The organism is Streptomyces sp. NPDC049627 (genome assembly GCF_044465645.1).
Classification (GTDB): Bacteria; Actinomycetota; Actinomycetes; order Streptomycetales; family Streptomycetaceae; genus Streptomyces.
Map to the genome: position 1 here is coordinate 830,704 of NZ_JBITLW010000001.1, position 112,195 is coordinate 942,898.

Genomic DNA, 112,195 nt, shown 5'->3' on the forward strand with positions numbered 1-112,195 from the left:
TCTGGTGCTGTCCGGGCCGGTGATCGGCGACTGGGCGCTGCCGCGGCGGCTGCTCGCCCTCGACGAGATCCCCGACACGCCCATCAGCCCGGCCGCGCTGTCCCGGGATCCGGAGGTGGGCGCGGCGTACGCGGCGGATCCGCTGGTCTGGCACGGGCCGATGAAACGGCCGACGGTCGAGGCGTTCGCCCGGATGCTGGACACCGTGTCCAAGGGCGGCGGCATCGGGGCCGTGCCGTTGTTGTGGCTGCACGGCGACGACGACCGGCTGGTCCCGCTGTCCGGCAGCCGGGTCGGCGTCGAGGAGCTGCGCGGAGACGAGCTGATCCGGCGGGTGTACGCCGGGGCCCGGCACGAGGTGTTCCACGAGACGAACAAGGCGGACGTCTTCGCCGACCTCATCCGCTTCCTGGACGACGTGCTCGCAGGCTGAGACGCGTGACGTTTGCTCCGATTCGCCCTGGGCACCCGCGCCCGCGTGGAGCGGTTGCCGCGCCGCACCGCTCCGTACCGGCAACCACGCCAGAGGGAGGAGCACCGTATGACCGTGGTCAAGAGCACGCTCCCCGAACCGGCTCGCCGGGTCGCCGGGGAGGCTTTGCAGAGCACGCTCGTCGATCTTCTCGGGCTCTCGCTGATCGGGAAGCAGGCGCACTGGAACATCGTGGGCCCGCGGTTCCGGTCGATCCACCTCCAGTTGGACGAGGTGGTGTCGGTGGCCCGTACGTATGCCGACGAGGTCGCCGAACGCGCGGCGGCGCTCGGTCTGCCGCCCGACGGCCGGCCGGAGACCATAGCCGCCGCCTACACGCTGCCCGGCCCCAAGGAGGGCTGGCTGCGCGACACGGAGGTCGTCCGGCTGATCCAGGAGGCGCTGGAGTCGGCCGTCGAGCGGCTGCGTGAGCGCGTCACGGCGACCGCCGAGCCGGACCCGGTCACGCAGGACCTGCTGATCGGCATCACGCGCGAGCTGGAGAAGCAGCGGTGGATGTTCGACGCGGAGAACTGGCCGCGCGACGACTGACGCCGCCCGCACTTCCCGTCCTCAGAGAAGGGGCCCACCATGACCGACGCCCTTGAACTCGACGCGCTGTGGGAGGACTTCCACCGCGTGGTGAACATGACCTCGGCGGAACTGGCGGCCTGGCTGCGGGTCCAGTACGCCGACGAGGAGACGGAGCCCCTGCCGGAGCACCCGGGCTCGCCCACCGGGCAGCACGTCCTGTCGATCCTGCAGAAGCGCCGGATGGACCTCACCGAGGACGACCTCCGCGTGATGCGGGACGTCGTGGACACGGTCACCTCGCAGGTCGACCTGGAGAACGAGCCCGAGGCGGAGGACACGGAGCTCCGGCACCGGCTGATGACCATCGGGCACGATCCGCTCAAGGCATCGCCATGACCGACGACAAGCGCCTGGTGCGCGAGCTCGTCGGCGCACACGGGCAGACGTTCGCCGAGGAGGCGGGCATCAGGCTCAAGGACACCCCGCAGCCGCTGTACCGGCTGCTGGTCCTGGCGCTGCTGCTCAGCGCCAGGATCCGCGGCTCGATCGCGCTCGACACCGCCCGTGAGCTGTACGAGGCGGGGATGCGCGATCCGCGCCGGATGGCCGCCGCCGACTGGCAGGAGCGGGTGGACGCGCTGGGACGCGGCGGCTACCGGCGTTACGACGAGCGCACGGCCACCCAACTCGGCGACGGCGCCGAGCTGCTGTCCGACCGCTGGGGCGGCGATCTGCGCCGCCTGCGGGAGGAGGCGGACGGCGATGTCGCCGAACTGCGCCGACTGCTCCAGGAGTTCCCCGGCCTGGGCCCGGCCGGCGCCGACATCTTCCTGCGCGAGGTCCAGCGGGTCTGGCCGGAAGTGGCGCCCTACCTCGACGACAAGGCGCTCTCGGGCGCCCGGCGGCTCGGCCTGCCGAAGGACCCGGACCGGCTCACCGACCTGGCCGGGAACACCGAACCGGCCGTGCTCGCCGCCGCGTTGGTGCGGGCCTCGCTCGACAAGGAGGTGGCCGAGGACAGCCTCCGCCGGGCCGCATGATCGTGTAAGACTGCTCGCACACGCCGTTGCCGAGCAGAGGAGACCTGCGTGACCGGGACCGAGCCGGCCGTACCGCGGATCGACACGAGCAGGCCGCACCCGGCCCGGGTGTACGACTGGTTCCTGGGCGGCAAGGACAACTACCCCGTCGACGAGGAGCTCGGGCGGCAGATCACGGCGATGCAGGGGGACGCGCCGCGGCACGCGCGGGCCAACCGCCGCTTCATGGAACGGGCCACGCGGACGGTCGTCCGGGAGACGGGGATCCGCCAGTTCCTCGACATCGGCTCCGGCATCCCGACCGAGCCCAACCTGCACCAGATCGCCCAGTCCGTCGTGCCGGACGCGCGGGTGGTGTACGTCGACAACGACCCGATCGTGCTCGCCCACGCGGGGGCCCTGCTGCGCGGCACTCCGGAGGGGGTGACCGAGTATGTGCAGGCCGACGCGCGCGAGCCGGAGCGGATTCTCGAACGGGCGGCGACCGTCCTCGACCTCGACCGGCCCGTCGCCCTGTCGCTGATCGCCCTCCTGCACTTCATCGGGGACGACGACGGCGCCCACGCTCTCGTGGCCACCCTGGTCGGTGCGCTGGCGCCGGGCAGCTGTCTGGTGCTGTCGGCGATGACGGCGGACTTCGATCCGGAGAACGTCCACCGGGGCATCGCGGCCTACCGGGCGAGCGGGGTGACGCTCGTGGCCCGTTCCCAGGCCGAAATGGGCCGGTTCTTCAAGGGACTTGAGCTGCTGGAACCGGGGATCGTCTCCCTGTCCGACTGGCGCCCTTCCAGGGACGAGCACGACGCGAAGGAAGAACCCGTGTCCCTGTACGGTGCGGTCGGCCTCAAACGCTGATTCCGCACCCACCCCGTAGGCACCCCTCGGCCCTCGCTCAGCCGAGCAACCACCCACCGTCCACGTTGAGTTCGACGGCGTTGACCGACCCGTTGCGCAGCAGGAAGTCCACGGCGTCCACGACGTCGGCCATGGTGGCCAGCCGCCCGGTGGGGGTCTCGGTGCGCAGGGCGGCGAGGACCTTCTCCGGCTTGGCCTGCCAGTAGGGGCTGTCCCCGACCACGCCCGGGTGGAGGGCGTTGACCCGGATCGGCGCGAGTTCGACGGCGAGGGTGTTCACCAGGCCGCGGACGCCGGCGTTGACCGTCGCCACCGTGGTCGCGCCCGGGTAGGGCCGTTCCTTGGCCTGTCCGCCGAACAGCACGATGGCGCTGTCGTCGTGCAGCCGGGACGTCAGGGTGTGCACGACCTCGGTGTAGCCGACGAGTTTGAGGGTGACGAGCCGCAGAGCGGCGTCGATGTCGTACTCGGTGACCTTGTTGTCGTCGCGCGTGACGCCCGCGACGACCAGGTGGTCGACGCGCCCGACGTCGGCCAGTGCGGCGGCGATCTCCCCCGGCCGGCTGAGGTCGAGGCCGAGTCCGCGGGCGCCGAACTCCTTGGCGATGGTGTCGGCACGGTGGCCGTCCCGGCCGGTCAGGGCGACCTCGTCGCCCCGTTCGGCCCGCATCCGGGCGAACTCCAGGCCGATCCCCGACGTGCCGCCCACGACGAGAACACTGCTCATGGCTCCAGGACCTCCCTCAGGTACTCCCAGTCCCGCGTGAACCGGTAGGAGTGGCGCGACGGCGGCTGCGGCGCCTGCGTCTCCAGCCACCGCACCGGCCCATCACCGGCGTTGGCGAAACCGTGCACGCACCCCGCGCCCGCCCAGGCCAGGTCGCCCGGCCCGAGCCGGTACCGCTCCCCGTCGAAGGTGGCGTCCACGAACCCTTCGAGGATCAGGTACGTCTCCTCGAAGGGGTGGTCGTGCGTGCCGGCGACGCCGTCCGGGGCGTACTGCACCATGAACATGGTCGACGCGACCGCGCCGAGGTCGCCGTCCACCATCATCTTGACGGTGATCCCGCTGTACACGAGCAGCGCGGTCCGCATGCTCGCCGACACCGCGAGCAGGTCCTGCGACTGCTTGCCGGGGTCCATCTGCGCCGGTTCGAAGTGGCCGAAGGACCGGGTGCGCGGGTCGCGGACGTCGATGCGGACGGGATCGCGCTCCGGCAGCGCGGGCACCGCCTGGGTGTCGTGTCCGTAGCGGGCCCGCGGCACGGGGGCGAGCATGTCGGCCCAGCGGCCGGCGACGTCCCCGGCGCCGCGCCAGGCGTGCGGGACACCGGTCGGGAGGAGGCCGTAGTCGCCCTCTTCGAGACGGTGGGACCCTTCGGGCACATCGAGGATCACGGCCCCGTAGAGCACATGGAAGCTCTCCTCGTACGAGTGCACATGGGCCGCGACCCGGCCGTCGGGCCGTATCCCGCACAGGCCGAAGCCGGTGTGCACACTGCCGTCGTCCTCGCCCACCAACATCCGCCGCCGGTAGCCGAGTTCGTCGTACGGCGGCTCCGGGACGTCGGCGGTACGGCGCACCAGGTGACGGGTCATGCCGCGCTCCTCGCCTCCTTCGCCGCGAGGAGCCGGTCGCGCGACTCCTGCACCAGGCGCCGGGCCCGGTCGACGTCGGCCACGAGCTTGCCGTCGCGCTTGCGGACCACGCCGTCGACGATGACCGTGTCGACGTTGGAGACGTCCGCCGACAGGGTCACCGCGGCGGCCGCGTCGTGCACCGGGGCGACGTTGAGCGCGGTGGCGTCGATCGCGACGACGTCGGCGCGCTTGCCGGGGGTCAGGGAGCCGGTGCGGTCCTCGACGCCCGCGACGTGGGCGCCGTTGACCGTGGCGATCTCCAGCATCTGACGTGCCGTCAACATGGTGTCGGGCACGGGCAGGTTGGCCTTCCAGCAGTCCGCGTTGACGCGGGCGCGCTCGGCGCCGAAGGCCGCGCGGATCTGGGTGAACATGTCGCCGGGCACGGTGGTGACGACGTCGATGCTGAGCGACGGCCGCAGCCCGTACTCGATGGCCTTCATGACGGGCGGCCAGCCGTGCCCCATCTGCACCTCGACCTGCGGCGCGATCGACACCGTACCGCCGCTGTCGGCGACCATCCGCCACTCGTCCTCGTGGAAGTAGCAGCAGTGGATGTAGGTGGTGTCCGGGCCGAGCAGACCGAGGTCGTGCAGCTGCTTGACCATGCCGAAGCGGCCGGCGAGCCGCCCCATCGCCACGTGCACGGTGACCGAGATGCCGAGCTCGCGGGCGAGGGCCCATTCGGAGGTGACGACGTCGTTGGTGCAGAAGCCGGGGCCGCGGGTGGCGAGCGCCATGGTGAGCAGGCCGTCGTCGGAGGAGAAGTACTTCTCGCGGATCCGACGTACGTCGTCGCCGGGGATGGCGATCTTGCTGTCGAACCAGTAGTCGGCGAGTGAGGTGTTGGCGCTGCCGTACGCGTACTGGGCGCGGATGCCGGTCTCCTTCAGCGCCTGGACCGCGGCGTCCGGGTGTTCGGGCGTGTTGTTGATGTGGGACCAGTCGACGAGGGTCGTGATGCCGGCGTTCAGGCACTCCAGCGAGCCCGCGAGGTTGCCCGCGTACACGTCCTCGGGGGTGTAGAGGGGCGCGAAGGTGTCGAGGATGTCGACGAAGTAGTCGTCCAGGGTGGCGTCGGGGGCGACGTTGCGGATGGGCGCCTCCCAGGTGTGGCGGTGGGTGTCGACGAAGCCGGGGATCACGATCCGGCCGGTCATGTCGAGCACTTCGGCGTCGGCGCCGATCTCCCGGTCCACGGCGGCGATCGTGCCGTCCTCGATGAGGACGTCCCCCTGGGGAAGGTCCCCGACGGCGGGGTCGAGCGACAGCACATGACCGCCGCGCAGGAGTATCCGACGGGTCATCGTTCTACCTCCCAGGGGGTGTTCAGTACGCGGCGAGAGCCCGGACGGCCGCCACGACCTTGTCGACGGTGGGGATGACCTCCTCTTCGAGGGCGTCGGCGAACGGCAGGGGGACGCACTCCCCCGTCACCCGCCGGACCGGCGCGTCCAGCAGGCCGAACCCCTCGTCGGCGACGACGGAGACGAGGGTGCCGCCCCAGCCGCCCTGGTACGGGTTCTCCTCCACGGTGACGAGCCGCGAGGTCCTGCCGAGCGAGGCCAGCACGGTACTCATGTCCAGCGGCACGAGGCAGCGCAGGTCGACGACCTCGGCCTCGATGCCCTCACCGGCCAGGGCCTCGGCGGCCTTCAGCGCGAGCGGCACCATCGAGGCGAGGGCGACGAGGGTGACATCGGCGCCCTCACGCACGACTGCGGCGCGGCCCAGCTCGACGACGTGGTCCGGTGGCGGGGGCGTGCCCTTGGTGGCGAGCAGCGCCTTGTGCTCGAAGAAGACGACCGGGTCGTCGCTGCGGATCGCCGCCGCCATCATGCCGATCACGTCGGCGGGCGTCGCCGGGGCGGCGATCTTCAGTCCGGGCACGGTGAACGCCCAGTTCTCGGTGGCCTGGGAGTGCTGGGCGCCGAAGCCGAGGCCGCCGCCGTTGGCGGTGCGCACGACGAGCGGGACGGTGACCTGACCGCCCGTCATGTACCGGACCTTGGGGACCTCGTTGGCGAGGTAGTCCCAGCAACAGGCCAGGAAGTCCGAGAACATGATCTCGGCGACCGGCCGCATCCCGGTCATCGCGGCGCCCATCGCCGCCCCGACGATGGCCTGTTCGGAGATCGGCGTGTCCCACACCCGCTCGCGCCCGAACTCCTTCATCAGCCCGACGGTCGTCTTGAACACCCCGCCCGCCTCGCCGATGTCCTCGCCCAGGCACACCACGGCCGGATCGCGCCGCATCTCCCGCGCGATGCCCTCGGCGACGGCCTCCCGGTAGCTGATCACGTCCGCCACGCCGCACCTCCGTCCGCCCATACGTCGGTCAGCGCCTGGCCCGGATCGGGTGGCGGGGCACTCTTCGCGGCCTCGACCGCCTCGCGTACGACGGCACTCGCGCGCTCGTCGGCTTCGCTGATCGTCTCCGGTGGTACGCCCAGCTCGGCGAGCCGTCCGCGCGCCACGTCCAACGGGTCGTGCTTCAGCCAGCGTTCGACCTCCTCGGCCGGGCGGTAGGTGGCCGGGTCGGCGCGGCTGTGCCCGAAGTGGCGGTAGGTCTCCGCCTCCAGCAGCGCGGGCCCGTCTCCCGCCCGGGCCCGCTGAGCGAGCCGCGCAACCGCCTCCCGTACGGCGACGACGTCGTTGCCGTCGACGACCTCGCCGGGGATGCCGTACGCGGGCGCCCGGTCGGCGGCGGGCCGGGGCACCGCCGTGACGTCGGCGATCGGCGTGTACTCCATGTAGAGGTTGTTCTCGCAGACGAACAGCACCGGCAGCTTCCATACGGCGGCCAGGTTGAGCGCCTCGTGGAAGGCGCCGATGTTGGTGGCCCCGTCACCGAAGAACGCGACGGCGATCTGGCCGGTGCCGCGCAGCTTGGCCGACCAGGCGGCACCGGCCGCCATCGGGAGGTGGGCGCCGACGATGGCGTAGGAGCCGAGCATGCCGGTGGACGCCTTGGTCAGGTGCATGGAGCCGCCCTTGGCCCGGCACAATCCGGTGGCCCGGCTCATCAGCTCGGCGAGGCACTCCTGCGGGTTCGCTCCGCGCGCCAAGGCGTGGTGGTGGCCGCGGTACGTGGCGAAGACGTAGTCGTCGGGGCGCAGGGCGGCGCTCGCGCCGACGGCGATCGCCTCGTGTCCGGCGGCGAGGTGGGTGGTGCCCTTGACGAGGCCCTGCAGGAACAGGTCGTGGGCGGCCTTCTCCGTACGGCGGATGACGGCCATCTGCTCGTAGGCGGCGAGGAGTCCGGCCGGGTCCATCAGCTGGCCCCGTTGTCGCGGGAGGTGTCGAGGGGGGCCTGTGACGCGCGGCCGGTGTTCAGGTGGGACTGCGACTCGCGCCGGGTGTTCAGTTCGCCGCCCACCGTCCAGTACTTGCGGCCGGCCACCAGCAGTTCCTCCGCGGGGAACTTGGTGATGACCTCGCAACCGTCGGCGGTGACGACCAGTTCCTCTTCGATGCGGGCGGCGGACCAGCCGTCGGCGGCGGGCCAGTAGGTCTCCAGGGCGAACACCATGCCCTCTTCGAGGACTTCGGGGTGGTCGAGGGAGACCAGGCGGCTGAAAATCGGCTTCTCCCAGATCGACAGGCCGACGCCGTGGCCGTACTGGAGGGCGAAGGCGGCGGTCTCGTCGGCGAAACCGAACTCCTCGGCGCGCGGCCACACTTGGACGATGTCGGCGGTGGTGGCGCCGGGCCTGACGAGGGCGATGGCCTGGTCCATGTACTCCCGGCAGCGGACGTAGGCGTCACGCTGGGCACGGGAGGCGCTGCCCACGGCGAAGGTGCGGTAGTAGCAGGTGCGGTAGCCGAGGTGGCTGTGCAGGATGTCGAAGAAGGCGGGGTCGCCGGGGCGGATCAGGCGGTCGCTGTAGACGTGCGGGTGGGGTGAACAGCGCTCGCCGGAGATCGCGTTGACGCCCTCGACGTACTCGCTGCCCAGGTCGTACAGCACCTTGCTGACGACCCCGACGCACTCGTTCTCGCGCACGCCGGGCCGCAGATGGCCGTACAGCTCCTCGTACGCCGCGTCGACCATGGCGCAGGCCTGCGTGAGCAGGGCGATCTCGTCGCCGGTCTTGATGCGGCGGGCCTCCAGGAAGACCTGCTGTCCGTCGACGACGTCGATGCCCTCGGCGCGCAGGGCGGTGAGGACCGGCATCTCGGCGACGTCGACGCCGACGGGTTCGCCCGCGAGTCCGTGCTCGCGCAGCTCCGTGGCGATCTTCGCAGCGACGTCCTCGGCGATGCCCGCGTCCGGGTGGAAGGCGCCGCGGAGGGTGGAGATGCCGGCGCGGGCGCCGGTGGGCGGGCTGCCTTCCTTGCCGTCGCTGTAGTCGAGCCACGGGTTGTAGAGCTGGTGGTGCCGGGCGGCGGAGCCGAAGTCCCAGACCACCGGTTCGGCGCCGCGCACCAGCAGGGCGAAGCGGATCAGCTTGTCCATCGCCCAGGTACCGATGTGCGTGGCGGTCATGTAGCGGATGTTGGCGAAGTCGAAGCTGAGGACGGCGCCCAGTGAGGACCGGCTCAGGGTCTCGTTCAGCCGGGCCAGGCGCTGTCTGCGCAGCCGGTCCAGGTCGATGCGCTCTTCCCAGTCGACGGCGTTGGGTCCATATGTGCGGATCGCCATGGCGACCACCCCCGCTTCGGAGTGAACGACCGCGGGCGGCGAGTGTCAAGTGTCACTGAACGTCGCCGTGGACGAACCAGACGCCCACGGCCGGCTCCTCTCCATCGTTGCGGTAACGGTGCGGGGTCGTCGACTCGAAGCAGACCGCGTCGCCCGGGCGCAGCGTGTATTCCTCGAAGCCGAGGGTGAGGACGAGCTCGCCCGAGGTCAGGTATCCGTACTCGGTGCCCCCGTGCCGCATGAGGCCGTCGGAGCTGGAGGAGGCGCCGCCGGGCCGGTAGGTCACCAGGAGAAAGTCCACGTCGGTGCCCGGAACATGGCCGAGACGCTCCCACACGACGCCGGAGTCCAGCTCCAGCACCTCCCGCTCGTCCGGCCTGACCAGCGGGCCGATGCGGCGGCCAGGGTCGGCGGCGAAGGCGGCCAGCGCCTGCAGGACGGGGCCGGGGGCTGCCGCCGACCGAAACGTGGCTTGGGCTTCGCCTGCGTCGAAGAGGGTCTCTACGGAGATGCCGAGGGCTGTGGTGATGGCGTACAGGGAACTGACCGAGGGCTGGCTCTTGCCGGTCTCGATCTGCGAGATCAGGCTCGCCGACACGCCGACCTCCCGGGCGAGCGCCCGCAGGCTCGTCCCGCGCGCGAGGCGGGCCTGCCGGATACGCGCGCCGACGGGCGGCACGGGAGTGGGTGACACGGTCTGCTCCTCCCCGGTGCTACGGACCGCTCACTGGACGTGTGCAGCACTATTGAACAGCCGGGAGGACTCCTGGTCGAGCGCGGTTCGGCAACGCCCCTGAAGGAGCGCGGGGCCGTATCACTGTGCGGCTCCGCCGCGTGGGCGCGACCAGCCACAACGAACCCGCAGACGATCGACGGCCTCTCGCGGCACTACCCGCGGAGCGCCCCCGCTGGAAAGACGGCCCGCACCTCCCACCCCGCCCCACCCCGCGGCCCCGCCTGCAGTTCCCCGCCCAATGCCGTCACCCGCTCCTTCAGCCCGACCAGCCCGAACCCACCCCCGTGCGCCGCCGCCGGAAGCTGCGTGCCGCCCCGTCCGTCGTCCGCGACCGACACCTCCAGGCGCCCGGCGTCGTCCCGCAGCCGGACCTCGACGTGGATGGCGTCGGCGGCGTGGCGGCGGATGTTGGTGAGCGCCTCCTGCACGACCCGGAAGGCCGCGGCCTGCACCTCGTGCGGGAGGTCGTCGGACACGGCCGGGTCGCGGCGCAGGGTGACCTGCTGGACCGGGCTCGCGAATCCGTCCGTCAGCTCGGCGATGCCCGCCAGGTCACCGACCGGACGGCGGTCGCTCGCCTGGTCGCCGCTGTCACGCAGCACACCGACCGTGCGGCGCATCGAGGCGAGGGCTTCGGTGGCGGCGCGTTCGATGCCGGCCAGGACGGGGTCGAGTTCATGCGGCCGGGTCTGCGCCATCATGCGGGCCACCTGGGTCTGCACGAGGATCCCGGTGACATGGTGGGCGACGAAGTCGTGCAGGTCGGCGGCGATGGCGACGCGTTCGCCGCGCCGGGTCTCGCTGACGGCGAGCGTCCGCCGGTAGTCCATGGTGCGCAGGTACACGGCGAACCCGCCGAAGAGGCCGATCAGGACCAGGCCGACCAGCATCAAGCCCAGCACGTTGGCGTCCAGCGGCCCGAGATACCGGACCGGCAGCAGCATCAGCGCACCCGCGTCGAGGGCGCCGCACACCCAGGCCGCGCGCGGCGGGCAGTGCCGTACCGCGACGAACAGCAGGCACAGCAGGATCAGGACCTCGCCGGGACCGAAGGTGTTCGCCTTGAGGGTCGCCAGGCAGCCCACCGAGTACAGGCCCGAGACGAGGGCGGGCACGGCGGTGCGCACCTGCGGCGTGAGCCACTCCGGGCGCCGGCCGGCCGGCCACAGCACCGCGGACAGGCCCACGAGCAGCACGGCCAGGGTCGGCCACACGGGGCTCGCCGTCGGCAGGACGCTCGTGCCGTCGGAGCCCGCGTAGAGGACGTCGACGACACAGGCGGCGAGCAGGGCGCCCACGGCGCAGCCCCGGGCACAGCCGCGGGGGGAAACGGACTTCATGCCGGTCACGGTAGGCGAGGCCGTGCGCGGCGGGATCGGCCGATCGGCCGAGGCAGTCGCGGCCGGGCGCCGCTGACGCCGGCCTTATGGCCGAGGCGCGCGCCCGGGTCCGGGGGCGAGGGTGGTGCCGCATCCTCACCATGGACCTCAGGAGTATGCGATGCAGCGCAGCAGTCGTCGTCTGTGTCGTCGTCGGCGCCCTCGCCGTGTTCGCGGCGATCTGTGGCGGCCGGCCGCTGCTGCGCAGGGTGATCGCCGACCGGGCACAGACCGCGGACCGGCCGCCGACGGCGCGGACCCCGCCGAGGGCCGCCCTCTGCGTGAACCCCGTAAGGCATGATCGAGCCATGTCCACCCGGCCCCCGTCGACCTCCTCACCCGCGCCCGGCGCCCCCATCCGCGTCCTCATCGCCGACGACCAGGAGATGGTCCGCACCGGCTTCCGCTTCTTCCTCGACGCCCAGCCCGACATCACCGTGGTCGCGGAGGCCGCCGACGGCGAGGAGGCGGTGGCGCTGGCCCGGCGGGAGCGGCCGGACGTATGTCTGCTGGACATCCGGATGCCGAAGCTGGACGGCCTGGCGGCGACCCGGCTGCTGGCGGGGCCGGACGTGGCCGACCCGATGCGGGTGGTCGTGGTGACCACGTTCGACCTCGACGAGTACGTGTACGGGGCGCTGCGGGGCGGCGCGTGCGGATTCCTGCTGAAGGACTCGGGGCCCACCCTCCTCGCGGAGGCCGTCCGCGCCGCCGCGGCCGGCGACTCGCTGGTGTCGCCGTCGGTCACGGTCCGCCTGCTCAGGCACGTCACCGCCCCGCAGGCCGAACCCGCCGCCTCCGCTCCGCCGAGGCCCGCCCCGCTCAGGGAGCCCCTCACCGACCGGGAGCTCGACGTCGTCCGCCTGGTCGCGCTCGGCCGCACGAACGCCGAGATCGCCGCCGAGCTGTACGTCTCCCTGTCCACGGTGAAGACGCACCTGTCCAGCGTCCAGCTCAAACTGGCCGCCCGGAACCGCGTCGAGATCGCCGCCTGGGCCTGGCAGCACGGGCACGCGCAGCCCGGCATGTGAGGCGCCCGCGCCCCCTCGGCAGGCCGCGCTCACTCGAACGGTCCGGTGCCACTGGTGGGCCGCCGCGTCCGGTGGTGCGGTGAGGACACGCGTCACGTTCTCAGGAGGCACTCCCGATGACCCGTCGTTCGTCCCGACTCGCCCGCGTCCTGTCCTCGGCCCTGGCGGCAGGCGCGCTGCTGACCACCGCGGCCTGCTCGGACGACGGCGACAAGGACGGTTCACCGGCCTCGGGCGTCACCGCCTCACCGGCCGCCAGGAAGCAGCCGACCGCCTCTCCCACCCCCACCCTCACCGAGTCCGGCGCGGACGCCGCGCTGATCACCGAGGCGGACATCGAGGACGACTGGACGCAGGTCAAGGACACGGAGGCCGAGAACTGGCACGACAGCCTGCTCATCGGCAAGGTGGACGTCTCCGACTTCCTCACCGCCAAGGCGGACGCGGCCGACTGCCAGCGGCTCATGGACTCGCTCTACGACGACGACCTGCTGGGCAAGCCGTCCGGAGCGAACGCGCTGCGCGGCTTCACGCAGGGCGACTCACGCCTGCTGTACCAGGTCGCCTCCTACGACCGGAGCGACCCTCAGGACTCCTTGAAGTGGATGGCGAAACTGCCCGACGAGTGCGACCAGTTCACGATGACCGAGGACGGCGAGAAGCGCACCGTCCAGGTCATCGAGACCAAGCTGCCCGACGTGGGCGACGCCCGTCAGGGACTGCGGGTGACGGTGCAGGGCACCAGCGACGGCGAGGAGGCCACACTGACGCTGGACGTCGCCGCCGTACGCATCGGCAACGACGCGATCACCGTCACGGCCGGGGGCCTCGACGGGAACGAGCAGGACTCCGTCGAGGCGGCGGTGAAGCAGGGCACCCAGCGCCTGAAGGACGTGCTGGCCGGACGGACGCCCAAGCCCGCTCCCTCCGAGATCGAGTGACGCCCACGGCACTCCGCTTCGCGTACGCCAACCTCCTTGACTCCTCTGCCGATTCCCGGGACAACGTGATCAACGGAGCGGCACAATGGCGGCGATGGCCGGTTTCGGTCGTGCGTGCGAGGAGAGGACGAGTCGTGAGCGATGGCCACACCCCGTCGGGCGGGTCGGCGAAGCTGAACACCGGTGTGGCGCACAACGCGCGCGTGTGGAACTACTGGATCGGCGGCAAGGACAACTACGAGGTCGACCAGCAGGTCGGCGAGCAGGTCGCCGGGATGTTCCCGATCATCCGGGACATCGCCCGCGCGGACCGCGAGTTCCTCGGCCGGGCCGTGCGGTTCCTGGCCGAGGAGCGGGGCGTGCGCCAGTTCCTGGACATCGGCACCGGGCTGCCGACGGCGGAGAACACCCATGAGATCGCCCAGCGCGTCGCCCCCGACTCGCGGATCGTGTACGTCGACAACGACCCGATCGTCCTCGTGCACGCCCGCACGCTGCTGACCGGCACCCGCGAGGGCGTCACCGCCTACATCGACGCCGACGTCCACGATCCGGACGCCATCGTCGAACGCGCCGGGCAGACCCTGGACTTCGGCAAGCCGGTCGCGGTGATGATGCTGGGCATCCTCAACTTCGTCCTGGACTACGACAAGGCCCGCGACATCGTGCGCCGCGTCCTGGCCGCGGTCCCCTCCGGCAGCCACCTGGTCCTGACGCACCCGACCTTCGACTCCGAACTCGGCGGCGAGGGCCAGATCCCGGCGATGAAGTTCTGGAACGAGAACGCCACACCGCCGATCACGGCCCGCAGCGGCGCCGACATCGCCGCGTTCTTCGAGGGACTCCGGCTGCTGGAGCCGGGCATGGTGTCCTGCTCGCAGTGGCGCGCCCCCGACTCGGCCGCCCCGGTGCCCCAGTACGGCGCGGTCGCCGTGAAACCCTGACACCGACAGCGACCGCACGCAGTCGGCACCGACCGGCACCCATCCGGCCGAGCTCGTCGAGGAGACCGTATGACCACCCTTGCCGACCCCGTCCCGGGCGGGCGTCCCGGTGACGTCGAGCGGGCCGGCGCGCTGAGCGGCGAGCTGTCCGGGCGGGGTGTGCACGGGATCGTCCTGGCCTACGTCGACACGGCCGGTATCGGCCGGGTGAAGACGGTCCCAACGGCGAAGCTGGCCTCGGCGGCGGCCTGGGGCGTCGGCATGTCACCGGTGTTCGACACCTTCCTGGCGAACGACTCCATCGTCACCACCGACGTCCTCGGCTCCCCGGACGGCGATCTGCGCCTCTACCCCGACCTTGACCACCTGGTGGAACTGGCCGGACAGCCCGGCTGGGCGTGGGCGCCGGTCGACCGGATCACGCAGGAGGGCGAACGGCATCCCGCATGCAGCCGCACCTTCCTGCGGCGCACGGTCCAGGAGGCCTCCGAGCGGCACGGCCTCACCTTCAGGGCGAGCATCGAGATCGAGTGGGCCGTCGCTCGACCGCCGGGCCCCGACGGCGCGTTCGTGCCCGCGGTGACGGGTCCGGCGTACGGCGCCACCCGCCAGGTCGAGTTGAGCGACTGCGCCGCCGATCTGCTCGCCGCCCTCGCACGGCAGGGCGTGGAGGTCGACCAGTTCCATCCCGAGTACGCCGCCGGGCAGTTCGAGCTGTCGGTGGGTGCGCTCGACCCGGTGGGGGCGGCCGACCGCAGCGTGCTGGTACGGCAGACGATCCGGGCCGTGTCACAGCGCCACGGCCTCGCGGTGTCCTTCGCCCCGGCGGTCCTCGGGCAGGGCGTCGGCAACGGCGGTCATGTCCACCTCTCCGTCTGGCGCGACGGCGTGAACCTGCACGCGGGCGGTGACCGCCGGCACGGCATGCGCCCCGAGGCCGAGTCCTTCGCGGCCGGCGTCCTCGCCCACCTCCCCGCCCTCACCGCGGTGACAGCGCCTAGTCCGGCCAGCTGTCTGCGGCTCAGGCCCTCCCAGTGGGCCGGGGTCTTCACGGCATGGGGCCGGGAGACGCGAGAGGCGGGGCTGCGCGTCGTCACCGGCACGGCGGGCCACCGTGACCAGGCCGCCAACCTGGAGATCAAGCCGGTGGACCTGGCCGCCAACCCGTACCTCGCCCTCGGCTGTCTGATCGCCGCCGGGCTGGACGGACTGAGGTCGGGCGCACGGCTGCCCGAGGAGATCACCGGGGATCCGGCGCGTCTGGGTGCGCGGGAGGCGGCGGCGCGGGGCGTGCGCAGACTGCCTGCGTCTCTGGACGAGGCCGTGGCGGAGTTCCGCACCGACGAGTCGCTGCGTGCCGCGCTCGGCCCGGTCCTCGCCGACGCCGTCATCGCCGTACGGGAGGGCGAACTGGCCACCGTCGCCGGGCTGGACGACGACGGGGTGGCGGCGGCCTACCGGTGGAAGTACTGACATGACCACCCGAGGCCCGGTCCACGAGGCGCTGGCGGCGCTGCCGCTGGTGGACCACCACTGCCACGGGGTGGTCACCACCGACCTGGACCGCGGCGGCTTCGAGTCCCTGCTCACCGAGGGGGGCGAGCCGTGGCCCGGCATCTCGTCCTTCGACACCCCGGCGGGTGTGGCGGTACGCCGCCACTGCGCGCCCCTGCTCGATCTGCCGCGCCACGCCCCCGCCGACGCGTACCTGGACCGGCGCGCCGAGCTGGGGTGGCGCGAGGTGAACCGCCGGTTCCTGGCCGCCGCCGGAACCGAGGTGTTCTGTGTCGACACCGGGTACACCCCGCACCGGATCACCGCGCCCGGGGAACTGGCGGAGAGCGCCGACGGGGCCGCGTACGAAGTCGTACGGCTGGAGGCGGTCGCGGAGGCCGTGGTGGCCGCGGGGGTCGAGCCGGACGCGTACGCCACCGCGTTCCGGGCGGCGGCCGAGGAGGCCGTACGGCGTCCGGGCGTGGTGGCCGTGAAGTCGGTGGCCGCCTACCGCACCGGCTTCACCCTGGACCCGGCGCGCCCCACGGGCGCGCTCGTCACCGCGGCGGCCCGGCAGTGGCTGGCGGACGGCGGACGGCTGGCCGACCCGGTCCTGATGCGGCACCTGCTGTGGACGGCGGTGGACCTGGGGCTGCCCCTCCAGTTGCACACGGGTTTCGGCGACAACGACATCCGCCTGCACCGGGTGGACCCCACGCTCCTGACGGACTGGCTGCACCTCACCAAGGGCACGATCCCCGTCCTGCTCCTGCACTGCTGGCCGTACCAGCGCCAGGCCGCGTATCTCGCGGCGGTGTTCGAGCAGGTGTATCTGGACGTGGGCCTCACCCTGCACCACGTAGGCCCCGCTCGCTCCCGGGCGATCCTCGCGGAGGCCCTGGAGATCACCCCGTTCCGCAAGCTGCTGTACAGCTCCGACGCCTATGGTCTGGCCGAGTTCTACCAACTCGGTGCCCTGGCGTTCCGCCGCGGCCTGGGCGACCTGCTCCAGGACCGGGTGGACGCCGACGAACTGAGCCTGCCGGACGCGCTGCGGATCGCGGCGTGGACGGCCGGCGACAACGCCCGCCGCCTCTACGGACTGCCCACGACCGATCCCGTCTGCGCTCCCACCCCCGAATCCCGTCCGCACCGCGACTGAGCGTTCGCAATTCCCGGAAAGTATGATCAAGCAATGTCTGACATGACCGAAACCACGCCCGGCTGGCTGACGAGCGACGAGCTGGAGCAGGCACGCGCCCGCATGCCGATCCTGTACGTCGAGGCCGTGCCCGTGCGCGTCGACGACAGCGGCGAGGTCACCAGTATCGGCCTCCTGCTGCGCATCGGACCGGACGGTACGGTCAGCCGGACCCTGGTCTCCGGCCGCGTGCTGCACCACGAGCGGGTCCGCGACGCCCTCCTGCGCCACCTGGAGAAGGACCTCGGCCCGGTGGCACTCCCCCGCGTCCCGACCTCCCTGCAGCCGTTCACCGTCGCGGAGTACTTCCCGACACAGGGCATCACGCCCTACCACGACCCGCGCCAGCACGCGGTCTCCCTCGCCTACGTCGTCCCGGTCACCGGCGACTGCCGCCCCCGCCAGGACGCCCTCGACCTGGTCTGGTTCAGCCCGCAGGAGGCCCTGTCCCCCGCGGTGCAGAGCGAGATGCCGGGCGGTCACGGGGTGCTGCTGAAGCAGGCGCTGGCACATGTGGGCTGCGTGATCTGACCGGCGAAGGGGCCGCGGGGCATGTCCGTCGTCGGCGTCGGCGCCGGGATCGTCGGCGCGTCCGTGGCGTCGACACGTCCCCGGCTCGCCTCGAGGGAGGGGCAGCTGCCGATGACCGCCCCTCACACCTGGGCCTCCGAGTAGCTGCGCCGCTGCCGTCCGAGGGACGGCGCCTGACGCGGTCCCGGGCATCGGGAGAGATGCCTGTCAGGCGGCACGGCCGACCGCACCGAGGATCAGCTCCTCCAGCTGCTGAGCGACCTGGTCCAGGGGCTGCATGCTGCGCTTGGCCCGGCACAGGGCGATCGCGCCCTCGACGGACGCCACGATCAGCGCCGCCAGCCCCGGCGCTCGCTCCGGGTCGGCGCCGTGCGCGCACAGCGTCTCGACGAGCAGCCGCTCCCAGTCCTGGAAGGCCTCGGCGGCGGCGACCAGAGCCGGTGGGCGCTCATCGGCCGGCGGTTCCTCGACGGAGACGGCCAGCACGGGGCACCCGGCGCGAAAGTCGCTCTCGACGACGATGCCGCGCCACAGGGCCAGGAAGGCGCGCAGCCCGGCGACCGGCCCGGCGTCCAGCTCCCCGCGCAGAATGCCGGAGACCGCCGCGCCCGCGTACCGCACCGCCTCGGTGGCCAGTTGCTGCTTCCCGTCGGGGAAGTAGTGGTACGTCGAGCCGAGCGGCGCCTTGGCGTGCTTGGCGACCTCCCGGATGCTCGCGGCGTTCAGGCCGCGCCTGCTGATCAGGTCGGCCGCCCCCGCCACGATGCGGTCACGCGACGGCGCGCTGGATCTGGCCAAGACCGTGCTCCCCTCTGGCTATAACGCTCGTCATAGTCTAGCGTGACCTTCTCTTATAACGACTGTCATAGGCCGAGGAGACGTCGTCATGCCGATGATCCGGCTCACCGTTGCGCCCGCTTCACTGACCGAGGAGGGCCGCAAGACCGTCCAGCGCGACCTGGCCGCCGTACTGCTGCGCTGGGAGGGCGCGCCCGACACCGCGTTCTTCCGGGCCCAGGCCTGGAGCTACCTGGTCGAACTGCCCGAGGGCGCGCAGACCACCGCCGAGGACGACGCGCCCCGCTTCCTGGTCGAGGTGACGGTGCCGCAGGGCGCCCTCTCCGAGCGCCGCAAGGCCGGCCTGGTCGAGGACGCCACCAAGACGGTGCTGGAGGCGGCCGGGCTGTCCCGGGACGACGCCCTGCGGGTGTGGGTGCTGGTGCACGAGCAGCCCGACGGCACCTGGGGCGCGGGCGGCTCCGTCATCCGCTACGCCGACCTCGTGGCCCTGGCGAAGGGGCAGCGGGCCGATGCGTGAACTGACCTACGCCGCCCGGCACTCGGTCGAGTGGCGGGAGGCGCCCGACCCCGAGCTCCGGTCGGACCAGGAGGCGATCGTCGCCCCCGTGGCCGCGACGTCCTGCGACGTCGACTCCGCGATTCTCGCCGGGCACAGCTTCGTCGATCCGCCCTTCGCCCTCGGCCACGAGTGCGTGGCCAGAGTCGTCGAGACCGGCGACGCGGTGACGTCCGTGGCCCCCGGTGACCTCGTGGTCGTGCCCTGGTCCATCCACTGCGGCACCTGCGCCAACTGCCGCGCCGGACTGACCGCCCACTGCACGGCCGTACCCCACATGGCGATGTACGGCGCGCCGATCGGCGGCAGTTGGGGAGGGCTCTTCTCCGATCTGGTCCGCGTGCCGTGGGCGGACGCCATGCTGGTGCCGCTGCCCGGCGATCTGGACCCGGTCGCCATGGCGTCGGCCAGCGACAACTGGTCCCTGTCCTGGCGCCTGGTCGCCCCGCACCTCAAGGCCAGGCCCGGCGCCCGCGTCCTGGTCGTCGCCCGTGGCAGCATCGGCCTGTACGTGTGCGACATAGCCCGCGCCCTCGGTGCCTCCGAGGTGCTCTACGTCGACCCGGAACCGGCCCACCGCGAGATCGCCCACGGGTTCGGCGCCGCCACCGCCGAGGCGCTGGAACCCGTCCGGCACGGGTTCGACATCGCCGTCGAGGCCACGGGCCGCGTCGACCAGCTCGCCCTGGCCGTCAAGTCCCTCGCCCCGGAAGGAGTCTGCGAGTCCACAGGCAACCACTTCCGTCCCGGCGAGCTGCCCCTGCTCGACATGTACCTCACCGGCGTCACACTGCGCATCGCCCGCGACAACGTCCGGGGCCACATCCCCGACGCCCTGGAACTCGCCCGGTCCGGCAAGGTCGACCCGCGGCGGGTCGTCTCCCATGTCATCGACTGGGAGCAACTCCCCGACGCCCTGCCCCAGAAGCACCTCAAGCCCGTCTTCGTCCGGGCCGAAGGCTGACGCCCGGCCGGCTCCGCGGCCGCCTCCCACCGCTCAGGAGTGGGTGACCTTGATCCGGGAGATGCGGACCTCGCCGTAGTTGCCGTCGGCGCACGGCTCGGAGTTGGCGCAGTTGGCCTGCGTGTAAGCCCCTGCCTTGAAGTAGTTGGTGTCACCGTCGTGGGAGATCGTGGTCTGCAGGCGGCCGTTGTAATACGCGCCGATCTCCCCGTCCCTGGCCACGAACTTCGCCTCGAACTCGGTGCCCGGCTCGTAGTCGTCGGTGACGAGGTGGTGGTGGCGGTCGTCGCCGTCGGTGACGTACAGGCTGCTGCCTTCGAGGCGGAACGCGGTGACGTCGTCGTCCCCGCCGTGGACCTGCGCGCCGACCACGTACGGCCGCTCCCCGGGCAGTGCCGTGAACGCCTCCCTGACCACGAGGGTGTGGGTGCCGTCCGTCGTGGACCATTCCGCTTCGTCCGCGCCGCCGGCGGTCATCTCCCGCAGCTCGGCACGCGGGTAGCTGGAACCGCCCGTCGTCACACCGTTGACGGCGGCCCGGAATCTCACCGCGGCACAGCCGGCCTCGGCGCGGAACCAGGGGTCGGCGGAGAAGGCCGCCAGCTCGGGCTGGGTGATCTCGGTGGGATCCTCGTCGTCGCCGGTGGGCAGGGTGAGCTTCCAGTTCGTCAGGTCGAGGACGTCGGCGGGGTACGTGCACCGGGCGGCCGACCGGTCGTGCGGGGCCGGAGCGCCGGCGTGGGCGGACAGCGTGAACGTGGCGGCCGAGACGACCGCGGTGATGCCGGCCGGCACGAGGATCCGGGGGCGTGGCATGGAGGGCTCCTCTGTCGGGGGCGTGCGGTCGGTGCCGACGCGTACCGTACGGGCCGTTGCCGGGACGGGTCCCGGGCCCGGTGATCTCACCGCTGATACGCATGCGTGCGACTGATGAAGGGTCTGGGTAGACACTGCGTGCGGTCCGCCCTGCGCAGTACGGTCGATCCGTGCGCGCGGGCCTGCGCCGTGTGTGTTCCGGACTCGACCGAGGGGGAAGATCCGTGCGTTCCGGGGACCAGTTCGCCGACCGCTACGTCCTCAAGGAGATCATCGGCGCGGGGCGGGGCGGCGATGTGTGGCTGGCCCACGACACGGTGGTGGGTCAGGACGTCGCACTGAAACCGGAGCGTACGGACGGTGAGAGCGAGACCGCGGTACGGCGGCTGCTGGGCGAACCGCGCGCCATGGCCAAGTTCCGCGATCACCCCCATGTGGTGACCTTGTTCGACGTGGTGACCGTGGAGCAGGACGAGAACGCGGCGCGGGACGGGCACGGGGCGCGGGACGGGCACGGGGCGCGGGACGGGCACGGGGCGCGGGACGGGCACGGGGCGCGGGACGGGACGCAGACGTACTGGTTCGTCATGGAGTACGTCCCCGGCGGCGGCCTGGACCGGCAGCCGACGGTCTCTCCCGAGCGGGCGGCCCGCATCGGTGCCCAGCTCGCCGACGCGCTGGCCGCCCTGCACGAGGCGGGCATCGTCCACTGCGACGTCAAGCCGGCCAACATCGGCCTCACCCGGCACGGCGCCGCGAAGTTACTGGACTTCGGTGCCGCCTACCGGGTCGGCGGCACCGAGACCATCACCGTCAACGGCCCGTTCAGCTTCACCCCTGACTACGCCGCCCCCGAGCTGGCCCGGGGCAACGTCCCCCGGCCGGCCTCGGACGTGTTCTGCCTGGCCGCCACCCTGCACGCGTTGGTCACGGGTGCGCCGCCGCGCGGTGGCGCCCCCCTGGAGGACGCCGGCACCGGCGGGCCGCAGGACGACGGCGAGGAAGCCGAGCGGCTGCGGTACTGGAAGGCCGAACAGGGCGTCGTCGAGCTGGACTCCGCCGCCGTCGGGCCGCTGTACCCGGTGCTCACCGCCATGCTGCAACGCGACCCACGGCAGCGCCCCGAGGCCGTCGAGGTCAAGCGGCTCCTGGAGGACGTCGCCGCAGCCGATCCGACCACGCCTCGGGACACGGCCACCACCGTCACCGGGCGCCGGCGTCTGCGCCAGCCGCTGATCGCGGCCGCCCTCGGCGTCAGCTCCGTACTGGCCCTTGGTCTCGCCGTGATCCCCGGCCACGGTGACGACGACAAGGGCACCCCCGGGCCCGGGCGGAGCCGGCTGGAGGCGGACGCCTCAGGCGGTGGGCCGCAGTCCCTGATCGGCGATCCGCACACGGCCGATGTGTGTGCCCTGACCGACCCAGCCGCTCTCGGCCGGTTCGGCGACGGGGACGTCCATGTGGACGTGGACTACGGCAACTTCGACCGCTGCGACGTACTCGTGGGCGTCGGCGACGGGACCCGGATCGACGTGTCGGTCCGCCTCCTGCGGGGCACGCCGCCCGAGGGGTCGAAGCCCTCCCGCACCGTCGGGAGAATCGGCATCCGGGAGGACGAGTCGGAGCGCGACGAGTGCAAGCTGCTGCTGACGTCCGAAGGCGACACGGAGGGCACCCTGGTCGGGGTCCGCGTCAACATGGGCAAGGGCTCCGTGCTCGGCGGCGACGCGACCCTGTGCACGGTCGCGGACAAGGCCGCCACGAGCGCGGCCGAGGTCCTCGACCGCGGTCCGGTCCCCCGCCGTTCCCCGGCCTATCCCCGCTCGTCGCTGGCCTGGAAGGACGCCTGCAAGCTCCTCGACGCCAAGGCGCTGTCCGTCGTCCCCGGCCTCAAGACCGACGTGCCGGACGTCGGCGTCGCGAACTGGAGCTGCGAGTGGTCGAGCGACGTCGACGAGCTGGACGCGGAGGTGAGCTTCTTCCGGGATCAGCCCAAGTCCGCGGAGGACGGCGCCACCACCGTCACGCTCGGCGGACACCGCACCATCGTCGAACCGGGCGACGACGGCGACACCTGCTCGGCCTTCGTCGAGTACCGCAGATACAGCGGCCGGAACGCCGAGACGGCCGCCGAGATGGTGCGCCTGGACGTCAGCGGGCAGCGGACCGAGGACCGGCTCTGCGCGATGGCCGAGGCCCTCGCGGCCTCCGCCGCCACCGGACTCCGCGCGCAGTGACGCGGCGGGGGCGTTGCCGCTCCCCCCAAGGACGCCCTCAGGGCGCGGAGTCCGGCCAGTCCTCGTCGTCCTCCATCAGCTCCAGATCCGGCGGCACGAGGGTCGTCGACTCCACGAGCCCCCTGATCAGGTTGTGCAGCAGGCTGTTGTCGGCGGGGCGGCCCTCCGACTTGTCGTGCAGCAGCGGGTACTTGAAGCCGGTGCCGTGCAGCCGACGGCGTACCGCCTCGATACGGAACTCGATCCTGCGCTCGTTCCACCTGTCCTCGGGGCGGAGGTAGGCGAGCCGCTCGGCTGCCTGACGGTATGTCAGGGGCCGGGGATCCTCCTCGTACAGCAGATAGCGCTGACCGAGCACCACCAGCAACAGCCGCTCGTCGTCGTCCAGCGACCAGGTCTCCGGCCGTACGGTCTCGGCACGCCGCCGCGACACCGGCCCCTGGTCGTCATGGCCCGCCACGTACAGCTCGACCAGGTGCTCACGGTAGCCGGAGCCCTTGACGAACAGCGGGGTGTAGCCGGTGGCGAGCGGGATCGGCTCGGTGGTGAGGTGCATCATCCGGCCTCGGGGCAGGCGCACGAGCTGCTGACCGGTGTTGCGCAGCCACCACAGGCCTTGACGGTGCGTCAGCTCGCCGTGCCGTCGGCTCACCCGCAGATCGTCCACGCCGACACCCAGGTCCACGTCCGGCTTCTCACCGCGCCCGAAGCGGACCGTCAGCCCCTGGCGGGGCGGGGCGCTGAGCTCACCGGTGACCGTGCGGGCGTGCAGCGTCCCGGGCGTGGTGGGCGCCACACCACGCGCGAGGCTGGCGGAGAGGGGCATCGCTGGTCTCCTCGGTTCGTGAGCTTCTCGGTCGGCGTCCGGCGTACTCAGTGTCAGTCCCCCGTCGCGGGACCCCTCCCGCGAGTCATTACCGATCCACGGGCGGTCGTCGTTCTCCACCACGTCGTACACCGTGATCACCTTCGGGTGCTCGCGCAGTTGCGCCGCCTACAGCGCCTCCTTGCGGACGTGTCCGGCTCGTGCGGTACGTCGATCTCCTTGACCGCCACCCGGAGGCGCCCGCCGTCAGCCCGGGCGCTCGCCGCCCCATGCTCACGCGCCCCGCCCGGGAGCCCTCCCGGACCGGGCCCGAAAGAGGACGAGTCCGGCCCGGCGGCGTCGATCCGGCCCCCGAGCGGCCAAAAGGCCGTATCGGTAAGCCCCGATACGACCTCTGACCTGCTGGTCGACCAGGACCCGGCCCTGGGACGGGCGCCGGGTCCTCGTCAGGACATCGTCCACTGCTGGCTGGCCGCGCCGGTGCCGGTCAGCTGCACCACATGGGCGCCCGCGGTGGTGGAGGAGGAATCGACACTGATGTGCAGCCCGCTGCCCATGTTGACGAGCATGAACTTGGAGCCGGTGAGGCTGCCCACGAGGTCGGCGGCGAACTGCTGGTTGGCGCCGCCGTTGCAGGTCCACTGCTGGAGCTGCACGTTCTCCGCGGTCGACCGGCTCGGCACGTCCAGGCACAGGCCGCTCTTGACGCTGACGAGCGTGTAGACGTTGTCCGCCACCCGGTTCAGCTTCCACTTCTGGTTGTCGCCGCCGTTGGACTGCCACTGGATGACCTTGCCGCCGTTGGCCGTTGAGCCGCTCGCGACGTCCATCAGCATCGAGCTGCCCGCGTTGGTCAGGGTGTGGACCCCGTCGCTGGGGACTCCGGAGTCCGGTGTCCAGGTGCCCGCGGTCGTGTCGAGCGTCCAACTGGGGTACTGGCCGACGTTGACCACGGTGCCGCGGATGGTCATCGGCAGCCAGATCAGCTGGGAGTTGCCGAGGTCGGCGGGGTTCCACCGGTCGCCGGCGTAGATGTACGTGGTGCCGGAGGTGCCCTGGACGGTGATGATGTTCGCCGTCTGGCTGTTGTACGTCCGGGTGCCGGGGGCGGCGAAGTTCCGCATGGGCGCCCATGGCCCGCCCAGCGACGTGGCCGTGGTGTAGACGTTGTCGTTGGTCCGCCAGCCGGTCAGGAGCGAGGCCAGCAGGTAGTACCTGCCCTCGATCTTGACCATGGCGGGCGACTCGAAGCTGTTCGCCGAGCCGCCGCTGCCCAGCACGGCCACGTTGCTGACCACGGACAGGTAGTCGGCGGAGAGCTTGTAGATGTGCAGGCCGTTGTTGCGGTCCTCGCTCAGCAGGTACCCGGTGCCGTCGGTGTCCTGGAACAGGCCGATGTCCCGGCTCAGGTTGCCCATCGGCCGGAAGCTGCCCCGGTAGGTGTAGGGCCCGCACGGCGTGCTGCTGGTCGCCACACCCACCCTGGCGTCGGCGTAGGTGCGGCTGTCGATGTGCATGTACATCACGTACATGCCGGTCGAGGCGTTGTGGATGACCTTCGGCCGCTCCACGACGCGGTCCGGCCCGAGGTCGCCGCTCTCCTGCTTCGCCAGCGCGACGCCCTGGTGCTTCCAGCTGTGGAGGTCGGTGGAGGTGTAGCAGGGGATGTCCTGGAACGAGGTGTCGGTCGAGGTCTCCCCGGTCTTGTCCTCGCCGAACCCGTACCAGGTGTCACCGACCTTGATGATGCCCAGGCCGTGCAGTTGGAGCGTGTTGCCGTTCTGGTCGGTCCTGGTCGCTCCCAGGGTGAACGACACGGTGGCCGCGTTCGCCTGCGTGGCGGGCAGCAGCAGCGCCAGCAGGCTGCCCAGCACGGCGAGGACCGGCACGCCGGCTCTCTTCCACCGGCCGCGCGGCGGCAGGGGGTGCGGATGTCTCTTCGACATGCTTCGTCTCTCCTCTGAGCACGGGCCCCCGGGGCGCACGGGAGGGAACTCCCCGCAACGCAACGGTGGCTGGAAGATGCCCATTCGGCGGTGATCGGTTCTGTGACATAGCAGTCGCAGATGTGTGAATCTGTCAAGACTCGCGATCGGATTTGTTCAGTCGGCATCCGTGTTTCGACCGGTCGAACAACGAAATATCCCCGCACCGTTGACCATCCGGCCTCACAGGGATACAACTGCCCTTGCGATCGAAAACGTTGAATGTTGCTTGTTTATGTTCAATACCTGCTCACTCAACGGAGAGGTTGACCCTGGCCATGGCAGCTTCAGGCAGCCACGAAATGCCCGATCCGAATGCGTACGGCTCTCCAGGAGGCCTCTCCCGTCGGGGCCTCCTCAAGGGCGCCGCCGTCACCGCCGGAGCCGCCGCGCTGGGCGTCGGCTCGGCCGTGACGGCCGCCGCGGCCGACGCCCGGGTCACCGCGACGGCCCCCGACGGCAGCACCACCATCACCATGTCCCTGACCGGCGGCGCACTGAGCTGGGCGGCCGAGCGCCGGGGCGCTACGGTGGTGGACACCTCCGTCCTGGGGCTGAGACTGAGCGACGGGACGATGCTCGGCCGCAGCGGTACGGTCGTCACCAAGTACCAGCACTGGACCGTCGACAACACCTGGACCCCGGTGTACGGCCGTAACGCGACCGTCCGGGACCGCTACCAGGAGATGCGCTGGAACCTCCAGGACACGGCCACCCGGATCAACTTCAGTGTCCAGATCCGCGCCTACTCCAGCGGTGTCGCCTTCCGGTACGTGCTGCTCGACCAGGGCACCGCCACCGTCGCCGACGAGCTGACCACGTTCGTCTTCCCCGACGACACCCTGGTCTACAGCGCCCGCGACGAGGACCCGTACAACCCGGTCGCCCCCGGCGCGATCCCCTCCACCGGCACCTCCACCACGGACACCGGCCCGCTGACCGACCTGCCGCTGACCGCCACCTACGCGACGGGCGGGCTGATCGCCTGCGTCTGCGAGTCCTCCCGCGTCAATTTCCCGCGACTGATGCTCAGTTCCGTACCGGGCCGGCCGGGCACCCTCGCCGCCTACCTGATGGAGCACACCGGGCGCGGTGCGGACACGGTGCAGACGGCCTCGACGGTCACCACACCCTTCGCCACTCCGTGGCGTGCCGTCGTCACCGGCTCCACCCACGCCGAACTGGTCGACAACGCCGAACTCGTGCTCAACCTGGCCCCCGCCACCGCGCTGACCGACACCTCGTGGATCAGGCCCGGCAAGGCCTTGCGCTGCCAGCTCACCACCGCCGCCGGGATGGCCGGCGTCGACTTCGCCGTGGCCCGGGGCCTGCAGTACATCGAGTACGACGGCGGATGGTACGGCGACGGCAACCACAGCACCGACGCGACGAAGCCGATACCGGAGATCGACCTGCCCGCGGTCATCTCCTACGCCACGAGCAAGGGCATCGGCGTCCTCCTCTACGTCGACCGCAGAGCGGCGCACAGCCCCGACAGCCTGTTCGGCCTCTACGGGAGCTGGGGCGTCGCGGGCGTCAAGCTCGGGTTCATCAACGACGGCACCCAGGCGATGACGAACCAGATCACGAACTGGGTCAGGACGGCGGCCAAGTACGAGCTGCTGATCGACCTGCACGACAATGTGCGGCCGTTCGGCTACGAGCGCACCTACCCGAACTGGATCACCTTGGAGGGCGTGCGCGGCAACGAGCGCTTCCCGACCGCGAGCCACAACGTCACCCTGCCGTTCGCCCGCAACATCGGCGGCCCGATGGACTACACCATCTGCTACGGGCAGTCGCGGAACCAGACCACCAATGCCCACCAGATGGCGATGGCCGCCGTCTACTACCAGCCGCTGGCCTTCCTCTACTGGTACGACTCCCCGTCCAAGTACGCCAACACCGCCAACTGGCCCGGGTTGCCGTGGTTCGACGCCATCCCCGCCACCTGGGACCAGAGCCGCACCCTCGCCGGGTCGATCGGCCAGTACGTGGCGGTGGCCCGCCGCAAGGGCACCACCTGGTACCTGGGCGCGATGACCAACGAGAGCGCCAGGACGCTCTCCCTCCCGCTGTCCTTCCTCGGCAGCGGCACCTGGACGGCGACGGTCTACGCCGACGGCACTCCGGGCACGTCCGCCTACCAGACCCCCGTCACAGTGAGCACCCGGACCGTCACCTCGGCGACCGCGCTCAGCGTGGCCATGGCCCCCTCCGGCGGTCAGGCGGTGATACTCAAGCCGTCCTGAAGCCGGGGTCGTTGAAAGCTCATCAGCACGGCGATGGAGCCATACCCAAATGACCAAAAGGCCGTTTCAGATCTCTCTGAAACGGCCTCCGGCCTGCGACTCTCTCAAGTCGGGACGACAGGATTTGAACCTGCGACCCCTTGACCCCCAGTCAAGTGCGCTACCAAGCTGCGCCACGTCCCGATGCCCGTCTGACCTGGGGTTTCCCCCGGCCGAACGTGCATGGAAACAATACCGCACTCGGGTCGATGGTCGCGCATCCCTTTATGCGGCGGTCGCCCCTCGTTCATTCGGTCGGGAGACCCAGCCCGGGGTACGCGTCCAGCAGCCGGGGCGGTGCCGCCTGGCGCCAGGAGTCGGCGAGGATGTCGTGCAGTTCCGCCTCGTCCTCCAGGGCCGCGAGCCGGACCCGCACCCAGGCGAACTGGGCCTCGTGGTCGGCGATCCAGAACTTCTCCGGCTCGGCCAGGACGAGTTCGTCGCGCTCCTCCTTGGGGCAGCGCACCGCGATGGAGGTCTCGTCCTCGGGCAGCGTGGCGAACATCTTGCCCGCAACCCGGAACGTGGGCATGCTCCAGGCGATCTTCTCCGTCGTGTCCGGCAGAGACAGGGCGATACGGCGTACGTCTTCGGCATCCTGCATGGAACGCACCGTAGCGGCTGCCACTGACAATCACCTGGTGAGAGCGGTTGCACCAACGTGCTTGTAGTAGAACGTCGTCGGCCGCAGGAGCCCGGACGGGCTCGCCGCGTAGTCGGGGATCACCCCGGCCCGGGTCCACCCGGCCGAGCCGTACAGACGCTCGGCGAGGCTGTCGGTCTCGGTGTCCAGGTGGAGAAGGGTGATCCCGGCATCGATCGCCGCCTGTTCCGCGACCATGAGGAGCCGACGGCCGAGGCCCCGCCCCCGCGCCCGGCGATGCACCATCAGCTTGACCAGCTCGGCCCGATGGCGGCTGTTGGGTTTGTCCGGGAAGACCAGACTGACCGTGCCGACCGTCCGCCCGCCCTCACGGGCCGTCCACACCGCCAGCTGCCCGGCGGCCACGGCGGCGGCGCGCTCCTCCCACCAGGCGATGGCCGCCGTACGGTCGAGGGGTGCGAGGAATCCGACGGAGGCGCCGTCCGCCACCGTGTCCACCAGCAGGTCGGCCAACTCACCGACGTGGTCGCGTAGTTGCCGCTCGTCCAGTCGCGTCGCGGTCACGGCAGGACCACCGCCAGTACATACCGCACCGCCTCGGGCCCCGGGCACCGGAACCGCGTCGGCCCCCACACCCGCATCCGCAGGCAGTCCCCGGCGCCGAGACGGTGCTCGACCTCCTGAACCGTCACGTCGAGCTCTCCTTCCAGAACCCAGATGTGCTGTTCCAGCCCCGGCACGGGCGGCCGGTCGTACGCGATGTCGGCCCCCGCAACGAGCCGCCCTTCGACGACCTCGCCGCGCAGACCGGTGTGCGGCGGCGACACGGATCGTCGTACGAACCCGGAGGAACGGTCCTCCCACACCGGCTGCTCGGCCGCCCGCACCAGCAGGGCGGGCTCGGACTCGACCTCGCTGAGCAGGTGGGACATGGTCCGCCCGTACACATGGCACAGGCGGTTCAGCAGCGCGGCGGTGGGGCTGATCTCCGCCCGCTCCGCGCGGGACAGGGTCGAACGGCTCACACCGCTGCGCTCCGCCAAATCCCCGAGGGACCAGCCGCGTTCGGCGCGCAGTTCGGCCAGGCGGGCACCGAGGCGGGCGTCCACCGGGTCCGGGGTCTCGGCACCGTCCGATCTCTTCTGTTTCACATCCGGGACGTTATCCCATATATGAAACGCCCGCGTTACGGACGGCTCACTCGCCCGCCGCTTCCCCGAGTGCCTCCAGCACCGGTCTGATCAGCGGATGCTCCTCGGCCCCCCGTCGTACGGCCGCGAAGACCCGGCGCGTGGGCGCCACCCCGTCCACGGGCCGTACGACGACGCCGGTGAGGTCCATGCCGCGCAGGGCCGAGCGCGGTACGAGCGCCACGCCCGCGTCGGCCGAGGCGAGGGCGACAACCGCGCGGAAGTCGTCCGAGGAGTGTTCGAGGCGGGGCTGGAACCCGGCGTTCTCGCAGGCCAGGACGACCACCTCGTGACAGGGGTTGCCGGGATACGGGCCGATCCACGGGTCCTTGGCGAGGTCGGCGAGGGGGATCTCGGCGGTGTCGGCCAGGCGGTGCGTGACCGGGACGACGGCGTCGAACGGCTCGGCGTACAGCGGTACGTGCGTCAGACGCGGATCGTCGGCGGGCGGCGCCCCCCGGTACTCGACGGCGACCGCCACGTCCACCTGCCGGTCCAGCACCATCGGCAGGCTCGCGTCGCCCTCCGCGTCCTGGACCCGGATGCGGATGCCCGGCGCCGAGTCGGCGAGCCGGGCCACTGCGGGGGCGACGACCTGGGCGATGCCGGTCGCGAACGAGGCGACGGTGACGGTGCCGGCCGCGCCGGAGCTGTACGCCGCCAGCTCGGCCTCCGCCCGCTCCAGCTGGGCCAGGACCGCGTTGGTGTGGTTGAGCAGGATCTCGCCGGCCGGGGTCAGCCGTACGCCCTTGGCGCTGCGCTCGACCAGACGGTGGCCCGTCTCCTGCTCCAGTGCGGCCAGCTGCTGGGAGACCGCCGACGGGGTGAGATACAGCGCGGCGGCAGCCGCCGTCACCGTGCGGTGGTCGGCCACCGCACGGAGGATGTGGAGCCGCCGCGCTTCGATCATGAGATCGATTGTCTCAAATGCCCCCGTGTGCTCCGGCTCAGCCCTCCAGCTCCGCCCGCGCCGCCACGAAGGCGTCCACGGCACGGTTGACGTCGTCCGTGGAGTGAGCGGCGGACAGCTGGACGCGGATCCGGGCCTGGCCCTGGGGCACGACCGGGTACGAGAAGCCGATCACGTAGACACCCCGCTCCAGCAGCAGCTCCGCCAGCCGGCCCGCCTTCGCCGCGTCGCCGATCATCACCGGCGCGATGGCGTGGTCGCCGGGGAGGATCTGGAAACCCTCCTCTGTCATACGACGGCGGAACAGGGCCGTGTTCTCGGCCAGCCGCACCCGCAGGTCGTCGGCCGACTCCAGCAGGTCGAGCACCTTCAGGGAGGCGGCGGCGATCACCGGGGCCAGCGTGTTCGAGAAGAGGTACGGCCGTGAGCGCTGGCGCAGCAGGGCGACGATCTCGGCGCGGGCGGCCACATAGCCGCCGGAGGCGCCGCCGAGAGCCTTGCCGAGGGTGCCGGTGATGATGTCGACGCGGTCCATCACGCCGTGCAGCTCGGGGGTGCCGCGGCCGCCGGGGCCTACGAAGCCGACGGCGTGCGAGTCGTCGACCATGACCATGGCGTCGTAGCGGTCGGCGAGGTCGCAGATCTCGCGCAGCGGGGCGACATAGCCGTCCATGGAGAAGACGCCGTCGGTGACGATGAGGCGGCGGCGCGCGTCGGACGCCTCCTTCAACTTCGCCTCCAGGTCCGCCAGATCGCGGTTGGCGTAGCGGAAGCGGCGGGCCTTGGACAGGCGGATGCCGTCGATGATCGACGCGTGGTTGAGGGCGTCGGAGATCACCGCGTCCTCCTCGCCGAGGAGCGTCTCGAAGACACCGCCGTTGGCGTCGAAGCAGGAGGAGTACAGGATCGTGTCCTCCTGGCCGAGGAACGCCGACAGCCGGGCCTCCAGTTCCTTGTGCACCTCCTGCGTGCCGCAGATGAAGCGGACCGACGCCATGCCGTAGCCCCAGCGGTCCAGGGCCTCGTGGGCGGCGGCGACGACCTCGGGGTGGTCCGCGAGGCCGAGGTAGTTGTTGGCGCAGAAGTTGAGGACCTCACCGGGGCGGCCGCCCGCGGTGACGTTCACGGTCGCGGACTGCGGGGTGCCGATGACGCGCTCCGGCTTGTGCAGGCCGGCGGCGCGGATCTCGTCGAGGGTGGCGCGCAGGTCGTCGCGCACGGAGTCGAACATCGGAAAGCTCCTGAAGGTGCTTGCGGGTGAGGGAGTTACGCGGTCCAGTCGAGGATGACCTTGCCGCCGCGGCCGCTCGCCGCGTCGGCGAACGCCGCCTCGAAGTCGCGGTAGCCGTACCGCCCGGTGATCACGGGCGCGAGGTCGAGGCCGCCCTCGAGCAGCACGGACATCGCGTACCAGGTCTCGAACATCTCGCGGCCGTAGATGCCCTTGATGGTGATCATCGAGGTGACGACGCGGGCCCAGTCGACGGCGAACTCCTGCGCGGGCAGACCGAGCATGGCGATACGGCCGCCGTGCGTCATGTTGGCGATCATGTCGCGCATCGCCTCGGGGCGGCCGGACATCTCCAGGCCGATGTCGAAGCCCTCGCGCAGGCCCAGTTCGCGCTGGCCGTCGGCGATGCCCGCCTCCGCCACGTTCAGCGCGAGGCTCACGCCGATCTTGCGGGCCAGCTCCAGCCGTTCCTCGCTCACGTCGGTGATCACGACGTTGCGGGCACCCGCGTGCCGGGCCACGGCCGCGGCCATCAGACCGATCGGTCCGGCGCCGGTGATCAGCACGTCCTCACCGACCAGCGGGAACGAGAGCGCGGTGTGCACGGCGTTGCCGAACGGGTCGAAGATCGCGGCGACGTCGAGGTCGACGGGCACCCGGTGCACCCACACATTGGCGGCGGGCAGGGCGACGAACTCGGCGAAGGCACCGTCGCGTCCGACGCCGAGGCCCACCGTGGCACGGCACAGATGGCGGCGGCCGGCCAGGCAGTTGCGGCACTTGCCGCACACCAGGTGGCCCTCGCCGCTGACGCGGTCGCCGATCTCGATGTCGGTGACATCGCGTCCCGTCCCGACGACCTCGCCGACGAACTCGTGGCCCACCACGAGCGGGGTGCGGATCGCCTGCTGCGCCCAGCCGTCCCAGGACCGGATGTGCAGATCGGTGCCGCAGATGCCGGTGCGCAGCACCTTGATCAGTACGTCGCCGGGCCCGACGGCCGGTTCGGGGACGTCCGCGAGCCAGAGCCCGGGCTCCGCCTTCTCCTTGACCAGCGCCTTCAACGCTACGGCTCCTGAGGATCGGGTCCCGGCTCCGGGCATGCCGAAGGAGCCCGTGGCCGGGAAGAGGGGTGGAATCGCGTAGCAATCTGCCGTACGGCGGCGCCCCGGTCCATCGAGGATTTCTTAAGCGGCGCCACAGCTTTCCTTCACGCCTGCCCCCTTCACAACGGCAGTCCGTCCGCCGCCCGCCGCTCCAACCGCATCACCAGTTCCGTCGCCGACGCCTTGATGGTGTCCAGCCCGGCCCTCCCCCACGGCCGCGGTTCCACGTCGACCACGCACACCGTGCCCAGGGTCATTCCCGTCGAGTCGATGAGCGGGGCGCCCAGATAGGAGCGGATGCCGAACTCGTCGACGATCGGATTCCCCGCGAACCGTGGATAGTCGCGCACGTCCTCCAGCACCAGCGCCTTGCGTCGGACGACCACATGGGGGCAGAACCCATGGTCGCGCTCCATATGGCGGCCCAGCTCCGGCTTGGTGTCGTCGGCCCGCGTGAGCCGCACGGTGTGCCGCACATGCAGGCCGGCGAAGAACTGCCGGTTCTCGCCGATGAAGTTGACCATGGCGTACGGCGCCCCGGTGAGCCCCGCGAGATGGTCCGCGAAGACGTCGAGGGCCGGGTCCGGCTGTTCCGCCAGGCCCAGTCGGAGCAGCCGCCGCGCACGGGCCGGGGCCTCCTTGTCCTCGGGCGTGAGCAGCAGACGAGCGACCGGGCGGGGTGGGCCGTAGCTCATGGGCGGATTCCGTCACTGTGGGCGTGGGTCATATGCGGTTCCGTCCTGGTGTGTGCGGGTGTCACATGTGGGCGCCGTGGCTCGGCGCGTGTGCCGGGGTGTGGGCGATGAGGTGCCGGACGAGGGTCAGCAGGGTCTGCACACCGGAGCTGGAGATCCGGGCGTCGCAGCGGACGATGGGGATCTCCGGGTCGAGGTCGATGGCGGCACGGACCTCCTCGGGGTCGTACCGGTAGGCGCCGTCGAACTCGTTGATCGCGACGATGAAGCCGAGACCGCGCTGCTCGAAGAAGTCGACGGCGGCGAAGCAGTCCTCCAGCCGCCGGGTGTCGGCGAGGATGACCGCGCCGAGCGCGCCCTCGCAGAGCTCGTCCCACATGAACCAGAACCGTTCCTGTCCGGGCGTGCCGAACAGGTACAGGACGTGTTCCGGATCGAGCGTGATACGGCCGAAGTCCATGGCCACCGTCGTCTCGACCTTGTTCTCGACGCCCTCGAGACTGTCGGTCGCGGCGCTGACCGTGGTGAGCAACTCCTCGGTGCTGAGCGGGGCGATCTCGCTGACCGCGCCCACGAAGGTCGTCTTGCCTACCCCGAACCCTCCCGCCACCAAGATCTTCAGTGCGGTGGGGAAGGGGTCAGAGCTGTCGTCGTAGTCCATCGAGCACTGCCTCCAGAAGAGCCCGGTCAGTCGGGTTGTGGTGGAACTCGGGGGGCTTGGTGGTGAGGGCCCCGCCGTCGACGAGGTCCGACAGCAGCACCTTGGTGACCGCCGCCGGCAGCTTCAGGTGGGCGGCGACCTCGGCGACCGAGACGGGGGCGCGGCACAGGTCGAGCGCCTGCTCGTGCTCGGGGCCGAGGTAGCCGAGGGGGGTCGCCCCGGTGGCCCTCACCTGCGAGATGAGATCGAGCGCGATGGTGGGCCGGGTACGGCCGTTGCTGATCGTGAAAGGGCGCACCAGCCGTCCGGCCGCGTCGTCGAGCCAGGGCCCGTCGCCGGCCGCCGTCACGTTCAAGGCCTCAGCGCCGAGGGTTCGACGGAGTGCTGACGGGGTGCGGTGACCAGGTACGGCCGGACGCTCTTGACCAGCATCGCCATCTCGTAGCCGAGCACTGCCGCGTCGGCCTCGCGGCCGGCCAGCACGGCCAGGCACGTGCCCGAACCGGCCGTGGTCACGAACAGCAGCGTCGAGTCCAGCTCGACGACGACCTGGCGCACGTCTCCGCCGTCGCCGAAGCGGACGCCGGCACTGCGGCCGAGCGAGTACAGGCCCGAGGCCAGAGCGGCCATGTGGTCGGCGCTGTCCGGGTCGAGGCCGTGAACCGACTTCACGAGCCCGTCGCAGGAGAGGAGTACCGCGCTGCTGGTGTGCGGTACGCGCTGCACTAGGCCACTCATCAGCCAGTCGAGATCGGACACATGAGCGGTCGGCGCTTCGCTCGCCATGATGGATCGACTCCTTGAGGTACGAAGGTCTGCTGGAGCGCTGGAGAGGGGGGTTGTCTCCCAAGCTGACTTCGAGCTGGTCAGGGGCGTGGTCATCCGGCTGGTGCGCTCCCGTCGTGCCGGGTGGCATGGTCGGTGCCGGACGTGGACCGGGGGTGCGTCTCGGTCATATGGGCCGGGTCCATGGGTGATACGCCCATGGAGGGCCGGGGGGTCGTGGGGGTCACGTCTGTGTGGAGTGCGTCCAAGGAGGTCGGGCGCAGCTGTGCGGGTCGGGGCCGGCCCGGGTCGAGGCTCGTCGGCTCTTGCCGGAACGACTCCGGGCGCACGGACTCCAGGGGGGTGGGCTCCAGGCGGGTGGGCTCGGAGGGGGTGAGCTCGGAGGGGGTGGGGTCCGGGTGGGTCGGTTCCGGGTGGGGGGTGGTGCTCGGGGTGACGTCAGTGTGTGTCGAGTCCATGTGGCTCGCGCCTACATGGGCCCAGCTCACATGGGCAGACGTTGAGTGCCCCGACACCGTGTGGCCTGACGCCATGTGTCCCGACGTCGTTTGTGTCGCGCCGCCAGACGTCGTGTACGGGGCGTCCATGTGGCTTGCGCCCATATGCCCCGCATCCATGGGTCCGCCATCCACACGCCCATGCCCGGGCTCGCCACTTCCGGGGTCCCGGCGGCCCAACTCAGTGGAGCCGACGCCCATGTACCCGCCACCCATGTGCCGGTCATCCATGGTCCCTGCATCCGGGCGGCCGACATCCACATGCCTCGGATCCACATGCCCCAGATCCATGTGCGCCGCATCCATATGCGCCGCCTCCATGTGCTGCTGCGTCTCGGCGAGCCCGATCCCCCGCTGGAACGCCGCCATCAGACCCGGATCGTGCCCGGCGATGTAGTCGGATTCCTGGCGCGGTGCGGGGACGTCACGGAGTTGGGGCGCGATGTGTTCCTGGGCGCGGCGCCGGGGCAGTTGGGGCTTGCCCATGGTGCCGCGGACCGTGCCGGTGCGCGGGGTCGGCGGTGTGGCCGCGTTCTCCGCGACGATCCGGCGCTCGTCGGGCCTGATGCCGGGCCGCGCCTCCGCCGGGTTGGCCCGTTCTTCGGCGGCACCACGCACAGGCAGCGGTGCCGGCCCGTGGCCGTTGACTCGCGGAGCTGCGCCGCCCACGCCCGTCTGTGGCTGCTGCCGACGAGGTGCCCCGGGCGACGCGTCGGCAGCACTCCGCTGCCCGCCCGCCGACGCGGGCGAAGACGTCGGCTCGGGCTGCCGATGCTGCTGGGGCGGCACCTGCGTCTGCTGCGGACGTGCCTGCGACGGGGAGTGCGGCGGTACGGCCGTGCCCGCCACCCCATGAACCTCGTGCGACTCCGGTGCCCGGCCCGCGCCTCCCCGAGCCCCGGGCTCCGTTCCCAACAGCCCCTGCGGCACGACGAGTACGGCCTGGACGCCGCCGTAGATGTTGGTCTGGAGGCGCACGTGGATGCCGTGCCGCTTGGCGAGCTGCGACACGACGAACAGCCCGATGCGCCCGTCCGCCAGGAGGCTGGCGACGTTGACCTGGTCGGGGTCGGTGAGTAGCGCGTTCATTCGGCTCTGCTCGGCGACGGGCATGCCGAGGCCGCGGTCCTCGACCTCGACGGCGAGCCCCGACGTCACGAGGTTGGCGCGGAGGAGTACTTGGGTGTGCGGGGCGGAGAACACCGTGGCGTTCTCGACGAGTTCGGCCAGCAGATGGATCACGTCGGCGACGGCGTGCCCGCGCAGGGTGCCGTCGATCGGCGGCACGAGCTTGACCCGCGAGTACTGCTCGACCTCCGCGATGGCCGAGCGCAGTACCTCGGTCATGGAGACGGGATTGCTCCACTGCCGGCGGGAGACGGCACCGCCGAGCACGGCGAGGTTCTCGGCGTGCCGGCGGATGCGGGTGGCCAGGTGGTCCACGTGGAAGAGGCCCTTGAGCAGATCGGGGTCCTCGATCTCGTTCTCCAGTTCGTCGAGGATCGAGATCTCGCGGTGCACGAGTGACTGCAGGCGCCGGGCGAGGTTGACGAACACCTCGAGCTTCTGCTCGCTGCCCGCCTGACTGGAGAGCTGCGAGGCCTGGACGACGGCGGCGACGGCCCCGTCGTGCGCGCGGGCCAGATCGGCGGCGAGCAGTTCGAAGTCGTCGGCGCCCTCGGGCGGACCGCTGCGCGCCTTGCGCTTCGGCGGGCCGTCGCCACGCCGCAGTGCCTCGACGAGGGCTCGCAGATCGGCCTCGCCGCGCGCGCTGCTGCGGCGCAGTGCACCGATGCGTTCGCTCACGGACCTGGCGGTGCGGTTGGCGGCCACTGCGGCGATCAGGATGCCGGCGAGGGTCACCGAGATCGCGCCGGAGAGCACGGCCCACAGGGTGAGGCTGGGTCGGGCTCCCGTGCTGCGCACCACGAACAGCACGGCGGCGCAGGCGCTGAGGGCCACCGCGACGGGCGGCAGCACGGCCAGTCGCAGCAGCTGGGGCCGTATGTGGGTCTCGGGCAGTGCGGGTGCGGTGCGGGTGGCCGGGCGCCCGTGCCGCCCGCCCTCACGGCGGTCTGCGCGTGCGGCCGGGGCGCGGAGTTGAGACATCGGGGTCCTCGTACTGGTCCGTCGGTCGGGAGCCTTGGGGGCGCGCTGTCTGCGCGGTCCGGGGCATGCGCCATCGCGATGTCGGTCGACAGAGCCGACACAATTCGGCTCCGCGTCGCCCGACGGACACTCACAGTAGTCGTCTCCGCATCATGTGCGGTGGGCAGTTGACAAAGTCCCGCAGGCAGCGTCCCGCTCTGGTATGAGCTCTCGTACGACAGACCGATAACCAGCTCCACCGCTCGCCCACATAGAGCACTCGAACGATCGGACCTGGTCAGAAGTGGTCACAAAGAAAAGTCAGGGGTGGGGCACGTCCTGCGCCCCACCCCTGGTGGACTTTCTCGTTTCCCCGCTCGCGATCATCCCGGCCGGGACGATTCAGCACCGGCGCGTCCGCTTTCGCGGCCCCGGCACATCACCGGCCGTAGCGGCGCACGCCGCACCCACATGCGCCCCGACGCGCTCCTACACGCCTGGCGCGAACCGTCCCGAGAGGGCGCGTTCAGCCGACATCCGCGACGTCCGGGCTTCCCTGGACGACCGCCGTGGCGTCCGGCCCCGGCGCGACCGCCGTTCCGCCCGGCTCCGACGGCACCGCCGTACCGTCCGACTCCGACGCGACCGCCGTACCGTCCGGACCCGACGCGACCGGCGGCCATGCCGGCCACCCCTCGGCGGGCGCCTCGGCCACTTCACGCCACCACGGCGTCACGGGCGGCACGGTGGCCGGCTCGAACGGCTCGCCGCAGCGCGGGGCCGCCATCGTGACCCCGGCCTTGTGCGTGGCCCGCATCATCCACTCCCCCGGCTCCGCCCACGGATGTGTCGCCAGGTTGAAGGTCCCCCAGTGGATGGGCAGCATGACGCCCGCGGCCGGATCGCCGCCCTGCAGATCGACGTGGGCCCTGACGCCCTCGTCCGGCGTCATGTGGATGTCGGGCCAGAAGTCCGAGTAGGCGCCGACCTGGATCATCGTGGCGTCGAACGGTCCGTGCTCGGCGCCGATGTCCTTGAAGCCCTCGAAGTAGCCGGTGTCACCGCTGTGGTAGATCCGGTGCTCGTCCGACGCGACGACCCAGGACGCCCAGAGGGTGTGCTGCGTGTTGCGCAGGCCGCGGCCGCAGAAGTGGCGGGCCGGGGAGGCGGTCAGCGTGAGTCCGCCGACCTTCGTCGTCTCGTGCCAGTCCAGCTCGCGCAGCCGGTCGGCGGACACGCCCCAGTGTTCCAGGTGGGCGCCGACGCCGAGCGGCACGGCGAAGAGCGTGTCGGTGCCGGCCAGTGCCTTGATCGTGGGCAGGTCGAGGTGGTCGTAGTGGTCGTGCGAGATGACGACGACGTCGACCGGGCCGAGCGCGGCGAGCGGCAGGGGCACGGGGTGCAGCCGCTTGGGTCCGGCGAAGGGGAACGGGGAGCAGCGCCGGCCCCACACCGGGTCGAACAGCACGCGGTGGCCGTCGATCTCCGCGAGGACGCTCGAATGCCCCATCCAGGTCACGCGCAGCCCTCCGAGGGGCGGCTTGGCCAGGTCCGCGTAGGTGGTGGGGTGCACCGGAACGGTGCCCTTCGGGGCACGTCGCGGCCGGGTGTCCTTGTCGAAGAAGACCTTGGCGAATTCCAGCATCGACCCCGAGGGCCGGGTCCGGGCCACGCCTCCGGGGTTCTGGAAGACCCCGTCCCTGAAGTGCGGGGATCTGCGGATGCGCGCCATGCGCTCACCGCTCGGGTCCACGCCGAAGGCCTCGGGCCGCAGGGCGCGCAGCCCGGAACTCGGGAAACGGAAACCGGCCACGGTACCTCCAGGTGGAGTCGGTGAGGCCTTCCATTATGGTCGGCCCCTCCGACAACCCCGCGTGCCCCTGGATAGTTCCCCCGGGCTGCCATTCAGGCCGTTGACATGTCCCCGCCTCGACTCCGATACTGACCCGTCGTTCAGTAACCGCGCGTGCCGCGCAGCACTCCTCCCCACCGGAGACCCCATGACCACCCCCACCCCGCTCCTGTCGCTCACCTGGACCGACCACGTCACCGGCCGCCAGGGTTTCCTGGTCGTCGACCGGCTGGTGCGCGGTGTGTCCAGCGGCGGGTTGCGGATGCGGCCGGGCTGCACGCTGGAGGAGGTCGCCGGGCTCGCCCGCGGCATGACCATGAAGGAAGCCCTGCACTACGACGCCGAGGCCCGCTACGTCCCCTTGGGCGGCGCCAAGGGCGGCATCGACTGCGATCCGCGGGATCCGGAGGCGTACGGGCTCCTGGTGCGCTACCTGCGGTGCATGCGGCCCTACATCGAGAGCTGCTGGACCACGGGCGAGGACCTGGGCCTCTCCCAGGACGTGGTCGACCGGGCGGCGGCCGAGGCAGGCCTCGTCTCGTCCGTCCAGGCGGTGTATCCGCTGCTCGACGACGAGGCCGGCGCCCGGCGGCGGCTCGCGGACGCCTTCGCGGTCGAGGTGGACGGCATCGGGCTGGACGAGCTGGTCGGCGGCTGCGGGGTCGCCGAGTCGGTGCTCACTGCCCTGGACCGGGCGGAGGTGCCGTACTGGAGGACCCGCGTCGCCGTGCAGGGTCTCGGGACCATGGGCGGTGCCACGGCCCGCTTCCTCACGCGCGCGGGGCTCACCGTCGTGGCCGTCGCCGACATCAAGGGCACGATCGCCAATCCGGCGGGCCTCGACATCGAGGCGCTGCTCGCGGCACGGGACGCGTACGGCACGGTCGACCGCGCCGCGCTGCGCCCCGGCGACCGCGAACTGCCGGGCGAGGCCTGGCTGTCGGCCGAGGCGGAGGTGCTGGTGCCGGCGGCCGTGTCGTACGCGATCGACGCCACGAACCAGGGGCGGATCACGGCTCGTTGGATCGCCGAGGCGGCCAACATGCCCGTACGGCCCGAGGCGGAGGAGCTGCTGGCCGCGCGGGGCGTCACGGTGCTGCCGGACGTCGTGGTCAACTCGGCCACGAACGCCTGGTGGTGGTGGACGCTGTTCGGCGACATCGGTGCGGACGCGGACGAGGCCTTCGCCCACACGCGGCGCTCGATGCGCGCCCTGACCGACCGCACGCTCGCCCGCGCCGAGGCCGACGGAACGACGCCCCGGGCCGCCGCGCACGCCATCGCGGCGGACCGGCTGCCGGTCATCGCCGAGCGGTTCGGGTGGCACCGGTGACACCGTCACCACACGCGGGAACCTGCCGGCAAGGCCTAGGGTGACCGAGTGGCGAGAGTGCGGTTGAGCGTGGCGGAGCGGCGTGAGGAGTTGCTGCGGGCCGCCGTGGAGCAGATAGAGGCACGGGGCGTGGCCGCGGTCCGGATCGCCGATGTGGCCTCGGCGCTCGGAGTGAGCAACGCGCTGGTGCTCTATCACTTCGCCTCGAAGGAGAAGCTGGTCGCGGCGGCGTTCGCCCATGCGGCCGAGGGCGACCTGGCCCATCTGCGCAGGCTGCTCGGCCGCCGCACGACGGCACTGCGACGGCTGCGGGCGGCGGTGCGCTGGTACGCGCCGACCGGACAGGCCAAGGGCTGGCGGCTGTGGATCGAGGGCTGGGCGGCCGCGCTGCGCGAGCCGGCGCTGCAGCAGGTCACACGGGAACTGGACCGGCAGTGGAAGGCCGCCCTCGCCGAGGTCATCGCGCAGGGCGTGGCCGCGGACGAGTTCCGCTGCCCCGACCCCACCGGCACGGCCCTACGGCTCACGGCTCTCCTCGACGGGCTCGCCGTACAGCTGACCTCGTACCCGGGCGCGGTGTCACGCGCGCGTGCCCAGGAGTGGGTGGACGAGGCGCTCGCCCGCGAACTGGGGCTGGAACGGGAAGCGTTGACCGCCTCGGGGCGGTGAAGTCGCCGATCGCCGGGCACCCGGTTCACCACGACCACGACAACCTCGTCCGGTTCACCACGGCCACGACAGCCGTGGGGGCCGCGCCCCCTCGAACAGGACACGGCCCACACCGCCGAAACTCCGGCTCAAGCCACCGATTCGATCCGCATCTTGATGTCGTCCGGCGACAGCGCGCCCTTGGCCGTCACATGGTCGCCCGACGACTCCCCCCGCAGACGCCGCCCGATCCACGGCACCAGGTACTCGCGTGCCCAGTGGACGTCGTCCCGGCGGATCTCGAGGGTGCCGCGGGGCGGGAGCGGCGGCCAGGGCTGGTCGGGGTCGGCCGGGACCTCCAGGCCGAGCACCTGGCCTGCGCGCAGCGCCACGCGCGTGTGCCCCTCGGGAGACAGATGGAGCCGGTCGTCGTCCCAGGCCCGGCGGTCCTGGACGGTCTTCAGGGACCACAGGTCCAGCACCGGGCAGTCGTACCGGTCGGCAATGGCCCGCACATGACCGTTGTACGTGGCGATCTTGCCGCGCAGATGCTTCAGCACGGGCACGCCACGGGTGTCGAAGCCGGTCGTCACCATGACGGTGCCGACGGCGGAGGTGAGCCGGACGATCGCCCTCTCGAAGCGCTCGGCCACCTCGTCGGGATCGGTTCCGGGTCGGATGATGTCGTTGCCGCCCGCACAGAACGAGACCAGGTCCGGGGCCAGTTCGACGGCCTTCGGGAGCTGGTCCTCGACGATCTGGTCGAGCAGTTTGCCGCGCACGGCGAGATTGGTGTACTTGAAGTCGCCCTCGGGCCGCCGGTCCGCGAGGAGTACCGCGAACCGGTCGGCCCAGCCGACGAACGCCCCGTCGGGGCCGGGGTCGCCGACGCCCTCGGTGAAGCTGTCCCCCACCGCGACGTACGACCCGATCTCTGCTCTGCTGTCACTCTTCGAATCGCCTGCCACACCGGCATGATCCACCTTCGAATGTGACCTACGCGACCGTAAGGAGGGGTTGACGCGCGGTGAGATAAGCCACTCCTAAAGTGTTGACCAAGCCTGGAATAAGCCTCCGATCAGGGGCGTTGTGGGCTCAACCGCCACACCGAAGGCGACAGACCGAAGGCGACACGCCGAAGGCCGGACCCGGGGATCGGGGTCCGGCCTTCGGTGGCGTGTCAGGAGAGGTGTCGGCGGGGGTCAGCCGATCCCGACGCCCTTGGAGCGGAGGTAGGCGACCGGGTCCACGTCCGAGCCGTAGTCCGGCGTGGTGCGGATCTCGAAGTGCAGGTGCGGGCCGGTCACATTGCCCGTGGCGCCGGAGAGGCCTATCTGCTGCCCCGCGGTCACGCTCTGGCCGGCCGAGACGGAGAGCGAGGACAGGTGGCCGTACTGGGCGTAGTAGCCGTCGGCGAGCCGGATGACGACCTGGTTGCCGTACGCGCCGCCCCAGCCGGCGGAGACGACGGTGCCCGCACCGACGGCCTTCAGCGGGGTGCCGGTGGCGGCGAAGAAGTCGACGCCGGTGTGGTAGCCGCTCGACCACATGCTGCCCGGCACCTTGTACGCGGTGGCGACGGAGGCCGCGGAGACGGGCGCGGTGAAGCCGCCGACGGCAGTGGCGGTGTCGGCGCTCCCGGCGGCCTTGTTCGCCGTCGGGGCGGAGGACTTCGCGGCGGACGGGTCCGACGACGACTTCGAGGTCGACTTCGGGGACGAGGAAGACGAAGAGTGGGACGACTGGGACGACTTGGGGGCGCTCGTCGTGGCCTTCTTGCCGCCGATCGCGAGCTTCAGACCGGGGTGGATCAGCGACGGGTTCTCGCCGACGGCCTCGCGGTTGTCGGCGTAGAGCCGGTGCCAGCCGCCGCTGACATCCTGCTCCTCGGCGATCTTCGAAAGGTAGTCGCCGACCTTCACCGAATAGGTCCGCACGCCCGCCTTCCGCGCGGCATCCTTCTTGTCGGCGGCCTTCTTTTCGGCAAGCTTCTTCTCTGCGACCGGAAGGGACTGAACGGCCTTTTCCGAAGTGGACTGCGCGGGAGCGGCGTGGGCGCCGGTGGCCCCGAAGAGCGGGAGGGCGAGAGCGGCGCCGCCGGTTCCGGCGACGGCGATGGAGCGGGTGAGGCGCGGGGACTTCGGGCGGCGGTGCTTACCCTTCGCGGGCATGGCGAATTCCTCTCCGGCGCCTGCGAGGTGAGCTGTCGGGTGCGGGCTGGAGATGCCCGGCCGCGCCGAACGCGGCTTTACCCCTAGCCTGTTCCGGAGACCGGAACAGGCGGTTCTACCTGTGGGTCCCCCGCTCCTGCCATGGTCGGGTGAGTCGGTGCGGGCTCCGGTCGGCGGCAGGATTCGGCGTCCGTCCGGATTGGTGGCGAACGTAAGCGAGGAAGACGCACAGGAACAAGTGAGAGGTTCCGCCCGAATGCGTTCCTGTTGATCCCTTGCGGGAATTACCGGTCACCCTGAGTGAATTATGGACGCGTCGCCCGACACAAAGCCCCTTGAAAATCACGCGAATTACGTGAACATGACGGGCGACGCTCGGTCACGAATATGACGCTCCTCACGTGACACCGCTCCAGCTCCCCTTGGGTCAGAGCGAGTTGGAATGAAGGCGTCAATTCGGACAGAACCGCTAGATGCGGCGCAGTCGGATAACCGTCGCATCAAGGTCACCGCGCAATCCGGTGCGCAGTCCGTGATGCACCAATACGGCACCTCGGTGAACTTCGCCCGTTTCGCGGCATTCGTACGACGCTGTCGGGTCGAGCCCGCGCAGTCGCAGCGCCGGGACGGCCTCGCCGTGGCTCTGCGCCTGGAGCCAGGCGAGGACGACGGCCTCGTCGCCGTGCACGTACTGCACCGCGCTCAGTCCGCCCCGCGGAGGCCGCAGCCGGTACAGGTCCCCGCGCTGCACGAGGGGCCGGATCTCCTTGTAGAGCTCCACCCACTCCCGCGCCTCGGCGAGCTCCGCCTCCGTCCACTGCGCGAGGTCGCCGCCGACGCCGAGCACGCCCGCCATCGCACTCACGAACCGGAACCGCAGCGAGCTGATCCGGCCGTTGAGCTGGGTGTTCGGACTGTCGGTGACCCACGCGGCCATGACCCGCGCCGGATGGATCTGGCTGAAGCCGTGCTGGATCGCGAGCCGGTCGAGCGGGTCGGTGTTGTCGGACGTCCACACCTGGTCGGTACGGCTCAGCACGCCCAGGTCGATCCGGCCGCCACCTCCCGAGCAGGACTCGAAGGCGACGCCCGGGTGAGCGGCGCGCAGCCGGTCCAGGAGGGCGTAGAAGGCGCGCACGTGGTCCACCCAGAGCCGCTGCGGGTACGGCTCGCCGGGCCAGCCCGCGTCGGTGAAGCAGCGGTTGAAGTCCCACTTCACGTAGTCGATCGGGGCACTGGAGAGGAGCCCGTCCAGCTGGTTCCAGAGGTACTCCTGGACGTCTTCGCGCGCGAGGTTCAGTACGAGCTGATTGCGGAACTCCGTCCGCTTTCGTCCGGTCTGGTGCTGCACCCAGTCCGGGTGGGCCCGGTACAGCTCGCTGTCCGGATTGACCATTTCCGGCTCGACCCAGATGCCGAACTGCATGCCGAGCGCGTGCACGTAGTCGGCGAGCGGCTTGAGGCCGTTCGGGAAGCGGTCGGGGTTGGGCGTCCAGTCGCCGAGCCCGGCGCGGTCGCTGGTGCGCGCCCCGAACCAGCCGTCGTCGACGACGAACAGTTCGACACCGATGGCCGCCGCGCGCCGCGCGAGGGTGCCCTGCTGCTCCTCGGAGATGTCGAACTCGGTCGCCTCCCAGCAGTTGAACAGCACCGGCCGGTCCCGGTCGGCGTCAGGGATCACGTACGCGCGCTGATACGCGTGCCAGGCCCGGCTCGCGCCCCCGAAGCCGCCGTCGCTCCACAGCCCCGCGAAGACCGGCGTCACGAACGACTCCCCCGCCGCCAGCCGCAGCAGCCCCGAGTCGTCGTATCCGACCCCGCCGGTGATCTGCACGCGCGCGTCCGGCAGCTGGGCCACCGCGATCCGCCAGGACCCCGACCAGGCGAGGGCGCAGCCGTACACCTCGCCGCGCTCCTCGGTGGCGTCGGTGTCGAGCGCGACCCAGGGCAGGAGCGGATGCCCGGTGTGGCCGCGGCGGCTGCCGATGACCTTCTCACCGTAGGTGAGGGACGACTGCGTCAGCCGGGACTCCGCGGCCCAGCGTCCGTGCAGCTGCGACAGCCGCCAGTCCTCGCGGTCCGGCAGGGTCCAGGTGGCGGAGTCGGCGCGCAGCAGCTCCAGGTCGGGCCCCTGGTTGGCCAGGGTCACCCAGCGCTCCACGACGTCGTCGCGCATCCGGTAGTGCAGCGTGATGCCCAGCCCGCCGTCCCGGAACCGCAGCCGCAGCTCCTCGCCTTCGGCACCCTCCGTGCCCCCGGTTTCGTACGCCTCGAAGGTCCACTCGGTGCCGCGCCGCTCGTCGGTGCGCACGGACAGGGCCGGGCGTACGAAGCGGGGGCCGCCCTCGACCGGGTACTCCTCGCGTCCGTCGAGAGTGGACTCGAAGGGCCAGTAGTCCGGGAGGGGGCGCACGGCCAGCTCCTCGGCGTCGGCGAGCGCGATGCGCGGGCCCCAGTGGAGGTGCAGCAGTTCGTCGCCGTCGGTCAGATGGAGTGCGTAACTGCTGGTCGGCCCGGAAAGAACCCAGGTACGCCCGTGGTCGGAGATCTCCAGCATCAAGCCCTCACATATTCGAACAGGTCCCATCAAGCGGCAACATCATCACGGGCTGCGAGCCTCCGGTGCAACGCCTGTGGACAACTCATTGCCCCAGGAATCCATGTCGTATGGTCGAGAGCGCACCCCGTCGGCCACACCGCCGAGCCGCGCCGACGGGGACGACTGGGAGGAGCCCCCGTGACGCAGCAGATCCCGTCGACCGAGCCCGAGCTGGCCGGAGTCCGCAACTTCCGGGACGTGGGCGGCCTTCCGACCGTGGACGGACGGCGGGTGCGGTACGGGGTGCTGTTCCGCAGCGGGCACCTCGCGCACGCGACCGACGAGGACGCCGCCTTCCTCGGCTCCCTGGGCCTGCACACGATCTTCGACTTCCGCAACGCGGCCGACCAAAAGCTCGAGGGCCCGGACGTCGAGCTGCCGGGTGTGCGCAATGTGAACCTGCCGCTGAGCGACCCGGCGGACGGCGCCGAGTTCTGGAAGATGGTCCGCGACGGCGACATCGACCAGTTGCGGGGGATCCTCGCGGACGGCAAGGCCGCGAACCGGATGATCGACTCGTACCGCAGGATGGTCAAGGAGCGCACCGCCGAGCACTCCCAGGTGCTGCACGCGCTCGTGGAGGACAGTGTCCCCGCCCTCATGCACTGCGCGGCGGGCAAGGACCGCGCCGGCCTGTCCATCGCCGTGACGCTGCTCGCGCTCGGCGTCGAGCGCGAGGCGATCGTCGCCGACTATCTGGAGTCCAACGCCAAGCACCGCCGCTACAAGGTGCACCGCAGCAGCAGTGACGCCTCGGCCTACTCCCCCGAGGTCATGGAGCTGCTCAGCCCTCTGTTCGACGCGCGCGCCGAGTACCTGACGGCGGCCTTCGAGACGATCGAGGAGGCGTGGGGCGGTGTCGACTCCTACCTGGAGCAGGCGCTGCGCCTCACGCCGGAGGCCCGGGAGCGGCTGCGGGAGCGGTTGCTCGACTGACGCGGGCTGCCGTACGGGCAACTACTGCGCGGCCGGCTACTGCTTGGCTCCCATCTCGAACAGCAGATAGATGAAGGCCGCGAAAACGTGCCCGACGGCTATGTAGATGATGAGCCGTACCCACAGGGCGCGCGGGAACTTCTCCTCCATGTCGCTCATGGCGTCTCTCCAGGGGTGGGGCCCAGGCACAGCGTGGCCGTGGGGCTCTGCAGCAGGGTGTGGACGAACAGGAGCTCGACCCCGCCCTCGTCCTGGGCGGCGATGCGGTGCGGGGTGAGCGAGTCGAAGTGCGCGCTGTCGCCGGGCGCGAGCCGGTGCATGGTGTCCCCGAGGCGCAGCCGCAGCCGCCCCTTGAGCACGTACAGCCACTCCTCGCCGGGGTGCACACGCACGATGTCGCCCTGCGAGCCGTACGGCACATGGACGCGCAGGGCCTGCATGCCGCGGCCGGGCGCGCCCGCCTGCCAGTACGTCCAGCCGCCCGCCGCAGTCGGCTCCATATCGGCGGCGCGCACGACGGCGTCCCGGTCGGCGACCGTCTCGCCGAGCAGCTCGGAGACGGTCGTACCGTAGATACGGGCGAGGGCCAGGAGCATCGGCAGGGAGGGCTGGCGTTGTCCCGTCTCCAGGCGGGAGAGGTGGGCCGGCGACAGTCCTGCCGAGCGGGCCGCAGCCTCCAGGGTGAGGGCGGCCCGGCGGCGCAGGGCACGCAGGTGCGGGGCTACGAGGGGCATGGCACCCTCGTGTTCCGCCGAGGGCTCCGTTCCGGAAGAGCTCATGCCTCCATTCAGTCGGAGCTTTGCCTGCGCGGCAAATTTCTTGCCTGAGAGGCAAAGGCCCCGGCCCCGGCTTCCATACCGCGGCTAGCGGTTGGCGACCGCCTGCTTGATCAACGTCTTGCCGAAGTCCCACATCAGCCCGCCGCCGCTGTGCGCGTCGTCCATCACGTCCGTGAAGGCTTCGACGAACCGGTCCACCTCCCGTTCGCCGATGATCAGCGGCGGGATCAGCTTGATCACCTCCAGATGGTCCCCGGAGACCTGGGTGAGGATCCGGTGCCGCCGCAGCAGCGGTACGACGACCATCTGCGCGAACAGGCCCTTGCGCGCGGCCTGCAGCATGGTCCAGCGGCCGCGCAGCTTCAGCGAGTCGGGACGCCCGAACTCGATGCCGATCATCAGGCCACGGCCACGGACGTCGGCGAGCAGCTCGTACTTGTCGGTCAGCGCCGCGAGCCGGGACTTCAGCTGCTCCCCGGTCGCCCGCGCGTTCGCGACGATCTGCTCGTTCTCCATGACGGACAGCACGGCGAGCCCGGCCGCCATGGCCTGCGCGTTGGACCCGAAACTCGCCGAGTGGACGAGGACCCGGTCCATGGACGAGTAGACCTTCTTGAAGATCCAGTCCCTGCCGAGGGTGGCGCCCACCGGCACATACCCGCCGGAGAGCGCCTTGGCCACGCACACCAGGTCCGGCTCGACACCGTCCTCGTGCTGGTAGGCGTAGAAGTCCCCGGTCCGGCCCAGCCCCGTCTGCACCTCGTCGGCGATGAGCAGCGCCTTGTGCCTGTGCAGCAGCTCCTGGGCGGCCCGCAGATAGCCGGGCGGGGTCTCGTGCACGCCCTTGCCCTGGATCGGCTCGACGATGAGGGCGGCCACGTCGCCCTTCTTCAGCTCCCGTGCCAGGGCATCGAGATCACCGAGCGGTACGGCCGTGTCCGGCAGGAGCGGGGCGAAGCCGTCCCGGAAGCCGGACTCGCCGTTGACGGACAGCGAACCGGTGGTCAGCCCGTGGAAGGCGTGGTCGCAGTACAGGATCCGCGGTTTCCCGGTGACGAACCGCGCGAACTTCAGCGCGGTCTCCACCGCCTCGGTCCCGCTGTTGCCGAAGAACACCCGGTCCAGGTGCGGGCTGTGCGCGAGCAGCTTCTCGGCCAGCAGCCCGGGCAACGGCTGGCAGTCGAAGCGGGTGAGGTCGGCGAGGGAGGCGTCGAGGACGTCGTGCAGCGCCTTGCGGACGACGGAGTGGTGGCGCCCCAGGCCCATCACCCCGAACCCGGCGAGCATGTCCAGGTAGTCGTCGCCGTCCGCGTCCCAGAAGTACGCGCCCTCGGCCCGCTCGTAGACCTTGTCGAAGCCGATGGTGTGCAGCATGCGCGGGAGCTGGTGGTTGAGATATCTGGTGTGCAGCTCGTAGCGCTCGGCCCCGCGCTCGGCGAGGAGTCCGCCGAGGTCGAACTCCGTGGTCATTCCGCCTTCTCCTCGACTGGCACGACGGCAGGACCGTCGTGACTACGACCGCCTTGGCCGCCGTCGGCCCGCTCGGTGCCCGCCAGGGTGTCCTCGGCCTCCTTGAGGGCGAGGCTCGCGCTGATCCGTCCGGCGACCTCGACGGGCGTGAGCCCGATGTCGGCGAGCACCTCGCCCCGCTTGGCGTGCGCGAGGAACTGCTCGGGGATGCCGAACCGCCGTACGGGCACGTCGACCTCGGCGTCGGCCAGCGCCAGCGCCACGGCGGCGCCGACTCCGGACGAGCGGCTGTTGTCCTCGACGACGGCCACCAACCGGTGATCGGCGGCGAGCGGCGCGAGCGCGGGGTCGACCGGCTTGACCCACCGGGGATCGACGACGGTGCAGTTGATGCCGCGTGCCTGCAGCAGCTCGGCGGCCTGGAGGCACACCGGAGCCATCACGCCGACCGCGACGAGGAGGACGTCCGGCTCACCCGCGTCCCGGTGAAGCACGTCCAGGCCGCCCACCCGGTCGACCGCCGGGATCGACGGACCGACCGACTCCTTCGGGAACCGCACGAGGGTCGGCGCGTCGTCGACGGCCACCGCCTCCCGCAACTGCGCCCGCAGCTGGTCGGCGTCGCGCGGCGCGGCGATCCTGAGGCCCGGCACGACCTGGAGGATCGACATGTCCCACATGCCGTTGTGGGAGGGCCCGTCGGCGCCGGTGACGCCGGCCCGGTCCAGGACGAAGGTCACCCCGCACCGGTGCAGCGCGACATCCATGAGGAGCTGGTCGAAGGCCCGGTTGAGGAAGGTGGCGTACACGGCGACGACGGGGTGCAGTCCGCCCGTCGCGAGCCCCGCCGCCGACACGGCCGCGTGCTGCTCGGCGATCCCCACGTCCCACACCCGGTCCGGGAACCGCTCCGCGAACTTGCCGAGCCCGACGGGGTGCAGCATCGCCGCGGTGATCGCCACGACGTCCTCCCGCTCCTCCCCGATGCGCACGATCTCGTCGCCGAACACCGAGGTCCAGGACGGCCCGCCCGACGGTGCGAGCGGCTCGCAGGTCAGCGGGTCCATCACGCCGACGGTGTGGAAGTGGTCCTCCTCGTGGGCGAGGGCGGGTTCGTAGCCGCGCCCCTTCTCCGTGAGGCAGTGGATGAGCACGGGTCCGTGGAAGCGTTTGGCACGCCTGAGCGCGGACTCGACGGCCCCGATGTCGTGCCCGTCGATCGGGCCGACGTACTTCAGACCCAGGTCCTCGAAGAGCCCCTGCGGCGCGAACGCGTCCTTGAAGCCCTTCTTCGCGCCGTGCAGGGCCTCGTACACGGTGGTGCCGATGACGGGCGTGCGCTGCAGTACGTCCTTGCCCCAGGCCAGGACCCTCTCGTAGCTGTCGGTCGTGCGCAGGGTCGCGAGGTGGTTCGCCAGGCCCCCGATGGTCGGGGCGTACGACCGTTCGTTGTCGTTGACGACGATGATCAGCGGCCGGTTCTTGGCCGCCGCGATGTTGTTGAGCGCCTCCCAGGCCATTCCGCCGGTCAGCGCCCCGTCGCCGATCACCGCGACGACGTGCCCCTTCTCCCCCTGCACCTGACGGGCCTTGGCGAGCCCGTCGGCCCAGCCGAGCGCGGTGGAGGCGTGGCTGTTCTCGACGATGTCGTGCTCGGACTCCTCGCGCGAGGGATAGCCGGACAGGCCGCCTTTGCCGCGCAGCTTGGAAAAGTCCTGACGTCCCGTCAGAAGCTTGTGTACATAGCTCTGGTGACCGGTGTCCCAGACGATGCGGTCGACCGGCGACTCGAAGACCCGGTGGAGCGCGATGGACAGTTCCACCACCCCCAGATTGGGCCCGAGGTGTCCGCCGGTTCTGGCGACCGCGTGCACCAGGAACTCCCGGATCTCGTCGGACAGTTCACCGAGTTCCGCCTCGGACAGCGCCTTCAGGTCGCGTGGTCCCCGGATGTTCTCCAGAATCGTCACGCTCGGGCCCCCTCTCGGTCCGTGCCTTGTTTCAGCTCACAGTCACTGCCGGTTTCCCCGTGACGGTGGGGGCGCCCGATGCGGCCCCGTCCTGCTCCATCTGTTCGGCGATCTTCATCGCCTCCTCGATCAGGGTCTCGACGATCTTCGATTCGGGGACGGTCTTGACGACCTCGCCCTTCACGAAGATCTGCCCCTTGCCGTTGCCGGAGGCGACGCCGAGGTCGGCCTCGCGGGCCTCGCCGGGACCGTTGACCACACAGCCCATGACGGCTACCCGCAAGGGCACTTCCATGCCTTCCAGGCCGGCCGTGACCTCGTCGGCCAGCTTGTACACGTCGACCTGCGCACGCCCGCACGACGGACAGGAGACGATCTCCAGACGCCGCTGCCTGAGCCCCAGCGACTCCAGGATCTGGATGCCGACCTTGACCTCCTCGGCGGGCGGGGCGCTCAGGGAGACCCGGATCGTGTCGCCGATGCCCCGGGACAGCAGCGCCCCGAAGGCGACCGCCGACTTGATCGTGCCCTGGAAGGCGGGACCGGCCTCGGTCACCCCGAGGTGCAGCGGATAGTCGCACTGCTCGGCGAGCAGGCGGTAGGCGTTGACCATGACCACGGGGTCGTTGTGCTTCACCGAGATCTTGATGTCGCGGAAGTCGTGCTCCTCGAAGAGCGACGCCTCCCACAGGGCGCTCTCCACCAGCGCCTCCGGCGTCGCCTTGCCGTACTTCTGCAGCAGCCGCTTGTCGAGCGAGCCGGCGTTGACACCGATGCGGATCGGGGTGCCGTGGTCCTTGGCGGCCCGCGCGATCTCCTTGACCTTGTCGTCGAACTGCTTGATGTTGCCGGGATTGACCCGTACGGCCGCACAGCCCGCCTCGATCGCGGCGAACACGTACTTCGGCTGGAAGTGGATGTCCGCGATCACCGGGATCTGCGACTTGCGGGCGATCGTCGCGAGCGCGTCCGCGTCGTCCTGCGTCGGACAGGCGACCCGGACGATCTGGCAGCCGGAGGCCGTGAGCTCGGCGATCTGCTGGAGGGTGGCGCCGATGTCCGACGTACGCGTCGTCGTCATCGACTGCACCGACACCGGGGCACCGCCCCCGACCGCCACCGGACCGACCTGGATCCGCCGCGACACACGCCGCTCGGCGATCGGCCGGAGGGGTACCTCGGGGACGCCCAGGGAGATGGCGGTCATGACGTCACTCCCGGTTCCCGGAGACCGTCTCGCGCATGGCGCGCAGCGACTCCTTCAGCGAGCCCATGGTGGCGAGGACGGCGGTGGGCTCGTAGCCGCAGTGCGCCATGCAGTTGGCGCAGCGCGGGTCCTTGCCGCGGCCGTACTTGTCCCAGTCGGTCTCCTCGATCAGCTCGCGGTACGTCGGCACGTACCCGTCGGCCATCAGGTAGCAGGGCCGCTGCCAGCCGAAGAGCGAGTAGTTCGGGATCGCCCACGCGGTGCACGGGAAGTCGACCTTGCCCTCGAGGAAGTCGAGGAACAGCGGCGAGTGGTTGAGCCGCCAGCGGCGCCGGTTGCCGCCCGCGAAGGCCTTCTTGAACAGCTCGCGGGTCTGTTCCACACCCAGGAAGTGCTCCTGGTCGGGGGCCTTCTCGTAGGCGTATGCGGGCGAGATCATCATCTCGTCGACCTTGAGGTCGTCGTTGAGGAAGTTGAGGACCTCGACGATGGTCTGCGGGGTGTCGGTGTTGAAGAAGGTCGAGTTGGTGGTGACCCGGAAGCCGCGCCGCTTGGCCTCCTTGATCGCCTCCACGGCCTCGTCGAACACGCCCTCCTTGGCCACCGACTCGTCGTGGCGCTCGCGCAGGCCGTCGATGTGCACGGCGAAGGCGAAGTAGGGCGAAGGCTTGAACTTGTCCATCTTCTTGCGCAGCAGCAGCGCGTTGGTGCACAGGAAGACGTACTTCCGCTTGGCCACCAGCTGCCGCACGATTTCGTCGATCTGCGGGTGCATCAGCGGCTCACCGCCGGCGATGGACACCATCGGAGCGCCGGACTCGAGCACCGCTCCCACGGCCTGTGCGACGGGCATGCGTTGCTTCAGCACTCCGGCCGGGTGCTGGATCTTGCCGCAACCCTCGCACTTCAGATTGCAGGCGTACAGCGGTTCCAACTCGACGATCAGCGGAAATTTGTCCCGCCTGCGAAGCTTCTGTTCGGCCAAGTAAGTAGCGACCTTGATGGACTGACGCAGCGGCATGGCCATCTGGCTCACCTCCTGGGGAGCAGCAAAGAACGGTGCCATTCGTAGAAAGCGGGCAGGACCGAACGAAGAACACGGAAAGCCGATATTCCACCGCGCAACGTGCCGATCCGGACGAGTTCATGTTCTGGAGCGTCCACGACCACCCGGACGGCCGCAACCGGGCGCTCGCCCGTACGCACGGCGCTCAGGAGTGTGGCCGCCGACTCCATGTCGACCGCGATTGCGCCGGTCGAGAGCAGATCGGACCGTTCCTGACCACGGATGACGTGGTCGGAGCCGGTGAGGGGGCCGGTGTGGACCGTGCGGCCGGGGACGGTGCGTACAAGTTCCTTGACGAGGAGGTCGGTCCCGACGCACGGAACGGTTCCCGCCGGGTCCCGGGTCTCCTCGGCGACGACCAGATCGCCGGGGTGCATGTCCGGGGCGAGCCCGGCGCAGAAGCCCGTGGCCAGCACGGCGGCCCCGCTCAGGGCGGGATCGGCCAGGACCCGGGTGACGGAGCGCTCGGCCGCCCGCGGTCCCATGCCCGTACGGAGCACGGTGACCGGCCCCCCGGCACCGCCGCGGTCGCCGGCGCGCAGGGCGAACTGCTCGATGCCGAGCGCGCAGGCGATCAGCAGCGGGGCCGGGGCGGGCGGGGTGCTCATCAGCTCCCCTTGTGCCGGTCGGAGAAGGGTTCTCCGTGCACGTACCGGCCCAGTGCGGTGAGCGGGAACACCTGTCGGTAGAGGTGGTAGTTGATCGAGAAGTCCCACGGGAAGCCCGTCCCCGTGAAGTACGGCTCGTCCCAGGAGCCGTCCTCCAACTGGGTGGCCGCGAGCCACTCGATGCCGCGTTCGACCGCCTTGGAGTCCTTCTCCCCCGCGGCCAGCAGGGCCATCAGTGCCCATGCGGTCTGCGAGGCGGTCGAGGCGCCCTTGCCGCTCCACTCCTTGACGTACTTGTAGGAGCGCAGGTCCTCGCCCCAGCCGCCGTCGTCGTTCTGCACGGACTCCAGCCAGGCCACGGCGCGGCGGATCGCGGGGTGGGAGCCCGGGATGCCGGCGGCCACCAGGGCGGGGACGACGGATCCGGTGCCGTAGACGTAGTTGACGCCCCAGCGCCCGAACCACGAGCCGTCCGGTTCCTGTTCGGCCAGCAGCCAGCGGATGCCGCGCCGGGTGCGCGGGTCGTGGGCGAGGCCCTCGACCGCCAGCATCTCGACCACGTGCGCGGTGACGTCCGCCGACGGCGGGTCGATGACCTCACCGAAGTCGCAGAACGGCAGCCGGTTGGGGAACGGGCTGGTGTTGTCGACGTCGAAGGCGCCCCAGGCCCCGTTCTTCGACTGCATGCCGAGGTTCCAGCGCACGCCCCGGCCGATCGCCTTCTCCACCCGCTCCGGGTCGTGGTGCCTGACCCGGCGCAGCGCGAGGACGACTTCGGCGGTGTCGTCGATGTCGGGGTAGTTGTCGTTGTGGAACTCGAACGCCCAGCCGCCCGGCGGCAGCCCCGGCCGTCGTACGGCCCAGTCGCCGGGGCGGACGATCTCCTCGCCCAGCATCCAGTCCGCGGCCTTGACGAGCTGCGGATGGTCGGCGGGCAGCCCCGCGTCGACGAGCGCGATGGTGGCCAGACAGGTGTCCCACACGGGCGACTGGCAGGCCTCGATCATCCGGGCCCCGTCCTCGCGCCAGACGGCGAAGCGGTCCAGCGACGCCAGGCCCTCGCGCATCACGGGGTGCTGGAGGTCGTAGCCGAGCAGGTGCAGCGCGATGACCGAATAGACGGCCGGCGGCTGGATCCCGCCCCAGCAGCCGTCGTTCTCCTGCCGCTCGATGATCCAGCGGGCGGCACTGTTCATGGCGGCCTTGCGCAGTCCGCGCGGGGCGACCTTGCGCAGCTGGTGCAGGGCCTTGTCGAGCCGCTGGAACGCGCCGTCCCAACTGGCCACCGGAGCAAGCGGCTTGGGCGGGTTCGGCTGGTCCGGGTCGGTGTGCAGTTCGTCGAGCGGGAAGGGCGCGGGCCGTACCGGGCGCTTCGCGGAGACGATCGTCAACGGGACGATGGTCTGCCGGGCCCAGCAGCCGAAGTCGTAGATGTTGAGCGGGAACCACTTGGGGAAGTAGATGAGTTCCGGGGGGAGTTCGGGCAGGTCCTCCCACTTCCACCAGCCGAACAGGGCCAGCCAGATCCGGGTGAAGACCCGGGCGGCGGCGATGCCGCCCTGCTCTCGGATCCAGGCGGAGGCCTTCGCCATGTGCGGGGCGTCCGGCGCGTCGCCGGCCAGGCGGAGGGCGACGTACGCCTCGACGGTGGTGGAGAGCTCACCGGGGCCGCCGTAGAAGGTGCCCCAGGTGCCGTCCTCGCGCTGCTCGCCGCGGATGAAGAGGGCGGCCGCCTGTGTGGTCTTCTCGTCACGGATGCCCAGGAACTGACGGAGCAGCAGGTCCTCGGCGTCCATGGTGACGTTCGTCTCGAGGTCGCCCTTCCACCAGCCCTGGGCGTCCTGCTTCGCCAGCAGAAAGTCGGTGGCACGCCGGACCGCGCGCACGGCGGCTTCGTGGACCCCGGCCGCCCCGGGGGTTTCGGTGTCGGTGTCGCTGGCCGCGGTTGCCCGGGGCGGCAGTGCCCCGGTGCTTCCGTCGGTCGTCGCTGTCATGGCTTCCCCTTCGTGCAGTGCTCCAGGTAGTGCGTCTGCTGTGGGTCCGCCGTCGGCCGGTGCGCTTCTTCCAGCGGCACCGGCCGGCGACTACGCGAGGGCTATTCGACCGATACTGATCATCTCTTTTCGCCCGGTGGTGATCATCTCTTCCGTACGACGACGAAGTCGGCGAGCGCCGTGAACTGCGCCCGCACCTGCTCGGGCATGTCGACGGCGTCGAGGGCCTCGACGGCGATGGTGTGCTGACGGCGTGCCTCTTCTGCGGTCCACTCGCGGCCGCCGGCCTCCTCGATGAGGGCGGCGCGGGCGGCGAACTCCTCCTCGGAGAAGTTCTCGAAGTCGCTGCTCTTGGCGTCGGCGGCGAGGATCTCGCCGAGCCGCTCGGAGGCGGACCCGCCCGCCGCGAGCGCGGCCACGACCGGCAGGGACTTCTTGCGCTGGCGCAGGTCGCTCCAGGTCTGCTTGCCGGTGGAGACCGGGTCGCCCCAGATGCCGAGGAGGTCGTCGACGGCCTGGAAGGCGAGGCCCAGGTGGTAGCCGTACTTCTCCAGGGTGTCGGCGGTGCGGTCGTCCGCTCCGCCGAGCACGGCACCGATGGAGCTGGCGCAGGCGAGCAGGGCGCCGGTCTTGTTGCCCTCCATCTCCAGGCACTCCTCGACGCTGACGCGGTCGCGGTGCTCGTAGGAGATGTCCTGCGCCTGACCGTCGATCAGAGCGCGGGTGGCGGTGGTCAGCCGGCGGGTGGCGCGGCCCGCCTCGACCGTGCCGAGCTCCAGCAGCACCTCGTTGGCCAGCGCGAACAGGGCGTCGCCGACGAGGATGGCCTGGGCGGGGCCGTGCACCTTCCAGACCGTGTCGCGGTGACGGCGCTGCTCGTCGCCGTCCATCAGGTCGTCGTGCAGCAGGGAGAAGTTGTGGACGAGTTCGACGGCGACGGCGCCGGGGATGCCGACCTCGGGCGCGGCACCGGTGACCTCGGCGGACAGCACCGCGAGGGCGGGGCGTACGGCCTTGCCGCCGTCGCCGGCCGTGGGGTTGCCGTCGGCGTCGATCCAGCCGAAGTGGTAGGCGGAAACGGTGTCCATGGGAGGGGCCAGGCGGTCGATCGCCGCCCGCAGTACCGGTGTGGCCAGGGTCCTCCCGCGCTCCAGGAGCGCGGTCACGTCCACCGCGGTCTCTCGAGCGGCCTTCTCGGCCGGGGGCACAGTGGGCACAGTCTCTCCTCTTGTTGCGGTACCGGGGGTGCGGGGGCCTGCCGCCGTGTGCTGGTTCAGCATCACGCCGCCTCCTCGACGTCGAAGAGGTGGCTGGGGCGGGGCCGGCCCAGGGCGCTCAGCGCGGCACCGGCCGCACTCACGCCGCTGCGGACCGCACTCTCCATGGTCGCGGGCCACCCTGTGGCGGTCCACGCTCCGGCCAGGTAGAGGCCGGGTGCCTTGGTACGGGCGCCGGGCCGCAGCCGCCCGACGCCGGGAGTGGGAGCGAACGTCGCGGTGCGCTCCCGGGTCACGAAGAAGTCCTTCACATCCGCGCCGCGCGCCCTGGGCAGGAGGCGCTCCAGCTCGGGCAGATACCGCTCGCGCAGGGCGGCGACGGGCTCGTCGATCTCGTCCTGCGCGGCCGACTGGGACAGGGCGAGGTACTGCCCGTCGCGCAGCCCGGAGGCGTCGGTCCGGTCGAAGACCCACTGCACGGGGGTGCCGAGCGCGGCGAAGAACGGCCGGCTGAGCACCTTGCGGTCGTACACGACATGGACGTTGAGGATCGGCGCGGTGCCGATCTCCAGCAGCTGCTCGGGAGCGTCGAGGGCGCCGGCGGGCAGCAGGTCGTACGCCTCGCGCTGCGCCACGGCGAGCACGACGGCGTCCGTGTGGAGCGTCTCGCCGGGAACCTGGACGCTCCACCGTCCGTTCTCCGCAGGGGAGATGGAGGTGACGCGTGTACGGACCTCGATACGGACGCCCGCCGAGTCGAGCGCCTTGCGGGCCAGCCGGTCGTGCAGGTCGCCCAGCGGGACGCGCGCCCAGCCGATGTCGGCCGCGCCCGGGTCGGACAGCAGACCGGTCTTGAACACCATCGCGGCGAGCCCCAGCGAGGCGTCGCCCGCGACCGCGTTGAGGGTGGCGACCCCGACCAGGTCCCACAGGGCCTCGACGGCCCGCGCCGACTGACCGTGCGCGGCCAGCCAGCTGCCGAAGTCCTGGGTGTCCAGGGCCGGATCGGCGAGGTCGAGCCCCTTGAGCGCGAGCGCGGCACGTCCGACCTTGGCGCGATCGGCGAGTGACAGATGCGGATACGTCGCCAGGCTCCGGCCCAGGTGCAGGGGCACGGGCAGCGCGTCGCGCCGCAGCCTGCCGAGCCGTCGCCCCTCGGGCCGCGCCACGTCGAGTACGGGCACGTCGAGACGATCCTGCAGCGGCGCCAGCGCCGCCCCCTCGATCCGGTCGAGGAACCAGCGGTAGGCGGTGCAGCAGCGCAGATACACGTGCTGGCCGTTGTCGACGGTGAGTTCGCCGCGCTGGAAGGAGAAGGCCAGGCCACCGAGTCTCGGCCTGCCCTCGATCAGGGTGACGCGCACTCCGGCGTCGGCGAGCGCGAGCGCGGCGGTGATGCCGGCGAGGCCACCGCCGATCACGACGGCGTCCCGCCCGGAACCGCCGGGGATGTCCGCGAGCGCCTCTTCGGGCCGCATGCCGTCGGTCATCGTGCACCCTCCCCTGCGCGACCGTCGTGCCGGTGCTTGAACGCTGCACGGCCGGTCGTCTCAGTCAGGGACGCGGACAGGCCGCGGAGGGTTGCCCGCCGCTTTTCGCCGGTGGCATCACCTTGGACCGGAATGTCCATCAGGCACGCCTCCTGACGGTACGGCGATTCATGTGCCGGGTGTCCAGACCGCTCAGGCCGCGTACGGCGACGTACGCCTTCTCGCGTCCGGGCAGTGAGACACGGCCGCGCAGCACGGCCTCCGGATCGCGCTCGATACGGTCGAGGAGGCGGCGGTAGATCCCGGCCATGGCGGCGACACAGGCGCCGCTGCGCCGGTCGAGCATGGGGAGCAGCCGGTACCCCTCGGCGAAAAGAGCGCGGGCCCGACGCACTTCGAAGTGCACGAGGCCCGCGAAGTCGGAGCCCTCCGGTGGTGTCGGCCCGCTGAAGCCGGTGGAGCAGCCGAATTTGGCGAGGTCGTCGGAGGGCAGATAGGTGCGTCCTCCTTCGGCGTCCTCGCGAACGTCCCGGAGGATGTTGGTGAGTTGCAGTGCCAGCCCGAGCGTGTCGGCGTACTCGGGCGCGCGCTCGGCGCCGCGTGCCCCCGGTTCCGTGCCGAACACGCCGAGCGAGAGCCGCCCGATGGCGCCCGCCACGCAGCGGCAGTAGACCTTCAGGTCGTCCCAGGTCTCGTAGGTCTCGCCGCGCACGTCCATCAGGACACCGTCGATGAGCTCGTCCAGGCCGCCGAGCGGGACCGGGAAGGTGTCGGCGGCATGGGCGAGGGCGACGGCCACGGGGTCGATGTCGTCCTCGTCGACCGCCCCGTCGCGGATCCGGGTCAGCAGCTCCCGGGTGTCCTCGAGTCTGGCGACCTTGACCTCGTCGGTCAGCGCGCCGTCGCCGATGTCGTCGACGCGGCGCGAGAACGCGTACAGCGCCGACATCGCGCGGCGCTTGGGCGTGGGCAGCAGTCGGATGCCGTAGGCGAAGTTACGGGCCTGTTGTCCGGTGACGGCCTCGCAGTAGCTGTAGGCGGCGAGTACCGGTGCGGACGCGTGTGGTGCAGACTCCACGGTCCGGATCACCCCTCTCCTCGCAGAGTCACGCCCACCTCGCGCAGCAACTGGAGCTTGCTGGCCTTGGGCGGGCCGGGAAGTACGTCGTATTCGGCGGCGGCGATCGCACGGATCGCCGCTCTTCCCCCCGCCACGAAGCCTGCGAGCAGCAGCTTGAGCCTGCCGTGGACGCTACCCACCAGGGGGGTGCCTTCATTCAGGAGGTGCTGGGCACGTTCGGCTTCGTATGCAACCAGGGCACGCACCGATGCGCCCGCTGTTTTCGCCGCGAGATCGGTTTCGTCCACGTGAAAGCGCTTCATGTCCGCGGATGGCAGATAGATCCGGTCACGGCCGAGGTCCTCGGCGACATCCTGGAGGTGCTCGACGATCTGCAGCGCCGTGCACACCGCGTCGGAGCGGCGGATCCGCTCGGGGGTCTCGGTGCCGGTGACGGCGAGGACGAGACGGCCGACGGGGTTGGCGGACAGTTCGCAGTAGGCAAGGAGATCGTCGTAGGTCTCGTACCGCCCGACGAGCTGATCCTGGCGGTTGGCGGCGATCAGGCCGAGGAAGGGCTCGGGGGTCAGCGAGCGGCGGCGGACGGTCGACTGGAGGCGGCGCAGCAGGGGGTGACGCGGGGTGCCGTCGAAGACCCGGCGCAGGTCGGTCTCGAAGGCGTCCAGGAGGACCAGGCGGTCCTCGGCGCCCTCGGCCGACACGCCGAGCAGGCGGGCGTCGGCACCGCCGGGAGCGAGATCGCCGTCGCCGATGTCGTCGACGAGGCGGGCGAAGCCGTAGACGGCCATGAGGTCGGCGCGCCAGGCCCTGGGCAGGAAGAACGGCGCCACGGGGAAGTTCTCCGCGGCGGCCTTGTCGAGCGTGCCGCGCTCTGGGTCACCCGCGCGTGCGCCGGTTCCCGTCACCGCGGACTGCCCGGGGCGCGGACGGCACAGGCTGCTGCGTTGAGCTGGGGAGTTTCCGTAGCCATTGCCGTCACATCTCCCGTTCTACACCGCCGACCCAATGCATACTATTTCGGACACGCCGCCCGGCCCTCCGCGCCGCAGCCCGGAGAGGGGGGTGTCGCGCCTTATCGCCCCACTTGCCGCGTTTCGGCACCGGTACAGCTTACGTTGTACAACGAGGCGGGGCCTGTGCGGGTGTCCTGCACATCACAACAACACACCGATTGGTGTCAAGATTCCTGACGCCAGCCGGAGTTGACGTTTCCTTTGCAGACGCGGGCCCCGCCGAAGCAGTTCCGGCGGGGCCGTGGGAAGCGGGCTGGGCCGCGCGGCCCATGTCCGGGTGGACTACTTGCCCGTGAACTTCTCGTACTCCTTGAGGACCTCGTCCGTCGGTCCGTCCATGCGCAGCTCGCCGCGTTCCAGCCACAGGACGCGGTCGCAGGTGTCGCGGATCGACTTGTTGTTGTGGCTGACGAGGAAGACGGTGCCGGCTTCCTTGCGCAGCTCGCGGATGCGGTCCTCGGAGCGCTTCTGGAACTTGCGGTCGCCGGTGGCCAGCGCCTCGTCGATCATGAGGACGTCGTGATCCTTGGCGGCGGCGATGGAGAAGCGCAGGCGGGCCGCCATGCCGGAGGAGTACGTGCGCATCGGCAGGGTGATGAAGTCGCCCTTCTCGTTGATGCCGGAGAAGTCGACGATCTCCTGGTAGCGCTCCTTGATCTCCTCGCGGGACATGCCCATGGCGAGGCCGCCCAATATGACGTTGCGTTCGCCGGTGAGGTCGTTCATCAGGGCCGCGTTCACCCCGAGCAGGGAGGGCTGGCCGTCGGTGTAGACCTTGCCCTTCTCGGGCGGGAGCAGGCCGGCGATGGCGCGCAGCAGGGTCGACTTGCCGGAGCCGTTCGAGCCGATCAGGCCGATGGCCTCACCGCGGTAGGCGACGAAGGAGACCCCGCGGACGGCATGCACCTTGCGTACGCCGCGTTCCGCATCGTCGGAGCCCCTCTTGAGGATGCGGCTGAGGGCCGCGGTGGCGCTGCCCTTGCCGGTCTTGGCGCCGTTGACGCGGTAGACGATGTGCAGCTCGTCGGCGATGACGGTGGGGATGCGGGCATCCGTCTTCTGCTCAGCCACGGCCGTACCTCTCCTCCGCCTTCCAGAAGTACACGAAGCCGCCCACGGCGGTCAGCACGGCCCAGCCGAGCGCGGCCGCCCAGACGTGGTGGGGGAGGTTCTCACGGCCGTAGCCGTCGATGAGGGCGAAGCGCATCAGGTCCATGTAGATGGCGGCCGGGTTCCACTGCAGGACGGTGGCGATCCAGTCCGGCTTGTCCGCCAGCATGATCGGGATGGAGAACATCACGCCGGACGCGTACATCCACGTACGCATCACGAAGGGCATCAGCTGGGCCAGGTCCGGGGTCTTGGCGCCCGCACGGGCCATGATCAGGGCGAGGCCGGTGTTGAAGAGGAACTGCAGCACCAGCACCGGCACGATCAGCAGCCAGGACATGCTCGGGTAGCTGCCGAAGCCGACCGCCACGAGGAACAGCACGATCATCGAGAACAGCAGCTGCTGGAGCTGCTGGAGCGCGAAGGAGATCGGCAGCGAGGCACGCGGGAAGTGCAGGGCGCGGACCAGGCCGAGGTTGCCGGAGATCGCGCGTACGCCCGCCATGACCGAGCTCTGCGTGAAGGTGAACACGAACACACCTGTCACCAGGAACGGGATGTACACCTCCTTCGGCATGTGCTTACTGGCGCCCAGGATGACGCCGAAGATGAAGAAGTACACCGCCGCGTTCAGCAGCGGCGTCGCCACCTGCCACAGCTGACCGAGCTTCGCCTGGCTGTACTGTGCGGTCAGCTTCGCCCGCGAGAACGCGAGGATGAAGTGCCGCCGGTCCCAGAGCTGGCGGACGTACTCGAACAGCGAGGGGCGGGCACCGCTCACGGACAGCCCGTACTTGGCGGCCAGCTGCGCCGCCGTGAGGCCTTCGTCGGGTGACGGAGGCGCGCTCACCGCGACGGAGCCGTCGTGCGTTGTCTCACTCACCAGTTGAAACTTTCGTCTTCGAGATGCGCAGCCTGTGCGGGCATGGCATGAACCGTGGTGCCCGGGTGCGGCCCGGTCACTCTCAGGGTCGACCTTGTCAGATGACGGGAGGTCGGCCCAGTCGAGTCAGCCGCCACACCGTACGCCACTTCATGGGCTTGCGGGGACCGCACGGGGTGGTCCAGCCTTCCCGGAATCCGCCGAACCATGCCTTCAGGGCAGGGCGTGACGGGCGCCGGACGAGGGTGAGCAGCATCCACACGCCCAGATAGACCGGGACGAGGAGCGCGGGGAGGTTGCGGCGGGCCAGCCAGACGCGGTTGCGGGCGACCATGCGGTGGTAGACCGCGTGCCGCGAGGGCGCGGTCGTCGGGTGGTACAGCACCATGTCGGACCGGTAGTCGATCATCCAGCCCGCGTCGAGGGCCCGCCATGCCAGGTCGGTTTCCTCGTGGGCGTAGAAGAATTCGTCCGGCAGCCCGCCGACTTCGGCGAAGACCTGGGTACGGACGGCGTTGGCGCCGCCGAGGAAGGTGGTGACCCGGGAGGAGCGCATCGGGTCGGAGGCGCGCAGCCGGGGGACGTGGCGGCGCTGGGTGACGCCGGTGTCCGGGTCGGCGATGCGGAAGCTGATGATGCCGAGCTTCGGGTCGGCCGCGAAGGCCTGCCGGCACAGCTCGGCCGTGTCGTGGTGGGCGAGGAGGCCGTCGTCGTCGAGGAAGAGCAATATGTCGACATCGCGGCCGCTGGGGCCGAAGGCTTCGATGCCGACATTGCGGCCGCCGGGTATGCCGAGGTTCTCGGGCAGCTCGATCGTGCGGACGCCTTCGGGGACGTCCGGGACCGGTGAGCCGTTGCCGACCACGACCACCTCGACGCGGTCGCCGTCCTGCTTGGCGACCGAGTCGAGGAGGGCCCGAAGCTCGTCGGGGCGGTTGCCCATGGTGATGATGACCGCGCCGACCTTCGGCGCGGCTGCCGCTGAAGAGTCCATGCCGCTCACTTCAGCCTGCTCGAGGCGAGGATGGACACCAGGTGCAGCAGGGTCTGCAGCAGCGCGATGCCGGCCAGCACCGCGACGCCGAGCCGGGAGAAGAACAGGTCGCCGCGGACCTGGTCGGCGATCGCGAGGACCAGGATCAGCAGCGACGCCTCGATGCCGAGGATCAGACGGTGGAACTTGAGCATGGCGGCGGCCTTGCGGGCCAGGGCCATTCCGGAGGAGCGCATCTCGGACGCCGCCTCCTGCACGGGCGGCTTGCCGGCCTGGTGCCGGGCGACGCCGACCAGGTCGGTCTCGGCCTTGATCAGGATCGCGCCGAGTGCGGCGAGGGTGCCGAGGAAGGCCCAGAGCCAGTCGATACGGCCGCTGCCCCACAGGTCGGCGGCGCGCAGGCCGAAGCCGACGAGCACCGCGGCGTCGGTGAGGTAGGCGCCGACCCGGTCCAGGTAGACGCCGTTCAGCGAGTACTGCTTCTTCCAGCGGGCGATCTCGCCGTCGACGCAGTCCAGCAGCAGGTACATCTGGACGCACACCACGCCGAGCACGGCGCCCGGGATCCCCGGCACGAGGAGTGCCGGGGCCGCGAGCACGCCGAAGACGGTCATCAGGTACGTGAGCTGGTTGGGCGTGACCCTGGTGTTCACCAGGTAGCGGTCGACCCGCAGGGACACCTCACGCATGTAGAGGCGTCCCATCCAGTGCTCACCGCTGCGCCTGTCCTTCACCCCCGCGGGGTGAACGACGGGGCGGAGTTCAGCTACCGATGGCCTTGACATAGTCGGCGTAGATGTCCTTGATCTGGTCGGTTGTCAGGTCGAGGTGTTCGAGGATCGTGTATCGGCCGGGCCGGGTCTGGGGAGCGAACTCCACGGCGCGGACGAACTCGTCGTCCGTGAAGCCGATCTCCTCCGGCAGAACCGGCAGCCCGTGCCGACGCAGCACCTCGGCCATGTAGGCCGACTCCTCGTGGGCCCCGCGCAGGTACATCGCGAAGGCCGCGCCCAGTCCGCACTGCTCGCCGTGGGCGGCGGCGCGCTTGGGGAACAGCAGGTCGAAGGCGTGGTTGATCTCGTGGCAGGCGCCGGAGGACGGACGGGAGTCACCCGACACCGACATGGCGATCCCGGTGAGCACCAGCGACTCGGCCAGGACCTGCAGGAAGCCGTCGTCGCCGACGCCGCCCGGGTGCCTGAGCACCGCCTCGCCCGCCTGGCGGGCCATGGCGGCGGCGAGGCCGTCGATCTTCTCGCCGTTGACGCGGTTGGAAAGCTCCCAGTCCGCGACCGCCGAGATGTTGGAGATGGCGTCACCGATGCCGGAGCGCACGAAGCGCACGGGAGCCTCGCGGATCACGTTGAGGTCGATGACGACCGCGATCGGGTTCGGCACACCGTACGAGCCGCGGCCCGCGTCGTTGTCGAGGGTGGCGACCGGCGAGCACAGACCGTCGTGCGCGAGGTTGGTGGCGACGGCGACCAGGGGGAGGCCGACGCGTGCCGCCGCGAACTTGGCACAGTCGATGATCTTGCCACCGCCGAGCCCGACGACCGCGTCGTAGTGGCCCGCCTTTATGTCGCTCGCCAGCCGGACCGCGTCGTCGATGGTGCCGCCGCCGACCTCGTACCAGGTCGCCCCGGGCAGCGTCGGTTCGAGCCGCGCGCGCAGCCGCGCACCCGAGCCGCCGCTCACCGCGATGGCGAGCTTTCCGGAGTGCGAGATGCGCTCGTCGGCGAGCACACAGGCCAGGTCGTCGAGGGCACCCGGGCGGATGTCCACGACGACGGGCGAGGGAATCAGCCGGGTCAGTACTGGCACGCGATCTCCCGTCCGCGGGCGAGATCGTCGTGGTTGTCGATCTCCACCCACTTGACGTCGCCGATCGGCGCCACGTCGATGCGGAAGCCGCGGTTCACGAGCTCCTGGTAGCCGTGCTCGTAGAACTGCTGCGGGTCCGTCTCCCAGACGGTCTTCAGGGCGTCGGCCAGCTCGGGGGCGGCGTCGCCCTCGATGAGGGTGACGCCGATGTACTCGCCGGTGGCCTCGGCGGGGTCCATCAGCTTGGTGATCTTCGTCATGCCCTTCTCGGGGTCGACGACGACCTTCATCTCCTCGTCGGCCAGGTGCTTGACCGTGTCCAGGGCGAGGATGATCTTCTTGCCGTCGCCGCGGGCGGCGAGCAGCGTCTTCTCGACGGAGACCGGGTGGACGGTGTCGCCGTTGGCGAGGATCACACCGTCCTTGAGGGCGTCACGGCCGCACCACAGGGAGTAGGCGTTGTTCCACTCCTCGGCCTTGTCGTTGTCGATGAGGGTGAGCTTGAGCCCGTACTTCTGCTCCAGGGCTTCCTTGCGCGCGTACACGGCCTCCTTGCGGTAGCCGACGATGATCGCGACCTCGGTCAGCCCGATCTCGGCGAAGTTGCCGAGGGTCAGGTCGAGAACCGTGGGTTCGCCCTCTATGCCCGCGGGTCCCACCGGCACCAGAGCCTTGGGAAGGCTGTCGGTGTAGGGACGCAGACGCCGTCCGGCGCCGGCCGCCAGCACGAGGCCGATCATGCGGGTTCTCCTTCATCGTGTACGGCGGGCGCCCCAGCGGACACCCAGAAGCGGATGCTCTCGACGAGCACCACCAGGGCCACGGCCACGGCGAGAGCCGTGAGCGCGACCGTGAACTGCGAGGCGGAGAGCACCGCGGCGAGGACGGTGACGAGCAGCGTCCGTCCTTCGTGCCCCCCGATGGCGCGCACCAGCCAGGCCGGGGGCGCTCCGGCGTTGCCGCGGATGCGGTACACCGTGTCGTAGTGATGGTAGGCGACGGCCGCCACCAGCCCGAAAGCCGCAGGAAGGGCTCCGTTCACGTCCGCTTTGGCCGCGAGGATCAGGACGGTGCCGTATTCGGCGGCGCGGAACAAGGGCGGGACGAGCCAGTCGAGAGCGCCCTTGAGGGGGCGGGCGGCGGCGGCCACGGCGGAGAGGGCCACGTAGAAGACGGCGACCAGGGCGGGCAGCCGGTTGCCGTACGGGGCGAAGGCGACGGTGAGCAGGATCGCGCCGGTGGCCGACAGCGCCGCGACCAGCGGGGTCCGCAGGGGCAGCGCGACACGGCCGAGTCCCTCGGCGAGCGGGCCGGTGTCCGTGAGGTCCCTCAGCGCCTGAGCCGCCCGGTCGGTCCGCTGCGCCTTGCGGGTCACCGACCGCAGGACCCGTCCCGCCGTGGTGTACGTCGCCGCGAAGGCACAGCCGATGAGCAGCGCGTAGAAGGTGATACGGGGCGTGGTGACCGCCGTGAGTACCGCGATCATCGCCCAGCGCTCGCCGATCGGCAGCACGATCATGCGCCGCACCCACACCGTCCAGCCGACGCTGTCGAGCTTGTCGGACAGGGCGGCCGTGGGGCTGGTGTTGGCGGTCGCGTCGTGGTTGGCCTCGTTGAAGGAGAAGTCGACGACGTGCCGGCAGGTCTGGAGGATCATCGCGCCGAGGGCGAGGGCCCATACGTCGTCGCCGCCCCGCGCGGCTCCCAGCGCGAGGCCGGCGTAGTAGGCGTACTCCTTGGCCCGGTCGAAGGTGGCGTCCAGCCAGGCGCCGAGGGTGGAGTACTGCAGGGAGTAGCGGGCGAGCTGGCCGTCGGTGCAGTCCAGGACGAACGACGCGATCAGCAGGACGCCGGCCGCGACGAAGCCGCCGCGGGTGCCGGTGGCCGCGCAGGCGGCCGCGATGAGCGCGGTGAGCAGGGAGGCGGTGGTGACCTGGTTCGGGGTCAGGCCCCGCCGCGCGCACCAGCGGGCGATGTAGCGGGAGTACGGGCTGATGAAGAAGGTCGTGAAGAAGCCGTCCCGGGACTTCACGGCCGACTTCAGGCGTACGGCCTCGTCGTCGACGGCGGCGACGGCCTGCCGTGCCTCGTTGCGGGTCTGGGGGTCGGCCGGGACGGCGGCGACCAGGCTGCCGAGCTCGGGACGGTGGACGTCGGTGCCGTCGGCGTCGAGCGCGGTGACGAGGCGGTCGGCGAGGCTGTCCACCAGGGTCGTGCCGGCGCCTGCCGAATGCTCCCTGGCCATCGCGCGGGTCAGGGCCTGGCGGCCGGCCGGCTGCGCGGTCACGGCACCCGGGATCGCGGCGAGCGGGAAGCGCGGGTCGGTGAGGCCGAGGCGCAGCGCGTGCACGTGGCCGACGAAGCGGGCGTCGACCAGGGCGACCCGCTGGTCGCCGGGCACCTGGGCGAGGAGCGTCTCGGCGTCGGCCGGGTCGGCGGCGACCCGCACGTCGTAGCCGAGGGACCGCAGATCGCCCTCGATCGACGATCCGGGGACCGGCTGACCGGTGAGGATGGCGGTCGACAAACCGAACTCACTCCCTGGGTGCCGGCGTGTCCGCGCCGGTCATGTGCATGTGTGGGGGCGCCCGTTGCCTGGGGCGCGGGCGGCATGTCGGCAGAGGCTATCGGATGGTTGAGGGCCGGCGTTCACCACCCGTTTGGCGGAGCGATCAACGTGGTTTGCCCAGAGCTTTGCCGCGATCATCATCGGGGATCCCGGGGCCGGCTCACAAACTCGTACTCACAGACGGGGACATCGGGGACATTGGTTCCACCGCTGATGCTTCGGCATAGGGTGGGCGACCATGACATGGCTGATCACAGGCGGAGCCGGCTACATCGGGGCACATGTGGCGCGGGCCATGACCGACGCCGGGGAGCGGGTCCTCGTTCTGGACGACCTCTCGGCCGGCGTGCCCGCTCGGCTCCCGGCGGACGTCCCGCTCGTCGAGGGCTCGTCGCTGGACGGTGCCCTGATGAAGCGGGTGCTGGCCGAGCACGCGGTGACGGGTGTGGTGCACCTCGCCGCGCGCAAGCAGGTCGGTGAGTCGGTGGAGCAGCCGACGCGCTACTACCGGGAGAACGTGGGCGGTCTGGCCACGCTCCTGGATGCGGTCGCCGAGGCCGGGATCAAGCGCTTCGTGTTCTCGTCGTCCGCCGCCGTCTACGGCAGCCCGGACGTGGATCTCATCACGGAGGACACGGCGTGTGCGCCGGTGAACCCGTACGGCGAGACCAAGCTCGCCGGGGAGTGGCTGGTGCGGGCGGCGGGACAGGCACACGGAATCTCCACCGTCTGTCTGCGCTATTTCAACGTCGCCGGGGCGGCCGCACCCGAGCTGGCGGACACGGGCGTCTTCAACATCGTCCCGATGGTCTTCGACCGGCTCACCCGCGACGAGGCCCCGCGGATCTTCGGTGACGACTATCCGACACCGGACGGCACCTGTATCCGTGACTACATCCATGTCGCCGACCTCGCCGAGGCACACCTGGCGGCCGCGCGGCGGCTGACCGCGGCGGACGCGAGCGGTGATCTGACGGTCAACATCGGTCGCGGCGAGGGCGTCTCCGTGCGGGAGCTGATCACGGTCATCGGCGAGGTCACCGGCGACCGGCGACCGGCCGTCGTCGAGGCCCGGCGTCCCGGGGACGCCCCGCGCGCGGTCGCCTCGGCCGCACTGGCCGCCGGGGAGCTCGGCTGGACGGCTCGGCACGGGGTACCCGAGATGGTCGAGTCGGCATGGCGGGGGTGGCGGCTGCACCACGGCGGCTGATCCTGCGCGGTGCCCTGACCTGCGCATCGTTTCCGCAGGTCAGGGCAGATGACAACGGTGTTCACTGCCGCGTTGCCCGATACCCCCCACCCGTAGTTCACTGTGCTCCCGGACCGATGTTCCGATCGTCTACGGACCGCAGAAGGGCGGCTATCCATGGGGGCTGGGCACGATCACGGGCACGCGCACGCGCATGGGCCCACGACCGGTACGGCGGCGGCCGCCTACCGCGGCAGACTGCGGGTGGCGCTGTCGATCACGCTCGGCGTCATGGTGGTCGAGATCGTCGGTGGTGTGGTCGCCGACTCGCTCGCCCTGATCGCGGACGCGGCGCACATGGCGACGGACGCACTGGGCCTGGGCATGGCCCTGCTCGCCATCCACTTCGCGAACCGCCCGCCCAGCATGACGCGCACCTTCGGCTACGCCCGCGCGGAGATCCTCGCCGCGCTCGCCAACTGCCTGCTGCTGCTCGGCGTCGGCGGCTATGTGCTCTACGAGGCGATCCAGCGGTTCCTCACGCCCGCGGACACCGAGGGCGGCTTGATGATCGTGTTCGGTGCGATCGGCCTGGTCGCGAACATGATCTCCCTGACGCTGCTGATGCGGGGCCAGAAGGAGAGCCTGAACGTGCGCGGCGCCTTCCTGGAGGTGGCCGCGGACGCGCTGGGCTCGCTCGCGGTGCTGATCTCGGCGGCGGTGATCCTGGCCACCGGCTGGCAGACCGCCGACCCGATCGCCTCGCTGATCATCGGCCTGATGATCGTGCCGCGCACCTTCAAGCTGCTGCGCGAGACCCTCGACGTGCTGCTGGAGTCCGCCCCCAAGGACGTCGACATGGCTCAGGTCCGGGCCCACATACTCGCCCTGGACGGTGTCGAGGACGTCCACGACCTGCACGCCTGGACGATCACGTCCGGCATGCCGGTGCTGTCTGCGCACGTGGTGGTGCGCTCCGACGTCCTGAACGCCATCGGCCACGAGAAGATGCTGCACGAGCTCCAGGGGTGCCTGGGTCACCACTTCGACGTGGAGCACTGCACCTTCCAGCTGGAGCCGGTCGGGCACGCCGAGCACGAGGCCCGGCTCTGTCACTGAAACAACCGTACGGTCCGACAAAACGCCAGTACGGACGGAATGCAGCGATCCGGTGGTCGGTCGCGTCCTCACCCTCACATCGCCCCCGCGGACGGTTCCGTGCCCGCCGCGCCGGGCACGATCAACTGCCGGGAGTGCCGGATTCGTACGGCACACTTGGGGCGCGAAGACCGATGTGAAGGATGGGTATGCCGATCACACCTGCCACCGCGACGCACACTCCGTCGAACGGCGCCGCAGACGCGATTTTGCTGGAACTGGTCGACGAGGACGGCGTCACGATCGGCACCGCGGAGAAGCTCGCCGCCCATCAGCCGCCGGGGCAGCTGCACCGCGCCTTCTCGGTGTTCCTGTTCGACGAGCACGGCCGGCTGCTGCTCCAGCAGCGGGCGCTCGGCAAGTACCACTCCCCCGGCGTGTGGTCCAACACCTGCTGCGGTCACCCCTACCCCGGCGAGGCTCCCTTCGCGGCCGCCGCCCGGCGCACGCACGAGGAGCTGGGCGTCTCACCCTCGCTGCTCGCCGAGGCGGGCACGGTCCGCTACAACCACCCGGACCCGGAGTCGGGCCTGGTGGAGCAGGAGTACAACCACCTCTTCGTCGGCCTGGTCCAGTCCCCGCTGCGGCCGGACCCGGAAGAGGTCGGCGAGACGGCCTTCGTGACGTCCGCCGAGCTGGCGGAGCGCCACGCGAAGGACACCTTCTCCGCCTGGTTCATGACAGTGCTCGACGCCGCCCGCCCCGCGATCAGGGAACTGACGGGCCCGTCGGCCGGCTGGTGACACGCCCTCGGCCGGGCCCTACGGCACGTGCACGGGTTTGAGCGGGACGGCGGCCCAGATCACCTTGCCCCCGCTCGCCGTGTGTTCGACGTCGCACACGCCGCCCGCCTCCCGCGTGACCTCGCGCACCAGAAGCAGACCGCGGCCGCCGGTCCGGCCGTGGTCCGCCTCCAGGGCGGTCGGACGGTAGGGGTGGTTGTCCTCCACGGACACCCGCAGCCACTCGGCGCCGACGGCGACCTCCACGGCGAGCGTCGGCGACAGCAGCGCCGCGTGCCGGACGGCGTTCGTGACCAGCTCGGAAACGATCAGCAGCACTCCCTGAACCAGGTCGTCCGGGGCCGGCACGCCCTGGCGGTACAGCAGGTCCCGTACGGCGTGCCGGGCCTGCGGGACCGAGGCTTCGACGGCGGGAGCGGTGAACCGCCACACGCCCTCGTACGGCAGGGGATTCGGCGGCTGCTGACCGAGGGGTTCGTCCGCGCCGCCTGCTGGGCGTGGGCCGGACCCGCGCCCGTGGTTCTCCATCGTCCGGTCGCCACCCTCGCGCTCGATTGTCACCACACGTCGAGTGTTGGTAACGCGCAGGTCCGGACCGTAGAACTGAACACAAGTCAGCAGATATCGAACGTTTCTGATCGTTGGCGTATGACACCGTCAGATGGGGGACCACTCCTGTCGCGCTCGTGCCGACTTGGAGAACTATTCGGGTTGTACGGGTTTGGCGGGCGTCCGCCTGCCCTGCGCCCGGCACCGGGCGGTACTCCCTGATCGGCCGTTGGACGTGGGCGGATAGCATCCGGCGCATGGAGCCCCAGCTACTGCACAGCGTCACCGACTCGGTCGCCACCGTCGTCATCCATCATCCGGCCAAGCGCAACGCGATGACGGCCGCGATGTGGCGGGCGCTGCCGCCGTTGCTCGGCACGCTGGCCGCCGACCCTGCCGTACGCGCGCTGGTGCTGACCGGTGCGGGCGGGACGTTCTGCGCGGGCGCCGACATCTCCACGCTCCAGGGGTCGCCCGAGGAGGCGCAGGGGCTGGCCGTGGCGGCCGAGGAGGCGCTGGCCGCCTTCCCGAAGCCGACGCTGGCGGCGGTCCGGGGGCACTGTGTGGGCGGCGGGTCGCAGCTGGCGGCGGCGTGTGATCTGCGGTTCGCCGAGGAGGGGTCGCTGTTCGGGGTGACGCCGGCGAAGCTCGGGATCGTGTATCCGGCGTCCTCCACCCGGCGGTTGGTGGCACTGGTGGGACCCGCCACCACCAAGTACCTGCTGTACTCGGGCGAGTTGATCGACGCGGAGCGGGCGCTGCGTACGGGACTGGTGGACGAGGTGCTGCCGGAGGGCGAACTCGACAAGCGAGTCCTGGAGTTCGCCCGGATCCTGGTGTCCCGTTCGCAGCTGACGCAGGCCGCGGCGAAGGAGTTCGCGAACGGCCGCACGGACCGGGACGCGTACTGGAACGAGCAGGCGCGCGGCAGCGGCGACACCACGGAGGGGGTCGCCGCGTTCCTGGAGCGCCGTCAGCCGCGGTTCACGTGGTCGGTTCCTGGCCGAGGATGAACCGGCTCATGGAGCGGATCAGCTCGACGACGTCCGCGGGCGCCTTCTGCGGGGCCCCGGCGTCGTAGGGGGGCTGCGGGTCGTACTCGATTCCCAGCTGTACGGCCTGGGCGACGAAGTCGCCCGCGATGTGGCCGAGCAGCGCGAGCCCCATGTCGATGCCGGAGGAGACGCCGGCCGCGGTGACGTACTTACCGTCGGTGACCACCCGCTCTCCCGTAGGCTCGGCACCGAACTTCCTCAGTTCGTCGAGGGCGAGCCAGTGCGAGGTCGCGCGGCGCCCTTCCAGGAGGCCTGCCGCGCCCAGCAGCAGGGAGCCGGTGCACACGGACGTCGTCCAGGTACTGGTGGCGTCGGCGGCGCGGATCCAGTCGAGGAGGGCCTTGTTCTCCATCTGCGGGGTCTGTCCGGGGCCGCCGGGGACCACCAGGACGTCCGGGCTCGGCACCTCGGCGAGGGTCCTGTCGGCGATCAGCGAGAGGTGCCCGCTGTCGGCGCGGACGGGGCCGGTCTCCTCGGCGACGAAGACGACCTCGGAGTCCGGCAGGCGGCCGAGGGTCTCGTACGGTCCGACGGCGTCGAGGGCGGTGAAGCGGTCGTAGAGGACGATCGCGAACTGCATGGTTCCCCCTTGGAACGGTTACGGGTGCATCGGTTGTGGATGGGTCGGCTGCGGGTGTTCAGTGGGCGGCGGGCGCCGGGCGGAAGCGGCGCCGGTACTCGGCCGGGGCCGCGCCGAGGGTTCTGACGAAGGCGCGACGCATCGCCTCCGGGGTGCCGTAGCCGCTGGCACGGGAGATCTCCTCGACGCCGTCGCCGGTGTCCTCCAGGAGGCGGCGGGCGTGTTCGAGGCGGACCCGGTCGACATATCGGCCCGGGGTCATGCCGGTCTCGGTCTGGAAGGCGCGGGCGAAGTGGCGCGGCGAGAGGCTCGCGCGGGCGGCGAGCGCCTCGACCGTGAGATCGGCGTCGGGGTGTTCGGTGATCCAGCGCTGCACTTCCCTCAAGGGCTCCCGCTGGGCGGTCTGGGCGGCGAGCTGGGCGCTGAACTGGGCCTGGTTTCCTGGCCGGCGCAGGAAGACGACCAGGTGGCGGGCTATCGCGAGGGCCACGTCCCGGCCCAGGTCCTCCTCGACCAGGGCGAGGGCGAGGTCGATGCCCGAGGTCACGCCGGCGGAGGTGGCGACCTGTCCGTCGCGTACGTAGATGGGGTCCGGGTCGACCTCGACGGCCGGGTGGTCGCGGGCGAGCTTGTCGCAGTAGGCCCAGTGGGTCGTGGCACGGCGCCCGTCGAGCAGGCCCGCCGCGGCGAGCAGGATGGCGCCGGTACAGACGGAGACCAGGCGCTCGGCACGGGGGCCGTGCTCGCGCAGCCAGTCGGTGAGGGCGGGGTGCGGTTGGCGTGTGCCTTGACCGCCGGGGACGACGAGGGTGTGCGGATCGGGAGCGTCGGGGAGGGCCTGGTGCGGTACGACGGTCAGGCCGCCGGATGTCCGTACCGGACGGCCGTCGAGAGAGGCCGTGCGGATGCGATAGGTGCCCGGGGTGTGCTGCTCCGCGCCCGCGAAGACCTCCAGCGGTCCGGTGACATCGAGGCTCTGCACGTCGTCGAAGAGGACGAAGAGAACGGTTCGCTGCGCCATGCCATCGATTCTTCGGGAGGGGACGGATGGCGGCAATGACGAAGACCCCACCTTTTCTGCCATGCCGCGCGCACGACAGATGAACGTACCAAGCGGTTGGTAACCTGCCCGCCATGACTACTGCCGCCCTTGAGCCCCGCGCCGGCCGCCGCTGCCAGAACGCGCTCAACACCCTTCATGCGACGTCCTACTTCGCCCCCGAGCTGGGGCAGGAACTGGGCGCCCTCGGGATCACGCATCCCAGGGCCGTCAATTTCGCGGTGCGGGCGGCCGCGCTGGGGCCGGTCGGTGCGGGGGCGGTGACGGCGACGTTCTACAACTACAAGTACGACCTGGTGGCGCGGCATGTCCCCGCGGTCTGGGCGATCGCCTCGCCCGAGGACGTGCTGGCGGCACGCGCGCGTGCGGTCGACGCGGCGCTGCGGCGGCTGCTCGGTGCGGAGGCGGTGACGTCCGCGGAGATGGCGGAGGCAGCGCGGCTCGCGCTGCGGGCCGCGGAGGCGTGTTCTCGCGGCGCCCGGCCGCTGTACTCGGCACACGCGGACCTCCCGGTGCCCGAGGAGCCGCATCTGGCGTATTTCCACGCGGCCACGCTGCTGCGCGAGCACCGGGGTGACGGCCACCTCGCCGTGCTGATGTCGGCGGGGCTCGACGGCCTGGAGGCCGTGGTCACGCACACCGCGACCGGTAAGGGCATGACGCCGAAGTGGGTGTCCGCCACGCGTGGCTGGACTGAGGACGACTGGAGCGCGGCGGCCGGACGACTGCGTGAGCGCGGGCTGCTGGACGATTCGGGGGAACTGACGCCGGAGGGGATCGCGCTGCGTGAGGAGATCGAGTCCGAGACGGACCGGTTGGACCGGGCGCCGTACGAGCACCTCGGGGCGGAGGGCGTCGCGCGGCTGACGGAACTCGGTGCGGGGTTCGCGCGGGCGGCGGCGTTCGCCGGGGCGTTTCCGGCGGACCTGATCGGCAGGGGCTGACCCTCAGCAGGGCGGTTTCTCACCCCGCGGCCCCTGCCCGTCCCCCGAAATGCCGCCCCGCATGCCCTGACCGAGTCGCGGTACCCGGACCTCGACTGCTCACAGCAACCAGCAGAGGAAAGGGAAACCACGTGTTCCGTGCAATCGCAGACGTATTGCGCCAGATCGGCGGCGCCATCGCCACCGTCGTGACGTTGCCGTTCCGGGCACTCGCCCGGCTTTTCGGTGGTGCCTCCGGCAGTACGCGCAGCCGCAGGGTCTGATTCCGTACCCCGCGACCGGCCGGGGTTGCCGCCCTGAGCCCCGGTTGTCGGTGTCACCTGCCACAATTGCCGCGCAACCTCAGTGAGAAAGCGGGACGGGATCGTGACGACACCCCTCGTAGGGTCCATCGAAGGCAGGATCGCCGCGGAGCTCGGCGTACGGGAGCGGCAGGTGAAGGCTGCCGTGGAGCTGCTCGACGGCGGTTCGACGGTGCCTTTCATCGCCCGCTACCGCAAGGAAGCGACCGAGATGCTCGACGACGCGCAGCTGCGCACGATCGAGGAGCGGCTGCGCTACCTGCGGGAGCTGGAGGAGCGGCGGACGGCGATCCTCGAGTCGGTGCGCGAACAGGGCAAGCTGACCGAGGAGCTGGAGGCGCAGATCCGCGGCGCCGAGACCAAGGCGCGGCTCGAGGACATCTATCTGCCCTACAAGCCCAAGCGCAGGACCAAGGCGCAGATCGCACGCGAGGCGGGACTGGAGCCGCTCGCCGAGGGGCTGCTCGGTGACCCGACGGTCGAGCCTCTCGCCGCTGCGGCCGCCTTCGTCGACGCCGACAAGGGCGTCGCCGACCCGCAGGCGGCCCTCGACGGCGCCCGGGCGATCCTCACCGAGCGGTTCTCGGAGGACGCCGACCTCATCGGCGAGCTGCGCGAGCGCATGTGGGTGCGCGGGCGGCTGGCCGCCAAGGTGCGGGAGGGCAAGGAGGAGGCGGGCGCGAAGTTCGCCGACTACTTCGACTTCGCCGAGCCGTTCACGGAGCTTCCCTCGCACCGGATCCTCGCCATGCTCCGCGGTGAGAAGGAAGAGGTGCTCGATCTCGTTCTGGAGCCGGAGGAGCCCACCGACGGGCCCTCGTCGTACGAGGGCATCGTCGCCGCCAGGTTCGGGATCGCCGACCGCGGCCGCCCCGCCGACAAGTGGCTGACGGACACGGTCCGCTGGGCCTGGCGGACGCGGATCCTGGTTCACCTCGGCATCGACCTGCGCCTGCGTCTGCGCACGGCCGCCGAGGACGAGGCCGTCGGCGTCTTCGCCGCCAACCTCCGCGACCTGCTGCTCGCCGCCCCGGCCGGCACACGCGCGACGCTCGGCCTGGACCCGGGCTTCCGTACGGGCGTGAAGGTCGCCGTCGTCGACGCCACCGGCAAGGTGGTGGCCACCGACGTGATCTACCCGCACGTCCCGGCCAACAAGTGGGACGAGGCCATCGCCAAGCTGGCGCGGCTGGCGAAGGAGCACGCGGTCGAGCTGGTCGCGATCGGCAACGGCACGGCGTCCCGCGAGACGGACAAGCTCGCCGGTGAACTCATCACGAAGCACCCGGAGTTGAAGCTCACCAAGGTGATGGTCTCCGAGGCCGGCGCCTCGGTGTACTCGGCCTCGGCCTTCGCCTCGCAGGAGCTGCCCGACATGGACGTGTCGCTGCGCGGCGCGGTGTCCATCGCCCGCCGGCTGCAGGACCCGCTGGCCGAGCTGGTGAAGATCGACCCGAAGTCGATCGGTGTCGGCCAGTACCAGCACGACCTGTCCGAGGTGAAGCTGTCGCGCTCGCTGGACGCGGTGGTGGAGGACTGTGTGAACGGCGTCGGCGTCGACGTCAACACGGCCTCCGCGCCCCTGCTCGCGCGCGTCTCCGGCGTCACCTCCGGGCTCGCCGAGAACATCGTGGCCCACCGGGACGCCAACGGCCCGTTCACGTCCCGCTCGCAGCTGAAGAACGTGGCGCGGCTCGGCCCGAAGGCCTACGAGCAGTGCGCGGGCTTCCTGCGCATCCGCGGCGGCGACGACCCGCTGGACGCCTCCAGCGTGCACCCGGAGGCGTATCCGGTGGTGCGGCGGATGGTGAAGACCTCCGGTCAGGAGGTGGCCTCCCTCATCGGCAACACGGGTGTGCTGCGCTCGCTGAAGCCGCAGGAGTTCGTGGACGAGACGTTCGGTCTGCCGACCGTGACCGACATCCTCAAGGAGCTGGAGAAGCCCGGCCGCGACCCGCGTCCGGCCTTCAAGACGGCCACCTTCAAGGAGGGCGTCGAGAAGATCTCCGACCTGGCGTCCGGGATGGTCCTGGAGGGCGTCGTGACGAACGTGGCGGCGTTCGGTGCGTTCGTGGACATCGGCGTCCACCAGGACGGGCTGGTGCACGTCTCCGCGATGTCGAAGACGTTCGTCAAGGACCCGCGGGACGTGGTGAAGCCCGGTGACATCGTCAAGGTGAAGGTCCTCGACGTCGACATCCCGCGCAAGCGGATCTCACTCACGCTGCGGCTCGACGACGAGGCGGCCCCGCAGGGCCAGCAGGGCGGTGGCGGCGGCGAGCGCCGGCAGCGCGGCGGGCGGCCCCCGCAGCAGCGTCAGGGGCGCGGCGGCGGTGGCGGTGGCGGCTCGCGTCAGGCGCCCGCGCCCGCCAACAGCGCGATGGCCGACGCGCTGCGGCGCGCCGGTCTGCTCGACCCGAAGAACGGGCGGCGCTGAGGCATCCCGGGCCCGGGCTCTCCGGCACGGCGGGAGAGCCCGGCCCGGTCCGCCCGTAAGGTGGCGGCATGCCGACCACACGCGTCATCACCTGGGACGTCACCGCGAGCCGGGGGTACGAGACCGCCTGGGTCGAGCTCGGCGACGGGGCGCTGCGGGCACGCGGCCGGGCCGTCGGTACCGTCCCCGAGCCGTACTGGATCACCTACGGCCTCGACACGGCCGACGGCTTCGTGACCCGTCGGCTGACGGTGACGGCCGAGTCGGCGGGCGGCACCCGCACCCTCGACCTGCGGCACGACGGCGAGGGCAGGTGGACGGCGGACGGAGAGCGGCTGCCGGAGGTCGACGGCGCCCTCGACTGCGACCTCGGTCTGTGCCCGCTCACCAACACCATGCCGGTGCTGCGCCACGGGCTCCACCAGGCCCCCGGCGAGCGCGCGTTCCTCATGGCCTGGGTGTCGGTGCCCGACCTGACCGTGCAGCCGTCCCGGCAGACGTACACGCATCTGGGGCTCGGGCGCGTCCGCTACGCCTCGGGTGACTTCCGCAGCGAGCTGGAGCTGGACGCGGAGGGCTGCGTGGTCGACTATCCGCAGCTCGCCACCCGCCTGAGGTGAACCCGCTCAGTGGTGGTGCCCGTACACGGCCGCCCGAGTGCCGGCGCGGGCGCAGGCCTCGTCGGCCAGGGCCCGCGCCTGGGCCGCTTCCGCCTGCCGGCCCGCCGACTCCAGTGCCAGGGCGAGGTTGGAGCCGGTCAGCCCGGTCGCGTACCAGTTGTCGTACTCCTGGCGGATGCGGAGCGACCCCTGCAGGGCCGTGACCGCTTCGTCCGTGCGGCCCACCGCGTACAGGGCCCAGCCGAGGCTGTTGAGGGAGTCGCCGTGGAAGATGCGGTCGTGCTCCCGGTGGAGTGCGCACGCCCGGCGGAAGGCGTCGGCCGCCTCGGTGTGACGGCCTGCCGCGTCCAGAGCCAGCCCGATGTTGTGCTGGGCGCGGCCCTCGTTCCACTGGTCGCCGAGGGCCCGGAAGCGGTCCCGGGCGTCCAGGTGGGTGGCGAGGGCGAGGTCGAAGTGCCCGGATCTGCGCTGGGCGAGGCCGAGGTTGTTCCAGGCCATGCCCTCACCGGTCGGGTCGGCGGTGCGGTGGAAGAGGTGCGCCGCCCGGATGAGGGGTTCGAGGGCTTCGACGGGCCGTCCGCCGCGTGACAGGGCGTTGCCCAGGTGATTGCAGGCGGTGGCCTCGGCCCGCTCGTGGCCCAGCCGGTGGGCCAGGGCGCGGGCCGTGCGGCTGACGGTGATCCAGTCCTCGAAGAAGCGGCGCCAGCGCAGGTAGCCGGCGAGGTGCAGGGCGAGGCCCACGCGGGCCTGAGGGTCGTCCTCGTCGGGCCACTGAACGGCGGCGACGAGGTTCGTGCGCTCCCGGTCGAACCAGGCGAGGGCGGTGTCCCGGCGCGCGACGGCGGCCGGGGACGGGTCGTGGACCGGCGAGGGGAGGTGACGGTCGCTGAGTGCGGCCTGCCGGTGGTAGTGCTCCCGAGCCCGGGCCCGCGCGGTCCGCGCCGCGGCGGCGAGGGGCGGGTCGGCGGCGGCGCGGGCGGACGCGTAGCTGCGGACGAGGTCGTGGATGCGCCAGCGTTCGGGCCCTTCGTCGTCGGGCTCCTCGCACGTCATGAGATGGGCGCAGGCCAGGTCGTCGAGCACGTCCAGCGCCACCGGTCCGTCCAGGTCGGTGATCACCGTCACCGTGTCCGTGTCGTAGTCCGCGCAGGGGACCTGGGCCAGCAGGCACAGGGCCCGGGCCCGGTCGGCGGGCAGGCGGCGCATGGAGGCCTCGAACACGGGGGCCATGGCCAGCGGCCTGCCGTACTGGTCGACGCCCCGGCTGCGGAGTGTGTCGGTGAGATGGGCCGCCGACCCCAGCTCCTCGACCAGGGACGCGACGCGACCGCGGGAGCGGCGGTGGCGCAGAAGCGCGGCCGCGATCTGCAGCGCCAGCGGCATGTGTTCGCACAGTTTCGTCAGTTCGCCCACCGACTCGGCCTGCCGCTCCAGCCGGTCGTCCTCGACGCCGCGCAGGCGCAGCGCCTCGGTGACGAGCGCGGCGGAATCCCTGGGGCACAGCGGGCCGAGCGGCAGCTCCCGGGCGGGCAGCGAAGGGTGGGACTCACGTGAGGTGAAGACGACACAGTGGCCGTCGCTGCCGGGCAGCAGCGGCGGGAGCTGACCGGGTTCGCAGACGTTGTCGAAGAGCAGCAGCACCCGTCTGCCCTGATCGGCGAGCGTGGCCAGCCGGCTGCGGTACAGGGCGTGCTGATCGACCTCTTCGGAGGGCAGGTGGGCGCCACCGACTCCGAGGGCGTAGAGCAGGGAGGCGACGGCCTGCGCGGGCGTGACAGGGGTGTCGTCGTACCCCGCCAGGTCGAGGAAGAGGATCCCGCCGGAGAACCAGCCGTCGCGCCGCGCGCTGTGCGCGGCCTGCAGGGCGAGCGCCGTCTTGCCGATGCCGCCCAGCCCGGTCACGGCCCACAGGACCGACGACTCGGTGGCCGGGGTGCCGTCGGGCGGTCGTAAGCCCCGCAGCAGCGCGGCGAGTTCACGTTCACGGCCGGTGAAGCCGACGGGGGCGGCCGGCAGGGCTGACAGCACATTCGGTTCGTACGAGGAAGAGTCGTCGTCGGCGCCCACCGACACCGGGCCGTGGAAGTGGCTGCCCCGGAAGTCGACGTGATCCTGGTACGTGAGCGGGCCCTTGGGCCCTTCCTCCCCTGTCGGCACCCGACCCTCCCCCACCGGTGCTTTGACGGCGCCCTACGGTAGGGCATCCCGGGTCGGGGCGATACGCGATCGGGCGATTCCGGTGCCTAACGCTCCGTCACCTTGCCGTCCGCCACTTCCAGGCGCCTGGTCACCCGGACCGCGTCCAGCATGCGCCGGTCGTGGGTGACGAGGAGGAGGGTGCCCTCGTAGGAGTCGAGGGCCGACTCCAGCTGTTCGATGGCGGGCAGGTCGAGGTGGTTCGTCGGCTCGTCGAGGACGAGGAGGTTGACTCCGCGGCCCTGGAGCAACGCGAGGGCGGCGCGGGTGCGTTCGCCCGGGGAGAGGGTGGCGGCCGGGCGCAGGACGTGGCCGGACCTCAGGCCGAACTTGGCGAGCAGGGTGCGGACCTCCACCGGCTCGGTGTCGGGGACCGCCGCGTGGAAGGCGTCGAGCAGGGACTCGGGGCCGTGGAACAGCCCCCGGGCCTGGTCGACCTCGCCGACCTGGACGCCCGGGCCGAGTGCGGTGTGTCCGGAGTCGAGCGGGACACGGCCGAGCAGGGCGCCGAGCAGGGTGGACTTTCCGGCGCCGTTGGCTCCGGTGACCGCGACCCGGTCCGCCCAGTCGATCTGCAGGGACACCGGTCCGAAGGTGAAGTCGCCGCGCCGGACCTCGGCGTCGCGGAGCGCGGCGACGACCGCGCCGGAGCGCGGGGCCGACGCGATCTCCATGCGCAGTTCCCACTCCTTGCGCGGCTCCTCGACGACCTCCAGGCGCTCGATCATGCGCTGGGTCTGGCGGGCCTTCGCGGCCTGCTTCTCGCTGGCCTCGCTGCGGAACTTGCGGCCGATCTTGTCGTTGTCGTTGCCCGCCTTGCGCCGGGCGTTCTTGACGCCCTTGTCCATCCAGGAACGCTGCATCTGCGCCCGGTCCTGGAGGGCGGCCTTCTTGTCGGCGTACTCCTCGTAGTCGTCGCGGGCGTGCCGGCGGGCCACCTCGCGTTCCTCCAGGTAGGCCTCGTAACCGCCGCCGTAGAGGTTGATCTGCCGCTGGGCGAGGTCGAGTTCGAGGACCTTGGTGACCGTGCGGGTGAGGAACTCGCGGTCGTGACTGACGACGACGGTGCCGGCGCGCAGGCCGCCGACGAAGCGTTCCAGGCGCTCCAGGCCGTCGAGGTCGAGGTCGTTCGTCGGCTCGTCGAGCAGGAAGACGTCGTAGCGGGACAGCAGGAGGGAGGCGAGGCCCGCTCGGGCCGCCTGACCGCCCGAGAGAGACCTCATCGGCTGGTCGAGACCGACCGTGAGGCCCAGGGAGTCGGCCACCTCCTCGGCCCGCTCGTCCAGGTCCGCGCCGCCGAGGTTAAGCCAGCGGTCCAGGCTCGTCGCGTACGCGTCGTCCGCGCCCGGCGCCCCGTCGACCAGCGCCTGTGTCGCCTCGTCCATCGCCCGCTGTGCCTCGGCGACGCCGGTACGCCGGGCCAGGAACTCCCGCACCGTCTCACCGGGCCGGCGCTCCGGCTCCTGCGGCAGATGCCCGACGGTAGCCGTGGGCGGAGACAGCCGCACCTCGCCCTCCTCCGGCGCGACCAGCCCGGCGAGCAGCCTGAGCAACGTGGACTTGCCCGCCCCGTTGGCCCCGACCAGGCCGATCACGTCTCCGGGCGCGACAACGAGTTCGAGCCCACTGAACAGGGAGCGGTCACCGTGTCCGGCGGCGAGGTTCTTGACGACGAGTGTGGCGGTCACAAGGGGCGATCCTAATGGGCGGAACAGATCGGACGCGCCGGGGTTTACGGCGCATGGGATCGCCGGTGTGGGCTACGCCCCTAAGGGGCGCGGGGCTGTGTCGATATGCGGCTCCGCCGCGCGGGCGCGACCAGCCACAACGCACCCGCAGAACGCGAGACGGCATATCGCGGCACCCACCCCCGTCACGGCACCCCCAGCGGAGCGACCAGCACACTCCCCGCCGTCCGCGCCACCACGAACGCCTCCCCCTTGACCGCCTTCGCATCCAGCGCGATGCGGTGCCGGCCCGGTTCCAGGATGCCGTCGAAGACCTCGTGGGTGTGGGTGCGGTACAGCCGGTCGAGGCGGTACGCCGTGACGCGGACCCGGCAGGACGAGGTGACCTCGACGCCCGCCTCCCCGTCGGCGGCCACCAGGCGGGTCAGCCGGCGCTGCTCGACCGGGCTGCGGTCCAGGGCGTGTTCGATCTGGGCGACGAGCAGCGGCACGATCGGCGCGAGGCCGTCGACGTACGCCACGTCGACTCCGGCGTCCGCGAAGGCGCGGCGTACGGCGGCGCGCTGCTCCTCGCCGATCGCGCGGCCGAAGGCGACGGCGCCGTAGGTGCGCAGTTCGTCGGCGGGGACGTCGCCCACGTCGTGGGTGATGTCGGCGCCGATGCCGATGGTGCGCAGGGCGGCGGCGAGCTTGGCGAGGAGGGCGACGCGGGCGCCGATGAGGAGCACTCGGCGGCGGACGGCCGGCGTCCCGGCGTCGCCGTCGAGCAGGGAGCCGAGCGCCGCGCGGTACTCGGCGGCGCGGAAGCGGAAGGGCCCGATGCCGTGGTAGCCGTTGAGTTCGAGGTCGGCGTGTTCGTCGGTCTGCCAGGCGAAGTCCCGCCAGATGTAGTCGTCGCCGTCCTTGCCGATGACCGCGGTGACGGCACCGCAGGCGAGGTCGGCGCACTCGGGGCAGCCGTAGATGACGTACCGGCCGCCTGGAAGGGGGGCTTCCGCCTCCAGGAGCAGGCCGCGGACCTGTGCGGTGAAGATGGCGGGCGGGACGTCGGAGGCGAGCGGGGAGACGGCGTCGAGGTCGGAGAGCTGGAACAGCAGCGGGCGTCCGTCGACGATGAAGTCCACGAAGTCCCGGTGCACCTGGTAGTCACCGTTGGCGAGGACGCCACCGGCACGCATCGCCGGTGCCAGGCCGAAGGTCGCGTACTCGGCAGACATGCAGTGAGTATTCCCGGCCCGGGACCGAAATGAGCGCGGCATGACATATTCCGCTTCGTCCCGGCTTGGGTACGACTAACCGGTGTGCGCGGCGGGCGGCCGAGCCGCTGTGCCCGGCCGCCCGCGCACGCCCGCACTCAGCAGTCGGTGTCGGGCTCACCCACCGTGATGTGATACGGCGCCCGCTCGTCGAGGAGCAACGGGACGAGGGCGCGCAGGGATTGGCGGAGCGGGACCAGGGTGCCGGCGGCGGTCGCCTTCGACTTGACTCCGTGGAGGGCGAGTTCGTCCTTCACCCGCCTGTACTGGTCGGCGGTGAGCCGGTACCCGCAGGGCGGGTCCTGGATCACCTCGGCGGGTTCGGCCGGGTCGTTGTCGGCGCCGCCGAGGTAGACGGGACCGGTGTCGGCCCAGCCGGCCAGCCGGGCCCTGCCGGTGGCCGCCTCGACCTGCCGGCGACGCTCGTCGGCGAAGTCGAACAGGCCGCCCAGTGCGGCGAGTTGGGAGGTGACACGGCGGCGGTTGTTGAGGGCTTCGTCCGCCTTCTCGGCGTCCGTGAGCGGATCGACCCGGCTCTCGATCAGCAGGCCGACCGAGTGCTTGACGCCGGACATGTTCCGCAGGATGCGTTCCTGGCCGTCGCCGGCGACCTGCCGGATCGGTTCGCCGGTCTCCGGGTCGGTCCAGATGCCGTATGTGCCGGTCGAGTGACCGGCGCTCGTCGCGGCGGGGCGTACGTACGCCCCGGACAGGGCCTGCGCCTCGTCGTGGACGTGGGCGTCCGTGTTGAGGTTGCGCGGCCACAGGTCGAACAGGTCCTTGTCGTAGTACGGGGGTGTGGCGCCGTACTCGTGCAGGTCGTAGACGACATCGGGGCGATGGTCCCGGACGACCGCGGCCATGGCACGGCCCTCGGCGGTCTGCAGGGCGATGTGGTCGCGGTTGATGTCCACGCCGTCGCTGTTGCCGCGGGTGTCGGCGGCCCGGCCGTCGGGGTTGGCGGTGGGCACGACCAGCAGGGTGGTGCGCTCCAGGAAGCGCCGGGTCTGCCGGTCGTTCGCGTAGGCCAGGTCGCGGATGGTGGACAGGCAGGCCTCGCGGCCGGAGGGCTCGTCGCCGTGCTGGCTGCACACGAGGAGCACCTTGTTCGGGGCGGGGCTGGTGCCGATCCGTACGAGCTGGAGCGGACGGCCCTGTTGCGTCGTCCCGATGCGGGCGACGGAGACCCGGTCGCTCGCCCTGTCCACGGCCGCGAGGAAGTCCTGCTCCTCGGACTGCCCCGTCCATCTGGCGCCGTTGGACTCCTCGAAGCCGGTGCGCGGCGGGGAGTCGGCGGCGTGGGCGGGGACGGTCACGAGGGATGCGGCCAGGGCCGCCGCCGTCAGGGTGAGGGTTCGGGCGCGGGTCACTGGCCTCCCTCCGGGACGCGGGTCAGGGTCCGCGGGTGGGTCACGCCGTCGAGGGGGGTGGCCTCGGGCGTGCCGTACGCGGAGCCGGCGGTGGCGCGGGCGAACGCGGCGGCGCCACCGACCAGCGGGACCCGGGCCTTCGTACGGGACAGGTCGAGCGTCAGCGCGGGTGTGCCGGCCGGCGGGTCGATGAGGTCCTTGTCCGTACCCGCGACGATCAGCGCCAGACGGTGGCCGGCCGGGACGACATGATCGGTGGCGGCCAGGTCGAGCGTGATCGTGTACGGCTTACCCGGGGTGAGCGGCACACCCTTCAGGTCGGAGGCGTAATTACCCAGGTCGGCCCATCCGCGGCTGACGACCGTGTAGTCGACGGCGGTGGTCTTGGCCTTCGTCTCCTTGAAGCAGGCGCTGTCGCCGGTGGTGCTCGCGCCCCAGCAGGTGCGGTCGGTGAGCGTGGTGATGCCCTCACCGCTCGTCGCGTAGTCGCGGATGGTGTCGGGGCCGAGGTCGACCAGGACGGCGGAGAGGTGGGCCGTCGAGGTGGTCGGGGTCGCGGTGACGGTGACCTTCGAGGAGCCGGACAGGCGCAGGTCGCGGCTGAGCGGCTTGGTCACGAAGCCCGCCTTGTCGGGGGTGGGCCGGTCGATGTGGGCGGCCCAGTCGGTCTCGCTGTGCTGCGGGTCGTCGGTGAAGGTCTCGGCGCCCTTGCCCTTGGTCAGGCCGAGGGTGCCGACGCCTGCCTCGGTGCCCTGGGCCGGGCGCAGGGTGGTCGTGGCGGTGCCGATCGGGGGCCAGGCCTGGGAGGTGACCCACTGGTCGGGGTGGCGCTCGATGTCGGCCATGGGCTCGCGGTCGATGCCGTTGTCGTAGCCGAGGAGTTCGTGGTCGAACCAGCGGTGCAGGGTGTCGACCCATGCGGCGCGGCGGAAGTCGAAGGGGTCGACGTGGCCGGTCTGGGAGAGCCAGATCTTGCGCTCGACGCCGTTCCTGCCCAGCGCGTCCCACCACTGACCGACGTGCTTCATACGGACGTTGAGGTCCTGCATGCCGTGGATCAGGAAGACGCTCGCCCTGACCTTGCGGGCGTCCTTCACGTAGTCGCGCTCGGTCCACAGCGGCGTCCAGTCGCCGGTGCGCGGGGCCCCGTCGACGAGCATCTGCTGGACGGCGCCGCACTTGGCGCGCGCGTCGGGGCTGTCGACGTAGTCCGAGAGCCAGTCGGGGCCGGAGTCGTACAGCGGGGCGCCCTGCTGGAAGTAGTAGTCGTACCAGGAGGAGATGGCGCTGATCGGCACGATGGTCTTCAGGCCCTCGACCCCAGTGGCCGCGACGCCGTTGGCGATGGTGCCGTCCCAGCTTTTGCCGATCATGCCGGTGTGGCCGTTGGTCCACGTCGCTGTGGCCTTGGTGGTGCCGGTGCGGGTCGTGTACGCCTTGGCGCGGCCGTTGAGCCAGTCGACGACGGCCTTCGCGGACAGGACGTCGGAACGGCCGCCGACGTCCACGCAGCCGTCGGAGCGGTTGGTGCCCGCGAGGTCGACGCCGACGAAGGCGTAGCCGCGGGGCACGAAGTAGTTGTCGTAGAACAGCGGCATCTGGACGACGTCGCCGTCCGCGTCGTACGTCTTCTTCTGGCTCTCGTTGCCGCGCCCGCAGCAGGAGTAGTAGGGGCTGGCGTCCATGATGACGGGTACCTTGCGGCCCTGCGCGGCGGGTTCCCGGGGCCGGACGATGTCGACGGCTACGCGGTCGCTCTTTCCGTCGCGGTCGTGGTCGAGCCCGGTGTCCACCCATACGGCCTCGCGGATGGCGTTCTCGTACGAGTAGACGGGTCTGCTCTCCCGCGGGGCGGCGTGCGCCGAGGCGGGTGAGAGGAACGCGGCCATCAGGGCGGCGACGGCCGCTGTCGCGAGCGGTCTCCAGATCGTGAAGCGCATGCGTTTCGGCATGCGCGGACGGTACATCGATCAACTCCTGTGCAGAAGGGGGCGGCTGATGGCGTGTGAGATCGCATGTGGCCGAAAGACGTCACCCGGGCGGGTCGGTTCATGTCGGCCGAATGGCGATCGTGTGACAGGGGTGGTCATGGACACATCGGAGACGCAGGTGGTGAATAGGCTCCGGACAGACTTCGGGCCCCTACGACTTGGAGCTTTCGTGCACCGCAGAATCATGGCGCCGGGCGCGCTCGCAGCCGCCACCCTGATGCTGGCGATCCCGGCATCGGCCGCGAGCAACTCCCCCGGTGCTCCGGGCATCGGCGACCCCTACTACCCGGCCTACGGCAACGGCGGATACGACGTCTCCCACTACGACCTCCGGCTGAAGTACCAGCCCGCCACGGACCAGTTGGAGGGAACGGCGACCCTGCTGGCCAAGACCACGCAGGACCTGTCCCGCTTCAATCTGGACTTTCTGCTGGACGTCAGCGAGGTGCGGGTCAATGGCGTGAAGGCGTCGTTCGCGACCTCGGGCGAACACGAGCTGGAGATCACTCCGAAGAGCCCGCCGGCCAAGGGCACCGCCGTCACCGTGGTCGTGCGCTACAAGGGTGTGCCGTCGTCGAAGAAGGCGTACGGCTTCAACGCCTGGCTGCGCACGCCGGACGGCGGGGTCGCCGCGGGTGAGCCCGAGGGGGCCTGGTGGTGGTTCCCGAGCAACGACCATCCGCTCGACAAGGCGACCTTCGACGTGTCGGTGCAGGTCCCGGACGGCACGCAGTTCGTCTCCAACGGGACGCTGCAGTCGACGGTCTCGCGGGCCGGCTGGACCCGCTACAACTGGCGCTCCAACAAGCCGCAGGCCACCTATCTCGCCACGTTCGCGGCCGGCCGGTTCGACGTCACCACCGGGACCTCCGACAGTGGAATTCCGGTCATCAACGCCTACAGCAAGGACCTCGGCGACAACGCCGGTTCCGCGCGGGCGAGCGTCGAGCGAACCGGCGAGGTCGCCGACTGGCTGACCGAGTACTTCGGGCCGTACCCCTACAACGCGGTCGGCGGATACGTCCCCAACACTCCGGCCGTCGGCTACGCGCTGGAGACCCAGACCCGGCCCTTCTACAGCCCCCGCCAGTTCGCGAGCGGGTCGAACGTCTCCGTCGTCGTCCATGAGCTGGCCCACCAGTGGTACGGCGACGACGTGTCGGTCAAGGGCTGGAAGGACATCTGGATCAACGAAGGCTTCGCTCGGTACGCGCAGTGGCTGTGGTCGGAGCACGAGGGCGAGGGGACGGCGCAGGAGATCGCGGACTACGTGTACGCCTCGCGCCCGGCCGACGATCCGTTCTGGAACGTCAAGCCGGGGGATCCGGGGCCGGAGAACCAGTTCCACATCGCGGTCTACGACCGGGGCGCGTTGGCCCTGCAGGCGCTGCGCAACGAGATCGGGGACGGGGCGTTCTTCGCGATCCTCAAGGGCTGGCCGCAGAAGTACGCCTACGGCAACGCGTCCGTGGCCGACTTCCAGCGGTACGCCGAGGAGGTGTCCGGGAAGCCGTTGGCTGCGCTCTTCGACACGTGGCTGTTCCAGCCCTCGAAGCCAGGAGCTCCGGCGGCGAAGAGCGCGTCCATCGCCAGGTCGGCCCAGGAGCCGGTGCAGCCGAAGTCCTGGAAGAAGATCGCGGCTACGAACGGCGTGCACGAGCACGACCACGAGCACGACCACGAGCACAGCCACGAGGGCGACCACTGACGACCTAGGGCGCCTCGAACGAGGCCGCACGCTTGAGGAGTTCGTCCCGGCCCATCGTGTTCATCTCCGTCGACGGCACAGTGCAGGCATGGGCACCGGCCACCGCGCCGTACAGGGCACATCGGTGCGGTGGCTCGCCGGACAGTCTGCCGTGGAGGAAGGCGGCCGCGAAGGCGTCGCCGGCACCGTTGGAGTCGACCACCGGCGCCGGTGGGGCCACCGGGGGGACATGCGTGATCTGCCCGTCGGCCAGGAGGTACGCGCCCTCGGCTCCGGCGGTGGCGACGACCACCTCGGCCCTTCCCCGCTCGGCGATACGGCGCATCGTCCGCGCCGGGTCGGGCAGGGCGGCCGCGGAGAGGAACACCACGTCGGCCGCGTGGGCGAACGGCTCGTGGTACGGGTTTTCCCCGTCCCAGTTGTGCAGGTCGGTCGAGAGCGTGAGGCCTGCCTCGCGCAGGACGGGCAGGGCGTGGGCGCAGGGGTGGGTGATCGACACGTGCGCGTGACGGCCGGCCCCGGCGAGGGTGCGCAGCGTGTCCTCGGGGAACCGGTCGTCCGGGTGTGCCCTGCTGGTGTCGTACAGGGACAGCCGCCGTCCGTCCGGCCCGACCAGGTTGACCGCGCGCTTGGTGCCGGCGGGCTGCGGGACCGCGGTCAGGGCGATGCCGTGCTCACGGTGCAGGGCGCGGACGAGATCGCCCTCGGGGTCGTCGCCGAGGAAGTCGACATGGTGGGTGCGCAGTCCGAGGCTGCTCAGGCCGACGGCCACGAAGTCCCCGGTCTGACCGGCGCGGGTACGGACCCCACTGTCGATCATGTAGCTGTCGGCGTACGGGAGCGGCAGCTCGGGGACATGGACGACGGTGTCCACGCCCGCCCCTCCCAGCACGAGCACGTCGATGTCACGGCTCAACCCAGATCCTCCCCGTGGTCGTAGACCGTGACAGCGATGCCTCGTCTCACCAGCCGCTCGGTGATGATCGGCTCGACGCGGGACCACTTGCCCCCGGCCAGCCCGCACCCTATCCGCGGCATGTGCACCGACGCGCCGAGTTCGGCCGCCTTGTCCGCCAGCCGCTCCAGCGCAGCGTCGATCGCCTCATAGCGAACGGGGACGCCTTTGCTGCCGGTGCGGATGCCACGCTGCCCGACCATGTTCGCCACCCAGACGCAGGGCTCGACCTGGACGAACTGGACCGCGCCCAGACCGAAGTCATTCGTGGCGCGCTCTCGGTGCCATGCGCGATAGGACTTCTCCGGTTCCGGCCAGCGGCGCGATATGGCCAGGACGAAGCCCTTCCCCCACCCCCCTATGTCGTTGCAGACATGGGCGATCACCTTGACGCCCTTCAGCGACGGAACGGTGGCGTCACCCCGGACATACGTGATCTCCGACATGACGCCACCGTAGACGCCGCCACTGACAACGGCCTCCGCCTGTTCGGGGAGTTACTTCGTGAGGTTCGCCAGTTCCTGGTCCTCCGCCTTGGCCACCCGGCGGCGGATGGCGTACCAGCCGGCGACCAGCATGGCCGCGATCACCGGGATGAGGAGGAGGGTCCTGCGGCCGACCTCGGGGTCGTTCCACATCAGGGCGAGCGTGGCGAGGAGGAAGGCGATCGTCGCGATCTCCGTGACCGGGCTGCCGGGAAGGCGGAAGGAGGGGCGTGCGACCAGGCCCGCCTTGGCGCGGCGGACGAAGATCAGGTGGCAGATCATGATGATCACCCAGGTCGAGATGATGCCGAGGGAGGCCACGTTCAGAACGATCTCGAAGGCCTGGGCGGGCATGAGGTAGTTCAGGCCGACGCCCAGCACACAGACGGCGCAGGTCAGCAGGATGCCGCCGTAGGGCACCTGGCTCCGGTTCATCCGCGCCGTGAACTTCGGGGCCGAGCCCGCCATCGCCATCGAGCGGAGGATGCGACCCGTCGAGTACAGGCCGGAGTTCAGGGACGACATCGCGGCCGTCAGGACCACCAGGTTCATCACGTCGCCCGCGCCCTCGACGCCGATCTTCGACAGGACCGTCACGAAGGGGCTCTCGTCGGCCGAGTAGACCGAGCCGGGGAGCAGGAGGGCGAGCAGGACGACCGAGCCGACGTAGAACAGACCCACGCGCCACATGATCGAGTTCACCGCGCGCGGGACGACCTTCTCCGGCTCGGCGGTCTCGCCCGCGGCTACGCCGACCAGCTCCAGGGCGGCGTACGCGAAGATCACGCCCTGCATGACCAGGACGACGGGCATCAGGCCGTGCGGGAAGACGCCGCCGTGGTCGGTGATCACGTCCAGGCCGGGGGTCTGGCCGCCGACCTTGTGCTGGGTGGCCAGGAGGAAGATGCCGATCAGCATGAAGCCGACGAGCGTGGCGACCTTGATGATCGCGAACCAGAACTCCATCTCGCCGAAGATCTTCACCGAGATCAGGTTCACCGCCAGGACCACCGCGAGGGCGGCCAGGGCGAGCACCCACTGCGGGATGTCGGTGAACAGGCTCCAGTAGTGCGTGTACAGCGCGATCGCGGTGATGTCGGCGATGCCGGTCGTCGACCAGTTCAGGAAGTACATCCAGCCGGCGACGTACGCGCCCTTCTCGCCGAGGAACTCGCGCGCGTACGACACGAAGGAGCCGGACGAGGGGCGGTAGAGCACCAGCTCGCCGAGGGCGCGGACGACGAAGAAGGCGAAGATGCCGCAGACCAGGTAGGCGATCGCCAGTGCCGGGCCCGCGTTGTGGAGGCGGCCGCCGGCGCCGAGGAAAAGGCCGGTGCCGATGGCCCCGCCGATGGCGATCATGTTGACGTGGCGGGCCTTGAGGTCCTTGCTGTAACCGGCGTCGCCCGCGTCCGCGGGCATCTGGGCCGCGTCGGTGCGGGGTGCGGCCACGGCCGTGTTCACGGCGTCCTTGCTCACGGGTGGTACCACTCTCTGGTGCGCCCGAGCGGGTCGCGCTCGGGTGTCCGGACGTACGTATGGCCTGCGCCCTCGGTAGAGGCGCAGACCAAGGGGTCACCTTCCCCCAGGGAACGCGGCTCACGCGGTGGCGCATGTCACACAGCGTTACTTCTCACACGGCGGTCACGTTGCTCGCCCCAGGTGTCACAGCACTGGTGAGACAGCGATACTGCTGCACATGACGACCGGCACCGAGGACTCGACCCTCACGATCGACGAGCTGGCCGCGCGGGCGGGCGTGACGGTCCGCACGGTGCGGTTCTACGGCACCAAGGGGCTGCTGCCGCCTCCGGTGATCGGTCCGCGCAGGGTGGGGCACTACGGGCGTGAGCATCTGGCCCGGCTGGCGCTCATCGAGGAGCTTCAGCAGCAGGGGATGACGCTGGCGGCGATCGAGCGGTATCTGCAGCAGTTGCCGCCGGATCTGGACGCCCATGACCTGGCCATTCACCGGGCCGTGGTGGCCTCGTGGGCACCGGACGCCGTCGAGAGGGTGACGCGGGCGGAACTCGAGCGGCGGGCGGGGCGGGGGCTCGGCGACGACGATGTGGAGCGGCTGGCCGCGATGGGGGTGATCGAGGCCGGTGACGGGGCTTACCGCGTCGACATGGGGTTGCTGCGGCTGGGAGTTGGGCTGCTGGACGTACCGCTGTCGCAGGAGGCGATCCTCGCGGCGCGCAACGTTCTCATCGAGCATGCGCGGGCCGCCGCGCACGAGCTGTCGCAGCTGTTTCGCGGTGAGGTGTCGCAGCGTGCGGCGCAGGACGTGAAGTCGCTCTCCGCGTATATGCAACCCGTGGTGGTGCAGGCCCTGTTGACGACGTTCCAGCGGTCGTTGCGGGAGGATCTGCGGGAGTGGCTGGGCGGTGTTCCGGAGGAAGGCGGATCCGCCTGACTCCTTCGACCCCGCCAGGGGGCTCCGCCCCCTGGACCCCCGCTCCTCAAACGCCGGAGGGGCTGACTTACCCAGCCCGTCCGGCGTTTGAGGACGAGGCCCCTTCAGGGCCGAAGCGGGGGTCTGGGGGCGCAGCCCCCAGGGACGGGACGGGTAGGGGCGGCGGGGGCGAAACCCTCCCCCGCCGCCCGGCGTCACGCGTCGCCGAAACGCTCCCCCTTCTCCGCCTTCTCCACCAGCAGTGCCGGCGGCGTGAACCGGTCGCCGTACCGCTCGGCGAGTTCGCGCGCGCGGGCCGCGAAGCCGGCGAGGCCGCCGTCGTAGCCGTTGATGTACTGCAGGACGCCACCCGTCCAGCCGGGGAAGCCGATGCCGAAGATGGAGCCGATGTTGGCGTCGGCGACCGAGGTCAGGACGCCCTCCTCCAGGAGCTTGACGGTGTCGAGGGCCTCGGAGAAGAGCATGCGTTCCTGCATGTCCCGGAAGGGGATCTGCGCGCCCTCGCGGGTGAAGTGCTCGCGCAGGCCCGGCCACAGTCCCGTCCGCTTGCCGTCGTCGTCGTAGTCGTAGAAGCCCGCTCCCCCGCTGCGACCCGTGCGGCCGAACTCGTCGACCATGCGGTCGATGACGGCCTCGGCGGGGTGCGCCGACCAGGTGCCGCCCGCCTCCTCCACGGCCCGCTTGGACTCGCCCCGGATCTTGCGGGGCAGCGTGAGCGTCAGCTCGTCCATGAGGGAGAGGACCTTCGCGGGGTAACCCGCCTGCGCCGCCGCCTGTTCGACCGACGCCGGCTCGATGCCCTCGCCGACCATGGCCACGCCCTCGTTGATGAAGTGGCCGATGACGCGGGAGGTGAAGAAGCCGCGGGAGTCGTTGACGACGATCGGCGTCTTCTTGATCTGACGGACCAGGTCGAAGGCGCGGGCCAGCGCCTCCTCGCCCGTCCGCTCGCCCTTGATGATCTCGACGAGCGGCATCTTGTCGACGGGCGAGAAGAAATGCAGTCCGATGAAGTCGGCCTGGCGGTCCACACCTTCGGCGAGGGCGGTGATCGGCAGGGTCGAGGTGTTGGAGCACAGGAGCGCGTCCGGCGCGACGACGTGCTGGATCTCCTGGAACACCTTGTGCTTGAGCTCGGGGTTCTCGAAGACCGCCTCGATCACCGCGTCGCAGCCCGCGAGGTCGGCGGGGTCGGCGGTCGGCGTGATGCGGGCCAGCAGCGCGTCCGCCTTCTCCTGTGTCGTACGGCCCCGGGAGACGGCCTTGGCGCACAGCTTCTCGGAGTAGCCCTTGCCCTTGAGGGCCGCCTCCAGTGACACGTCCTTCAGGACGACGTCGATTCCCGCGCGGGCGCACGAGTAGGCGATGCCCGCGCCCATCATCCCGGCGCCCAGGACGGCGACCTTGCGGACCTGGCGCGGCTCGATGCCCTTGGGGCGGTTGGCGCCCGAGTTGACGGCCTGGAGGTCGAAGAAGAACGCCTGGATCATGTTCTTGGAGGTCTGGCCGGCCGCCAGCTCCACGAAGTAGCGGGCCTCGATGACCTGCGCGGTCTCGAAGTCGACCTGGGCGCCCTCGACGGCGGCCGCGAGGATGTTGCGCGGGGCCGGGTAGGGGGCGCCGTTCGTCTGCTTGCGCAGGTTGGCCGGGAAGGCGGGCAGGTTCGCCGCGAACTTGGGGTTGGCGGGGGTGCCGCCGGGGATCCGGTAGCCCGGCCTGTCCCAGGGCTGCTGCGACTCAGGGTGGGCCTCGATGAAGGCGCGGGCCTTGGCGAGCAGCTCCTCCTGGGTGGCGGCGACGTCGTCGACCAGGCCGTTCTGCAGGGCGCGCCGCGGGTTGTACTGGGTGCCCTGGAGGAGGACCTTCAGCAGGGCGTCGGCGATGCCGAGCAGGCGGACGGTGCGGACGACGCCGCCTCCGCCCGGCAGCAGGCCGAGGGTGACCTCGGGGCAGCCGATCTTGGAGCCGGGCGCGTCGAGGGCGATGCGGTGGTGGCAGGCGAGTGCGATCTCGTAACCGCCGCCCAGGGCGGCGCCGTTCATCGCGGCGACGACCGGCTTGCCCAGGGTCTCGATGCGGCGCAGGTTGCGCTTGATCGCCATGCCGCCGTCGAAGAGATCCTGCGCGGTCTCGGGCGTGACCCGGATGAGGTCGCGCAGGTCGCCGCCGGCGAAGAAGGTCTTCTTCGCGGAGGTGATGATGACACCGCGGATGGTGTCCTTCTCGGCCTCCAGGCGGTCGGTGATCACGGCGAGGGAGTCGCGGAACGCCTGGTTCATGGTGTTCGCGGACTGGTTCGGGTCGTCGAGGACGAGGGTGACGACGCCTTCGCGGTCCTGTTCCCAGCGGATCGTGGTGCTCTGTGTCATGACGAGGGTCTCCGTAGAAGTCTCTTGGGTCCGCCGGGGATTCAGATGCGCTCGATGACGGTCGCGATGCCCATGCCGCCGCCGACGCAGAGGGTCGCGAGGCCGTACCGCTTGTCCTGGCGCTCCAGCTCGTCGATCAGGCTGCCCAGGATCATCGCGCCGGTCGCGCCAAGCGGGTGGCCGAGGGCGATCGCGCCGCCGTTGACGTTGACCTTGTCCAGGGACAGGCCCATGTCCCGCACGAAGCGCAGGACTACGGCCGCGAAGGCCTCGTTGATCTCGACGAGGTCGATGTCGTCGATGGTCAGCCCGGCCTTGGCGAGCGCCTTGCGGGTGGCGGGGGCGGGGCCGGTGAGCATGATGGTGGGCTCGGAGCCGGAGACGGCGGCGGAGACGACCCGCGCGCGCGGCGTGAGGCCGTAGCGCTCACCGACCTCCTTCGAGCCGATGGCGACCAGCGAGGCGCCGTCCACGATGCCGGAGGAGTTGCCCGCGTGGTGGACGTGGTCGATCTTCTCGACCCAGTGGTACTTCTGCAGGGCCACGGCGTCGAAGCCGCCCAGGTCGCCGATGTCCGCGAAGGACGGCTTCAGCTTGGCGAGGGAGTCGGCGGTGGTGCCCGGGCGCATGTGTTCGTCGTGGTCGAGGATCGTCAGGCCGCTGCGGTCCTTGACCGGGACGACGGAGCGGTCGAAGCGGCCCTCCTTCCAGGCCGTGGCCGCCCGCTCCTGGGACAGGGCCGCGTACTCGTCGACGTCCCGGCGGGAGAAGCCCTCGATGGTGGCGATGAGGTCGGCGCCGATGCCCTGCGGCACGAAGTTGACGGCGAGGTTGGTCATCGGGTCGTTGAACCAGGCCCCGCCGTCCGAGGCCATCGGCACCCGCGACATGGACTCGACGCCGCCCGCGAGGACGAGGTCCTCCCAGCCGGACCGCACCTTGGCGGCGGCCAGGTTGACGGCCTCCAGGCCGGAGGCACAGAAGCGGTTCTCCTGCACGCCGGCGACCGTGTCCGGCAGCCCGGCGGCGATGGCGGCGATGCGGGCGATGTCGGAGCCCTGGTCGCCGACCGGGCCGACGACGCCCAGCACGATGTCGTCGACGGCGGCCGGGTCCAGGCCGGGGAAGCGGTCGCGGATCTCGTGGATGAGGCCGACGACCAGGTCGATGGGCTTGGTGCCGTGCAGGGCGCCGTTCGCCTTGCCGCGACCGCGCGGGGTGCGGATCGCGTCGTACACGTACGCTTCGGTGCTCACAGGGAAGCCTTTCGAGGGTGAGGGTCAGCGGGGCGGGAGAGCTTCAGCCGAGGAGGGAGCGGCCGATGATCTCCTTCATGATCTCGGTCGTACCGCCGTAGATGGTCTGGATGCGGCCGTCGGTGAAGGCGCGGGCGACCGGGAATTCGCTCATGTAGCCGTAGCCGCCGTGCAGTTGCAGACAGCGGTCGGCGACCCGCTTCTGCAGCTCGGTCGCCCACCACTTGGCCATGGACGCGTGGACGGCGTCGAGTTCACCGTTCGAGTGGTCCTCGATGCAGCGGTCGAGGAACGTGCGGGTGACGGCGCACTCGGTCGCCATCTCGGCCACCTCGAAGCGGATGTGCTGCTTGGTCGCGAGCGGCCGGCCGAAGGCCTCGCGTTCCTTGACGTACTCCGTGGTGATCTCCAGCAGGTGCTCGGCGGCGGCGATCGCGGAGACGGCGATGCTCAGGCGCTCCTGGGCGAGGTTCGTCATCAGGTGGACGAAGGCGCCGTTGAGGTCGCCGAGGAGGTTCTCCTTGGGCACGCGCACGTCGTGGAAGAACAGCTCGGCCGTGTCCTGTGCCTTCTGGCCGATCTTGTCGAGGTTGCGGCCGCGCTCGAAGCCGTCCATGCCGCGCTCGACGACGAGCAGCGAGAGGCCGTGCGCGCCGCCCTCGGGGGTGGTCTTCGCGACGACGATCACCAGGTCGGCGAGGATGCCGTTGGAGATGAAGGTCTTGGAGCCGTTCAGCACCCAGTGGTCGCCGCGGTCCTCGGCCTGCGTGCGGACGCCCTGGAGGTCGGAGCCGGCGCCGGGTTCGGTCATGGCGATGGCCGTGATCAGCGTGCCGTCGCAGAAGCCGGGCAGCCAGCGGCGCTTCTGCTCGTCGGTGGCGAGTGAGGTGAGGTACGGGCCGATGATGTCGTTGTGCAGGCCAAGGGCGAGGCCCGGGGCGCCCGCGCGGGTGAACTCCTCGGCGAGGACGGCGCTGTAGCGGAAGTCGGGGGTGCCGCCGCCTCCGTACTCCTCGGGCACGGCGAATCCGAGCAGGCCCTGTTTTCCGGCCGCGCGCCAGGCGTCACGGGAGACGATGCCGTCCTTCTCCCACTGCTCGTAGTACGGCAGCACCTCCCTGGCCAGGAAGCTGCGCACGGTCGCGCGGAACGCGTCGTGCTCGGGGGCGAAGATCTGCCGCTTCATGCGAGGCCCTTCAGGTCGGCGCTGTTCGTGTCCGGGGCCGTCGGGCCGGCGCCCTTCGGGTCGAGGCCCTTCAGCAGGTCGGGTACGCCCCAGTCCCGGGCGACCTCCGCCGTGTCGGCGCCCGGCTGGGCGGGGCCGGTGCGCACGGCGGTGGGGGTGGCGGAGAAGCGGGGCGCGGGGGCGGGCTGGGTGATGCCGCCGTGGTCGGTGAAGGTGCCGCGGGCGGCGAGGTGGGGGTGGTGCGGGGCCTCGCGCAGGGACAGCACGGGGGCCACGCATGCGTCGGAGCCCTCGAAGACGGCCGTCCACTCGTCCCGCGTGCGGGACTTGAAGCGGGCGGCGACGGCCTCGCGCAGCTCGCCCCAGCGGGACCAGTCCTTGCGCGCGGACGCGTACTCCTCGATGCCGAGCAGCTCCAGGAACTCGGCGTAGAACTGGGGTTCCAGGGCGCCGACCGCCATGTGCTTGCCGTCGGCCGTCTCATAGGTGCCGTAGTACGGGCAGCCGCCGTCCAGGAGGTTGGCGCCGCGCCGGTCCTGCCAGCCGCCGGCGGCGAGCATGCCGTGGATCATCGCGGCGAGGTGGGAGGTGCCGTCGACGATGGCGGCGTCGACGACCTGGCCGGTGCCGGTCGCGCGCGCGTGGTGGAGGGCGGCGAGGACGCCGACGACGAGGTAGAGGGAGCCGCCCGCGTAGTCGCCGACCAGGTTGGCGGGGACGGCCGGCGGCTCGTCGGGGCTGCCGATCATGCCGAGGGTGCCGGTGAGCGCGATGTAGGCGATGTCGTGTCCGGCGCGGTGGGCGAGCGGCCCCTCCTGGCCCCAGCCGGTCATGCGGCCGTAGACCAGCCGCGGGTTGCGGGCGTGGCAGGCGTCGGGGCCGACGCCGAGGCGCTCGGCTACGCCGGGGCGGTAGCCCTCGACGAGGATGTCGGCGCGGGCGGCAAGGTCGAGGACGCGGGCCGCGCCGTCGGGGGACTTCAGGTCGATGATCACCGAGCGCTTGTTGCGGTTGGTGATGTCGTACTCGGTGTCGATGGCCAGCCCCGTGCCGCCGGGCCGGTCCACGCGGACCACGTCGGCGCCCAGGTCGGCGAGGAGCATGGCGGCGAACGGGCCCGGCCCGATCCCGGCCAGCTCGACCACGCGCACGCCGGTGAGCGGGCCTTGTCCTGGCATCGTCGCCATCCTGCCCCCAAGGGTATGACACAACCGCTGTAACACCAGCGATGCTAAGAACATGGTTCAGCAGGCACAAGAGCAAGCGCTTAGGAAGTTACCCGCCAGGAGCCCGGCCGCGAACCCGCCTCGGCGCAATCAGCGCCCGTCCAACTCCACTATCAGCCGCTTCGGCGCGATCGTGCGGCAGCTCTCCTCCACCCAGTCGCACAGCAGCTCCGCCGCCGGGGCGCCCTGCTGCTCCAGCGGCACGCTCACCCAGCCAGACCGGCCCAGGCCGTATCCCGCGGGCTCGGCGCCCGGGCAGGTCAGGGCGTGCGCATGGGCCGACTCGTCCTTGAGCTTCACGGTGATGCCCAGCGGATGGCTGCCGTCGTCCACGCCGAGGAAGACGAACACCTTCTTGTTGACCTTCGCGACCGTCTCGCCCCACGGGCTGTATCGATATGCGGCTCCGCCGCGTGGCTCGGTGGCGCCGGGCAGCCCCAGGGCGAAGTCGCGCACTTTCTCCCACTTCTTCAGGGCATTCCTGGGCACGGCCACCGCATACCTCCGGGCTCGTCGTCGGGCTCCGCACCCCTCACGCTAGCCTCGGCCACCGACAACGGCGCGTGCTGCGAGACCGAGGGGTGTCATGACCAGGCTGAATGGGACAGACCGTCCGTACGACATCGTCCTCTTCGGAGCGACGGGCTTCGTCGGGACACTCACCGCGGAGTACCTCGCCGCGCACGCGCCCGAGGGGCTGCGCTGGGCGATCGCCGGCCGCAGCGAGGAGAAGCTGGAACGGCTGCGCGAGCGGTTGCCGGGCGCCGCCGGGATCGGACTGCTGGCGGCGGACGTCGCCGATCCGGCCTCGATGCGCCGTCTCGCCGAGCACGCGCGCGTGGTGGCCACGACGGTGGGCCCCTACGTGACGTACGGCGAGGACCTCGTCGCGGCCTGCGCGGACACCGGCGCGGACTACCTGGACCTCTCGGGTGAGCCGGAGTTCGTGGACCGGACGTACGTGTTGCACGACGCACGCGCGCGGGAGACGGGCGCGCGACTGGTGCACGCCTGTGGCTTCGACTCCGTCCCGCACGACCTGGGCGCGTACTTCACGGTCCAGCAGTTGCCGGAAGGGGTGCCCCTGACCGTGGACGGGTTCGTGACCGCCGACGCCACCTTCTCGGGCGGTACGTTCGCCTCGGCGCTCAACCAGTTCTCGCGCGGACGCCAGATGCTGGCAGCCGCGCGCGACCGCGCCCGCCACGAGCCGCGCCTGATGGGGCGCCGGGCGCTGGCACCCACGGGCACGCCCCGGTTCGCCAAGGAGGTCGGCGCCTGGGCGGTGCCGCTGCCGACGATCGACCCGCAGATCGTCAAGCGCTCGGCGAGGGCCCTGCAGCGCTACGGGCCCGACTTCCGCTACCGCCACTACGCCGCCGTACGGCATCTGCCCGTCGCGGTCGGCGGGGCCGCGACGATGGGGGCGCTCTTCACGGCCGCCCAACTGCCTCCTGCCCGGCGCTGGTTGTCCGACCGGCTCAAGCCCGGCGAGGGGCCGAGCGCCGAGAAGCGAGCGAAGAGCTGGTTCTCGGTCCGCTTCGTGGGCGAGGGTGGCGGCCGGCGGGTGTTCACCGAGGTCGCGGGCGGCGACCCCGGCTACGGTGAGACGGCGAAGATGTTCGCCGAGTCGGCCCTGTCCCTCGCCTTCGACGACCTGCCGCCGACGGCCGGACAGGTCACCACGGCGGTCGCGATGGGGGACGCGCTGATCGGACGGCTGCGCGGAGCGGGGATCACCTTCCGGGTGGCCGCGACCCGCTGAACCGATTCTGCGCCGGCCGCCGGCACGGGCCGCCTGCCCCTAGAGCGGCCACCCGGCGATGGTGTAGATCATCCCGACGATCCAGCCCAGCCCGGCCAGGGTGGCGAGGACGAGAGCGGCCGTCACGGCACGCTCGACGGGGCGGTCGGGGTCGGCGAGGGGCTTCGGGGAGCGGTGCGTCGTCATGAGGACCAGCCTGCCGACCGGCGCAGGGGGCGACATCCGTACGGGTACTCAGACGGCGTACTCAGACGGCGGGCTCAGACGCCGTACTCAGTCGTCGTCGGTCGTCGGCCAGTCCCCCAGCGCTTGGGCGATCCTGTCCCGCACGGCCGGATCCTGCACGCAGGCGGCGATGCGGACGGCGAGGGGGCCGATCTGCCAGCCGGCGTGGTGGTCGTAGAGGGGAGGTGGCCCTGCCTCGTTGTGGGCGACTTTGCCGACCAGCTCCGCAAGGCGGACCAGCAGCCGCTGCTGGTCCGTCGGGTGCTCCCAGGCGTCGAGTCCGCGCCCGCGGACCAGCCCGAACACCTCGCTGCCCCGGCTCCACCGCTCGCGGTCGCCCGCCAGTTCCACCGCGGCATCGATCTCCGGGGTCCGGCCCACGCCCTCCGCCGCTGCCGCGAGTACCCGTCCCGCCCAGGCCACCGGCAGAGGCTGACGCTCGAACAGGGACCGCCCCCACGTCCGGCTGGGGTCCGCCGCCGCTCGGGCGGCGAGTTCCGGCCCAGGACGGGTGGCCTCCCTCAGCGCCCGGCGGCACAGGGAGTCCGCGCGGCGCGTGGTCTCGGGGAGCCGGTACTGGCGGGTCAGCGCGAGCGTGTGCGCGCAGGCGTTGTCGAGGCTCACCCGGTGGCCGACCGAGACGAAGACCGGCTTGACGGCGTCCCGGGTGCGCAGGGCGCGGCCGACCTCCTCGTCGCCTGCCAGGAGCGGCGCGGATGACCCTCGTGCGGCGCCGGGATCGTCGTACGTGAAGGTGAACGGGTTCTTCGCGACGCCGATCGTGGGCAGCCCGGTGAGGACGCCCAGGTGGCTGGCGAGGCCGAAGCGGCGGGGGTGGGCGAGGCCGTAGCCGTCGCAGACGACGAGGCCGGGTGAGCAGGGCAGGGCGTCGAGCGCGGCCAGGACCGTGGGGATCTCGCGGAAGGCGAGCAGGCCGGGGACGTAGCGGAAGGAGATCCGCCCGACCGCCGTGGCCTCGGCGACGACCTCCAGGGTCGCCGCGTCGAGGACGACCGCGGCCGCCGCGACCACGTCCCGCTCGTCGTCGTAGGCCACGTCGACACCCGTCACATGCCCGGCTCCGGGCGGCGGGCCCGGCTCGTCGAGCACCACCCGTTCCCGCAACTCGTCCTGGACGGCGCGGGCTTCGTCCTCGGTCGCGGGCCAGCCCGCGGGGATGCGTACGGTCGTCATGGTGGGCCCGAGCCTACGGGGACCGGGCGGCCGCCACGGGCCCAGGGGTAGGCTCGCGATCATGTTCGTGCTGGAGCTGACCTACACCGCCCCCATCGAGGACGTCGACGCCGTGCTGGAGGCGCATGTGGCGTGGCTCGACGAGCAGTACGACAAGGGGTTGTTTCTCGCCTCGGGGCGCAAGAACCCCCGCGACGGCGGGGTGATCCTCGCCGTCGCGGAGAGCCGGGCCCGGATCGAAGAGATCGCCGCGACGGATCCGTTCGTCGGCGCCGGGGTCTGCGCGTACCGCATCACCGAGTTCGTCGCCACGAAGACGGCGCCGGAGCTTGACCGGTACCGCGAGCCGCTCGGCTGAACCTCACTTGCCCAGCGCCTGCTTGAGCTGGCTCTTGTTCATGTCCGAACGGCCGTGGATGTTGCGCTTCTTGGCCTCCTCGTACAGCTGGTCGCGGGTGGGGCCCTGCGAGCCCTTGCCCGAGCGCTGGCCGCCGCGCTGGCCGGAGGACTTGTCCTGGGTCGACGTGCGGCTGGCGGACTTCGACTCGCCGGACCGGGCGCGTTCCTTGTTCACCGTCCGCGCCGCGATCTCCTTGGCGCGCGAGGTGCTCTCGCCCCGGTCCTGGGCGCTCTTCTTGATGTGCTCGTACTGGCGTTCCCGCTTCGAGCTAGAACCGGCCGGCATGTGAGTCACTCCTCTCGCTCTCGGCGTCCGAGTACCCACATTCCGGTTCAGCTCTCCAGCCGAGCGACCCGGCCCTTCTCCCCCGCGGCCCAGCAGCCCAGGTCCGGTGTGCAGTCCACGGTGTCGTACGACCCGGTGTCGACGGTCCGCCAGGTGCGGCCGGCGTCGGTGGTCAGGTCGGTGCCGGTGGGGCCGACGGCGAGCGCGGCGGTGCGGCTGTGCGGGAGCCAGGCGACGCCGGAGCGGTAGGCCCGCACCGGCGTGGCGGCGGGCTGCCAGTCGGCGCCCCCGTCGCCGGTACGGGCGGCGGCCTGCGGGGAGGCCTGGTCGGGGCGGTAGTCGCCGCCGACGGCGAGGCCGTGCGCGCGGTCGCGGAAGGCGAGGGCGAAGACGCCGCGGGCCGGGTCGCCCGCCGGGACCGGTGTGTCGGCGGCCTTCCAGGTCAGCCCACGGTCGCCGGAGTGCAGCACACGCGCGCGTGCCGCGCCGCCGGTGGCCAGCCAGACGTCCTTCGGTCCCGAACTGACCAGGCACTGCCCGCTCGCCGCGAAGCCCGCCTCGCCCTCCAGTGCCGCGGGCATCCCCTCGTTCGGCAGCACCTTCCAGGAGCGGCCGCCGTCGCCGGTCGACAGGATGCGGAACCTGCCGTCGACCGGGTCGCTCATCGCCAGGCCGTGGCGGCGGTCGAAGAAGGTCATGCAGTCGTAGAAGGCCCGCGCGTCGGTGTTGCGGAAGGACTCGGTCCAGGTCGCGCCGCCGTCGTCCGTGCGGTAGACGCGGGACGCCTCGCCCTCTCCGATGGCCAGCACCACGGCGCGTCGTGCGTCGAACGCCTCGACGTCCCGAAACTGGAGTTCGCCGGCACCGGGCGGCGAGACGTTCCGCCAGGTCGCTCCGCCGTCGGTGGTGCGCAGGACGGTACCCCGGGTTCCGGCCAGCCAGGCGGTGCTCCGGCTGACCGCCGCGAGCCCCCGGAAGCGCACCTCGGGCGAGCCCGTGTCCTTCGGTTCCCAGTGCGGGGCCCGGTGTTCCGGCTCGTGCGCCTGCGCGGGTACGGCCGTCAGCGCGGCCATCGCCGCCCCGCACGCCGCCCCCGCGGCCACTGTCCGAAACATACGCCCCGACCGTCGCGTGCTCCCCGAACGCCTCATGGCGGGCGAAGCTAGCCCACTGCCGCGGTGCCGTCCAGATGGCCACGACGATCCCGGGCGAGCACGCGTGACCACGGGCGATGACAACAGATCACAGGTGACTTTCCCGGCACGGGAGGGCGAACGCCCCACTCCCGTGCATGAAGGCGGTGACAGAGGTCACTCGGCCATCGTGTGCACGGATTGGCTGATTCCGTCGTCTCTACCAGTGCCCGGTCTCGTCCGCCCGGATGTCCGTCCAGCCGTCACAAGGGAGCAAGGCGTTGTCCACCGTCATCGAGCAGCCCGTTGAGGCCCGTCTCGTCGCCGCCGCGCCGCGGATGCCGAGCATTCCCGCGACCCTGCGCTACGACCGGCGCGATCCCTTCGCCGTCCGCATGACCTTCCCGGCCCCCGCCACCCTGGAGGGCGTGGAGGTGTGCTGGACCTTCAGCCGCGAGCTGCTGCTCGCCGGCCTGGAGGGCCCCGAGGGCCACGGCGACGTCCGGGTGCGGCCGTACGGCTACGACCGTACGGTCCTGGAGTTCCACGCCCCCGAGGGCACCGCGGTCGTCCACATCCGCACGGGCGAGGTCCGGCGCTTCCTGCAGTCCACGAGCGAGCTGGTGCCCCTCGGCCTGGAACACCTCCAGCTCGACCTGGACCGTGACCTCGCGGAGCTGATGCGGGACGCCTGACGCGTCCCCTCGGCAGGATCAGGCCAACCCGGGCGCCGGGCTCGTTAATTCGTTGACAGCCCTGGAGCCCCCTCCTACGGTGTACACCGTTCCTGTTGCCGTCGATTGGAGAAGGACGTTGCTCGTCTGAGGTCCTGAGACACCGCGTCACACGCCTGAAGTGTGTGTGCGCTGCGTGCGACCTCGGCGTTCGAGCCGTCCTCACGGAACAGGGCTTTTTTCATGCCCCCCCGAGGCCTCCCCGTTGGTCGCCGGTGTCTCGATACGCGTTTGCCCCTGATCGTTTCGAGCAACCGCGGAGGGCACCCCATGCCTACGTCCATCACATGCACGTCCCTTTCCTTCACCTGGCCCGACGGCACCCCCGTCTTCGAGGGCCTCGACGTCACCTTCGCTCCCGGCCGGACCGGGCTCGTCGGCGTCAACGGGTCGGGAAAGTCAACCCTGTTGAAGCTCATCGCGGGTGAGCTCACCGCGGCCGACGGCGCCGTACACGTCGCCGGCGAGGTCGGCTACCTCCCGCAGAACGTCACCCTCGACACCGCCCTGAAGGTCGACGAGGCCCTCGGCATCGCCGCGCAGCGGGCCGCGCTGCACGCCATCGAGGCGGGCGACGTGGCCGAGGAGCACTTCGAGACCGTCGGCGACGACTGGGACGTGGAGGAGCGCGCCCTCGCCACCCTCGGCGAACTCGGGCTCGGCCACGTCGAGTTGGACCGCACGATCGGCGAGGTGTCGGGCGGCGAGTCGGTACTGCTGCGCCTGGCCGCACTGCTGCTGCGCCGCCCGGACATCCTGCTGCTCGACGAGCCCACCAACAACCTCGACCTGTACGCGCGCAGGCGGCTGTACGCGGCCGTCGCGTCCTGGCCCGGGGTGATGGTGGTGGTCAGCCACGACCGTGAACTCCTCGAACTGGTCGACCAGATCGCCGATCTGCGCGCCGGGGAGATCACCTGGTTCGGCGGCAACTACTCGGCGTACGAGGAGGCCCTCGCCACCGAGCAGGAGGCGGCCGAGCGCATGGTGCGGGTCGCCGAGGCCGACCTGAAGAAGCAGAAGCGTGAACTCGTGGACGCCCAGGTCAAGTTGGCGCGGCGCAAGCGGTACGGGCAGAAGATGTGGGAGCAGAAGCGTGAGCCGAAGATCGTCATGGGGGCGCGCAAGCGCTCGGCGCAGGAGTCCGCGGGCAAGCACCGCATCATGCACGAGGAGAAGCTCGCCGAGGCCAAGGGGCGGCTCGACGAGGCGGTGGAAGCCGTACGGGACGACGACGAGATCCGCGTCGACCTGCCGTACACGGCGGTGCCGCCGGGCCGCGGCGTGCTCACACTGCGCGAACTGGAACTCCAGTACGGCGCGCGGGTGACGGGCGGCTTCGATCTGCACGGTCCGGAGCGGATCGCGCTGATCGGACGCAACGGCGCGGGCAAGACGACGCTGCTGCGGACGATCGCCGGCGAGCTGGAGCCGGTGGCGGGCGAGGCGACGGCACACGTGCCGCTGCGGTTCCTGCCGCAGCGGCTCGACGTCCTCGACGGCGAGCTGACGGTCGCCGAGAACGTGGCCCGGTTCGCGCCGGCCGCCACCAACAACCGGATCCGGGCACGGCTGGCCCGCTTCCTGTTCCGGGGCGCCCGCGCCGACCGGAAGGCGGCGACGCTCTCCGGCGGCGAACGCTTCCGTGCGGCCCTGGCCGCGCTGATGCTGGCCGAACCCGCGCCCCAGCTGCTGATGCTGGACGAGCCGACGAACAACCTGGACATGGCGAGCGTGCGCCAGCTCACCACGGCCCTGGAGTCGTACGAGGGGGCGCTGATCGTGGCCAGTCACGACCTGCCGTTCCTGGAGTCGATCGGCATCACACGCTGGCTGATGATGGAGGAGGGAGAACTGAAGGAAGTCACGCCGGAAGCGGTCGGGTATCCCGCGTAGGCCCTGTCGTTCGGATCCGGCCGGCTCAGAGGTGCGGCGCCTTTCAGCCGGCCCGAGCCGGGGGCGATGGGGGGTGCCCCGCGCGAGCCGAGCGCAGCCGGTTCCCGCCTGGGGAGCGTGCAGCTGCAAGGCGGAGGAGGTTGTGACATCAGCCGGTGCCGGGGCGGGCGACGCGATGCGGCAGCCGCTCGAGCGAAGTACCGAGAGTGGGGGGACTCGGCGAGTGACGACAACGCGGCTGGAGGTGCCCCCTCTGGGGGTGAGTGCGTGCCGGATCCCGCCGCGGAGCATCTCAGGAGGGCCACAGCCTGGTCACTCGGGTTTTGTGCGCACCGGCCCGCCCTGCATGATGGCCAGTCGGTGCCCTCTGCATCAGGGGGCACCGAAACCCGCCACCGACCCGGAGACCCACCGTGCCCAGCAAGAAGGCCCTCATCCGCCGCCCCGGTCCGCGCCTCGCCGAAGGCCTGGTGACGCACATCGAGCGGGAGAAGGTCGACGTCGATCTCGCGGTCGAGCAGTGGGAGGCGTACGCGCAGGCCCTGCGTACGCACGGCTGGGAGACGATCGAGGTGGACCCGGCCGACGACTGCCCCGACTCCGTGTTCGTCGAGGACACGGTCGTCATGTACCGGAACGTCGCGCTGATCACCCGGCCCGGAGCCGAGTCCAGGCGTGACGAGACCATCGGCGTGGAGGAGGCCGTGGCCTCGCTGGGCTGTTCCGTGAACTGGATCTGGGAGCCCGGCACCCTGGACGGCGGCGACGTCCTGAAGGTCGGCGACACGATCTACGTCGGCCGTGGCGGCCGTACCAACGCGGCCGGCGTCCAGCAGCTGCGGGCCGCCTTCGAGCCGCTCGGGGCGCGGGTCGTCGCCGTACCGGTCAGCAAGGTCCTGCACCTGAAGTCGGCGATCACGGCGCTGCCGGACGGGACCATCCTCGGCCGCATACCGCAGCTGGACGCCCCGTCGCTGTTCCCGCGCTTCCTGCCGGTGCCGGAGGAGTCCGGGGCGCATGTGGTGCTGCTGGGCGGCGACAAGCTGCTCATGGCCGCGAGCGCTCCGAAGACGGCGGAGCTGCTCGCCGACCTCGGCCACGAGCCCGTTCTGGTGGACATCAGCGAGTTCGAGAAGCTCGAAGGGTGTGTGACATGTCTCTCGGTGCGCATGCGGGAGCTGTACGCCTGATCGACTGAGCGGATCACCCTCGCAACCCCGGGACCTGCGGGTCCCGGGGCTTTTCGCATGCCCGTGAAGTCCCCGCGGCAGGGCGGCTGATCAGCGGTCTTTACATCGCTCTTAACCTACGGCTTCGTAACCTACGGCTTCGTAGCCTACGATCCCGTAGGTTCCGGCACCCGCTCGCCGGTCACTTCCCTGTGTTGTGCGTCCCCCTGGAGTTCCCGTGACGATCACTTCCCCTCACCTCGGCAGCCCGTCCTCCGCCTGGACCGACGCCCGACTGCTGTACGCGCTGGAGGAAGTGGTCGAGCAGGAACTCAACCGGCATCTGAAGGTCGCCAAGGACTGGATGCCGCACGAGTACGTGCCGTGGACGGACGGCCGTAACTTCCCCGGCCTCTTCGAGGACGGTGAGGCCTGGGACAAGGAGCAGTCCAAGGTTACCGAGATCGGCCGGATCGCACTGGTGGTGAACCTGCTGACCGAGGACAACCTCCCCAGCTACCACCACGAGATCGCCTCGCTGTTCGGCCGTGACGGCGCCTGGGGCACCTGGGTGCACCGCTGGACCGCGGAGGAGGGCCGGCACGGCATCGTGATGCGCGACTACCTGCTCACCTCGCGCGCGGTGGACCCGGACAAGCTGGAGCAGTTCCGCATGTCCCACATGAGCGAGGGCTTCGAGTCGGACAACCGGCACTCGATGCTGCACTCGGTCGCCTACGTCGCCTTCCAGGAGCTCGCCACCCGCATCTCGCACCGCAACACCGGCCACCAGTCGGGCGACCCCATCTGCGACCGCATGCTCGCGCGCATCGCGACCGACGAGAACCTGCACATGGTCTTCTACCGGAACCTGCTGAAGGCCGCGTTCGAGCTCGCCCCCGACCTCACCATGCAGGCGGTGCGTGACGTCGTGGTCAAATTCCGCATGCCCGGCCACGGCATCCCCGGCTTCGAGCGCGCCGCCGCCCAGATGGCCATCGGCGAGGTCTACAACCTGCGGATCCACCACGACGACGTCCTCCAGCCCGTCCTGCGCCACCTGAGGGTCCTGGAGATCGACGGCCTCGGCCCCGAGGGACTCCAGGCACAGGAGGAGCTGGGCCTCTTCATGGGGGGACTGAACGCGGAGGCCTCGAAGTTCGACGAGAAGCTGGCGGCCCGCAAGGCCCGGATGGCGGCTCGGGCCGGAGGCTGACCGCCGGGTATCAGAGTGCCGTACGCCTGAGTTCCAGTCGCTCCTTCTCCGAGAGACCGCCCCAGACGCCGAAACGCTCGTCGTTGTTCAGGGCGTACTCCAGACAGGCCGAGCGCATCTCGCACATGCCGCAGATGCGCTTCGCCTCCCGCACGGAGCTCCCGGGCTCGGGAAAGAAGAAGTCCGCTCCGGTCTGCGCGCACAGTGCCTGGGCCTGCCAGTCCGGAACGGCGAGCTTGATCGTTTCGATGTGCATGGCCGATATCGTGCCGGGGGGCGAAAAACGTTCGATCAACGCGGGATCAACGCCGCGCCCCGGGGCCTCCGGCCGCGCCCCACGCGGACTCCCCGGCAGACCCCGATGGTCTCCCGTCGCCCTCCGCGGCGCACGGCGGCGCGCGGGGGCGCGCGGGGGCGGGACGAAAACGCGCGGCAGCGTTCCGGCGGCGATTGTCAGTGGGCGGTGCAAGACTCGGCAGAGCAGACGACGGGACCCTTCCGAGGAGGGCGATGATGCTCACCACCCGTTATGTCACCGGCGCGCCGAACTGGATCGACCTGGGCACCCCCGACATCGAGGGCGCCAGTGCCTTCTACGGCGCCCTGTTCGGCTGGCGGTTCCAGCCGGGCGGGCCCGAGACCGGCGGCTACGGCCTGTTCCAGCTCGGCGGCAGGACGGCGGCCGGCGGTATGCAGACTACCGAGGAGCAGGGCCCGCCCTCCTGGACGGTGTACTTCCGGACACCGGACGTGGACGCCACGGCGAAGGCCGCCGAGCAGGCGCACGGCTCGGTACTGATGCAGCCCATGGACGTGATGGACCTGGGCCGCATGGCCATCCTCGCCGACAAGGCGGGCGTGCCCTTCGGTCTCTGGCAGCCCGGCACCAACAAGGGCCTGGACGTCGTCCAGGAGCCCGGCTCGCTGTGCTGGCTGGAGCTCTACATCCCGGACGTGCCGGCCGCGGCGGGGTTCTACAACGCGACACTCGGCCTGGAGACCTTCGCCCTCGACTTCTACGGCGGCACCTACACGACGTTCAGCCCTGCCGGGGAAGGGGAGGACGCCATGTTCGGCGGGGTCGTCGACAAGGCCGACGACCCGGCGGAGGCGGACGGCCCGGCGTACTGGCTTCCGTACTTCGAGGTCACGGACACGGACGCCACGGTCGCCCGGGCGCAGGAAATGGGCGGCACCGTCCGTATGCCCGCCACGGACCTGCCGGACGTCGGCCGCCTCGCCAAGCTCACCGACCCGTACGGGGCACGCTTCGCGGTGATCAAGAGCGTGCCGCCACCGAGCTGAGGGGCGCGGCGCGTCCTCGGGGGCGCCCCGGCGCGAGCGAAGCCGAGAGTGGAAGAGGGGGACGACAGCGCGGCTGGGATCCCCCCTATGGGGGCGCGCATGCCGGGCCCCGCAACCCCGGCACGATCCGCGAGACGGACTCTAGGCGGACGCCCGCCGCACCAGCGTCGTCGGCAGCACCACGCTGGACGGCGCGGCGTGCACGCCCTGCTCGGCGGCGCCTCGGCCGGGTCCCCGCAGCAGCAGCCGGGCCATCAACCGGCCCATCTCCTCGATGTCCTGACGGACCGTCGTGAGCGGCGGGTCGGTCTGCTCCGCGACCGGCACCATGTCGTCGAACCCGACCACGGCGACATCGTCCGGCACCCGGCGCCCGGACTCGCGCAACACCCGCAGCGCGCCCGCCGCGGTCAGATCGTTGGCGGCGAACACCGCATCAAGGTCGGGGCAGCGTACGAGCAGCTCCCGCATGGCCTGTTCGCCCCCGGCCGGTGTGAAGTCGCCCTCGACGATGAGCCGGGGGTCGGCGTCGACCATGACGTCCCGGTATCCGTCGAGCCGGTCCACCGCCGACGTCTGGTCGAGGGCGCCGGTGATGTGCGCGATGCGGGTGCGGCCGAGGCCGGCGAGGTGCCGTACGGCGTCGCGGGCGCCACCGCGGTTGTCGCTGTCGACGTACACCACGCCGCGCCGATCGCCGCTCCAGCCGGGCCGTCCGCCGAACACGGTGGGGATCGCGGCCCGCTGGATCAGTCCCGGCAGCGGGTCGTCGAGGTGCAGCGAGAAGACGAGCGCCCCGTCGACATGCCCGCCGGCGAGATAGCGGGCGACGCGGGCGTGGTCGTCGCGGCCCTCGGTGAGGAGCAGCACGAGCTGGTTGTCGTGGGCCGTCAGTTCCTTGCTGATGCCGCGCAGTTGCAGGGCGAAGAAGGGGTCGGCGAAGACGCGGGTCTCCGGTTCGGCGACCACGACGGCGACGGCGTCGTGCCGCCGGGTGACCAGGCTGCGGGCGGCCTGGTTGGGCACGTACCCGAGTTCCTCGACGGCCTTGCGGACCCGCTCGACGAGGGGCTCCCTCACCCCGTCCCCGCCGTTGACCACCCGGGACACGGTGGCCCGCGAGACCCCGGCCCGGGCGGCCACTGCCTCCAGGGTGGGGCGCGGGGCTGTGTCGGTCACGTCGGGGCTCCTTGTCCGAGGTTGCGGATCAGGATAGCCCTGGCGGGAGACGGAGGTGAGAGCGCTCTCCGATGGTCCATTCGGCCGATCTTGTTTGGCACATCGATCGACGGCGGCAGAGGCTGCTGCTGATGGCCGCCCGGGTCGGGGCGGCACGCCCCCTACAGGAGATGCCATGTGGACCACCCCCATGAGTAAGACAGTTGCCCGAGGACTGCGCCGGGCCGGTGTGTCCCGCAGATGGTGGCTGCTGTTCTCCGTCGGCGTGGCCCTGGGTCTCGTCGGCTCCAGCAGCGCGGGAGCCGCCGGAGCAGGTCGCGACGGCTGAACCTGGGAACGCGGCCGGGACCGGTCAATGCTCGTGCTCGGCCGGCTGATGTCCGTGCTCATGCGGCTCGTAGCCGGGAATGGTCCCGTCCGCCTTCTTCACCAGGAACAACCCGACCATCCCCA

General features: G+C 71.1%; 105 protein-coding genes, 1 tRNA gene, 2 pseudogenes and 1 riboswitch (2 of these 109 running past the window's edge). Of the genes and pseudogenes, 37 read left to right on the plus strand and 71 right to left on the minus strand.

What is annotated here, in order from left to right; translation table 11 throughout:
• The 5 genes from ACIBU0_RS03630 to ACIBU0_RS03650 form a co-directional block, all read left to right on the plus strand.
• Window positions 1-433, plus strand: partial view of a lysophospholipase gene (locus ACIBU0_RS03630; protein ID WP_398811035.1) — the 3' portion only. Its footprint begins 377 nt before the window's first position; the window shows 433 of its 810 coding nt (coding positions 378-810); its start codon lies beyond the left edge, outside the window; it ends in the stop codon at window positions 431-433.
• A gap of 108 nt (window positions 434-541) precedes the next feature.
• A complete protein-coding gene (locus ACIBU0_RS03635) occupies window positions 542-1,024 on the plus strand; it encodes a Dps family protein (RefSeq protein ID WP_398811038.1) in 483 nt (160 codons plus the stop codon).
• A 39-nt stretch (window positions 1,025-1,063) separates the two neighbouring features.
• Window positions 1,064-1,402 (plus strand): DUF3140 domain-containing protein, encoded by a 339-nt coding sequence (locus tag ACIBU0_RS03640; RefSeq protein ID WP_398811040.1) that lies wholly within the window; start codon window positions 1,064-1,066, stop codon window positions 1,400-1,402.
• Window positions 1,399-2,046 carry an endonuclease gene (locus ACIBU0_RS03645; protein WP_398811043.1) on the plus strand — a complete coding sequence of 216 codons (648 nt, stop codon included), beginning with the start codon at window positions 1,399-1,401 and terminating at the stop codon, window positions 2,044-2,046. The genes ACIBU0_RS03640 and ACIBU0_RS03645 overlap by 4 nt, the downstream gene beginning before the upstream one ends.
• A 48-nt stretch (window positions 2,047-2,094) precedes the next feature.
• Window positions 2,095-2,901 (plus strand): SAM-dependent methyltransferase, encoded by an 807-nt coding sequence (locus ACIBU0_RS03650; protein ID WP_398811045.1) that lies wholly within the window; start codon window positions 2,095-2,097, stop codon window positions 2,899-2,901.
• A gap of 37 nt (window positions 2,902-2,938) precedes the next feature.
• Here the strand turns inward: ACIBU0_RS03650 and ACIBU0_RS03655 are convergent, their stop codons facing one another.
• The 8 genes from ACIBU0_RS03655 to ACIBU0_RS03690 form a co-directional block, all read right to left on the minus strand.
• Window positions 2,939-3,628 (minus strand): SDR family oxidoreductase, encoded by a 690-nt coding sequence (locus tag ACIBU0_RS03655; RefSeq protein WP_398811048.1) that lies wholly within the window; start codon window positions 3,626-3,628, stop codon window positions 2,939-2,941.
• Window positions 3,625-4,500, minus strand: a complete 876-nt coding sequence (locus ACIBU0_RS03660; RefSeq protein ID WP_398811051.1) for a cupin domain-containing protein — start codon at window positions 4,498-4,500, stop codon at window positions 3,625-3,627. Before ACIBU0_RS03660 ends, ACIBU0_RS03655 begins: the two co-directional genes overlap by 4 nt.
• On the minus strand, window positions 4,497-5,849 hold the full coding sequence (locus ACIBU0_RS03665; protein ID WP_398811054.1) for an amidohydrolase family protein: 1,353 nt from the start codon (window positions 5,847-5,849) through the stop codon (window positions 4,497-4,499). The genes ACIBU0_RS03660 and ACIBU0_RS03665 overlap by 4 nt, the downstream gene beginning before the upstream one ends.
• A 22-nt stretch (window positions 5,850-5,871) precedes the next feature.
• Window positions 5,872-6,852, minus strand: a complete 981-nt coding sequence (locus tag ACIBU0_RS03670; RefSeq protein WP_398811057.1) for an alpha-ketoacid dehydrogenase subunit beta — start codon at window positions 6,850-6,852, stop codon at window positions 5,872-5,874.
• Window positions 6,840-7,817: a thiamine pyrophosphate-dependent dehydrogenase E1 component subunit alpha gene (locus ACIBU0_RS03675; protein WP_398811060.1), complete on the minus strand. Its 978-nt coding sequence runs from the start codon at window positions 7,815-7,817 to the stop codon at window positions 6,840-6,842. Before ACIBU0_RS03675 ends, ACIBU0_RS03670 begins: the two co-directional genes overlap by 13 nt.
• Window positions 7,817-9,187: a M24 family metallopeptidase gene (locus tag ACIBU0_RS03680; RefSeq protein WP_398811063.1), complete on the minus strand. Its 1,371-nt coding sequence runs from the start codon at window positions 9,185-9,187 to the stop codon at window positions 7,817-7,819. The genes ACIBU0_RS03675 and ACIBU0_RS03680 overlap by 1 nt, the downstream gene beginning before the upstream one ends.
• Before the next feature lie 52 nt (window positions 9,188-9,239).
• Window positions 9,240-9,881 (minus strand): helix-turn-helix domain-containing protein, encoded by a 642-nt coding sequence (locus ACIBU0_RS03685; RefSeq protein ID WP_398811066.1) that lies wholly within the window; start codon window positions 9,879-9,881, stop codon window positions 9,240-9,242.
• A gap of 194 nt (window positions 9,882-10,075) precedes the next feature.
• The gene (locus tag ACIBU0_RS03690) at window positions 10,076-11,263 is read right to left on the minus strand and encodes a sensor histidine kinase (protein WP_398811069.1); all 1,188 of its coding nucleotides are present in this window, start codon (window positions 11,261-11,263) and stop codon (window positions 10,076-10,078) included.
• A 347-nt stretch (window positions 11,264-11,610) separates the two neighbouring features.
• On the opposite strand from ACIBU0_RS03690, the gene ACIBU0_RS03695 reads away from it, so the two are divergent.
• The 7 genes from ACIBU0_RS03695 to ACIBU0_RS03725 all read left to right on the plus strand — a co-directional run bounded on the left by ACIBU0_RS03695 (window position 11,611) and on the right by ACIBU0_RS03725 (window position 17,588).
• Entirely contained in the window at window positions 11,611-12,333 is a 723-nt protein-coding gene (locus ACIBU0_RS03695; RefSeq protein ID WP_398811767.1) for a response regulator, read from the plus strand.
• A 116-nt stretch (window positions 12,334-12,449) separates the two neighbouring features.
• Entirely contained in the window at window positions 12,450-13,274 is an 825-nt protein-coding gene (locus ACIBU0_RS03700) for a hypothetical protein (protein WP_398811072.1), read from the plus strand.
• A 134-nt stretch (window positions 13,275-13,408) separates the two neighbouring features.
• The gene (locus ACIBU0_RS03705; protein WP_398811075.1) at window positions 13,409-14,218 is read left to right on the plus strand and encodes an SAM-dependent methyltransferase; all 810 of its coding nucleotides are present in this window, start codon (window positions 13,409-13,411) and stop codon (window positions 14,216-14,218) included.
• A 69-nt stretch (window positions 14,219-14,287) separates the two neighbouring features.
• Entirely contained in the window at window positions 14,288-15,691 is a 1,404-nt protein-coding gene (locus ACIBU0_RS03710) for a glutamine synthetase (protein ID WP_398811078.1), read from the plus strand.
• 1 nt (window position 15,692) lies between these two features.
• Window positions 15,693-16,874, plus strand: coding sequence for an amidohydrolase family protein (locus ACIBU0_RS03715; RefSeq protein ID WP_398811081.1), 1,182 nt, complete (start codon window positions 15,693-15,695; stop codon window positions 16,872-16,874).
• A gap of 42 nt (window positions 16,875-16,916) precedes the next feature.
• On the plus strand, window positions 16,917-17,444 hold the full coding sequence (locus ACIBU0_RS03720; protein WP_194049900.1) for an NUDIX hydrolase family protein: 528 nt from the start codon (window positions 16,917-16,919) through the stop codon (window positions 17,442-17,444).
• 21 nt (window positions 17,445-17,465) lie between these two features.
• A complete protein-coding gene (locus ACIBU0_RS03725; protein WP_398811084.1) occupies window positions 17,466-17,588 on the plus strand; it encodes a hypothetical protein in 123 nt (40 codons plus the stop codon).
• A gap of 63 nt (window positions 17,589-17,651) precedes the next feature.
• Here ACIBU0_RS03725 and ACIBU0_RS03730 read toward each other — a convergent pair whose 3' ends face one another.
• Window positions 17,652-18,242, minus strand: a complete 591-nt coding sequence (locus tag ACIBU0_RS03730) for a TetR/AcrR family transcriptional regulator (protein ID WP_398811086.1) — start codon at window positions 18,240-18,242, stop codon at window positions 17,652-17,654.
• A gap of 88 nt (window positions 18,243-18,330) precedes the next feature.
• Between ACIBU0_RS03730 and ACIBU0_RS03735 the strand changes: the two genes are divergently transcribed.
• Together ACIBU0_RS03735 and ACIBU0_RS03740 are read left to right on the plus strand one after the other, a co-directional pair.
• Window positions 18,331-18,762 (plus strand): 4-oxalocrotonate tautomerase family protein, encoded by a 432-nt coding sequence (locus ACIBU0_RS03735; RefSeq protein WP_398811089.1) that lies wholly within the window; start codon window positions 18,331-18,333, stop codon window positions 18,760-18,762.
• Window positions 18,755-19,765, plus strand: a complete 1,011-nt coding sequence (locus tag ACIBU0_RS03740; RefSeq protein ID WP_398811092.1) for a zinc-binding dehydrogenase — start codon at window positions 18,755-18,757, stop codon at window positions 19,763-19,765. The genes ACIBU0_RS03735 and ACIBU0_RS03740 overlap by 8 nt, the downstream gene beginning before the upstream one ends.
• Window positions 19,766-19,798: 33 nt before the next feature.
• On the opposite strand, the gene ACIBU0_RS03745 is transcribed toward ACIBU0_RS03740, so the two are convergent.
• Window positions 19,799-20,581 (minus strand): polysaccharide lyase family 7 protein, encoded by a 783-nt coding sequence (locus ACIBU0_RS03745; protein WP_398811095.1) that lies wholly within the window; start codon window positions 20,579-20,581, stop codon window positions 19,799-19,801.
• A gap of 224 nt (window positions 20,582-20,805) precedes the next feature.
• Between ACIBU0_RS03745 and ACIBU0_RS03750 the strand changes: the two genes are divergently transcribed.
• A complete protein-coding gene (locus ACIBU0_RS03750) occupies window positions 20,806-22,818 on the plus strand; it encodes a serine/threonine-protein kinase (protein WP_398811098.1) in 2,013 nt (670 codons plus the stop codon).
• A gap of 37 nt (window positions 22,819-22,855) precedes the next feature.
• Here the strand turns inward: ACIBU0_RS03750 and ACIBU0_RS03755 are convergent, their stop codons facing one another.
• Entirely contained in the window at window positions 22,856-23,644 is a 789-nt protein-coding gene (locus ACIBU0_RS03755) for an FHA domain-containing protein (protein ID WP_398811101.1), read from the minus strand.
• Window positions 23,645-24,090: 446 nt separating this feature from the next.
• A complete protein-coding gene (locus ACIBU0_RS03760) occupies window positions 24,091-25,590 on the minus strand; it encodes an RICIN domain-containing protein (protein WP_398811104.1) in 1,500 nt (499 codons plus the stop codon).
• Between the two features lie 341 nt (window positions 25,591-25,931).
• Here ACIBU0_RS03760 and ACIBU0_RS03765 point away from each other — a divergent pair, with 341 nt between their 5' ends.
• Window positions 25,932-27,881: a glycoside hydrolase family 97 catalytic domain-containing protein gene (locus ACIBU0_RS03765; RefSeq protein ID WP_398811106.1), complete on the plus strand. Its 1,950-nt coding sequence runs from the start codon at window positions 25,932-25,934 to the stop codon at window positions 27,879-27,881.
• A 109-nt stretch (window positions 27,882-27,990) separates the two neighbouring features.
• Here ACIBU0_RS03765 and ACIBU0_RS03770 read toward each other — a convergent pair.
• The 13 genes and pseudogenes from ACIBU0_RS03770 to ACIBU0_RS03830 all read right to left on the minus strand — a co-directional run bounded on the left by ACIBU0_RS03770 (window position 27,991) and on the right by ACIBU0_RS03830 (window position 39,501).
• A tRNA-Pro gene (locus ACIBU0_RS03770) sits at window positions 27,991-28,064 on the minus strand.
• 103 nt (window positions 28,065-28,167) lie between these two features.
• The gene (locus ACIBU0_RS03775; protein ID WP_398811109.1) at window positions 28,168-28,524 is read right to left on the minus strand and encodes an MmcQ/YjbR family DNA-binding protein; all 357 of its coding nucleotides are present in this window, start codon (window positions 28,522-28,524) and stop codon (window positions 28,168-28,170) included.
• A gap of 30 nt (window positions 28,525-28,554) precedes the next feature.
• Entirely contained in the window at window positions 28,555-29,088 is a 534-nt protein-coding gene (locus tag ACIBU0_RS03780; RefSeq protein WP_398811112.1) for a GNAT family N-acetyltransferase, read from the minus strand.
• The gene (locus ACIBU0_RS03785) at window positions 29,085-29,675 is read right to left on the minus strand and encodes a helix-turn-helix domain-containing protein (protein ID WP_398811115.1); all 591 of its coding nucleotides are present in this window, start codon (window positions 29,673-29,675) and stop codon (window positions 29,085-29,087) included. Before ACIBU0_RS03785 ends, ACIBU0_RS03780 begins: the two co-directional genes overlap by 4 nt.
• Window positions 29,676-29,721: 46 nt before the next feature.
• Window positions 29,722-30,624: a LysR family transcriptional regulator gene (locus ACIBU0_RS03790; RefSeq protein WP_398811118.1), complete on the minus strand. Its 903-nt coding sequence runs from the start codon at window positions 30,622-30,624 to the stop codon at window positions 29,722-29,724.
• 37 nt (window positions 30,625-30,661) lie between these two features.
• Window positions 30,662-31,855: a glycine C-acetyltransferase gene (locus ACIBU0_RS03795; RefSeq protein WP_398811121.1), complete on the minus strand. Its 1,194-nt coding sequence runs from the start codon at window positions 31,853-31,855 to the stop codon at window positions 30,662-30,664.
• 35 nt (window positions 31,856-31,890) lie between these two features.
• Entirely contained in the window at window positions 31,891-32,919 is a 1,029-nt protein-coding gene (gene tdh / locus ACIBU0_RS03800; protein WP_398811124.1) for an L-threonine 3-dehydrogenase, read from the minus strand.
• Window positions 32,920-33,080: 161 nt separating this feature from the next.
• Window positions 33,081-33,656, minus strand: coding sequence for a GAF domain-containing protein (locus ACIBU0_RS03805; protein ID WP_398811127.1), 576 nt, complete (start codon window positions 33,654-33,656; stop codon window positions 33,081-33,083).
• 61 nt (window positions 33,657-33,717) lie between these two features.
• Complete coding sequence (locus ACIBU0_RS03810) at window positions 33,718-34,317, minus strand: GTP-binding protein (RefSeq protein ID WP_398811129.1); 600 nt, start codon at window positions 34,315-34,317, stop codon at window positions 33,718-33,720.
• On the minus strand, window positions 34,295-34,666 hold the full coding sequence (locus ACIBU0_RS03815; protein ID WP_398811132.1) for a DUF742 domain-containing protein: 372 nt from the start codon (window positions 34,664-34,666) through the stop codon (window positions 34,295-34,297). The genes ACIBU0_RS03810 and ACIBU0_RS03815 overlap by 23 nt, the downstream gene beginning before the upstream one ends.
• Before the next feature lie 2 nt (window positions 34,667-34,668).
• Entirely contained in the window at window positions 34,669-35,103 is a 435-nt protein-coding gene (locus ACIBU0_RS03820) for a roadblock/LC7 domain-containing protein (RefSeq protein ID WP_398811133.1), read from the minus strand.
• An 821-nt stretch (window positions 35,104-35,924) separates the two neighbouring features.
• Window positions 35,925-37,709, minus strand: a pseudogene (locus ACIBU0_RS03825) (ATP-binding protein); the annotation flags it as partial.
• Window positions 37,710-38,214: 505 nt separating this feature from the next.
• Entirely contained in the window at window positions 38,215-39,501 is a 1,287-nt protein-coding gene (locus ACIBU0_RS03830) for an MBL fold metallo-hydrolase (RefSeq protein ID WP_398811135.1), read from the minus strand.
• Window positions 39,502-39,688: 187 nt separating this feature from the next.
• Here ACIBU0_RS03830 and ACIBU0_RS03835 point away from each other — a divergent pair, with 187 nt between their 5' ends.
• Window positions 39,689-40,873, plus strand: coding sequence for a Glu/Leu/Phe/Val dehydrogenase dimerization domain-containing protein (locus ACIBU0_RS03835; protein ID WP_398811138.1), 1,185 nt, complete (start codon window positions 39,689-39,691; stop codon window positions 40,871-40,873).
• A gap of 48 nt (window positions 40,874-40,921) precedes the next feature.
• Entirely contained in the window at window positions 40,922-41,542 is a 621-nt protein-coding gene (locus tag ACIBU0_RS03840; protein ID WP_398811141.1) for a TetR/AcrR family transcriptional regulator, read from the plus strand.
• A 128-nt stretch (window positions 41,543-41,670) separates the two neighbouring features.
• On the opposite strand, the gene ACIBU0_RS03845 is transcribed toward ACIBU0_RS03840, so the two are convergent.
• From ACIBU0_RS03845 to ACIBU0_RS03855, 3 genes are all read right to left on the minus strand, one after another.
• Window positions 41,671-42,489: an SGNH/GDSL hydrolase family protein gene (locus ACIBU0_RS03845; protein ID WP_398811143.1), complete on the minus strand. Its 819-nt coding sequence runs from the start codon at window positions 42,487-42,489 to the stop codon at window positions 41,671-41,673.
• Window positions 42,490-42,723: 234 nt separating this feature from the next.
• Window positions 42,724-43,692, minus strand: a complete 969-nt coding sequence (locus tag ACIBU0_RS03850; RefSeq protein ID WP_398811146.1) for a peptidoglycan DD-metalloendopeptidase family protein — start codon at window positions 43,690-43,692, stop codon at window positions 42,724-42,726.
• Between the two features lie 4 nt (window positions 43,693-43,696).
• Window positions 43,697-43,854, minus strand: a riboswitch (cyclic di-AMP (ydaO/yuaA leader).
• Between the two features lie 307 nt (window positions 43,855-44,161).
• On the minus strand, window positions 44,162-46,249 hold the full coding sequence (locus tag ACIBU0_RS03855) for an alpha-galactosidase (protein ID WP_398811148.1): 2,088 nt from the start codon (window positions 46,247-46,249) through the stop codon (window positions 44,162-44,164).
• Window positions 46,250-46,429: 180 nt separating this feature from the next.
• On the opposite strand from ACIBU0_RS03855, the gene ACIBU0_RS03860 reads away from it, so the two are divergent.
• Window positions 46,430-47,227: a tyrosine-protein phosphatase gene (locus ACIBU0_RS03860; RefSeq protein ID WP_398811150.1), complete on the plus strand. Its 798-nt coding sequence runs from the start codon at window positions 46,430-46,432 to the stop codon at window positions 47,225-47,227.
• Between the two features lie 36 nt (window positions 47,228-47,263).
• Here the strand turns inward: ACIBU0_RS03860 and ACIBU0_RS03865 are convergent, their stop codons facing one another.
• The 20 genes from ACIBU0_RS03865 to ACIBU0_RS03960 all read right to left on the minus strand — a co-directional run bounded on the left by ACIBU0_RS03865 (window position 47,264) and on the right by ACIBU0_RS03960 (window position 68,460).
• Window positions 47,264-47,386: a DUF6126 family protein gene (locus tag ACIBU0_RS03865; RefSeq protein ID WP_398811153.1), complete on the minus strand. Its 123-nt coding sequence runs from the start codon at window positions 47,384-47,386 to the stop codon at window positions 47,264-47,266.
• On the minus strand, window positions 47,383-48,006 hold the full coding sequence (locus ACIBU0_RS03870) for a helix-turn-helix domain-containing protein (RefSeq protein WP_398811155.1): 624 nt from the start codon (window positions 48,004-48,006) through the stop codon (window positions 47,383-47,385). The genes ACIBU0_RS03865 and ACIBU0_RS03870 overlap by 4 nt, the downstream gene beginning before the upstream one ends.
• Before the next feature lie 84 nt (window positions 48,007-48,090).
• Window positions 48,091-49,476: an aspartate aminotransferase family protein gene (locus tag ACIBU0_RS03875; protein WP_398811158.1), complete on the minus strand. Its 1,386-nt coding sequence runs from the start codon at window positions 49,474-49,476 to the stop codon at window positions 48,091-48,093.
• The gene (gene dxs, locus ACIBU0_RS03880; protein ID WP_398811161.1) at window positions 49,473-51,446 is read right to left on the minus strand and encodes a 1-deoxy-D-xylulose-5-phosphate synthase; all 1,974 of its coding nucleotides are present in this window, start codon (window positions 51,444-51,446) and stop codon (window positions 49,473-49,475) included. Before dxs ends, ACIBU0_RS03875 begins: the two co-directional genes overlap by 4 nt.
• A 31-nt stretch (window positions 51,447-51,477) precedes the next feature.
• Window positions 51,478-52,653, minus strand: coding sequence for a flavodoxin-dependent (E)-4-hydroxy-3-methylbut-2-enyl-diphosphate synthase (gene ispG / locus ACIBU0_RS03885; protein ID WP_398811164.1), 1,176 nt, complete (start codon window positions 52,651-52,653; stop codon window positions 51,478-51,480).
• A 4-nt stretch (window positions 52,654-52,657) separates the two neighbouring features.
• The gene (hpnH, locus tag ACIBU0_RS03890; protein ID WP_398811167.1) at window positions 52,658-53,680 is read right to left on the minus strand and encodes an adenosyl-hopene transferase HpnH; all 1,023 of its coding nucleotides are present in this window, start codon (window positions 53,678-53,680) and stop codon (window positions 52,658-52,660) included.
• Window positions 53,681-53,685: 5 nt separating this feature from the next.
• Window positions 53,686-54,327, minus strand: coding sequence for a 1-hydroxy-2-methyl-2-butenyl 4-diphosphate reductase (locus ACIBU0_RS03895; protein ID WP_398811170.1), 642 nt, complete (start codon window positions 54,325-54,327; stop codon window positions 53,686-53,688).
• Window positions 54,327-56,321: a squalene--hopene cyclase gene (gene shc, locus ACIBU0_RS03900; protein ID WP_398811173.1), complete on the minus strand. Its 1,995-nt coding sequence runs from the start codon at window positions 56,319-56,321 to the stop codon at window positions 54,327-54,329. The genes ACIBU0_RS03895 and shc overlap by 1 nt, the downstream gene beginning before the upstream one ends.
• 143 nt (window positions 56,322-56,464) lie before the next feature.
• The gene (locus tag ACIBU0_RS03905) at window positions 56,465-57,601 is read right to left on the minus strand and encodes a polyprenyl synthetase family protein (RefSeq protein WP_398811175.1); all 1,137 of its coding nucleotides are present in this window, start codon (window positions 57,599-57,601) and stop codon (window positions 56,465-56,467) included.
• The gene (hpnE, locus tag ACIBU0_RS03910; RefSeq protein WP_398811178.1) at window positions 57,601-59,028 is read right to left on the minus strand and encodes a hydroxysqualene dehydroxylase HpnE; all 1,428 of its coding nucleotides are present in this window, start codon (window positions 59,026-59,028) and stop codon (window positions 57,601-57,603) included. The genes ACIBU0_RS03905 and hpnE overlap by 1 nt, the downstream gene beginning before the upstream one ends.
• Window positions 59,025-59,168, minus strand: coding sequence for a DUF6380 family protein (locus tag ACIBU0_RS03915; RefSeq protein ID WP_398811180.1), 144 nt, complete (start codon window positions 59,166-59,168; stop codon window positions 59,025-59,027). The genes hpnE and ACIBU0_RS03915 overlap by 4 nt, the downstream gene beginning before the upstream one ends.
• The gene (hpnD, locus tag ACIBU0_RS03920) at window positions 59,168-60,118 is read right to left on the minus strand and encodes a presqualene diphosphate synthase HpnD (protein WP_398811183.1); all 951 of its coding nucleotides are present in this window, start codon (window positions 60,116-60,118) and stop codon (window positions 59,168-59,170) included. Before hpnD ends, ACIBU0_RS03915 begins: the two co-directional genes overlap by 1 nt.
• Window positions 60,115-61,014, minus strand: coding sequence for a squalene synthase HpnC (gene hpnC, locus ACIBU0_RS03925; RefSeq protein WP_398811186.1), 900 nt, complete (start codon window positions 61,012-61,014; stop codon window positions 60,115-60,117). The genes hpnD and hpnC overlap by 4 nt, the downstream gene beginning before the upstream one ends.
• 390 nt (window positions 61,015-61,404) lie before the next feature.
• Window positions 61,405-62,193, minus strand: coding sequence for an ABC transporter ATP-binding protein (locus ACIBU0_RS03930; protein WP_398811189.1), 789 nt, complete (start codon window positions 62,191-62,193; stop codon window positions 61,405-61,407).
• Window positions 62,186-63,115, minus strand: coding sequence for an ABC transporter permease (locus tag ACIBU0_RS03935; RefSeq protein WP_398811192.1), 930 nt, complete (start codon window positions 63,113-63,115; stop codon window positions 62,186-62,188). The genes ACIBU0_RS03930 and ACIBU0_RS03935 overlap by 8 nt, the downstream gene beginning before the upstream one ends.
• A gap of 97 nt (window positions 63,116-63,212) precedes the next feature.
• On the minus strand, window positions 63,213-64,109 hold the full coding sequence (locus ACIBU0_RS03940; RefSeq protein ID WP_398811195.1) for a glycosyltransferase family 2 protein: 897 nt from the start codon (window positions 64,107-64,109) through the stop codon (window positions 63,213-63,215).
• A gap of 5 nt (window positions 64,110-64,114) precedes the next feature.
• On the minus strand, window positions 64,115-64,894 hold the full coding sequence (locus ACIBU0_RS03945; RefSeq protein WP_398811198.1) for a CDP-alcohol phosphatidyltransferase family protein: 780 nt from the start codon (window positions 64,892-64,894) through the stop codon (window positions 64,115-64,117).
• Window positions 64,872-65,933: an iron-containing alcohol dehydrogenase family protein gene (locus ACIBU0_RS03950; RefSeq protein ID WP_398811201.1), complete on the minus strand. Its 1,062-nt coding sequence runs from the start codon at window positions 65,931-65,933 to the stop codon at window positions 64,872-64,874. Before ACIBU0_RS03950 ends, ACIBU0_RS03945 begins: the two co-directional genes overlap by 23 nt.
• Entirely contained in the window at window positions 65,921-66,673 is a 753-nt protein-coding gene (locus ACIBU0_RS03955) for a sugar phosphate nucleotidyltransferase (RefSeq protein ID WP_062699131.1), read from the minus strand. Before ACIBU0_RS03955 ends, ACIBU0_RS03950 begins: the two co-directional genes overlap by 13 nt.
• Window positions 66,670-68,460, minus strand: a complete 1,791-nt coding sequence (locus tag ACIBU0_RS03960; protein ID WP_398811204.1) for a DUF5941 domain-containing protein — start codon at window positions 68,458-68,460, stop codon at window positions 66,670-66,672. The genes ACIBU0_RS03955 and ACIBU0_RS03960 overlap by 4 nt, the downstream gene beginning before the upstream one ends.
• 280 nt (window positions 68,461-68,740) lie before the next feature.
• On the opposite strand from ACIBU0_RS03960, the gene galE reads away from it, so the two are divergent.
• The 3 genes from galE (at window position 68,741) to idi (ending at window position 71,592) form a co-directional block, all read left to right on the plus strand.
• Entirely contained in the window at window positions 68,741-69,712 is a 972-nt protein-coding gene (gene galE / locus ACIBU0_RS03965) for a UDP-glucose 4-epimerase GalE (protein ID WP_398811207.1), read from the plus strand.
• Window positions 69,713-69,868: 156 nt separating this feature from the next.
• Window positions 69,869-70,810, plus strand: coding sequence for a cation diffusion facilitator family transporter (locus ACIBU0_RS03970; protein ID WP_398811210.1), 942 nt, complete (start codon window positions 69,869-69,871; stop codon window positions 70,808-70,810).
• A 188-nt stretch (window positions 70,811-70,998) separates the two neighbouring features.
• On the plus strand, window positions 70,999-71,592 hold the full coding sequence (gene idi, locus ACIBU0_RS03975) for an isopentenyl-diphosphate Delta-isomerase (protein ID WP_398811213.1): 594 nt from the start codon (window positions 70,999-71,001) through the stop codon (window positions 71,590-71,592).
• Between the two features lie 18 nt (window positions 71,593-71,610).
• Here the strand turns inward: idi and ACIBU0_RS03980 are convergent, their stop codons facing one another.
• Window positions 71,611-72,120, minus strand: a complete 510-nt coding sequence (locus ACIBU0_RS03980; protein ID WP_398811770.1) for an ATP-binding protein — start codon at window positions 72,118-72,120, stop codon at window positions 71,611-71,613.
• A gap of 278 nt (window positions 72,121-72,398) precedes the next feature.
• On the opposite strand from ACIBU0_RS03980, the gene ACIBU0_RS03985 reads away from it, so the two are divergent.
• Window positions 72,399-73,154 carry an enoyl-CoA hydratase/isomerase family protein gene (locus ACIBU0_RS03985; RefSeq protein WP_398811215.1) on the plus strand — a complete coding sequence of 252 codons (756 nt, stop codon included), beginning with the start codon at window positions 72,399-72,401 and terminating at the stop codon, window positions 73,152-73,154.
• Here ACIBU0_RS03985 and ACIBU0_RS03990 read toward each other — a convergent pair.
• Both ACIBU0_RS03990 and ACIBU0_RS03995 read right to left on the minus strand, forming a co-directional pair.
• Entirely contained in the window at window positions 73,126-73,776 is a 651-nt protein-coding gene (locus ACIBU0_RS03990) for a DJ-1/PfpI family protein (protein ID WP_398811218.1), read from the minus strand. The genes ACIBU0_RS03985 and ACIBU0_RS03990 overlap by 29 nt on opposite strands.
• 58 nt (window positions 73,777-73,834) lie before the next feature.
• Window positions 73,835-74,797, minus strand: coding sequence for a GlxA family transcriptional regulator (locus ACIBU0_RS03995; RefSeq protein ID WP_398811221.1), 963 nt, complete (start codon window positions 74,795-74,797; stop codon window positions 73,835-73,837).
• A gap of 113 nt (window positions 74,798-74,910) precedes the next feature.
• Between ACIBU0_RS03995 and ACIBU0_RS04000 the strand changes: the two genes are divergently transcribed.
• The 4 genes from ACIBU0_RS04000 to ACIBU0_RS04015 all read left to right on the plus strand — a co-directional run bounded on the left by ACIBU0_RS04000 (window position 74,911) and on the right by ACIBU0_RS04015 (window position 79,139).
• The gene (locus ACIBU0_RS04000; protein WP_398811224.1) at window positions 74,911-75,780 is read left to right on the plus strand and encodes a hypothetical protein; all 870 of its coding nucleotides are present in this window, start codon (window positions 74,911-74,913) and stop codon (window positions 75,778-75,780) included.
• A 131-nt stretch (window positions 75,781-75,911) separates the two neighbouring features.
• On the plus strand, window positions 75,912-76,043 hold the full coding sequence (locus tag ACIBU0_RS04005) for an LPFR motif small protein (RefSeq protein ID WP_266450389.1): 132 nt from the start codon (window positions 75,912-75,914) through the stop codon (window positions 76,041-76,043).
• A gap of 103 nt (window positions 76,044-76,146) precedes the next feature.
• The gene (locus tag ACIBU0_RS04010) at window positions 76,147-78,519 is read left to right on the plus strand and encodes a Tex family protein (protein WP_398811226.1); all 2,373 of its coding nucleotides are present in this window, start codon (window positions 76,147-76,149) and stop codon (window positions 78,517-78,519) included.
• Between the two features lie 68 nt (window positions 78,520-78,587).
• A complete protein-coding gene (locus ACIBU0_RS04015) occupies window positions 78,588-79,139 on the plus strand; it encodes a putative glycolipid-binding domain-containing protein (protein WP_398811229.1) in 552 nt (183 codons plus the stop codon).
• Between the two features lie 6 nt (window positions 79,140-79,145).
• On the opposite strand, the gene ACIBU0_RS04020 is transcribed toward ACIBU0_RS04015, so the two are convergent.
• The 5 genes from ACIBU0_RS04020 to ACIBU0_RS04040 all read right to left on the minus strand — a co-directional run bounded on the left by ACIBU0_RS04020 (window position 79,146) and on the right by ACIBU0_RS04040 (window position 87,601).
• Window positions 79,146-81,296, minus strand: coding sequence for a tetratricopeptide repeat protein (locus ACIBU0_RS04020; protein ID WP_398811232.1), 2,151 nt, complete (start codon window positions 81,294-81,296; stop codon window positions 79,146-79,148).
• 86 nt (window positions 81,297-81,382) lie between these two features.
• Window positions 81,383-83,023 (minus strand): ABC-F family ATP-binding cassette domain-containing protein, encoded by a 1,641-nt coding sequence (locus ACIBU0_RS04025; RefSeq protein ID WP_398811235.1) that lies wholly within the window; start codon window positions 83,021-83,023, stop codon window positions 81,383-81,385.
• Between the two features lie 185 nt (window positions 83,024-83,208).
• Window positions 83,209-84,240: an oxidoreductase gene (locus tag ACIBU0_RS04030; RefSeq protein WP_398811237.1), complete on the minus strand. Its 1,032-nt coding sequence runs from the start codon at window positions 84,238-84,240 to the stop codon at window positions 83,209-83,211.
• 137 nt (window positions 84,241-84,377) lie between these two features.
• Window positions 84,378-85,649 carry a M14 family metallocarboxypeptidase gene (locus ACIBU0_RS04035; protein ID WP_398811240.1) on the minus strand — a complete coding sequence of 424 codons (1,272 nt, stop codon included), beginning with the start codon at window positions 85,647-85,649 and terminating at the stop codon, window positions 84,378-84,380.
• Window positions 85,646-87,601 carry a Xaa-Pro dipeptidyl-peptidase gene (locus ACIBU0_RS04040; RefSeq protein ID WP_398811243.1) on the minus strand — a complete coding sequence of 652 codons (1,956 nt, stop codon included), beginning with the start codon at window positions 87,599-87,601 and terminating at the stop codon, window positions 85,646-85,648. The genes ACIBU0_RS04035 and ACIBU0_RS04040 overlap by 4 nt, the downstream gene beginning before the upstream one ends.
• A 208-nt stretch (window positions 87,602-87,809) precedes the next feature.
• Here ACIBU0_RS04040 and ACIBU0_RS04045 point away from each other — a divergent pair, with 208 nt between their 5' ends.
• Window positions 87,810-89,348 (plus strand): M1 family metallopeptidase, encoded by a 1,539-nt coding sequence (locus ACIBU0_RS04045; protein WP_398811246.1) that lies wholly within the window; start codon window positions 87,810-87,812, stop codon window positions 89,346-89,348.
• 4 nt (window positions 89,349-89,352) lie between these two features.
• On the opposite strand, the gene ACIBU0_RS04050 is transcribed toward ACIBU0_RS04045, so the two are convergent.
• The 3 genes from ACIBU0_RS04050 to ACIBU0_RS04060 are packed head-to-tail and all read right to left on the minus strand — an operon-like array spanning window position 89,353 to window position 92,267.
• The gene (locus tag ACIBU0_RS04050; RefSeq protein WP_398811248.1) at window positions 89,353-90,264 is read right to left on the minus strand and encodes a PfkB family carbohydrate kinase; all 912 of its coding nucleotides are present in this window, start codon (window positions 90,262-90,264) and stop codon (window positions 89,353-89,355) included.
• Complete coding sequence (locus ACIBU0_RS04055) at window positions 90,261-90,749, minus strand: macro domain-containing protein (RefSeq protein ID WP_398811251.1); 489 nt, start codon at window positions 90,747-90,749, stop codon at window positions 90,261-90,263. The genes ACIBU0_RS04050 and ACIBU0_RS04055 overlap by 4 nt, the downstream gene beginning before the upstream one ends.
• Before the next feature lie 51 nt (window positions 90,750-90,800).
• Window positions 90,801-92,267 carry an amino acid permease gene (locus ACIBU0_RS04060; protein WP_398811254.1) on the minus strand — a complete coding sequence of 489 codons (1,467 nt, stop codon included), beginning with the start codon at window positions 92,265-92,267 and terminating at the stop codon, window positions 90,801-90,803.
• Window positions 92,268-92,487: 220 nt separating this feature from the next.
• Between ACIBU0_RS04060 and ACIBU0_RS04065 the strand changes: the two genes are divergently transcribed.
• Window positions 92,488-93,204 (plus strand): MerR family transcriptional regulator, encoded by a 717-nt coding sequence (locus ACIBU0_RS04065; RefSeq protein ID WP_398811256.1) that lies wholly within the window; start codon window positions 92,488-92,490, stop codon window positions 93,202-93,204.
• A 194-nt stretch (window positions 93,205-93,398) separates the two neighbouring features.
• Here the strand turns inward: ACIBU0_RS04065 and ACIBU0_RS04070 are convergent, their stop codons facing one another.
• From ACIBU0_RS04070 to ACIBU0_RS04090, 5 genes are all read right to left on the minus strand, one after another.
• Window positions 93,399-95,573, minus strand: a complete 2,175-nt coding sequence (locus ACIBU0_RS04070) for a 3-hydroxyacyl-CoA dehydrogenase NAD-binding domain-containing protein (protein ID WP_398811258.1) — start codon at window positions 95,571-95,573, stop codon at window positions 93,399-93,401.
• 41 nt (window positions 95,574-95,614) lie between these two features.
• Window positions 95,615-96,829: an acetyl-CoA C-acetyltransferase gene (locus tag ACIBU0_RS04075; protein WP_398811261.1), complete on the minus strand. Its 1,215-nt coding sequence runs from the start codon at window positions 96,827-96,829 to the stop codon at window positions 95,615-95,617.
• Window positions 96,830-96,872: 43 nt separating this feature from the next.
• The gene (locus ACIBU0_RS04080) at window positions 96,873-98,015 is read right to left on the minus strand and encodes an acyl-CoA dehydrogenase family protein (RefSeq protein ID WP_398811264.1); all 1,143 of its coding nucleotides are present in this window, start codon (window positions 98,013-98,015) and stop codon (window positions 96,873-96,875) included.
• Window positions 98,012-99,202 (minus strand): CaiB/BaiF CoA transferase family protein, encoded by a 1,191-nt coding sequence (locus tag ACIBU0_RS04085; protein WP_398811267.1) that lies wholly within the window; start codon window positions 99,200-99,202, stop codon window positions 98,012-98,014. Before ACIBU0_RS04085 ends, ACIBU0_RS04080 begins: the two co-directional genes overlap by 4 nt.
• Before the next feature lie 129 nt (window positions 99,203-99,331).
• Window positions 99,332-99,736: an MmcQ/YjbR family DNA-binding protein gene (locus ACIBU0_RS04090; RefSeq protein WP_398811268.1), complete on the minus strand. Its 405-nt coding sequence runs from the start codon at window positions 99,734-99,736 to the stop codon at window positions 99,332-99,334.
• 91 nt (window positions 99,737-99,827) lie between these two features.
• On the opposite strand from ACIBU0_RS04090, the gene ACIBU0_RS04095 reads away from it, so the two are divergent.
• Window positions 99,828-101,006 carry a saccharopine dehydrogenase family protein gene (locus tag ACIBU0_RS04095; RefSeq protein WP_398811271.1) on the plus strand — a complete coding sequence of 393 codons (1,179 nt, stop codon included), beginning with the start codon at window positions 99,828-99,830 and terminating at the stop codon, window positions 101,004-101,006.
• A gap of 39 nt (window positions 101,007-101,045) precedes the next feature.
• Here ACIBU0_RS04095 and mmpA read toward each other — a convergent pair whose 3' ends face one another.
• Together mmpA and ACIBU0_RS04105 are read right to left on the minus strand one after the other, a co-directional pair.
• The gene (gene mmpA / locus ACIBU0_RS04100) at window positions 101,046-101,192 is read right to left on the minus strand and encodes a morphogenic membrane protein MmpA (RefSeq protein WP_164905106.1); all 147 of its coding nucleotides are present in this window, start codon (window positions 101,190-101,192) and stop codon (window positions 101,046-101,048) included.
• 549 nt (window positions 101,193-101,741) lie between these two features.
• Window positions 101,742-102,425: pseudogene (locus ACIBU0_RS04105) on the minus strand (endonuclease V); the annotation flags it as partial.
• 61 nt (window positions 102,426-102,486) lie between these two features.
• Between ACIBU0_RS04105 and ACIBU0_RS04110 the strand changes: the two are divergent.
• Window positions 102,487-102,783, plus strand: coding sequence for a YciI family protein (locus ACIBU0_RS04110; RefSeq protein WP_398811274.1), 297 nt, complete (start codon window positions 102,487-102,489; stop codon window positions 102,781-102,783).
• 3 nt (window positions 102,784-102,786) lie between these two features.
• Here the strand turns inward: ACIBU0_RS04110 and ACIBU0_RS04115 are convergent, their stop codons facing one another.
• On the minus strand, window positions 102,787-103,110 hold the full coding sequence (locus ACIBU0_RS04115; RefSeq protein ID WP_398811277.1) for a plasmid stabilization protein: 324 nt from the start codon (window positions 103,108-103,110) through the stop codon (window positions 102,787-102,789).
• Window positions 103,111-103,157: 47 nt separating this feature from the next.
• Entirely contained in the window at window positions 103,158-104,225 is a 1,068-nt protein-coding gene (locus ACIBU0_RS04120; protein WP_398811280.1) for a WD40/YVTN/BNR-like repeat-containing protein, read from the minus strand.
• Between the two features lie 299 nt (window positions 104,226-104,524).
• Here ACIBU0_RS04120 and ACIBU0_RS04125 point away from each other — a divergent pair, with 299 nt between their 5' ends.
• From ACIBU0_RS04125 to ACIBU0_RS04140, 4 genes are all read left to right on the plus strand, one after another.
• Window positions 104,525-104,938: an SsgA family sporulation/cell division regulator gene (locus ACIBU0_RS04125; RefSeq protein WP_398811283.1), complete on the plus strand. Its 414-nt coding sequence runs from the start codon at window positions 104,525-104,527 to the stop codon at window positions 104,936-104,938.
• A gap of 309 nt (window positions 104,939-105,247) precedes the next feature.
• Window positions 105,248-106,873: an ABC-F family ATP-binding cassette domain-containing protein gene (locus ACIBU0_RS04130; protein ID WP_398811286.1), complete on the plus strand. Its 1,626-nt coding sequence runs from the start codon at window positions 105,248-105,250 to the stop codon at window positions 106,871-106,873.
• A gap of 413 nt (window positions 106,874-107,286) precedes the next feature.
• Window positions 107,287-108,063 carry a dimethylargininase gene (gene ddaH, locus ACIBU0_RS04135; RefSeq protein WP_398811289.1) on the plus strand — a complete coding sequence of 259 codons (777 nt, stop codon included), beginning with the start codon at window positions 107,287-107,289 and terminating at the stop codon, window positions 108,061-108,063.
• 217 nt (window positions 108,064-108,280) lie between these two features.
• On the plus strand, window positions 108,281-109,258 hold the full coding sequence (locus ACIBU0_RS04140) for an acyl-ACP desaturase (RefSeq protein WP_398811292.1): 978 nt from the start codon (window positions 108,281-108,283) through the stop codon (window positions 109,256-109,258).
• A 10-nt stretch (window positions 109,259-109,268) separates the two neighbouring features.
• On the opposite strand, the gene ACIBU0_RS04145 is transcribed toward ACIBU0_RS04140, so the two are convergent.
• Complete coding sequence (locus ACIBU0_RS04145) at window positions 109,269-109,514, minus strand: WhiB family transcriptional regulator (protein ID WP_398811294.1); 246 nt, start codon at window positions 109,512-109,514, stop codon at window positions 109,269-109,271.
• 257 nt (window positions 109,515-109,771) lie between these two features.
• Between ACIBU0_RS04145 and ACIBU0_RS04150 the strand changes: the two genes are divergently transcribed.
• Window positions 109,772-110,563: a VOC family protein gene (locus tag ACIBU0_RS04150; RefSeq protein WP_398811773.1), complete on the plus strand. Its 792-nt coding sequence runs from the start codon at window positions 109,772-109,774 to the stop codon at window positions 110,561-110,563.
• A 141-nt stretch (window positions 110,564-110,704) separates the two neighbouring features.
• On the opposite strand, the gene ACIBU0_RS04155 is transcribed toward ACIBU0_RS04150, so the two are convergent.
• Window positions 110,705-111,742 carry a LacI family DNA-binding transcriptional regulator gene (locus ACIBU0_RS04155; RefSeq protein WP_398811297.1) on the minus strand — a complete coding sequence of 346 codons (1,038 nt, stop codon included), beginning with the start codon at window positions 111,740-111,742 and terminating at the stop codon, window positions 110,705-110,707.
• A 190-nt stretch (window positions 111,743-111,932) separates the two neighbouring features.
• Between ACIBU0_RS04155 and ACIBU0_RS04160 the strand changes: the two genes are divergently transcribed.
• Entirely contained in the window at window positions 111,933-112,070 is a 138-nt protein-coding gene (locus ACIBU0_RS04160; RefSeq protein WP_398811300.1) for a hypothetical protein, read from the plus strand.
• A gap of 24 nt (window positions 112,071-112,094) precedes the next feature.
• Here ACIBU0_RS04160 and ACIBU0_RS04165 read toward each other — a convergent pair whose 3' ends face one another.
• Window positions 112,095-112,195, minus strand: the 3' end of a protein-coding gene (locus ACIBU0_RS04165) for a multicopper oxidase domain-containing protein (RefSeq protein WP_398811303.1). Its footprint extends 871 nt past the window's final position; only the last 101 of its 972 coding nucleotides appear in the window; its start codon lies beyond the right edge, outside the window — the gene reads right to left on this strand; the stop codon is at window positions 112,095-112,097.

Bases quoted from the DNA above. Each gene is read 5' to 3' on its own strand.
- ACIBU0_RS03635 (WP_398811038.1), top strand. From the start codon at position 542: ATGACCGTGGTCAAGAGCACGCTCCCCGAACCGGCTCGCCGGGTCGCC.
- ACIBU0_RS03640 (WP_398811040.1), top strand. From the start codon at position 1,064: ATGACCGACGCCCTTGAACTCGACGCGCTGTGGGAGGACTTCCACCGC.
- ACIBU0_RS03645 (WP_398811043.1), top strand. From the start codon at position 1,399: ATGACCGACGACAAGCGCCTGGTGCGCGAGCTCGTCGGCGCACACGGG.
- ACIBU0_RS03655 (WP_398811048.1), bottom strand. From the start codon at position 3,628: ATGAGCAGTGTTCTCGTCGTGGGCGGCACGTCGGGGATCGGCCTGGAG.
- ACIBU0_RS03660 (WP_398811051.1), bottom strand. From the start codon at position 4,500: ATGACCCGTCACCTGGTGCGCCGTACCGCCGACGTCCCGGAGCCGCCG.
- ACIBU0_RS03665 (WP_398811054.1), bottom strand. From the start codon at position 5,849: ATGACCCGTCGGATACTCCTGCGCGGCGGTCATGTGCTGTCGCTCGAC.
- ACIBU0_RS03675 (WP_398811060.1), bottom strand. From the start codon at position 7,817: ATGGACCCGGCCGGACTCCTCGCCGCCTACGAGCAGATGGCCGTCATC.
- ACIBU0_RS03680 (WP_398811063.1), bottom strand. From the start codon at position 9,187: ATGGCGATCCGCACATATGGACCCAACGCCGTCGACTGGGAAGAGCGC.
- ACIBU0_RS03690 (WP_398811069.1), bottom strand. From the start codon at position 11,263: ATGAAGTCCGTTTCCCCCCGCGGCTGTGCCCGGGGCTGCGCCGTGGGC.
- ACIBU0_RS03695 (WP_398811767.1), top strand. From the start codon at position 11,611: ATGTCCACCCGGCCCCCGTCGACCTCCTCACCCGCGCCCGGCGCCCCC.
- ACIBU0_RS03700 (WP_398811072.1), top strand. From the start codon at position 12,450: ATGACCCGTCGTTCGTCCCGACTCGCCCGCGTCCTGTCCTCGGCCCTG.
- ACIBU0_RS03710 (WP_398811078.1), top strand. From the start codon at position 14,288: ATGACCACCCTTGCCGACCCCGTCCCGGGCGGGCGTCCCGGTGACGTC.
- ACIBU0_RS03715 (WP_398811081.1), top strand. From the start codon at position 15,693: ATGACCACCCGAGGCCCGGTCCACGAGGCGCTGGCGGCGCTGCCGCTG.
- ACIBU0_RS03720 (WP_194049900.1), top strand. From the start codon at position 16,917: ATGACCGAAACCACGCCCGGCTGGCTGACGAGCGACGAGCTGGAGCAG.
- ACIBU0_RS03725 (WP_398811084.1), top strand. From the start codon at position 17,466: ATGTCCGTCGTCGGCGTCGGCGCCGGGATCGTCGGCGCGTCCGTGGCG.
- ACIBU0_RS03735 (WP_398811089.1), top strand. From the start codon at position 18,331: ATGCCGATGATCCGGCTCACCGTTGCGCCCGCTTCACTGACCGAGGAG.
- ACIBU0_RS03740 (WP_398811092.1), top strand. From the start codon at position 18,755: ATGCGTGAACTGACCTACGCCGCCCGGCACTCGGTCGAGTGGCGGGAG.
- ACIBU0_RS03745 (WP_398811095.1), bottom strand. From the start codon at position 20,581: ATGCCACGCCCCCGGATCCTCGTGCCGGCCGGCATCACCGCGGTCGTC.
- ACIBU0_RS03755 (WP_398811101.1), bottom strand. From the start codon at position 23,644: ATGCCCCTCTCCGCCAGCCTCGCGCGTGGTGTGGCGCCCACCACGCCC.
- ACIBU0_RS03760 (WP_398811104.1), bottom strand. From the start codon at position 25,590: ATGTCGAAGAGACATCCGCACCCCCTGCCGCCGCGCGGCCGGTGGAAG.
- ACIBU0_RS03765 (WP_398811106.1), top strand. From the start codon at position 25,932: ATGCCCGATCCGAATGCGTACGGCTCTCCAGGAGGCCTCTCCCGTCGG.
- ACIBU0_RS03775 (WP_398811109.1), bottom strand. From the start codon at position 28,524: ATGCAGGATGCCGAAGACGTACGCCGTATCGCCCTGTCTCTGCCGGAC.
- ACIBU0_RS03790 (WP_398811118.1), bottom strand. From the start codon at position 30,624: ATGATCGAAGCGCGGCGGCTCCACATCCTCCGTGCGGTGGCCGACCAC.
- ACIBU0_RS03795 (WP_398811121.1), bottom strand. From the start codon at position 31,855: ATGTTCGACTCCGTGCGCGACGACCTGCGCGCCACCCTCGACGAGATC.
- ACIBU0_RS03805 (WP_398811127.1), bottom strand. From the start codon at position 33,656: ATGAGCTACGGCCCACCCCGCCCGGTCGCTCGTCTGCTGCTCACGCCC.
- ACIBU0_RS03810 (WP_398811129.1), bottom strand. From the start codon at position 34,317: ATGGACTACGACGACAGCTCTGACCCCTTCCCCACCGCACTGAAGATC.
- ACIBU0_RS03820 (WP_398811133.1), bottom strand. From the start codon at position 35,103: ATGGCGAGCGAAGCGCCGACCGCTCATGTGTCCGATCTCGACTGGCTG.
- ACIBU0_RS03835 (WP_398811138.1), top strand. From the start codon at position 39,689: ATGACCACCCCCACCCCGCTCCTGTCGCTCACCTGGACCGACCACGTC.
- ACIBU0_RS03850 (WP_398811146.1), bottom strand. From the start codon at position 43,692: ATGCCCGCGAAGGGTAAGCACCGCCGCCCGAAGTCCCCGCGCCTCACC.
- ACIBU0_RS03855 (WP_398811148.1), bottom strand. From the start codon at position 46,249: ATGCTGGAGATCTCCGACCACGGGCGTACCTGGGTTCTTTCCGGGCCG.
- ACIBU0_RS03865 (WP_398811153.1), bottom strand. From the start codon at position 47,386: ATGAGCGACATGGAGGAGAAGTTCCCGCGCGCCCTGTGGGTACGGCTC.
- ACIBU0_RS03870 (WP_398811155.1), bottom strand. From the start codon at position 48,006: ATGAGCTCTTCCGGAACGGAGCCCTCGGCGGAACACGAGGGTGCCATG.
- ACIBU0_RS03875 (WP_398811158.1), bottom strand. From the start codon at position 49,476: ATGACCACGGAGTTCGACCTCGGCGGACTCCTCGCCGAGCGCGGGGCC.
- ispG (WP_398811164.1), bottom strand. From the start codon at position 52,653: ATGACCGCCATCTCCCTGGGCGTCCCCGAGGTACCCCTCCGGCCGATC.
- hpnH (WP_398811167.1), bottom strand. From the start codon at position 53,680: ATGGCCATGCCGCTGCGTCAGTCCATCAAGGTCGCTACTTACTTGGCC.
- ACIBU0_RS03895 (WP_398811170.1), bottom strand. From the start codon at position 54,327: ATGAGCACCCCGCCCGCCCCGGCCCCGCTGCTGATCGCCTGCGCGCTC.
- shc (WP_398811173.1), bottom strand. From the start codon at position 56,321: ATGACAGCGACGACCGACGGAAGCACCGGGGCACTGCCGCCCCGGGCA.
- ACIBU0_RS03905 (WP_398811175.1), bottom strand. From the start codon at position 57,601: ATGCTGAACCAGCACACGGCGGCAGGCCCCCGCACCCCCGGTACCGCA.
- hpnE (WP_398811178.1), bottom strand. From the start codon at position 59,028: ATGACCGACGGCATGCGGCCCGAAGAGGCGCTCGCGGACATCCCCGGC.
- ACIBU0_RS03915 (WP_398811180.1), bottom strand. From the start codon at position 59,168: ATGGACATTCCGGTCCAAGGTGATGCCACCGGCGAAAAGCGGCGGGCA.
- ACIBU0_RS03940 (WP_398811195.1), bottom strand. From the start codon at position 64,109: ATGGACTCTTCAGCGGCAGCCGCGCCGAAGGTCGGCGCGGTCATCATC.
- ACIBU0_RS03945 (WP_398811198.1), bottom strand. From the start codon at position 64,894: ATGTCAAGGCCATCGGTAGCTGAACTCCGCCCCGTCGTTCACCCCGCG.
- ACIBU0_RS03955 (WP_062699131.1), bottom strand. From the start codon at position 66,673: ATGATCGGCCTCGTGCTGGCGGCCGGCGCCGGACGGCGTCTGCGTCCC.
- galE (WP_398811207.1), top strand. From the start codon at position 68,741: ATGACATGGCTGATCACAGGCGGAGCCGGCTACATCGGGGCACATGTG.
- ACIBU0_RS03970 (WP_398811210.1), top strand. From the start codon at position 69,869: ATGGGGGCTGGGCACGATCACGGGCACGCGCACGCGCATGGGCCCACG.
- idi (WP_398811213.1), top strand. From the start codon at position 70,999: ATGCCGATCACACCTGCCACCGCGACGCACACTCCGTCGAACGGCGCC.
- ACIBU0_RS03980 (WP_398811770.1), bottom strand. From the start codon at position 72,120: ATGGAGAACCACGGGCGCGGGTCCGGCCCACGCCCAGCAGGCGGCGCG.
- ACIBU0_RS03985 (WP_398811215.1), top strand. From the start codon at position 72,399: ATGGAGCCCCAGCTACTGCACAGCGTCACCGACTCGGTCGCCACCGTC.
- ACIBU0_RS03990 (WP_398811218.1), bottom strand. From the start codon at position 73,776: ATGCAGTTCGCGATCGTCCTCTACGACCGCTTCACCGCCCTCGACGCC.
- ACIBU0_RS03995 (WP_398811221.1), bottom strand. From the start codon at position 74,797: ATGGCGCAGCGAACCGTTCTCTTCGTCCTCTTCGACGACGTGCAGAGC.
- ACIBU0_RS04000 (WP_398811224.1), top strand. From the start codon at position 74,911: ATGACTACTGCCGCCCTTGAGCCCCGCGCCGGCCGCCGCTGCCAGAAC.
- ACIBU0_RS04015 (WP_398811229.1), top strand. From the start codon at position 78,588: ATGCCGACCACACGCGTCATCACCTGGGACGTCACCGCGAGCCGGGGG.
- ACIBU0_RS04030 (WP_398811237.1), bottom strand. From the start codon at position 84,240: ATGTCTGCCGAGTACGCGACCTTCGGCCTGGCACCGGCGATGCGTGCC.
- ACIBU0_RS04040 (WP_398811243.1), bottom strand. From the start codon at position 87,601: ATGCCGAAACGCATGCGCTTCACGATCTGGAGACCGCTCGCGACAGCG.
- ACIBU0_RS04055 (WP_398811251.1), bottom strand. From the start codon at position 90,749: ATGTCGGAGATCACGTATGTCCGGGGTGACGCCACCGTTCCGTCGCTG.
- ACIBU0_RS04065 (WP_398811256.1), top strand. From the start codon at position 92,488: ATGACGACCGGCACCGAGGACTCGACCCTCACGATCGACGAGCTGGCC.
- ACIBU0_RS04070 (WP_398811258.1), bottom strand. From the start codon at position 95,573: ATGACACAGAGCACCACGATCCGCTGGGAACAGGACCGCGAAGGCGTC.
- ACIBU0_RS04080 (WP_398811264.1), bottom strand. From the start codon at position 98,015: ATGAAGCGGCAGATCTTCGCCCCCGAGCACGACGCGTTCCGCGCGACC.
- ACIBU0_RS04085 (WP_398811267.1), bottom strand. From the start codon at position 99,202: ATGGCGACGATGCCAGGACAAGGCCCGCTCACCGGCGTGCGCGTGGTC.
- ACIBU0_RS04095 (WP_398811271.1), top strand. From the start codon at position 99,828: ATGACCAGGCTGAATGGGACAGACCGTCCGTACGACATCGTCCTCTTC.
- mmpA (WP_164905106.1), bottom strand. From the start codon at position 101,192: ATGACGACGCACCGCTCCCCGAAGCCCCTCGCCGACCCCGACCGCCCC.
- ACIBU0_RS04110 (WP_398811274.1), top strand. From the start codon at position 102,487: ATGTTCGTGCTGGAGCTGACCTACACCGCCCCCATCGAGGACGTCGAC.
- ACIBU0_RS04115 (WP_398811277.1), bottom strand. From the start codon at position 103,110: ATGCCGGCCGGTTCTAGCTCGAAGCGGGAACGCCAGTACGAGCACATC.
- ACIBU0_RS04120 (WP_398811280.1), bottom strand. From the start codon at position 104,225: ATGTTTCGGACAGTGGCCGCGGGGGCGGCGTGCGGGGCGGCGATGGCC.
- ACIBU0_RS04130 (WP_398811286.1), top strand. From the start codon at position 105,248: ATGCCTACGTCCATCACATGCACGTCCCTTTCCTTCACCTGGCCCGAC.
- ACIBU0_RS04145 (WP_398811294.1), bottom strand. From the start codon at position 109,514: ATGCACATCGAAACGATCAAGCTCGCCGTTCCGGACTGGCAGGCCCAG.
- ACIBU0_RS04150 (WP_398811773.1), top strand. From the start codon at position 109,772: ATGCTCACCACCCGTTATGTCACCGGCGCGCCGAACTGGATCGACCTG.
- ACIBU0_RS04160 (WP_398811300.1), top strand. From the start codon at position 111,933: ATGAGTAAGACAGTTGCCCGAGGACTGCGCCGGGCCGGTGTGTCCCGC.